We start from the raw sequence: 110,275 nt of genomic DNA, 5'->3' as shown, positions 1-110,275 counted from the left end.
GGCCTGTCCTTCATCCTCGGAGGCGCGCTGGGCAATATCAAGGATCGCTACGAACTGGGCTATGTGATCGACTATGCCGATCTTCACATCGGCGAGTTCCGTCCGTTCCTCATTTTCAACGTAGCCGATGCCGCTATCACCATCGGCGTCGTCATAATCCTTGTGCGCGCCTTCCTGATGCGCGACAAGGACGATCAAGAGGTCGATGACCTCATGGAAGGCAAACCGGCAGACGCCGCGGAGAGCAATTGATGAATATGTACGCCCGTATCGCCATTCTCGGCGCAACCGCGAGTATGCTGGCCGCATGTGGCGGCGGCGGTTTCCTGAACCGTGAACGCCCCGACGAATTTGCCGTGCAGCGCCAGGCGCCGCTGGTGGTCCCGCCCGACTTCAACCTCGTGCCCCCGGCACCGGGCGCTCCGCGTCCGGCCGAAGGCACTGCTGCAGAGCAGGCTCTCGAAGCGCTGTTCGGCGGCCCTGCCCAGCGCAGCGGCGTCGAAACCTCGGTCCTCGACCGCGCCGGTGCAGCAGACCCGGGCATCCGCTCGATGGTCGGTTCGGAAGACACCAACACGGTCGCCAAGGGCACCGTGACCCGCGACATCATCGCCGCCCCCGAGGGTGACGGTGCATCGGCGCAGGCCGTAATCCCCGGCTGACGCCGGGAATTACTGATTCCCTAGTTTATAGAGCCCGCCTCCGCGGGCTCATCCTCGGCGCTATTTCGACGCGTGACCGCGTCGAGCACCTGCGGGCGCGCAGTCGCGCTTGCCGGGCCTCCGCCGGCCCGGCCCTCGCGCTAGACCGTAATTTTTCGGATTAACTCTTGGTCACGGCAGTCATAGGGCGACCGCCCGCCCGCAGCGGGTGCAGCTTGCTGCACGTCTAGCGAGGACGAACCGACGGGGGTCGGTTCGAAACGCGAAAACTATATCGCGTAGTCTTCCGGAGCGTCGCTGTTCGCCTTGGGAGCGATTTCGCTCACCAGCACCTTGTCGATCCGGCGTTCGTCGAGGTCGATCACCTCGAAGCGCCAGCCCTGTTCCTCGAAAAACTCGCCCTCGACGGGCAGCTTCTTCATCACCGCGAGGCAGAAACCCGCCACCGTGGCGAACTCGCGGTCATCGCCGTAAACGAGGCCCAGCCGGTCCGCGAGCGCATCGGCAGATAGCGATCCGGCTACGAGAAGCGAGCCATCGGCACGCTCGACGATGCCCGGGGAATCGCCCGGATCCTGGTCGCTGGCGAAATCGCCGACCAGCGCGGTCAACAGGTCGACCGGGGTCACGATCCCGTCGAGGTGGCCGTATTCGTCATGCACCATGGCCATGGCGATATCTGCCTGCTGGAGCACGCGCAGCGCATCGACCGCATCGAGCTGGTCTGGCACGACCTCGGCCTTGGTCATCAGCGTTTCGAGATCGACGCTACCACCGGCCAGCATCGCGCTCAGCACTTCGCGCACACGCACGAGGCCCATCACCTTGTCGGGCGAGCCGTCCGCCACCGGCCAGACCGAATGCGGGCTTTCGTCGAGCAGCACGCGAATGGCCTCCTCGTCCGCGTTGACGTCGATCCAGTCGAGTTCGGTGCGCGGCGTCATCACCTCGCGCACCGGTCGCTCGGCAAGCCGCACGACGCCCGCGAGCATCTGGTGCTGTTCGGTTTCGATAATGCCCGTGCGTGTCGCTTCGGCGAAGAGCATGTGCAATTCTTCTGCCGTTACCGCGCTTTGGCCTGCAGGACGCACGCCCAGCGCACGGATCAGCAGGCCCGACGAAGTATCGAGCAGCCACACCAGCGGAGCAGCCACCCTTGCGAGCAACGCCATGGGACCCGCCATGGCAATGGCGATCGGAACTGCGGCCCGAAGCGCGACCTGCTTGGGAACCAGTTCGCCCACGACGAGGCTGAAATAGGTTGTCAGCGCGATCACGAGCGCGAAACCGGCCTGGTCGGCCCAGTCGGCCGGTACGCCGAGGACTGCCAGCCGCTCGCCGACAGGGCCGCCGAGGCTCGCCCCGGAGTAAGCGCCTGCGATGATGCCGACCAGCGTGATGCCGATCTGCACGGTCGAAAGGAACTTGCCGGGGTCCGAAGCCAGCGAGATGGCCGACTTCGCGCCAAGGCTCCCCTGCTGTGCGGCAGAGCGCAATCGCGAGGTCTTGGCGGAAACGATTGCCAGCTCGCTCATGGCGAAAACGCCGTTGAGCAGGATGAGCCCGGCAATGATGAGCAGATCGGTCCAGGGAAAGGGTGTCACAAGGGCTTCGCTAGCACAAAAGTGCAGCGCTGCCAGCGGTTCTCGGAACAGGCTGTGAATTGATGTGTTTGGAAACTTCTAGAGGCGCTGGTGGGCGCGTCCCACCGCACCCGGCCGTCCAAGAGGCAACAAAGCCCGGACAAGACGGTCAGAATGAAGGGGAATTTAAAATGAAAACATCACGGATTTTTCTCGCAGGACTGTCTTCGATCGCCCTGCTTGGCACCTCGGCTTGCGTTACCGACCCGAACACGGGTGAAAAGAAGGTTTCGCGTACCGTTCTCGGCGGTGTCGGCGGCGCTGTTGCCGGCGGCCTGCTCGGCGGCGTGATCGGCGGCAAAACCGGACGTATCATCGGTGCGGCAGCTGGCGGCGCAGCCGGCGGCTATGTCGGTTACCGCATGGACCAGCAGATCAAGGAACTGGAAGAGCAGACTGCCGGTTCGGGCGTCGATGTGACGGAAGTCGATGGCGGCGAAGCCATCCTCGTGAACCTGCCCGATGGCGTGACTTTCGCCACCGGCAGCGCGACGATCAACACCGCGTTCCGCGCTACGCTCGACAATGTCGCTGCCAACCTCGTCCAGTATCCCAACAGCCTGATCGACGTTTACGGCTACACCGACACGACCGGTTCGGATTCGCTCAACCAGCGCCTGTCCGAACAGCGCGCGCAGGCTGTTGCCAATTACCTCATCAGCCGCGGCGTCAGCTCGTCGCGTATCCGCTGGGAAGGCTATGGCGAGCAGTACGAGCACCTTAAGATCAAGACTGCCGACGGAGTGAACGAACCGCTCAACCGCCGCGTCGAAATCAAGATCATCCCGTTCGACCAGGATGACGTGGATGCTGCACAGGGTAACTGATGCAGATGCGCCCGTAACAGGGCAAGGCTGATCCGAGACCTTCGGAAAGTCGCGTAAGGGGAGCCGGCCAACCAGCCGGTTCCCCTTATTACTTGGTTCTGGAGGAAACCGCCGCCGCGCGTTCGGCGAGGTGATCGATGGTCGCGCCATGGATCGCAGGTGCGCTTGCCACCACGCCGAAGGCGCGCGGGTCGCGCTTGTTGTAGTTGAGCTTGCGGCCGAAGCTGTCGGAGACGGCTGCGCCTGCCTCGCGCGCGATCAGGCCTGCTGCGGCAATGTCCCATTCGAAACCCCAGCGCAGCGTCGCCACGAGGTCGGCCTCGTCCGCAGCCACCATCGCGATCCGCAGGGCGATCGAGTTGGGCTGGTCGACCTTGGTCAGCATGCGGTCCTGCTTCATCAGGTCTGCTGCAGGAACACGGGCCCCTGCAAATTCGCTGCGGGTCGATGCGATGAGCTTCTGTCCGTTGCGCGTCGCGCCCTGGCCGGCAACCGCCTGCCAGACTTCACCGCGCGCAGGGGCGCAGAGCGTGCCGATCAACGGCCGACCGTTACTGATGAGCGCCACCGAGACCGCCCAGCCTTCGCGGCCGCGGATGAAGTCGCGCGTCCCGTCGACCGGATCGACCATCCAGATGAGATCGTGGTCGAGCCGCGCAGGATCGTCGGAGGTTTCCTCGGACAACCATCCCGCCGAGGGCAGCAGCGCGCCAAGCTCGCGCTTGAGGAAGGCATCTACGGCGAGGTCAGCCTCGCAGACGGGGCTGCCCGGCTCCTTTTCCCACGAGCGCAGCTCTGCACCCGCGCCGGGCCACAGGCCATGCGCGATCTTGCCGGCTTCAGCGACAATAGATTCGAGTCGTTTGCTGTCGATCATGGGATTTCGGTCGCCCTGCACCGGAAAACGGCACTTTTCAAGCGGGCCTACGTATGCTTATGCGCACCGCGACTCCCTTCACCCAAACCGCGCATCTGCGCGAAGGACCAGACCCCCGATGAACATTCACGAATATCAGGCCAAGGAACTCCTCGCGAAATACGGCATCGCCGTTCCCGCAGGACACGCAGCAATGACCGTCGAAGAAGCGGTCGCAGGCGCGAAACAGCTTCCCGGGCCGCTCTATGTCGTGAAGGCGCAGATCCACGCCGGTGGCCGCGGCAAGGGCAAGTTCAAGGAACTCGGCCCCGATGCCAAGGGCGGCGTCCGCCTGTCGAAGAGCATCGAGGAAGTCGAAGCCAACGCCAAGGAAATGCTCGGCAACACGCTGGTGACGATCCAGACCGGCGACGAAGGCAAGCAGGTCAACCGCCTCTATGTCACCGACGGCGTCGACATCGAAAAGGAATACTACCTTTCGATGCTGGTCGACCGCGCCACCGGCCAGGTCGCCATGATCGCCTCGACCGAAGGCGGCATGGACATCGAGGACGTCGCGCATGAGACGCCAGAGAAGATTACCACCATCACCATCGATCCGGCGCAGGGCTTCATGCCCCACCACGGCCGTGCGGTGGCCTTCGCGCTCAAGCTGACGGGCGACACCAACAAGCAGGCGCAGAAGCTCGCCAAGCAGCTCTACACCGCCTTCATGGACCTCGACATGGAAATGCTCGAGATCAACCCGCTGGTGGAAGACAAGGAAGGCAACCTCCTCGTCCTCGACACCAAGATGAGCTTCGACGGCAACGCGCTCTACCGCCACAAGGACGTGGAAGCGATGCGCGACGAGACCGAGGAAGACCCGGCCGAAGTCGAGGCATCGGAATACGACCTCGCCTACATCAAATTGGACGGCAACATCGGCTGCATGGTCAATGGCGCAGGCCTCGCCATGGCGACGATGGATATCATCAAGCTCAACGGCGCCTTCCCGGCGAACTTCCTCGACGTAGGCGGCGGCGCGACGACCGAGAAGGTCACCGCGGCGTTCAAGATCATCCTCAAGGACCCGGCGGTCGAGGGCATCCTCGTCAACATCTTCGGCGGCATCATGCGCTGCGACACCATCGCCGAAGGCATCGTGGTCGCCGCCAAGGAAGTCGAACTGGACGTGCCGCTGGTGGTCCGCCTCGAAGGCACCAATGTCGAGAAGGGCAAGGAAATCCTCGCCAACTCGGGCCTGCCGATCGTTCCGGCAGACGATCTTGGCGACGCCGCGCGCAAGATCGTGGCAGAGGTGAAGAAGGCGGCTTAAATCGCTGCAAAAGTCGGATTACGAAAAGCAGGGCGGGCTCCGGAAACGGTGTCCGCCCTTCGTTTTTAGGCGGAGGCTAGAGGCCTCGCGGGAACACTCGCTAGCGGCCCGCCTTATCTTAGCAAGCACTCGGCCCGCCCAACTTGACGTTTACGTAAACGCAAGCTAGGTGGGCGCCACAGTTTCTATCGAGAGGAAGGTAACTCGCATGAAAATCCTCGTCCCCGTCAAGCGGGTGATCGATTACAACGTCAAACCCCGCGTGAAGGCCGATGGCTCGGGCGTGGACCTGGCGAACGTAAAGATGAGCATGAACCCCTTCGACGAAATCGCCGTCGAAGAGGCGATCCGCCTCAAGGAAGCCGGCAAGGCGGAAGAAATCGTCGCCGTTTCGATCGGCCCGGCAAAGGCGCAGGAAACGCTGCGTACCGCGCTCGCCATGGGTGCGGACCGCGCGATCCTCGTCGAAACCGACGATGAAGTCGAACCGCTCGCCGTCGCCAAGATCCTCAAGGCGATTGCCGAGGAAGAAACCCCCGGCATCGTGATGCTGGGCAAGCAGGCAATCGACGACGATTCGAACCAGACTGGCCAGATGCTCGCAGCCCTCATGGGACGTCCGCAGGGCACCTTCGCCAACACCGTCGAAGTCGATGGCGACAGCGTCGTCGTGAAGCGCGAAGTCGACGGCGGTCTCGAAACCGTGAAGCTCACGCTTCCGGCCATCGTCACCACCGACCTTCGCCTGAACGAGCCGCGCTATGCCTCGCTGCCGAACATCATGAAGGCGAAGAAGAAGCCGCTCGATACCAAGAGCCCGTCCGATTACGGCGTCGACACCGCGCCGCGCCTCAAGACCACCAACGTCTCCGAGCCGCCGGTTCGCCAGGCAGGCGAAAAGGTCGAGGACGTCGATGCGCTGGTCGCCAAGATCAAAGCGCTCGGCATCGCGTAAGACCCCGGACTTCGAAAGGAACAGAACTATGAAAACTCTCGTCTGGGTCGAACACGACAATGCCGAGATGAAGGACGCAACGCTGGCTGCCGTGACTGCCGCCAGCAAGCTGGGCGAAGTCCACCTGCTGGTCGCAGGTTCGGGCTGCCGCGCAGTGGCGGAACAGGCTGCAAAGGTTGCCGGTGTGGGCAAGGTCCACCTCGCCGACGATGCGGCTTACGAGCACGCCCTTCCCGAAAACGTCGCCCCGCTGATCGCCGATCAGATGGGCCACCACGACGCTTTCGTTGCGCCCGCCACCACCACCGGCAAGAACATCGCACCGCGCGTCGCAGCCCTGCTCGACGTAATGCAGATTTCGGACATCCTTTCGGTCGAAGGCGACAAGACCTTCACCCGTCCGATCTACGCCGGCAACGCGATTGCGACAGTCGAAAGCTCCGACGCCAAGCTCGTCATCACCGTTCGCGGCACCGCCTTCGACAAGGCAGCCACCGAAGGCGGTTCGGGCACGATCGAAGAAATTTCGGGCGCAGGCGATGCTGGCACCTCCAGCTTCGTGAGCGCGGAAATCGCCGAGAGCGACCGTCCGGAACTCACCAGCGCCAAGGTCATCGTATCGGGTGGCCGTGCGCTCAAGGACGCGGAAACCTTCGAGCAGGTCATCACGCCGCTCGCCGACAAGCTCGGCGCAGGCATCGGCGCATCGCGCGCCGCGGTCGATGCGGGCTATGTCCCCAACGATTACCAGGTCGGCCAGACCGGCAAGATCGTGGCACCGGAAGTCTACATCGCCATCGGCATCTCTGGCGCGATCCAGCACCTTGCCGGCATGAAGGACTCCAAGACGATCATCGCGATCAACAAGGACGAAGACGCCCCGATCTTCCAGGTCGCCGACATCGGCATCGTCGGCGATCTCTACAAGATCGTGCCGGAGCTTACTGAAAAGCTTTGACGCAAATTCTGATGTAATACAGACCCCTTCGAACCAATACTGGTTCGGAGGGGTTTTTTATGCGGTCGCTCGTTAAATCCATATCGCCTTTGCTCGCGATAACTTGTCTGGCAGCAGCCAGTGCCGCCTCGGCGAAAGACGATCCGGAGATCGTCGTACTCAAGCCGTCGAGCCAGTGGAATCTCGACATGGGCGAACACAAGTGCCGCATCGCGCGGCTGTTCGGCGAGGGTGAGAACCAGACGATCTTCGTGATCGACCAGTGGGACCCGTCGACATCCGCAAGCTGGACCGTCGCAGGCCCTGCCTTCGAAAAATACCGCAATGGCCGCAAGACCGGGTTCGAGTTCAGCGAGGGCGGTGATACCGGCGAATTCGAGCTCCTCGCATCGTCATTCGGCGAATTCGGGAGTGCCATCCAGCATTCGAGCGGCTTCGTTGCAGCCGAGGAAGAGGCCGGCGACCAGGACGAAGAGCCCGATTACGTCTCTAATCCGCGCAGCTTGCCCGAACTCGACGCCAAAGGTGCGGCGGCTGTCGAATGGCTGACCATCTCTCAGCGCGGTCGTACGCCAGTGCGGCTTCATCTCGGAGCGCTCGATGCTCCGCTCGCTGCGATGAACGTGTGCATGGAAAACCTCGTCGAGTTCTGGGGCTTCGACATTGCGGAGCAGCGCAGCGTTGCCAGCCCGCCGAAAGTGACGAACATGAAGACCGTCGTGCGCGAAGTCGCCGATCGATATCCCAATGCAGCCCTGAATCGCGGCGCGCAGGCAGACTTTCACCTTCGCATGACTATCGACACGCAAGGTAAAATCGAGAATTGCGTCCTCCTCAACCAGACGGCTGCGGATGACTTCGAACTTGGCGGCCATCCCTGCACGGCCTTCGAGCGCTATGCGAAGATCGAGCCGGCGCGCGATGCCGCTGGCCAGCCCGTGAGAACCTATCTCACCAACCGGATCGTGTACCGGATGGTGCGCTAGAATGCGCAAGTTCGCTCTACCCCTCCTGGCCGGAGCGGCATTGGCGAGCAGCGCAATGGCCGTCGAACCGGATGCGCCGGAAGCTTTAAAGCCCGATGGGCAGTGGCGCCTGTCGACCCTGGAGGACGGGTGCTCGGTCACGCGGGACTTCGTAAGGGGCGACGGACGCGTCACGCTTTCGATCAAGCGCATCCACCCGCGCTCGGCAGTCCAGTTTGCGGTTATCGGTGCACCGATCCTCGAAGGCAGCGGTTCGCTCGAGGCTGGCTTCCTGCCCAGCGACAAGCTCCACCGGTTCGACCGCGTGGCGGCAGCGTCTATCGGTGAGCGCGACGGCGTTGTCTTTGCCGGCCGCCTTTTCCCCGAACCCGACGAGGGCGAAGAACGGCTCGAGGCAAGCGAGGTGACCGATTTCGTGATCGTCGATCCGCGCGGGACCAAGACGACGCTGCATACCCGTGCAATCGATCAGGCGATCTCGGCACTCGATAGTTGCGTGACCGACAGGCTGAAGGATTTCGGCCTCGACCTCGACGCCCATTCCAAACTCGACAAGCACGTCAAGCTGCTGGACGTCGGCAGACTGGCCGAGGCGATCCAGCGCGGCTATCCGAAGGAGGCCGTTCGCAAAGGGTGGGACGGCATGGTTCCGCTACGCTTGATCGTCGATGGAAACGGACGTGTCGTGCATTGCCACGTCACCAATTTCCTGACCGCCAAGGTCCTGCGCGACGCAGCCTGTGATGCGATGAAGGAGCATGCGCGTTTCGATCCCGCCATGGATGCCGAGGGTAATCCGGCGACCGATTTCGCCTTCCAGCAGGTACGTTATCTCACCGCTGGTGGGCAGCGCCCGTTCTCGGCGGACGCGCACGGCTTCGCCATCCGCCACGACTGACCGGAACGGCCTAGGCGAAGATCGCCATCAGGCCGTGTAGTGTCACGCCTACCAGCCCGCCGACCAGCGTGCCGTTGATACGGATGAACTGGAGATCGCGGCCGACAGCGCCTTCCACTCGGCCGGTCAGCGTCGTCGCATCCCAGCGGCGGACGGTTTCCGACACCAGCTGCACGATCTGGTCGCCATACCGCGTGGCGATGCCTACGGCCGTACGGCGGGCAAAGCGGTTGACCTGCTGCTGCAGGCGCAAGTCGTCGCGTAGTGCGGAGCCCAGTTCGGCGAGTGTTTCGCCCATGTAGCCGCTGCCCGTGCCGCCGCTCTCGCGGATGCTCTTGATCAGGCGTGCGCGGATCCTCTCCCATACGCCCTGCCACCAGTCGGCAATGGCCGGGTTGTTGAGCAGTTCGACCTTCATGCGCTCGACCCGCTCCTGCATTTCCGGATCTTCGCGCAGGCCCTTGGCGAGTTCCTCGAGGCCTTCCTCGATCTTGTCGCGCAGCGGATGTTCGGGATCGACCAGCACTTCGGCGAGCAGCTTGTAGAGGCCGTCGATCACGGAATTGGCGAGCCGTTCGTCGAGCCCAGTGAAGCGCAGCACGGCATTGGCGCGCTTGTGCACCATGTCGCGCACCATGCCTTCATTGTCTTCGAGGACGAGGCCTGCCCAGCGGATGATCTTGTCGATCACCAGCTTGTGGCGACCGTCTGCAATCATCGCCTCGAGCATGCCGCCAAGCAAAGGCGCGATTTCCAGTTTCTCGATCTGCGCGGCCAGGCCGCTGCGGACCTGCGTGCCGAGACGGTCCGGGTCGAGCGATTCGAGCACCTCGACTGCCAGCTCGCCCGCCCCTGCGCGCACGCGGCCATCGTTGCGCGCCTTGGGGTCGGCGAGATAGCTTCCCACGGCCCCGGCGAGGTTCATCGCGGCCATCCGGCGCGCGACGACCTGCGGGGTGAGGAAATTGTCGCGCAGGAAGCCCGCCATCGTATCGGCGATGCGGTCCTTGTTTTCCGGGATGATCGCAGTGTGCGGGATCGGCAGGCCGAGCGGCCGGCGGAACAATGCCGTGACCGCGAACCAGTCGGCTAGGCCGCCGACCATCGCCGCTTCGGCAAAGGCATGGACGTAGCCCCATGCCGGATGCACTTCGAGATAGCGCGCCGAGAAGATGAAGATCGCCGCCATCAGGACCAGCATTCCCGTAGCGGTCCGGCGCATGGCGCGGGCGCGATCGGGCGGGAGCGGCGTCCCGCCCGTCAGTGTGCTTGGTTCGAGTGGCCGCCCCATAACCTAGGTGACGATTACTCCGCCGGTTCGATCCCGGGCTGGTTGCCCTTCGATCCGGCAAGCTTGTCCTCGTCACCCGGACGATAGGTGAGGAATTTGTTCCGCAACCACGGTCCGGCACGCTTCTCGAAGCCGTCGGCAAGGCTGAAGCCCGCCGGGACGATGAGCAGCGTCAGCAGGGTCGACAGGATCAGGCCGCCGATCACCACCGTGCCCATGGGCGCGCGCCAGGCGCCATCGCCCGACAGGCTGAGCGCGGTCGGCACCATGCCGGCGGTCATCGCGACCGTGGTCATGACGATCGGCTGCGCGCGCTTGTGTCCGGCATCGATAATCGCATCGATCTTGCGGGTGCCCTTGTCCATCTCCTCGATCGCGAAGTCGATCAGCAGGATCGAGTTCTTCGACACGATGCCGAGCAGCAGGAGCACGCCGATCAGGACTGGGAAGGACAGCGGCTGTCCGACTATCCAGACCAGGAAGATACCGCCGAGCGGCGCGAGGGCCAGCGAGGTCATGTTGACCAGCGGGCTCATCAGTCGCTTATAGAGCAGCACCAGAACCGCGAACACGAGCAGGATGCCTGCAAGCAGTGCGATGCCGAAGTTGTCGAGCAGTTCCTGCTGGAGCTCGTCCTCGCCCACCTGGTCGCGGATGACACCCTGCGGCAGGTTGGTGAGCGTCGGCAGGGCATTGACCCGCTCCATCGCGTTACCGCGCAGCACGCCGCTGGCAAGATCGGCACCGATCAGCACGCGGCGGTTCTGGTTGTAACGCTGGATGGTCGTGGGACCTGCACCGAAGGAAATGTCCGCGATCCGGCCGAGCGGGACCGAGGTGCCATTGGCAGTCGGGACCGGCAGGTTCTGGATCGTCGTGATATCCTCACGCGCTTCTTCGGGAAGGCGCACGGTGATCGGGATCTGGCGATCGGAAAGCGAGAACTTGGCCGCATTCTGCTCGATCTCGCCCATGGTCGCGATGCGGATCGCCTGGCCGACAGCGGCGGTCGATACGCCGAGATCTGCCATCAGCTCGGGACGCGGACGGATCAGGATTTCGGGACGCGGGACGTCGGCCGTGATGCGCGGCGCGACGATCATGTCGAGATCCTTCATCTCCTCGACCAGCTGGGCGGCCGTGTCATTGAGCAGCACCGGATCGGAACCCGCCAGCATGATCGAGAGATCGCGGCCGCTTCCGCCGCCACCGGGGCCGTTCATGTTGTTCCAGCGCACGCGCGCATCGGGAATGCTCGACAGGGTCGGAGCAAGATCACGGGTGAAGACGTAGGACGGACGCTCACGGTCTTCCGACAGCGTGATGTACAGGGTCGCACTGCCTTCCGACACACGCTCGAGAACGCGTTCGACTTCCTGCTGTTCGTACAGCAGGGCGGCGACACGGTCAGCCACGCGCTCGGTATCTTCCAGTGTGGTGCCCGGGACCATCTCGATGCGGACCTGCGTGGTCGAATCGTCGACTTCAGGATTGAACTGGAACGGCGTCTGGCCGAACAACAGGATGGTCAGCATGAATGCGAACCAGCCCACGCCCAGCATCCACACGCGGTGGTCGTAGAAGCGCGCTTCGAGATAGCGCCAGCTCTGGGACAGGCGCTGGCCGAGGAAACGCAGCACGAAGCCGAGACCCTTCAGCACTCCGAGCGCAATGGCAAACCCCACAGCAGTCGCCACGCCGAGCTGGACGAGCTGCAGCGGGCGCATGATCAGCGAATGGAGGAAGGTCTCTTCCTCTGCTGCTGCATTCGCCAGCGTCTGAGGAATCTGCAGGCCTTCGAGGGCGTTGAAGCTCATGAAGACGCCGACTGCCGAGACAGCGAGCAGGATGAGCGTGGTGAACAGCAGCGAAAGCGCATAGGCCCAGCGGCGCTTGGGCGGCGTCACGCCATCGCGGCGCTTGTGCATCTTGCCGCGCTCGAGCGACCAGTGGAGGACGCTCATGTAGCGGTCCATCCACTTGCCTTCGCCATGCGAGGCATGACCCTTGGCCTGCAGGAAATAGGCTGCGAGCATCGGGGTGATCATACGTGCCACCGCAAGGCTCATTAGCACCGCGACGACCACGGTGAGGCCGAAGTTCTTGAAGAACTGGCCGGTAACGCCGGGCATCAGGCCGACCGGCAGGAAGACCGCGACGATACAGAAGCTGGTGGCAACCACCGGCAGGCCGATCTCGTCGGCGGCGTCGATCGAGGCCTGGTAGGCCGTCTTGCCCATCCTCATGTGTCTGACGATGTTCTCGATCTCCACGATCGCATCGTCGACCAGCACGCCGGCCACCAGCGCCAAGGCGAGCAGCGACATCTGGTTCAGGTTGAAGCCGAGCAAGTCCATGAACCAGAAGGTCGGGATGGCCGAAAGCGGGATGGCGACGGCGGAGATGAAGGTCGCGCGCCAGTCACGCAGGAAGAAGAACACGACGACGACGGCGAGGATCGCGCCCTCGATCATCGCGGCAATCGAGCTGGAATACTGGTCCTTCGTGTATTTGACCGTATCGAACAGCTGGATGAATTTCACATCGGGGTTCGCCGCTTCGATCTCTGCGATCTTCTTTTGCGCTGCTTCGAAAACGGTGACGTCCGAGGCGCCCTTGGCGCGGCTCATGTAAAAATTGACGACTTCCTGGTCGCGCACCTTCGAGATCGAGGTGCGTTCGGAATAACCGTCGCGCACGGTCGCCACATCGCCAAGCTTGAGCGTGGTGCCATTGGAGAGGCGGATCTGGCGATTGGAAAGTTCGAAAGCGGTGCCGGTGTTGCCGAGCACGCGGACCGACTGGCGCGTGCCGCCGACTTCGGCCATGCCGCCTGCCGCGTCGAGGTTGTCGCGGCGCAGGACCGAGTTGATCTCGCTCGCGGTGACGCCGTAGGCCTGCATCTTGGGCAGGTCGAGAATGACCTCGATTTCGCGGTTCACGCCGGCGAAACGGCCCGCCTCGGCCATGCCGTCGATCGAGAGGAGCTGCTTGGCCACGGTATCGTCGATGAACCAGCTAAGCTGCTCGATCGTCATGTCGTTGGCTTCGACGGCATAGATGCCGAGGAAGCCGCCGGCGATCTCGACCTTCTCGACACGTGGTTCGAGAATCCCGTCAGGCAGGCTGCCGCGGACGCGGTCGATCGCGTTCTTCACTTCCGCAACGGCATTGTTCGGGTCGGTGCCGATCTCGAATTCCACGAAGGTGTTCGAGCTGCCTTCGCGCGCGGTCGAGGTGATCTTGTTGACCCCATTGACCGAACGGACGGCCGCTTCCACCTGCTGGGTGATCTGGTTCTCAATTTCGGTCGGCGCGGCGCCGGGCTGCGAAATCGTGACATTGACGGCCGGGAATTCGATATCCGGATTATTCACCACGTCCATACGGACGAAGCTCAGGATCCCCGCGAGCAGCAGCGCGGTGAAGGCAACCAGCGGAATGACCGGGTTGCGGATCGACCAGGCGGAAATATTGCGGAAATTCATGGCTTGGCGCCCCTTAGTCGTCGGCCGAACGCGGGTTGACGGTTTCGCCTTCGGTCAGGAAGCCGCCGGCGCGAAGGACGATCTTCTCGTTCCCGCTGATACCGCTTTCGATGACCACGCCTTCGCTGGTGACCATGCCGGTCTCCACCGCCATGCGCTGGACCTTGTTTTCATCGTCGACGACGTAAACGAAGCTGCCCTCGCTGTCGGAGAGGACCGCGCTTTCGGGAAGCAGCGGTGCCGTGGTCGTGCCGCTCAGGATGCGGGCCGTGGCAAAACCGCCCGGGCGCAGTGCAGGATCGTAGGACAGCGCGATACGCGCCGTGCCCTGACGGTTGCGGGTATCGATCGTCGGCGAAACCTGCCAGACCTGGCCGGTAAAGCTCTTGTCCGAACCCACCGGAGTGACTTCGGCGGAAACCCCTGCGCTCAGGCGCGCAAGCTGCTCTTCACCGACCTGGGCGAGCATTTCGATCTCGCCGCCGCGCGCAAGGCGGAAGAGCGGGCCCGAACCAGCCGAAACCGTGGCGCCGACTTCGACATTGCGCTCGAGCACGAGGCCAGCGGACGGCGCGACGATGTTGAGGCGCGCATTACGAGCCTGCAGTTCGCTCAGGCTGGCCTGCGCAACGCGGACACGGGCAACCGCAGCATCGCGGGTCGCGGTGAGCCGGTCGACGTCGGCCTTCGAGACGAAGCCGCGCTCCACCAGCTGGAGAGCGCGGTCGAGATTGGACTGCGCGAGATTGGCATCGGCCTGCGCCACTTCGATCTGTGCGGCGGCGGCGCGCGCCTGCTGCGACTGGACCGAGCGGTCGATAACGGCGAGGACCTGGCCCTGGCGGACCCAGTCACCGGCTTCGACGGGGATCGAGACGACCCGGCCACCTTCGCCGACAACGCCGACGGGTGCCTCGCGACGTGCGGCAAGGACGCCGGTCGCGACGATCTGGCCTTCGACCGTCGTACGGCCGGGCGAAACGACGGTGATCGCAGGAGCCTGCGCGCCGCGATCGGCCACCTCTTCTTCCGCACCCATGGTCAGGAAAACATAAAGAGCAACGATTGCCGCAAGAACGACCAGTGCAATCAGGATATAGAGGCTCTTCTTCGAACGGGGCTCGTCGCGCCCGTCGAAAGTCCTTCCATCGAGTGTCACGGCCACGGGCTCCTCACCTTGTGCCTTGATATCGGATTCATACGTCATTTGCCTGCCCCATCCTGGTCGCGGCCATTGCTGGTGAAGTGTGTTAGTTCACTAAATCACAAAGCGCAAGAGCGCGCATCGCCGCCTTACTGCATGCAGGCTGGCGGGCAATGCTTCACTCGACCGGGGGTATAGCACGCCTGACGAAGGGTAAGAATCGCCTATTTTCCACGACAAAGGGCGGCGCGGGTTTCCCCGCACCGCCCTTCTTAAGGCGTCAGTCTAACGTCAGGTGTTACCTGGCGCGACCACGCTGGATAAAGTTAGCGATCAGCAGCAGCACAACCGCACCGATGAAGGCGGTGATGAGATAGCCGATCCAACCGCCAATTCCGATCAGACCTCCGAGCAGGAAACCCCCGAGGAACCCGCCGACGATGCCGACGACAATGTTCCAGATGATTCCCATGGACGCATCGCGGTTCATAACGAGGCTCGCAAGCCAGCCGGCTATGCCGCCTACCACGATCATTACCAAAATTCCTACGCCTTCGCCTTCCATAACCCTGTTCTCCTCTTCAATCCCAAAACGGGATAACGATAAGAGAAACGCGGGTGATGAGCGCGTGTTCCTGTAAATCTTGGTTTTGGCCCCAGCTTTCAAAGGCTCGGGGCCGAAAGTGAGCACTCAGTATTTGAACTGACGCTCGTAAAGATCGCGATAATGCTGGATGCGGGTGACGCGAAGACCCTGCATGCCGGAACGATCGACCGCGCGCTGCCAGGAAGCGAATTCCTCCAGCGTGAGGCCATAGCGCTCGAGCACTTCGTCGATCGTCAGCAGGCCGCCATTGACGGCCGCCACGACCTCGGCCTTGCGGCGAACCACCCAACGCTTGGTCGAGGGCTTCGGCAAGTCAGCCAGGGTCAGCGGCTCACCAAGCGGGCCGATTACCTGTGCAGGGCGGATGTCCTGATTTTCGATCATCTATTTCTCTCGGTCGCCATGCACCGCACCAGTTGCGGTTCCAGCACTGCCTAACCCGCTTGATTTGCCATGCGATAAATCAGTTTGGTTAACGGGCCGGTTACTTTCTTCGTCGCTTTCACGGCGCGCTTCGCCGAAGGCTTCGAAACCTCCGCCTTCGCCCTTGCTCAGTTCTTCCCGCAATTCCCGAGTCGCCGACAGGCGTGCGACGAGGTCGGTCCAGCGAAACTGGCGCAAAACCCCCGACTCGCGCGGTTGCGAGAATGTCTCTTTGTTGATGTGCCCCTCGAACATGAGAGTGGGAATACGCCGGTATGGTAAAGACTCTGTGAAACATCGGGCCCGGCGGAAAATCGGGAAATACTGGAGGATGCGCGCGCACATGTGTAAGGGGCGCGCCATGCCCGAATCCCGTCTTCTCGATGCGGCCTGCGCCGCAGACCTGTTCGATCTTCCGCGCCCGGCCAGCGAGTGCCGGATCGTGGTCGCCATGTCGGGCGGCGTCGACAGCTCGGTCGTCGCGGCGCTCGCGGCGAAAAGCGGCGCGGAAGTGATCGGCATCACGCTGCAGCTTTACGATTACGGTGCAGCCACGGGCCGCAAGGGCGCCTGCTGTGCGGGCGACGATATCGCCGATGCACGCGCGGTCGCCGACAGGCTCGGCATTGCGCATTATGTCTCCGACCACGAAAGCGCCTTTCGCGAAGACGTGGTCGAGACCTTTGCCGACGAATATCTCGCCGGCCGCACACCGGTGCCCTGCATCCGGTGCAACATGGGACCGAAATTCACCGACCTTTTCGCCATGGCGCGCGAGCTGGGTGCCGATTGCCTCGCGACGGGCCATTACGTCCGGCGGGTGATGGGGCCTGCAGGAGCAGAGATGCACCGCGCGGTCGATCCGGCGCGCGACCAGTCCTATTTCCTTTACGCCACTACCGAGGACCAGCTCGATTACCTGCGCTTTCCGCTCGGCGGACTGCCCAAGGCGGAAGTGCGCGAACTGGCCGAGGCGGCGGGCCTGTGCAATGCAGCCAAGCCCGACAGCCAGGACATCTGCTTCGTGCCTGACGGCGACTACGCCAAGATCGTCAAGAAGATGCGCCCCGAAGGCGCACGCGAGGGCGCAATCGTCCATGCCGCGACGGGCGAGAAGCTGGGCGCACACAAGGGCGTGATCCACTACACCGTCGGCCAGCGCCGCGGTCTCGATATCGGCGGCCAGCCGGAACCGCTCTATGTGGTCGGCATCGATGCAGGACAGGCGCAGGTGAAGGTGGGCCCGAAGCGCATGCTCGCGGTGAGTGCAGCGCACCTCATCGAGACGAACCGTATCGGCCCGCTTCCCGACATGCCGCTGACCGCCAAGGTCCGCAGTCTCGCCAAGCCCGTGCCGATCACGCTCGACGGGCCCCTGGGCGACAATGCCAGCACGACGATCCGTTTCGAGACGCCCGAATATGGCGTCGCCCCGGGACAGGCCGCAGTGATCTACGCCGGCGACAGGGTGGTGGGAGGTGGCTGGATCGACACCACTACCCGCCTTTACGCCGAGGAGGCGCTTGCCAAATAGGCAGCCCCCGAATTACCGCAGCGCCATAAAAGGAGAAACGGGTTGAGCGCCAAGCGGGCATTGATCACCGGGGTGACCGGTCAGGACGGGTCGTATCTTGCGCGCCTGTTGCTGGAGAAAGGCTACGAGGTCCACGGCCTCAAGCGCCGTTCGTCTTCCTTCAACACCGGGCGGATCGAGGACATTTACGAGGATCCGCACGATCCCGATCCGCAGATGTACCTGCATTTCGGCGATGTGACCGATGCCACCAATCTCATCCGCGTGATGCAGGAAGTGCAGCCGCACGAGGTCTACAACCTTGCTGCGCAAAGCCATGTACAGGTCAGCTTCGAAACGCCCGAATATACTGCCAATGCCGATGCGCTGGGCGCACTGCGCCTGCTCGAGGCGATCCGAATCCTGAAGCTGGAAGGCCACACGCGCTTCTTCCAGGCCTCGACCAGCGAGATGTTCGGCATGGTACAGGAAACGCCGCAGACCGAGACCACCCCTTTTTATCCGCGCAGTCCCTATGCGGTGGCCAAGCTCTATGCGCACTGGATCACGGTGAACTACCGCGAAGCCTACAACATGCACGCCAGCTGCGGGATCATGTTCAACCACGAAAGCCCGGTTCGCGGGGAGACTTTCGTGACGCGCAAGATCACCCGCGCGGTGGCGGCGATTGCCGCGGGCCGCGAGGACAGGCTCTTCCTCGGCAATCTCGATGCAAGGCGCGACTGGGGCCATGCCCGCGAATATGCGCGCGGCATGTGGATGATGCTGCAGCAGGACCAGCCGGGCGATTACGTGCTGGCGACCGGACAGGCCGTCAGCGTGCGCGATTTCACCCGCTGGGTCTTCGAAGATGCCGGGATCGACCTGGAATTTCGCGGCGAAGGCGAAGACGAAAAAGGTTTCTGCACAAAGACCGGCAAATGCCTCGTCGAGATCGATCCGCGCTATTTCCGCCCGACCGAGGTCGATTTCCTGCTCGGCGACGCGTCGAAGGCCAAGGCGCAGCTTGGCTGGGAGGCCGAGACGCCCGTACGCGAACTGGCGCGCGAAATGCTTGCAGCGGACATGGCTGCGCTGAAGGACAGTCCGGCGTGAGCGCCTACGCACTGGCGGGCAAGCGCATCTATGTCGCGGGGCACCGCGGCATGGTGGGCAGCGCGCTGGTGCGCAGGCTGGCGCGCGAAGACTGCGAAGTCCTGACGGCGGATCGCAGTGTCGACCTGCGCGAACAGGCCGAGGTGCGGGAATGGTTCACCGATAACCGGCCCGATGCGGTCATCCTTGCCGCGGCAAAAGTCGGCGGGATCCTTGCGAACAGCGAGCAGCCGGGCGAATTTCTCTACGACAATCTCGCCATCGCGGCGAATGTGATCGAGGCGGCACGCAGGGTCAGGACCGGCAAGCTGCTCTTCCTCGGTTCGTCCTGCATCTACCCCAAGTTTGCCGAACAGCCGATTACAGAAGCGGCGCTTCTGACCGGTGCGCTGGAGCCGACCAACGAGGCCTATGCCATTGCAAAAATCGCCGGACTGAAGCTCGCCGCCGCCTATCGCGAGCAATATGGCTGCGATTTCATCTCTGCCATGCCGACCAATCTCTATGGTCCCGGCGACAATTACGACCCGCAATCAAGCCACGTGATCCCGGGCATGATCCGCCGTTTCCATGAAGCGAAGCGGGCGGGCGAAGGCAGCGTTTCGATCTGGGGTAGCGGCACCCCTTTGCGCGAATTCATGCATGTCGACGATCTGGCCGATGCCTGCATCTTCCTGCTCGCCAATTATTCGCAAGCGCAGCACGTCAATGTCGGATCGGGCGAGGAGATCACGATCCGCGATCTTGCGGCACTGGTCGCCCAGACCGTCGGCTTCGAAGGATGGATCGAATGCGACACGTCTAAACCCGATGGCACCCCGCGCAAGCTGATGGACAGTTCGCGCCTTCGTGCAATGGGTTGGAAACCGTCAGTATCTCTCGAGGAAGGCCTCAAGGGCGCCTACGCCGCCTTCCTTGCCGACGAGGCCTGATCAGTTTTCCCAGCTCTTCAGCACGCAGCCGTAGCCTTCGCGATAGCTGGCCGTGTCCGAGGCAACGAAGGGGATCGAAGCGGTGACGCTGCGACTAGTCTCGTTTTCGCTCAGCATGACCAGTTCCATGCCTTCCAGCTTGTCCTTGCCGCAATCTTCGAGGCTGCGTCCGGCGACATAACGGCACGAACACGCCACCCGCGCGGCATAGGCCGTGCCGGTCTCGCCGGTCTTTCTCAGACCCTCGCCCCAGGCCAGCCAGGCAGTGGCGAGCAGGGCTGCGACAAGGACGAGCAGCCAGAACCACCAGCGGGAGAACAGGGAGCGTTTTTTCGCCATTGCGCGGGTTATTTCCTCATGCGAGTGACAGTATCATGTTGATGCGGTCGCGCCCCCTTATCGCCCTTGCCCTTGCTGCCACAAGCCTTGCTTCATGCGGTTCGCCCGGTCCTGCCGAGGAACCCCTGCTAAGCGAGGAAGCGCTCGCCGCCGTGACCGCCGATCCGGGCGCGCCGACCAAGGCGCTGGCGCGCGAAGTGGACGATCTCTTCAGCATGGAAGGGCTTGGCGAAACGCGCGCGCTGATCGTGATGAAGGACGGCAAGATTGCGGCCGAACGCTATGGCGAAGGCTATGATGCGGACACGCGTTTCGTCAGCTGGTCGATGGCCAAGACGGTCACCGCGCTGATGATCGGACAGCTGGTCGGCGACGGACTTCTCCGGCTTGACCAACCTGCCCCCGTTCCGCGCTGGCAACGCAGCGGCGATCCGCGAGCGGACATCACGCTGCGCCACCTGCTCCAGATGCGCAGCGGGCTGGAGCATACCGAGGCCGGCGATCCGCCGTGGGAAAGCGGCGAGGTGCGCATGCTCTTCCTCGACGGGCGCGACGATATGGCGGATTATGCGACCGCCCAGCCGCCCGAGGCCGAGCCGGGCGAGAAGTTCGAATATTCCTCGAACACCACGGTCATCCTCGCCGACATCGCCGCGCGCACGCTGGCCGATGCCGACCATGCCGAAGCCCGCCGCCGCGCGGTGAGCGATTATCTCCATGCCCGGCTGTTCGAGCCGCTGGGCATGGATTCGATGGTCCCCGAATTCGACCGTGCTGGCACGCTGGTCGGCGGGAGCCTGATGCACGCCACCGCGCGCGACTGGGCGAAGCTGGGCGAGTTGATGCGCCGCAAGGGATCGCACCGGGGCGAACAGCTCGTCCCGCGCAGCTGGATCGAGGCGATGGTGAAGCCCAGCCCTGCCAGCCCGCATTATGGCCTCCAGACCTGGCTGAACCGCCCCAATGGCGAGGCTGAGCATCCGCTGTTCCCGAACCGCGCACCGCAATCCATGTATGCGATGATCGGTCACATGGGTCAGTATGTGATCGTCTCACCCGAACAGGGGCTGACGATCGTGCGCCTCGGCCATTCGAACCGTGAAGAGCGCATCGCCATGCTCCAGCAACTCGCCGATATCATGGAGCTCTACCCCGTTCAGGGCAGGTAGAAGCTTCCCTCGACCACCGTCACGCAGGGCCCGCCGAGCCACGCCCGGTCGCCTTCCAGCCGGCAGGTGGCGAAGCCGCCGCGCTGCGAGGCCTGGAAAGCGGTAAAGCTGTCCCTCCCCAGCCGGCCAGCCCAGAAATGGGTGAGGCAGGCATGCGCCGAGCCTGTAAAACTGTCCTCGTCGACGCCGCCGCCCGGCACGAACACGCGGCTGACGACATCGGTATCACTGCCCGGCGCGGTGCAGATGAACTGGTCGTTCCCCAGTGCCTTCAGGCCGCGCAAATCGGGATCGAGCGCGCGCACCTGCTGCTCGCTTTCAAACAGGTAGATGCCGTAGCCCTCGGGATTGAGCCAGACTTCCTGCGGCTCCGCGCCGATCAGCGCGACCGCTTCGTCCCAATCGCCGCGCTCGGTGGGGATCGCGGGCAGGCCGAGCTCATAGCCAGCATCGCTGCGCCGCACTTCGAGCACGCCGGCCCTGCGCGTCCGGAAGGTCACGCTTTCACCGCCATCACGGGTCAGGAGGACATGCCCGCTGGCCAGCGTTGCATGGCCGCACAGGCGCACTTCTTCGGTCGGGGTGAACCAGCGCAATTCCCAGTCCGCCTCGCCCGTTTCGTCCTTCACCACGAAAGCGGTTTCGGCAAAATTGTTCTCTTCCGCGATGGCTTGCAGCACATCGTCGTCGAGCCATGCATCGAGCGGCATCACCGCAGCCTGGTTGCCCGCGAAGGGCCGGTCGGAGAAGGCATCGACATGCCAGTAGGGCAGTTTCGTCATTCGTCGTCCTCCAGCTTGGCGAATTCGTCTTCCTCGACCAGAGGATTGTCGGGCTCGTCGACATGTCCGACCGGATCGATGTGGATCAGCAGGTCCATGGCGGGGAAGCGCTTGCACAGGTCCTCTTCGACCCGCTCGATGATGTCATGCGCTTGCTCGACCGTCATTTCGCCGGGCAGGTCGACGTGGAACTGCACGAAATCGCGGTTGCCGCTGGTCCGCGTGCGCAGGTCGTGGAGGTTGGACAGCTCGGGATGCTGCGCCGCCGCCTCGACGAAGGCGAGACGCCGTTCTTCGGGCCATTCGCGGTCCATCAAATCGTCGACCGCATCGCGCGCCGCACTGAAGGCGCCCCATCCCAGCCATGCCGCAATGGCGAGGCCGAACAGCGGGTCGGCCAAGCCGAAGCCGGCATACTGGTCGAGCATCAGTGCCGCGATGACGGCAAGGTTCAGGAGCAGGTCGGACTTGTAGTGCAGGTGATCGGTCTGGATCGCGAGGCTGCGCGTCCGGTTCATCACGTAACGCTGCCAGCCGAGCAGCGCAAAGGTCAGCACGATCGCAATGGCCGAGACCGCGATACCCTCTTCCGCAGCCGCGGTCTTGCCGCCATCGACCAGCTGCGTAATTGCGCGCACCGCGATGCCGAAGGCCGACAGCGTGATCAGCATGACCTGGAAGATCGCTGCGAGCGCCTCTGCCTTGCCGTGGCCGAACCGGTGGTCCTCGTCGGCCGGCATGGAGGCGATCCACACGCCGGTGAGCGTCGCGATGCTGGCGATGAGATCGAGCGCGCTATCGGCAAGGCTGCCGAGCATGGCGGTCGACCCGGTGAGCCAGCTCGCCCAGCTCTTCATGAGGACGAGGATCACCGCCACGGTGATCGAGGCGATGGCGGCCGAGCGGGCCAGCAGGTGTTTCTTCTCGGTCATGGATAAAGCAACGTGTTGGACCATGCCTCGCCCGGCCCCTCGCGCGTGAAGCGGCGGCGGTCGTGCAGGCGGAATTCGCGGTCGTTCCAGAATTCGATCGCGCGCGGGGTCAGCAGGAAACCGGTCCAGTGCGGCGGACGCGGAATATCGCCTTGTGGATACCGTTCTTCCAGTGCGGCCACACGGTCGAGATAGACCTGCCGGTCCGGAAGCGGCCTCGACTGATCGCTGGCTGCCGAGCCGATCTGCGAGGCGCGCGGGCGCGAGTGGAAATAGGCATCGGCCTGCTCCTCGCTTACTTCGGTCAGCGGGCCTTCGATGCGGACCTGCCGGCGCTGGCTCTTCCAGTGAAACAGCAGGCTGGCGTGCATATTGGCGCGGATTTCCTCGCCCTTGCGGCTTTCGGCATTGGTGTAGAAGACGAAGCCCCCGCCCCCACCTTCATCGGCACCCAGCCCGCTGCCATGGCCTTTCAAGAGCACCATGCGCACCGAGGGGCGACCGTCCGGGGTCGCCGTCGCCAGCGCCATGGCATTCGGATCGTTAGGTTCGGTTTGCTTCGCTTCGCCATACCATTGCTCGAACAGCGCGAAGGGGTCAGTGACGGGAATGGAGCTTTCGGTCTCGTTCACTGGGCAATCCTACAGCTTGGAACAGAGGGAACACGGTCTAGGGTGAAAAATACCGGCGCTGCCAATCGTGCCTGAAACGGCGGAACTTTCGCAGGTTTCGGGGACTTTGGCAGTGACATGTCCCGTCCCCTACCCCCAAGGTTGAAAGTAGAAAAGGCTCTCCGCTTGCGGTTGGAGAGCGTAGCAATTAGCTAACACACCATGGCAGACCCCTATTCCACCCTCGGCGTAACGCGCACCGCGGACGAGAAGGCGATCAAGAGCGCCTATCGCAAGCTCGCCAAGGAGCTCCATCCGGACAAGAACAAGGACAATCCCAACGCGGCGGAGAAGTTCTCCGACATTACCAAGGCCTATGACCTTTTGTCCGACAAGGACAAGCGCGCCCAGTTCGACCGCGGCGAGATCGACATGGAAGGCAATCCCACCAATCCCTTCGGCGGAATGGGCGGCGGCTTTGGTGGCGGGGCCGGTGGCCCGGGCGGCCAGCGCGGCTTCAGGGCCGAGGATTTCCAGAGTTTCGGCAACGAACAGGTCGACCTCGGCGACATTTTCGAGGGCCTGTTCGGCGGCGGTCGTGCACGCAGCGCCGGGCCGGGCGGAGGCTTTGCCGGCAGGCGACCGCCTCCGCGCAAGGGCGCCGATATCGGCTATACCCTGCGCGTGCCCTTCATCGATGCGGCCACGCTGCGCGACCAGCGCATCACGCTGGCCGACGGCAAGACCATCGACCTGAAACTGCCCAAGGGCCTCGAGGACGGCACGCAGATGCGCCTCAAGGGCAAGGGCGAGCAGGGTCCCGGCGGCGCCGGCGACGGGATCGTCACGATCAAGGTCGACAGCCACAAGCTCTTCAAGCGGTCGGGCGACGATGTGCGTTTCGACCTGCCAATCACGCTCGACGAGGCGGTGAACGGCGGCAAGGTCCGCGTGCCCACGGTCGATGGTCCGGTCATGATGACGATCAAGGCCGGGACGGACGGTGGCACGGTCCTGCGCCTCAAGGGCAAGGGCTTCACCCGCAAGAACGGCACGCGCGGCGACCAGCTGGTCACGCTGGAAATCCAGCTGCCCGACGATCTTGCCGACCTTGCCAAGCGGCTCGAGGGATGGAAGGACGAAAGCGACCCGCGAGCCGACCTTGGGGCCTAGCGTTTGACCAAACACAATCTTCCCGCGCCAGAAGACCGCGAACTCTACTCGCTGTCACCCGAGGCGCGCCGGAAAGAGGCGATCCACCTGCGCGGCCGGATCGAAAGCCATGTCGGCCCCGGCACCCGCGCATGGGAAGTCGCCAAGCGCACACTCGTCGGCACCTATAACGACGGCTTCATCCACGCCGGCAACCTCGCCTATCTCGCCATGCTGGCGATCTTTCCCTTCTTCATACTCGGCGCGGCGGTCTTCTCTGCAATTGGCGAGGAAAGCGAGCGTGCGGCCACTATCAATGCGGTGCTCTATGCCCTGCCTCCGGTAGTGGGGAACGTGATCGAACCGGTGGCGCGCGACGTGATCCAGGCCCGCTCGGGCTGGCTCCTGTGGGCAGGCGCGCTGGTGGCGCTGTGGACCGTCGGCAGCCTGGTCGAGACGATCCGCGACATCCTGCGCCGTGCCTATGGCACAGAGGCAACGCAGGCCTTCTGGAAATACCGCCTGTTTTCGACCGGAGTGATCCTGGGCGCCGTATTGCTGCTGATGCTCAGCCTGATGGCGCAATTCGTCATCGGCACCGCGCAGGAAGTGATCGAGGCCTATTTCCCGCAGCTGCTCCACCGGATTCTCCAACTGCAACTTTCGCGGATCGTGCCCGCCCTGGGCCTGTTCGGCTCGCTCTATCTCATCTTCTACACGCTCACCCCCTCCAAATACCGCAGGCGGCGCTATCCCAAATGGCCAGGAGTACTCCTGACGACCCTTTGGTGGATCGCGGTGACCACGATAATGCCCGCGGTGCTGAGCAATTTCTTCGCCTACAATCTCACCTATGGCGGGCTTGCAGGCGTCATGATCGCGCTGTTCTTTTTCTGGCTTGTCGGCCTCGGGGTCGTTATCGGCGCGGAACTGAATGCTGCTCTGGCAGAGACGCCCGAAGAAGAACTCGCGGAAGTAACCGACGAGGAACGGCGGGCATATCTGGAGCAGGAACTGCTGTGCGAAAAGGAAGGATGCGAGCAATGAGCGGTTTGATGGCAGGCAAGCGCGGCCTGATCATGGGTCTTGCCAACGACAAGTCGCTGGCCTGGGGGATTGCCAAGCAACTGCGCGATCAGGGCGCGGAAATGGCCTTTTCCTACCAGGGCGAAGCGCTGAAGAAGCGCGTTGCGCCGCTCGCCGAACAGCTCGGCAGCGATTTCGTGTTCGAATGCGACGTATCCGACATGGAGGCGCTCGACCGCGCCTTCGACACGCTGAAGGAACGCTGGGACACAATCGATTTCGTCGTCCACGCGATCGGCTTTTCCGACAAGAGCGAACTTCGCGGCAAATATGTCGACACCAGCCTCGACAATTTCCTGATGACGATGAACATCTCGGCCTACAGCCTCGTGGCCGTGGCAAAGCGCGCGTCGGAAATGATGCCGAACGGCGGCAGCATCGTCACCCTGACCTATTACGGCGCCGAAAAGGTCATTCCACATTACAACGTGATGGGCGTGGCCAAGGCAGCGCTCGAAACCAGCGTCCAGTACCTCGCCAACGATCTCGGCCCGCAGGGCATTCGCGTGAACGCGATCAGTGCCGGACCGATCAAGACGCTGGCTGCCAGCGGCATCGGCGACTTCCGCTACATCCTGAAGTGGAACGAATATAATTCGCCGCTGCGCCGCAATGTCACGATCGAGGACGTGGGCGGCTCGGGCCTTTATTTCCTGTCGGACCTTTCGAGCGGCGTGACCGGCGAAACGCATCACGTCGATGCAGGCTATCACGTCGTCGGCATGAAGCAGGAAGACGCGCCCGACATCGGGCTGGACAAGGGCTGAGACGCAAGCGGGGGTTGATTTGGCGAGGGTACTGGTAACCGGAGCGGCAGGTTTCATCGGCGCGGCAGTGGCAGAGCGCCTGTGCGCACGCGGCGACGAGGTGCTCGGGATCGACAGCCTCAACGACTATTACCAGGTCTCGCTGAAACAGGACCGCGTGGCGCATGTGCGCGCTGCCACACCCGATGCTTTCGCGTTCAAGCAGGTCGATTTTTCGGACTGGGAAGCGCTCTCGGCCGCGCTCGAGGGCGAGGAGTTCGACAGCATCGTGCACCTCGGTGCGCAGGCGGGCGTGCGCTACAGCCTCGAGAACCCGCGCGCCTATGTCGAGGCGAACCTGATGGGCCACGTGAACCTGCTCGAGGTCGCCCGCCACCGCGGTTGCGCTCACATGGTCTACGCCAGCTCCTCCAGCGTTTATGGCGGAAACGACAAACTGCCTTTCTCGGTCGAGGATCGCGCCGACCATCCCGTGTCGCTCTATGCCGCGACCAAGAAGGCCGACGAGCTGATGAGCGAGACCTACGCCCATCTCTACCGCACGCCGCTGACCGGCCTCAGGTTCTTCACCGTTTACGGCCCGTGGGGCCGCCCAGACATGGCGCTATGGCTGTTCACCGACGCGATCCTGTCCGGAAGGCCGATCAAGGTCTTCAACCATGGCGAGATGTGGCGCGATTTCACATTCATCGACGATATCGTGAGCGGCGTGGTCGCTTGCCTGGACAATCCGCCGGCGGATGACGGGGAGGAGAAAGCGGGCGGCAGTGTGAAGCCGCACGCGCTCTACAATATCGGCAACCACCGCAGCGAAAAGCTGACAAAGGTGATCGAGCTGATCGAGCAGGCCTGCGGCAGGAAGGCCGAGGTCGAGCTGATGCCCATGCAGCCGGGAGACGTCGAAAAGACCTATGCCGATATCGACGCGATACAGCGTGATATCGGCTACCAGCCTACCACCAGCATCGAACAGGGCATTCCGCAATTCGTGAAGTGGTACCGCGAATACCACGGGGTTTAGGCGTTCAGAGCCATCCCCGGATGAGGGCTACGCCGCAGAAGAGAAAGCCGAGCAACAGCAGGTAATTGAAGCTTCGCTGGATTAGCTGCGGTTCGCGCGCATCGCGCGGGTATCCTCGTGGAAATGTAAGCCGCTGCTTTGTTCCTACCAAGCCAGGGGCCTGGAAAGTGCGTTGAACCTCGTAAGTCTGGCCGTCATGGTCGAACCTGTAGCGTGCGCTGGGCCCCTCCCAATAAAGGAACGCCGAATGCCGCACGTTGTCGATGATCTCCGCCTCGACGGCGATGATGGGCCCTGTCAGTCGCCGCAGGTCGCGCCAACCCAAGTGCAGCAGGCCGAAAATGGCGAACCCTGTCAGGATGAATCCGGCAATCATCCGTTATTCGCCGCCAGCAAATCGCAGATTCGCTGAGAGGCAAAGCCATCGCCGAACGGATTGTGCGCGCGGGCCATCGCAGAATACGCCCCCTCATCGTCCAGCAAGCGTTCGGTCTCGCGTACTATGGTGTCCGTATCGGTCCCCACGAGCCGCGCGGTTCCCGCCGCCACGCCTTCGGGGCGTTCAGTCGTTTGTCGCATGACCAGCACTGGTTTGCCAAGCGCGGGAGCCTCCTCCTGCACTCCTCCGCTGTCGGTGAGCATGATATGGCTGATATCCAGCAACCGGGCGAAATGCGGATAATCCAGCGGTTCGATGAGTGCGACATTGTCGAGACCGGAAAGCTGCGCCGTCATCACGCCAAGCACCTTGGGATTGCGATGGACCGGGAAAATAACCGCAATGTCATCGCGAGACGAAATGCTTTTAACCGCATTGGCGATATTCAGCATGCCATCGCCGAGGTTTTCACGGCGATGGCTTGTCACGCCGATAATGCGCCTGCCTGAGAACCTCGCTTCGAGATCGGACAGGCCACTTGCAATCGACGGGTCCCGTCCAATGCGATCGGTTACCCAATGCAACGCGTCGATCACGGTGTTGCCCGTCACTTTGATGCTGGCAGGCGAGACATTCTCCCCCAGCAAGGCATCGGCGCTGGCCTGCGTAGGTGCGCAGTGAAGGCCGGCGATTGCGCCGACCATCTTGCGGTTCGCCTCTTCGGGCCAGGGATGGTGGAGATCGCCGCTGCGAAGTCCGGCCTCGACATGGCAGACCGGAATCTTGCGATAATGCGCTGCAAGTGCGCCCGCGAGGGCGCTGGTGGTATCGCCCTGCACCACGACCCAATCGGGCTTTTCCGCGTCGAGAACGTCGCCGATCCCGGTCAACGCGCGGGCCGTCAGCGCGTCTAGCGACTGGTTGGCGGTCATCAGGTCGAGATCGTGATCGGGCGCGATGCCCGCGATGGCGAGAACCTGGTCAAGCATGTCGCGGTGCTGCGCGGTAACGCAGACACGGCTCTCAAAGCGGACATCCGCATCCAGCGCGTGGATCAACGGGAACAGCTTGATCGCTTCGGGACGCGTGCCGAAGACGGTAACAACCCTGATCTTTCCCCCCATGGGGAAAGACCTAGCTGCAAATCACCGGATTAAAAGGAAAAAGTCAGCCTTGGGGATCGCCCGCGACGACTTCGGCTTCCGGCTGCGGATCGGGCAGTGCCTCTTCGTCGGGCGTCGAGCCCGCGCGTTCTTTCTCGAGGCGCTCCATATATTCGCGCTCGATCATCTCGACCTCGGCCTGCGTGCGCTCTGCGTCCTCGTCGATCGTCGACAGGCGCTCTTCGCGCTGTTCGGCGATGATTTCGCTGAAGCGGACCGACGAGGCGTTTTCCTTGTCGTCATAGGCCTTGGCGATCAGTTCCTGCGTGCAGCCGGTGAAGCCGCCTGCGCCTGTGGGCGAGCAGGACATGATGCCGCTCTTGCCGACCATTTCCAGCCGCTCGACGCGCTCGGCCCAGGCCTGCGTTTGCGGACCGTCGGTGAAGCGCAGTGCCTCAGGGATGCGAAAGCGTTCGCTTTCGGCTTGGCGCGCGCAGACGACGATCTCGCCGTTCTCACCCTGCGGGCATGCGTCATCGCCGTAGACGATGACCATGTTGTAGCTTTCATCGCCTGTGTCGACCGGGGTCTGAGCCTGGGCGGGAGCGGCAATGGCTGCGACGCCGATGGCGGAAAGAGCAAGGAGGGTCTTGGTCATGCTGGGCCTCTTGAATCGGGACGGCGCATTGTGGCGCCTTTCCGGGTGAACTGTCTATGAAGCGTATGCGAAGGCGAGGCGCCGTCGTCAGATACGCTCCGAAATGCGAATGGCCGCCTTGCAGCCCAGCCGGATGATACCGGAGAGGAGCGGATAGGCGGGCGCACGCTCGGCACCGGCGGCAAGCGCCGCATCGCGGTGCTCGCGCTCGTCCTCGCGGAATTCCTCGATCATCGCGGCGAGTTCGGGATCCTCATTAGTCGCCTCAAGCTGGTCGAGCTGGTCGGAATAATGCTTGTCGATCTCGGTCTCGACCGCGGCGGTGCAGGCCATGGCGGCCTCGGGCCCGATAAGCGCGGTGGCCGCGCCGAGCGCGAAGCCCGCCTTGTCCCAGAACGGCTGGAGTGCGGTCGGGCGCACGCCGCGCCGCGCCATCAGCGCGTCGAACTTGGCGCGGTGGCCCGCTTCCTGTTCGGCCATGCCGGCAATCTCCGCCGAATCGGGAGCACGATCGCCCATCACGGCCAACTGGCCGGCATAGATGCGGGTGGCACCGAATTCACCGGCCTGGTCGACCCGGATCATGCGGGCGATATGGTCGGGAGTTTTGGTCATGCCTTCTCGCCTTTGCGAAGGAGGTTGAAAATGGCCAGCGCAGCGCCGGTCGAGATCAGGAAATTGAACCCTGCAAGACTAACGCCCAGGAACGTCCATGGTGCCTCGTCGCAGCGCACGATCGGCGCGTTCATGATCGCGTCGAGCGCACTCTGCCCCTTGCCCGCCTGCGGCATGGCCGCGCAGGAGGTGACGCCTTCCCACCAGTCATATTCGACGCCGGCATGGAACAGTCCGATGAGGCCGGAGATGAGGATCGCCCCGGCCGCCAGCGCAACCCACAGCCGCTTGGGCGCAAGGAAGAATCCCATCAGCGCCAGGACAACGGCAGCGAAATGCGGATAGCGCTGCCACCAGCACATTTCGCACGGGAAGAGGTCGAAGCCGTATTGCGAGATATAGGCGCCTGCCAGCAGCAGGGCCGGCACGGCGAGCGCGATACGCTGCGCCAGGCGCAGGGATGAAGTCTCTGTCATTGCGCCAGAAGCGCTACCGTCAGTTAGTCCGGCTGGCAACGGCACTTGGCGTCGTGCGGCGCAGGTTTTCGAGTGCGTAATGCAGCTGGAAATCCTCGATGCCCTGGGCCTCCAGCTCCTCTGCGGTCAGCTGGAAACGCGGATCGTCGCGCTTGTCGCGCTCCAGATCCTCGTCCTTGAGGCCGATTTCGTTCACCAGATGGCCGCGCAGGTCGCTCTCGCGCATGCGGAAGCGGCTGCGGGTGGCAAGATCGGGGTCGGACAGCTGCGGGACCGAAATATCCGGGCGGATACCGCCTTCCTGCACCGAATGGCCCGACGGCGTGTAGTAGCGCGCCGTCGTAAGTTTCAGCGCGGCGCTGCGGCCGAGCGGCAGGAGCGACTGGACGCTGCCCTTGCCGAAGCTGCGATCACCCATGATCACCGCGCGGCGGTGGTCCTGCAGCGCACCGGCGACGATTTCGCTGGCCGAAGCCGAACCGGCGTCGATCAGCACGACCATCGGCAGGCCTTCGGCGATATCGCCGCGGAACACCGTTTCCGCGTCGTAGGTAATCGATTCGCCGCGGGCGCGGCCGCGCTGCGAAACGATCCGGCCCTTGGTCAGGAACAGGTCGGACAGCGCGACGGCTTCGTCGAGCGAGCCGCCCGGGTTCGAGCGCAGGTCGAGCACGAGGCCGTTGAGGCGGCCGGTCGCCTTGGCCTGGAGATCCTTCCACGCAGCGTAGACGTCGCTGCCGACATCGCGCGAGAATTCATTGACCATGATGTGGCCGATATTGCCGTCCTTGAGCTCCCAGGTTACCGGCTCGAGCTCGATCACGCCGCGCGTCACGTCGACGTCGAAAGGCTCGTCGCGGCCCGGACGGAAGACGGTCAGGCGGATCGAGGTGCCTTCGCGGCCGCGCATGCGCGAAACCGCCTCGTCGAGTTCGAGGCCGTAGATCAGCTCGCCGTCGAGATGGGTGATGTAGTCGCCGGCCTTGATGCCCGCCTGGTCGGCAGGGCTGCCGCGGAAGGGCGAGATGATCTTCACCGCGCCATCCTCGCTCACGACCGAAAGGCCGAGACCCGAGTAATTGCCGTCGATCATGGTTTCGAGCCGCTGGAGGTCGGACCCGTCGAGATAGGCGGAATGCGGATCAAGTGCCGCCAGCATGCCGTCGATTGCGCCGTTGATCAGGACATCGTCCTCGACCGGCTCGACATAACTCGCCTTCACGCGTTCGTAGACGGCGAACAGCTTGCCGAATTCAGGCCCCGCATTGCCATCGACCCGGGCAAGACCGGCAGTAGTAGCGGGGATCAGCGCGACTGCGGTGACGAGAGCGGCCGAACGGGCCAGGCTAGCGATCTTCATTGGACGACTTCCTCAAAGGCACTTGGCGACATTCTATAGCGCTTCAGGCGTGAATGAAAGATGAGCCGATTGGCGCCACAAAGGCCAAGGAAATTCGACGAACGTGCCGTTACGGGGCGTCTCAGCGCTGGAAATCGAGCGGATTGACCGGATTCCCGTCCCGGCGCAGTTCGTATTCAATGCGCGGGCGGCTAGGAGGTGCGAGGCCAAGGGGAGAGCCCGCCGTGACCTGCTGGCCGACCTCGACGTCGAGACGGGCAAGACCGGTGACGAGGCTGGTCCAGTTGCCCTCATGCTCTACGATCAGGATCTTGCCATAACCCGCATAGGGTCCCGCAAAGGCGATCCGGCCCGGTGCGGGAGCGACGATTTGCGCGCCCGGTCGCGGTGCGATCGCGATGCCGGAGGCGCGGCCGCCGCTCGTGTCAGCCTCGCCGAAGCCCTCGACCACCCGGCCCGCCACGGGAAGCAGGAAACCTTGGGGAGAGTTCGCATTGCCGGAAGTCCGGGTGGGCGCAGGTGCCGCCACGGAGCCGGGATCGGCGGGGCGGGCGACGGGGCCGTCGAGCTTCGCAAGACGCGTCCTTAAGGAACCGGCCTGCTCCATCCGTCCGACCAAAGCGTCGAGATCGCGCGCTTCCTCGCCCAGTTCGACGGCAAGTTCCGCCTCGCGATTGGCGCCGCCAGCGGCCTGCCGCGCAAGGATGCGCTCTTTCTCCGCCATGGCGACGACGTCGCGGCGGCGGCTTTCCAGCCGCGCTTCCGCTTCGCGCCTGTCAGCAAGGACTGCCTGCCGCTCGCTTTCGAGCGCCCTTGCCCGGTCGAGTTCGCTGCGCAGGGCGGCCGTGCGCTGGCGCACCACGGGAACGGCGCTTTCGAGGACGGCCCTCGTGTGCACGACGTCGCGAAGGCTGCCGGGCTGCAGCGCCGAGAGGACGAGCGGGCGATTGCCCATGGCCTGGAGCGCCCCGGTCAGGCGGGCAAGCGGCTCCCGGCGTTCGGCCAGCCGCCGGTCGAGCGCGCTGCGCCGTTCCTCGACGATCAAGAGTTCTGCTTCAGCCGCGGCGATCCCGGCCTCGGCCTGCTGGACTCGCGCTGCGAGGGCGGCGGCTTGCTGGAGAGCCTGTTGCGCCGCGAGATTCGACTGCTTCGAGCGCTCCTCCAGCTGTTCCGCGCGCAGGCGCGCATTTCGTTGCTGCTGGCGGGCGATCGCAAGCGCCTCACGGGCGCTGGCCGCATCGCCCATGTCTGGCAAGTTGGTAGAGCTTTGCGCCTCAAGACCCTGAAAAGCCAAGGCTAGTGCGCCACTGACGGCAAGGCAGGCTATGGCGGCGCGGTTCATGACGTCAGTCCTGCATCATTATCCGCTGCGATGGTAGGGGTGACCGGCGATGATCGTCGTCGCGCGGTAAAGCTGTTCGGCGAGCATGGCGCGGGCCAGCAGGTGCGGCCAGGTGGCCTTGCCGAACGCGAGCAGGAGGTCCGCGTCGCGCCGTTCGTCCTCGGAATGGCCGTCGGCGGCGCCCAGCACGAAACGGCACTCGCGCATGCCGTCATCGCGCCAGCGCTCGAGGATTTCGGCGAGCTTCTCGGACGAAAGGTCCTTGCCGCGCTCGTCGAGCAGCACGGTCTTGTAGGGAGTTTGCGGATCGGGAATGCGCCCGCCCGTCTCGGGCAGTTCGGTGAACTTGACCGGCCATGTCAGCCGCTTCTCGTACCGTGCGACAAGCTCCGCCTCGGGTGAGCGGGCGATCTTACCTCGGGCTATGACGTGGAGGAGCATGCTATGCGTCTACCCGAAAGTTATTGTTTTTCGAACCCGCCTCCGCGGGTTCGTCCTCGGGGCTGTTCCTCCGCTTCGCTACGGGCCCCTGCGGGCGGGCGGTCGCCCTTGCCGGGCCTCCGCCGGCCCGGTTCTTGGTCGCGGCAGCCAAAGCGCGACTGCGCGTCGCGCCCACTGGCGCGGAAGCCTAAGGCCGCGGACGCGGCCGCCGGCGCTTGAGGCTACAAAATGATCACGCCGTGCCGGCCACCGGCGGTGCGTCGCCGAACGCCCACATGCGCTCGAGGTTGTAGAAGCTGCGCACTTCGGGGCGGAACAGGTGGACCACGATGTCACCGGCATCGAGCAGCACCCAGTCGGCCTGCGGCAAGCCTTCCAGCTTCACCGGGCCATAGCCGTTCTGCTTGAGCTTCTCGGCAAGCTTCTGCGCGATCGAGGCAACCTGGCGGGTCGAACGGCCCGAGGCGATCACCATGTAATCGGCGATCGAGCTCTTGCCTTCAAGATCGATGGTCACGACCTCCTGGGCCTGGTCATCGTCGAGCTGGCCGAGCACGAAATCGAGCAGTTCCTGCTTGTCGGGCTTAGCCATGCGTACCACCTTCGCGGTTTCGTTCCCGGATGCAGCCGGGTCTGTATGCGCCTGAGTCATAGGCGATTGCATTACTCCTGAGTTTGAAGGCCCCAAGGCCAAGTGCCGAGATAGGGTGCATTGTGTAAAGGACAACGCTCGTCATGGCGCGGTCGTTTCCCCCTCCGAGGGAATCGGACGGTGTGTCACCTGATCTCGCAGGGAAAAACCGGCGTGGCGCGATGCCCAGTCGGGGTCGGCGCGGCGGATGGCCGTGGCCGAACGCGGGTCGGGATCGAAACGCAATGTCACCAGTGCCGGTGCGCTCCATTCGCCCCTGTGTCGAAAGCTGGACAGTGGAACCGAAAAGCGCCTCAGCCAGGCCATCGCGGGGCTTGCGACAGCATCCCCGTCATAGCCGGGCCGCGCGATCACCGCAATCGGCATCGCATTTGCGATCCCCCGCCAATCGCGCCAGAGGTGGAACTGGGCGAGATTGTCGGAGCCCATCAGCCAGAGGAAATCATGCCGTTTGAAGCGGCGCTTGATCGCTGCGAGCGTGTCGACCGTGTAGCGTGTGCCCAGTTCGCGTTCGATCGCGGTGACCCGGATCGGCGCGCGCCTGGCCTGCACCATCGCCGAAGACACGCGGGCCGCGAGCGGCGCCATGCCCTTCTTCGGTTTGAGCGGATTTCCGGGAGAAACGAGCCACCAGATCTCGTCCAGGCCGAGTGCCTCGAGCGCGAACAGCGAGATTCTCCGGTGTCCGCCGTGCGCCGGATTGAAGCTGCCTCCGAGCAGGCCGATGCGGCTCATGCGAATCGATTCTGGCGGCTGCAGGTCATGGTACCCCGCCTAACAGCGATGTGCCGCCCTGTCAGCGCCATGGGAACGTTCACGATTCGAGGCCGAAAATTAACCTTCTGGTAACTTTTGTGGCGCGCCGATGAACGAAAATTCTGCACCGACGAAACGCTTCGTCCCGCTGAAGCATCGACTCGTGGATTCCGCGGGAACTAGGATTCGATTTTGTTAACGATTGCCCCTACACGATGCCCAAGGGTCAAAGACCAAGGGACGGGTCGTTTTGGATAAAGATAGCGCCATTGGCGGCTGGGCAAGCCGCATCAACAGCTGGTTTCCGGATCGCGAATTTTTCATGCGATCGGAAGGCCAGGTTCGCTTCATCACCATTTCATCGCGCGTGCAGAAGGCTGCTGCAGCCACTGCGCTGTTCGTCGTTCTGGTCTGGGCCATCTCGCTGGCAGTCGCAGGCTGGGCGCAATACAGCGCTTCGGCCGATCGCCAGTCGCTGCTGAACCGCGAAGCCAAGGTCGCCACTTCGGAAGAACGCCTCGCCGCTTACGGCGACGATCTGAATGCGGTCAGTGAAGATCTCGACCGCCGCATGGAATTCATCGAAGGCGTTGCCGAGCTGCTGCCCGAGAACATGAAGGTCGATACCGCAATCAGCGATTCGGCCGGTGAAGCCGCCGCTACGGTCGAAAAGGTCAGCGCCGCTTTCCCGCAGGCAGCCGAACTCGCCCGCATCGAAGCGCGCCAGCTGGCCATCGTCGAAGGCCTGACGCGTTATGCAGACTGGCGCTCGGCCCGCGCTGCCGACGCGCTCAAGAAGCTCCAGCTCAATCCCGATGCAGTCGTCCGCCGTGCCGGCAGCCAGGCAATGGGTGGTCCGCTCGAAGGCCTGTCGACCAGCGCCGACGGCAGCATCGATCCGCGTTTCGAACGTCTTGGCCTTTCGATGGCCCGCATGACCGCGCTGGAAAGCGCGCTTGAGGGCGTCCCCCAATTCGCTCCGGCTCGCCGCGACATGATTTCTTCGGGCTTCGGCTATCGCCGCGACCCGTTCAACCGTCGCGCCGCCATGCACAAGGGTCTCGATTTCCGCGGTGCCACCGGCACGCCGATCTATGCCGCTGCCAAGGGCCGCGTCAGCTTCGTCGGCTGGAAGGGCGGCTACGGCAAGACCGTCGAAATCACCCACGGCAATGGACTGATGACCCGCTATGCGCATATGTCGCGCTTCAACGCGAAGGTCGGCGACCGTGTCGCACCGGGTGAGACGATCGGCGCAATTGGCAGCACCGGGCGTTCGACCGGTCCGCACCTGCACTTCGAGGTCCGTATCAACGGACGGGCCGTAAACCCCCGTACCTTCCTGGAGACAGCCCCCAATGTTCTCGAAGAAATCCGCCGAGCCCCAGAGCTCGCCCACGCCGCCCACTAATCCAGGACGCAATTCCTCCATGGCCTCCAAAAGCAATTCCACTTTCTCGGTTCTCGGTTCCGACCTCGCCATCAAGGGCGACATCAAGGCATCGGCCGACCTGCATGTCGACGGCAGCATCGAGGGCGACATCGCCTGCACCAGCCTGGTCCAGGGCGAAACGAGCAAGGTGACCGGCGCAATCGAGGCCGAGAGCGCACGTCTTGCCGGTACGGTCGAAGGTTCGATCACCGCACGCGAACTGGTTATCCTCAAGACCGCCAAGATCACCGGCGACGTCTTCTATGACGCGCTCACCATCGAGCAGGGTGCACAGGTCGAAGGCCGTTTCGCACACCGCGACCCGAAGAAGAGCGCGCAGCCCGCTGCCAAGCCGCAGGGCGACAGCAAGCCCGAGCTCCAGCTCGCCAACTGAGTTTTCCTTCTAGGAGAGGATTGGGCCGCCCCGCGCTAGACGGGAGCGGCCCTTTCTTTTTGGGTGCTGGTTAAATGCCAAGCTCTGCGCGTAGTGCCTTGCGATCGAGCTTGCCGACCAGTGTCTTGGGCAATTCCTCGCGGATCACGACGCTCTCGACGCGTTCATGCTTGCCCACGCGGGCGTTCAGCCATTTGGCCAGGTCTGCGGCAGACGCGGTGTCGTCATTGAGCGTGACATAGGCGCGCGGACGTTCGCCGAGGTAATCGTCGGGCACGCCGATCACCAGCACCTCTTTTACTGCGGCATTCTCGAGCAGCACATCCTCGACCTGGCTCGGGAAAACCTTGAACCCGCCAACCGCAATCATGTCCTTGATACGGTCGACGATCTCGAGAAAGCCGTCCTCGTCCATCACCGCGACATCGCCGGTGCGCAGGTAACGCTTGCCGCCGCGCGTGACGAAAGTGTCGGCATCGGCTTCGGGACGGTTCCAGTAGCCGCGCATGATCTGCGGGCCGTGGACTGCCAGTTCGCCCGGTTCTCCCTCGGCGGCGAGCTTGCTGGGATCTTCCTTGTCGAGGAAGATCACCTCGGTGCCCATCACGACCTGCCCGATCGTGCCCTTCTTGCGCACGCCCCTGTAGGGATTGGCCGAGACCACGCCCGAACTTTCGGTAAGGCCGTAGCCTTCGACCACGCGCACGCCTGTCACTTCCTCGAACTTGCTGTGCAACGGGGCGGGCATTGGCGCGCCGCCCGAAATGCAGACCTTGATCGACGAGACGTCGGTCTTCCCCATCTTGGGATGGTCGAGCAACGCCTGGAACATGGTCGGCACGCCGGGGAAACCGGTCGTCTTGTACTTCTGGATGGTGTCGAGCACCTGCCCCGCCTCGAAGCGCGGGACCATGGCAATCGACGCGCCGGTCACCATCGCGTGGTTGAGCAACGCGGTATTCGCAAAGACATGGAAGAAGGGCAGCGCGCCCATGAAGACTTCTTCGTCCAGTGTGCCGAAGGGATTGAGGCCGGCAACCTGCTGCGCATTCATCGATAGCTGCGAGTGGCCGAGCATCGCGCCCTTGGGCCGCCCGGTGGTGCCGCCGGTATATTGCAGCAGGGCAATGTCGTCCTCGACATCAATAGCGGGGAATGTCGCGTTCGAGGGGTCGGCGAGCAGGGCCGAGAATGCGATCGTATCCGCGCTCCAGTCGACGTTTGCGACCTTGCTGCGGCCAAGGGTCTTGAGCGCGAGCTTCTTGTGCCACGGCAGCATGTCGGCGAGCGAGCCGACGACGAGCGTCTCGAGCCCCGACTGATCGAGCACGGAAGATGCCGTCGAATAGAGTTCGGGCACGTCTACGGTTACAAGCAGGCGCGTGCCCGAATCGGCGACCTGCCAGGCCAGCTCATCCACCGTGTAGAGCGGCGAGAAATTCACGACGATCGCACCCGCCAGCATCGCCCCGTAATAGGCCGAGGCATAGATCGGGACATTGGGCAGGAAGAGGCCGACCCGGTCGCCAGGCTTGATGCCGCGTTCGATCAAGCCGGCGGCAAAGCGTTTCGCTTCCCCATGAATGGCGGCGTAATCATAGGTGCGCCCGAGGAAATGCAGGAAGGGTGCCTGCGGATTGCGTTCCGTCGTACGGGCCAGCATGTCAGGCAGGCTGGCCGGCTCGAACTTCGCATCCCAAGGGGTGGGATGGTGGTACGGATAACTATTTACATCCATGTCAGTAACATGGAGCAACATCGCTTAAACGCAAGTAAAAAGGGCGGGAAAAGCGTCTAGCCTTTCCCGCCCTTTCGAAGGTGTTCGATGACGATCAGGCTTCGCCCGTGTCCTCGCCCGCTTCTTCCGCGGCGCGCTTGGCGGTGAGCCATGCTTCGGCCTCGGCTTCCTGTGCGGCTTCGGCGGCAGCCTTTTCGTTCGCATCGCGTTCGGCGCGCAGTTCCTCGATCAGCTTCTCGCGATCGCTGGCGCCGCTCGGTGCAGCGACAGGTGCTTCCGCACCCTCTTCGGGGGCCGGCAGGTTCTTAGCGGCCTTGGCGACCACGGCGTCGAGCTCGCGCTGAGAACACAGGCCGAGCGTGACCGGGTCCTTGGGCTGGATGTTCTGGATGTTCCAGTGGCTACGCTCGCGAATCGCGGTGATCGTATTGCGCGTGGTGCCGATCAGCTTCGAAATCTGCGCGTCGGAAATTTCCGGGTGGCTACGCAGCAGCCAGGCGATGCCATCGGGCTTGTCCTGGCGCTTCGACACGGGCGTGTAACGCGGGCCCTTGGTGCGGCTGACCGCGACCGGAGCGCGCTGCATCTTGAGGCGGTATTCGCTGTCTTCCTCGCCCTTGGCGATTTCTTCCTGCGTCAGCTCGCCCGAGTGGAGCGGATCGCGCCCGGTATATTTGCTGCCCGCCAGATCGTCGGCCATGGCCTGCACTTCGAGGATATGGAGGCCGCAGAATTCTGCGATCTGCTCGAACGAAAGGCCGGTGTTGTCGACCAGCCAGGTGGCGGTCGCATGCGGCATCAGCGGAGTGGGTTGATCGGCCATTTAAGCGCCTTTGCTTATGGGTATAAAATATAAGGGCCGCCCCTTGCGGAGCGGCCGTTGCACCCTGCCATGTAGGCGAGCGCTACGGATTCGGCAAGCACGGCTGCGTAAACTGCGGTTTTTTAACGATTCGCCGCTATTCCCCTGCTTTCATTTAGAACGCGTGGGGGACGCAATGAAGAAGACTGCAATAGTACTGGCCAGCCTGGCATTGACCGCCTGCGGGGAGAGCGGTCCCGACTTCGACGTCGGTGTGCGCGGCGACGCGGCTGCCATCAAGCAGGAGCTGGCGCAGATCGCCGGCAGCACCTCGGGGATTGGCGGCGTAGCCCCGATCGCCCTGTCCAGCGAGGGCGACAGCCTCGTCTTCACTGTTCCTGCCAAGGACGGATACGACCCGGGCCGGATCAAGATGGACTTCTCCCAAGGAGAAGGCATCACCAAGGTGGCAGTGACCGTCGACATGCCGATGGTCCCGATGGGCGACAACATGGTGCTGAGCGAAGAGAAGGTCGAATTCGAGCTTCGCAAGGCGCTCAAGATCTGGGGCAGTAAATACGGCGATTTCGGTATGGCCGCCAGCCGTGACACGCTCGAAGCCAACGTGGCGGCTGTCGCGATCGCTGCACAGGGAGCAGATACCGGAAGCCTGTTCTACACTGGCGGCACCAGCGACTGGGCCGCCGGCAGCACGAGCGACTGGGACGGAGCCAGCTATGACGATGGTACCGGCTGGGGTGCGGACAGCGGCGCGGACGATTATTACGCCGACGACGGCGGCTGGGGCGCCGGCAGCTAGTCTGCCAGCGCGCCGGGTTCCAGCTCGGCAAGGCCTGCAAGGAACTGGTCGGTCGCCGCTTCCCAGCTGAAGCGTGCGCCGTAATCCGCGCATGCCCTGCGGTCGCAATAGAGCGCGGCGTCGATCGCCCGGTCGAGGTTTTCCGACAGCGCGCCGACCTCGTCGACCACGATATCGCGCGGACCCGCAACGGGGAACGCCGCGACCGGCGTGCCGCAGGCCAGTGCCTCGATCATCACGAGGCCGAAGGTATCGGTCCGACTCGGGAAGACGAAAACGTCGGCTCCGGCATAACATCCCGCCAGCTCGCGCCCCGATTTGCGGCCAAGGAAGAGCGCGTCGGGATAGCGGGCCCTGAGCCGGTCGAGCGAAGGCCCGTCGCCGACGACGACCTTGCTGCCCGGGTGTTCGGCCTCGAGGAAGGCCTCGATATTCTTCTCCACCGCTACACGACCGACATAAAGCTGGATCGGTCGCTGCAGATGGGCGAACTCGCGCGGCGGCGGGGCAAACGGGTCGAAACAGTCGAGATCGACCCCGCGAGTCCAGTGGTGGAGCTGTGCAAGGCCGTGTCCGCGCAATTCCTCGCGAATGCTGTGCGTGGCGACCAGCACCCTGCTGGCGGGGCCGTGGAACCACTCGATATAGCGCCAGAACCATTGCGCGGGCAGGTGCGTGCGCTTGGCGACATATTCGGGAAACTGCGTGTGATAGGCGGTGGTGAACGGCGTGCCGCGCCGGTTGCAATAACGCCGTGCTGCAAGGCCGAGCGGTCCCTCGGTGGCAATATGGATCGCGCCCGGCGCGAATTCGCGCAGCTTGCGGGCGACGGCGCCCGGACGGCTAAGCGCCAGCCGGATTTCGGGATAAGTCGGACAGGGAACCGATGCGAACTGGTCGGGCGATACGACCATGACCTCGTGGCCCTGTTCGCGCAGGAGGTCGCAGGTCGTCGTCAGCGTGCGGACGACTCCGTTCATCTGCGGCAACCAGGCATCGGTGACTATCGCGATACGCTGGCGCGGCGAAGAGGGGGCGCCCGGGAGCAAGGGCTGGTCTTCGGGCAACTTCACGCAGCTTCCTGCTTCAGCGCAGGCTCGCGGCGGGCAACTTCCTCGGGCCAGTGCAGCAGTTCCATCGTGCCGTCGAAATGCTCGACCAGCGCGTTGCAGCCTTCGATCCAGTCGCCGTCGTTATAATATTCGACCTTGCGCCCTTCGTGGGTGAAGTCGCGGATCTCGGCAGTGTGGATATGGCCGCAGACGACGCCGTCCACCCCGCGCTCGCCAGCCGCGCGCGCGACCACTTCCTCGTATTTTGAGATGAACTCGACCGCGTTCTTGACCTTGTGCTTGGCCGCCTTCGAAATCGACCAGTACGGAAGGCCCAGCATGCTGCGCACGCGCGCGACCCAACCGTTAAGTTTCATCATCAGGTGGTAGAGCGCGTCGCCGACGAAGGCGAGCCAGCGGTGGGCGAGCATGATCGTGTCGAATTCGTCGCCGTGCAGCACCATCAGCCGGCGCCCGTCTGCAGTATCGTGGAAGGCGGCGCGCACGATCTCGACTCCGCCGAAATTCATGCCCGCAAAGGGCCGGATCATCTCGTCATGATTGCCCGGAATATAGACGATCCGCGTGCCGCGCTTTGCGCGCTTGAGGATGCGCCAGACGATGTCGTTGTGTTCGGGCGGCCAGTAGAACTTCTTCTTCAGCCGCCAGCCGTCGATAATGTCGCCGACGAGGTACATCGTCTCGCTGTCGGTATGATCGAGGAAGTCGATCAGCAGCTCGGCATTGCAGCCCTTGGTGCCTAGGTGGATGTCGCTGATCCAGATCGTCCGGTACTTGCGCCGTTCGTCGACGATCCGTTCGGGGACGCTGGGTTCGACCGGCGGAAAGCCCGCCACATTGGTGAAATCGGTCAGGTCCTTGGGCAGCTCAGTCACGGTCCATCCCCCATGCTGTTTGGAGGATGCCATGGCAGGCGAATGTTACGTGCGAATCTCCATTCGGTTACGGAACGGCGTCTTTGCTACCGTTTCGAGTCAGGATTCTTCGCGTACTTTCAGCACGATCTTGCCGATATGATCGCCGCCTTCCATCCGCGCATGGGCGGCTGAAACCTCCGCCAGCGGGAAAATCTTGTCCATCACCGGCGCAATCGTCCGGTCTTCGACAAGCGGCCAGGCGTGGTTGTAGATCTCGTCCGCGAGCAGTGCCTTGAACTCGTCAGAGCGCGGGCGCAGCGTCGATCCGGTCATCATCTGGCGCTTGCTCATCAGCTTCGCCATGTTGATTTCCGCCTTCAGCCCGCCGAGCACCGCGATGGTGACATGACGTCCGTCTTCGGCGAGGCAATCGAGATTGCGCTGGACATAATCGCCCGACACCATGTCGAGAACGACGTCGACACCCTTGCCTTCGGTGAATTTCTTCACTTCCTCGACAAAGTCCTGGGTCTTGTAATTGATCGCAAGGTCCGCACCCAACTCACGGGCGGCGCTGCATTTTTCCTCGCTTCCGGCAGTCGTGACGACCGTCATCTCGAAGGCCTTGGCGAGCTGGATCGCCATGGTACCGATGCCGCTGGTGCCGCCATGGACCAGCAGGGTCTCCCCGTCGGCGGCAAAGCCGCGCTCGAAGACATTGTGCCAGACGGTGAACAGCGTTTCGGGAATCGCTGCGGCCTCAGCCATGTCGAGATGGCGCGGGACGGTGAGGCAATGTGCCGCATGGGCGAGGCAATATTCGGCATAGCCGCCGCCGCTCACCAGCGCGCAAACGCGGCGGTTGAGCATTTCCGGTGCCACGCCTTCACCCACGGCCACCACCTTGCCGGCAATTTCGAGCCCGGGAATGGGCGAGGCGCCCGGCGGCGGCGGGTAGAAACCCTGCCGCTGGATGACGTCGGGACGGTTCACACCGGCATGGCTGACCTCGATCAGCACCTGGTTCCGCCCCGGCTCGGGCACAGGTACTTCTTCTGGCCGGAAAACTTCCGGACCGCCCGGGTTGTCGTAACCCATTGCAGTCATTGTCTTGGGTAGACCAGTAGCCAAGAAAGCCCCCTCGAATGCGTGACGTCGTGCCAGAGAAACGGTGCATTACCGTGGGCCTCGGTTGACAGCAACCGGCACGAGGAGGATTGTGGACGGGCAATGGAAGACGACGATCGTCCACGCCCCAAAGGCGACGCCGCGAGCAAGCTCGCCGCCGAGGATCTCGGCCCTTACTCGCAGGATGAATTGCAGGAACGCATAGTCCTGCTCGAGCGCGAGATCGCCCGCGTTGAATCGCACCGCCTCAAGGCCGCCGCCCACCGCGATGCAGCCGATGCGCTGTTCGGGCGAAAGGACTAGGGTCGGTGCGGGGCCTTCCATCCTGCCGCCCGCTTCCCATATCATTGGCCATATCCTCGGAACATACAGCTTTGGCTAACCTTCATAGAGTAGCCTTTCCCTTGCTCGCACTGCTGCGAGTCCCCTGAAAAGCAGAGACCAGATGCCCAGTTTTGCCGCGAATCTCGAAAAGACACTCCACGCCGCCCTGACCGACGCGGGCGAGCGGCGTCACGAATACGCCACGCTCGAGCACCTGCTGCTCGCGCTGATCGGCGACGAGGATGCCGCGGCAGTCATGGCTGCCTGCGGGGTCGACACGGGCGAATTGGCCGCTGTGGTGAAGCAGTATCTCGAACAGGAATACCAGTCGCTGAAAAGCGAGGACGGTGCCGATCCGCAGCCGACGGCCGGTTTCCAGCGCGTGATCCAGCGCGCCATCCTGCATGTCCAGTCTTCGGGCAAGGACACGGTCACCGGCGCCAACGTGCTGGTCGCCCTCTTCTCCGAGCGTGACAGCTATGCGGTCTATTTCCTGCAGCAGCAGGACATGAGCCGTCTCGATGCGGTGAGCTATATCAGCCACGGCATCGGCAAGGGCGGCAAGCAGGTCGAGAACAAGAGCCCGCAGGGCGCCGAAGAAGGCGCAGCTGCCGAACCGGGCGCAGAAAACGGCAAGCCGGGCGAGAAGAAGGAAACCGCCCTCGACCAGTTCACCGTCAATCTGAACCAGAAGGCCGAGGACGGCCGCATCGATCCGCTGATCGGGCGCGGTCCCGAAGTCGACCGCACGGTCCAGATCCTTTGCCGCCGGTCGAAGAACAACCCCCTCTATGTGGGCGATCCGGGCGTGGGTAAGACCGCGATTGCCGAAGGTCTTGCGCGCAAGATCGTCGAAGGCGACGTGCCCGAGGTATTGGAAGACGCGGTAATCTACTCGCTCGACATGGGCGCGCTGCTGGCCGGCACGCGTTACCGCGGCGATTTCGAAGAGCGGCTGAAGCAGGTCGTCAACGAGCTCGAGGACATGCCCGAGGCGATCCTCTTCATCGACGAAATCCACACCGTGATCGGTGCCGGCGCGACCAGCGGCGGGGCGATGGATGCCTCGAACCTCCTCAAGCCCGCGCTCTCGAGCGGTGCCATTCGTTGCATCGGATCAACGACTTACAAGGAATTCCGCAACCACTTCGAGAAGGACCGCGCATTGCTGCGGCGCTTCCAGAAGATCGACGTCAACGAGCCGACGGTCGAAGATACGATTGCGATCCTCAAGGGCCTGCGCAGCGCCTTCGAGGACCACCACAAGGTCAAGTACACGCCCGATGCGCTCAAGACTGCCGTCGAGCTGTCGGCGCGCTACATCAACGACCGCAAATTGCCCGACAAGGCGATCGACGTGATCGACGAAGTCGGCGCGATGCAGATGCTGGTGCCGCCCAGCCGCCGCAAGAAGAAGATCACCGCCAAGGAAATCGAGGCCGTGATCGCGACCATGGCGCGCATCCCGCCCAAGTCGGTGTCGAGCGACGACAAGAAGGCGCTCCAGAACCTCGACCGCGACCTCAAGCATGTCGTGTTCGGGCAGGACGCCGCTGTCGACAAGCTTGCGACCGCGATGAAGCTGTCCCGTGCAGGCCTGCGCGATCCGGACAAGCCCATCGGCTCGTTCCTGTTCTCCGGCCCGACCGGCGTCGGCAAGACCGAGGTCGCGCGCCAGCTCGCCTCGATAATGGGTATCGAGCTCAAGCGCTTCGACATGTCCGAATACATGGAGCGTCACAGTGTGTCGCGCCTGATCGGTGCGCCTCCGGGCTATGTCGGATACGACCAGGGTGGCCTCCTCACCGATGCCATCGACCAGAACCCGCACTGCGTGCTGCTGCTCGACGAAATCGAGAAGGCGCATCCCGACCTCTTCAACATCCTGCTGCAGGTGATGGATAACGGCCGCCTGACCGACCATCACGGCAAGACGGTCGATTTCCGCAACGTGGTGCTCATCATGACCACCAATGCGGGCGCGTCCGACATGGCCAAGCAGGGCATCGGCTTCGGCGACGTGTCGAAGGAAGATGCCAGCGAAGAAGCGGTGAAGCGCATGTTCACGCCGGAATTCCGCAACCGCCTCGATGCGATCGTGCCCTTCGGTTACCTCGGCAAGAGCACCGTTGCCCGCGTGGTCGACAAGTTCATCCTGCAGCTGGAACTGCAGCTGGCCGAACAGAACGTCGATATCCAGTTCGACAAGGACAGCCGCGCATGGCTGGCCGACAAGGGCTATGACAAGCTCTACGGCGCGCGTCCGATGGGCCGCCTGATCCAGGAGAAGATCAAGCAGCCGCTCGCCGAAGAGCTGTTGTTCGGCAAGCTGGCCGATGGCGGCGAGGTCTCGGTGACGATGAAGGACGGCAAGCCCTCCTTCGAACTCACCCCCGCCCCGCCCAAGGCCAAGGCTGCGCCGAAGAAAAAGGCTGCAGCGAAGAAGGCTGCGCCCAAAAAGAAGCCCGATGCCGGCGCAAGCGAGAGCCCGGATGGCAAGGGCGGCGACAAGGACGAAGGCTAACCCCTTCGGCTGATTCGCCAAGCGCGGCGAAATGTGATTGAACCTCCCCCGCTCACTGCAGGGGAGGTTTTTTCATGCGTATTGCCTTGGTTTTCGCGCTGTCACTGGGAATTGCGGCACCGGCCGCCGCGCAGGACGCGCCCGAGCGTAATTTCACCGTCGACGACCTGTTCGGCCTGACCGTTGCCGCCGATCCGCAGATCAGCCCCGACGGACGGCAGATCGCCTATGTGAGGCGGACCAATGATATCATGACCGATGCCGCGGTCAGCTCGATCTGGCTGGTCGACGCATCGAGCGGGGCCCAGACGCCTCTGGTCACCGGCGAAGGATCGCACACCAGCCCGCGCTGGTCGCCCGACGGAACGCGGCTCGCCTATGTCTCGACCGAGAGCGGCGGCGGCCCGGAATTGCACGTTCGCTGGATGGCGAGCGGCGAAAGCGCCAATATCACTGCCCTGCCCGAAGCGCCCGGCGCGATCAGCTGGTCGCCCGACGGCACGCGCATCGCCTATTCCGCTCGCGTCCCGGGTGAAGGGCTCAAACTGGGCAAGACGCCCACGAAGCCCGAAGGTGCCGAGTGGAAAGCACCTCTGCAGATCATCGACAAGGTGACCTATCGCTTCGATGGCGGCGGCTATGCCCGCCCCGGCACGTCGCAGCTCTTCGTCGTCGATGCGACGGGCGGCGCGCCGCGCCAGCTGACTTTCGGAGAATACGACAATGGCGGCAGCGTCGAGTGGAGCCCCGACGGCCGCACGCTGCTGTTCTCGGCCAATCGCCGCGAGGACTGGGAGCTGGAACCCTATGGCGTCGAGATTTACGCGCTCGACGTCGCGAGCGGCGGCATTCGCGCGCTGACCAGCCGCACTGGTCCCGACTTCGGTGCGCAATACTCGCCCGACGGTCGCCGGATCGCATATCTCGGCTTCGACGACCTGAGGAATGCCTTCGACCAGACCAATCTCTACGTGATGGATGCGGACGGTTCGAATTCGCGGCGGGTCGCCGCGTCGCTCGATCGCGGTATCGACGGCATCGAATGGACCGATGCAGGCCTGTTCGCCAGCTTCGAGGAAGACGGCGAGCACCGCGTCGCCAGGATCGGCCTCAACGGCAATGTCGACCGGCTGCCCGCGCGCATCGGCAGCACCTATTATGCCCTGCCCTATACCGGCGGCGAATGGTCGGTGAGCGATCACGGAACGGTCGCCTTCACCACTGCCAGCGCCACGCGCCCGACCGATATCGGCGTCACGACCTCGCGCGGCACGCGCCAGCTGACGCAGCTCAACGAACTGAAGTTTTCTGGCAAGGCGCTGGGCGAAACGCGCGAGCTTTCGGTGACTGCGCCAGACGGGACGACCATCCCGGCATGGATCATGCTGCCCCCGGGCTATGTCGAGGGCACCCGCGTCCCGATGGTGCTGGAAATGCATGGCGGGCCCTATGCCGCCTATGGCCCCGAATTCTCGGTCGACTACCAGCTCTATGGTGCTGCCGGATATGCGGTGGTCTTCTCCAATCCCGGCGGTTCGACCGGCTATGGCGAAGCATTCGCCGACCGGATCGAGGACAATTACCCGATCAGCAATTTCGACGAGCTGATGGCGGTCGTCGATGCCGCCATTGCCGAGGGTTATGTCGATCCCGACGATCTCTACGTGACCGGCGGATCGGGCGGCGGCGTGCTGACGGCATGGCTTGTCGGCAAGACCGATCGCTTCAAGGCGGCGGCGACGCACAAGCCCGTGATCAACTGGACCAGCCAGGCGCTGATGGCCGACGGTACGCCCTTCTTCGGTCGCTACTGGCTCGGCGCCCTGCCGTGGGAAGACCAGGCGCAGTACTGGGAGCGCTCGCCCCTCAGCCTCGTCGGCAATGTGAAGACCCCCACGCTCGTGCTGGTCGGTTCAGAAGACTATCGCACCCCGCGCAGCGAAGCGGAACAGTATTATGGGGCACTCAAGCTTGCCGGCGTCGACACCGCGCTGGTGATCACCCCGGGATCGAGCCACAACAATCTCAGCCAGAGCCCGAGCCAGCAGGCCGCCCGGACTACCGCCGTGATCGACTGGTTCGACAAGTACCGTAAGGGCGAAGACACCGAATAGGGATATTTGCGGCGCGCTCGTCGTTGAACCGGCGATGGGCGCACCATTTTCCTGGATCAAACCCGAACCGCACGGGATCTATATCGAGCCGGCCGATTGCTGGGTCGATCCCTCGCGTGCCGTCGATCATGCGCTGGTGACGCACGGTCATGCAGACCATGCACGCGGCGGGCATGGCCGCACGGTGGCGACGCCCGAAACGCTCGCGATCATGGAATTGCGCTATCGCACAGGCGCCGAAGACGGTGCCGGCCAGATTCCGCACAAGGCTGTGCCGGTCGAATATGGCGAGACGATCCGCCTGAAGGGCGGCGTCGATGCGACCTATGTGCCTGCGGGCCATGTTCTGGGCAGCGCGCAGATCCTGCTTGAACATGCGGGCGAGCGCGTGGTCATCACCGGCGACTACAAGCGCCGCGCCGATCCGACCTGCCCGCCTTTCGAAGTCGTCCCCTGCGACATCTTCATCACCGAGGCCACCTTCGGCCTGCCGGTCTTCTGCCATCCGCCGATCGAGGAAGAGATGGCCAAGCTCCTCGACCGGTTGCGCGCCCATCCCGACCGCTGCGTCCTCGTTGGCGCCTATGCGCTGGGAAAGGCGCAGCGCGTGATCGCGGAGCTGCGCGCGGCCGGGCACAAGGACCCGATCTACCTCCACGGCGCGATGGAGAAGATGTGCCGCCTCTATGAAGAACACGGCGTCGATCTTGGCGAATTGCGGCTGGTGGCCGACTATTCGAAAGACGACATGCGCGGCGCGATCGTGGTTTGCCCGCCAAGTGCGCTCAACGATCGCTGGAGCCGCCGCCTGCCCGACCCGATCACCGCCATGGCGAGCGGATGGATGCGCGTTCGCCAGCGCGCCCGCCAGCGCAATGTCGAGCTGCCGCTGGTTATCTCCGACCATGCCGACTGGGGCGAACTGACGCGCACGATCCGCGAAGTTGACGCGCAGGAGAACTGGATCACCCACGGGCGCGAGGATGCCCTGCTGCGGTGGTGCCAGCTCCACCAGCGCCGCGCCCGCGCACTCGCGCTGGTCGGCTATGACGACGAGGACGATTGAGGCGTGGAAGAATTCGCCGCCCTGATCGACGCGCTGGTCTACACGCGCAGCCGCAACGAGAAATTGCGCCTGATCGCGGAATATTTGCAGGCGACACCTGATCCCGACCGGGGTTGGGCACTCGCTGCGCTTTCGGACGGGCTCGATTTTCCCGCAGTGAAGAGCTCGACCATCCGCAATCTGCTCAAGGACCGGATCGATCCTGTCCTGTGGACGCTCAGCCGTGACTTCGTGGGCGATACCGCCGAGACGGCAAGCCTGCTGTGGCCCGCGCCCGACGAGCCGCCGTCCCCTCCTTCGGTCAGCGAGACGGTGGAGCTCCTGTCCGCGATGAGCCGCAAGAGCGTGACAACAGAGCTACCCAAACTCTTGGACAGGCTGGATTCTTCGGGTCGCTATGCTTTGTTGAAACTCGCCACCGGCGGGATGCGCATCGGCGTCTCCTCGCGGCTCGCCAAGACGGCATTTGCGCAAGGTTTCGACGTCGATGTCGACGAGGTCGAGGAATATTGGCACGGCCTGACGCCGCCCTATGCAGAGTTCTTCGCCTGGGCCGCAGATGGTGCCGAACCGCCCGATATCGAAAACCTGCCGACTTTCCGTCCCTTTATGCTCGCGCACCCGCTTGAAGAGACGGTGGTCGATTTGAAGGACTATGTCGCCGAGTGGAAATGGGACGGCATTCGCGTGCAACTGGTACGTGCCGGCGGCGAAACGCGGCTCTATTCGCGCTCGGGCGACGATATTTCGGCCACTTTCCCCGAATTGCTCGATGTTTTGCCGATGAACGCCGTGCTCGACGGGGAATTGCTTGTGCGCGGCTCCACACAAGGCGGCGAGGCAGGCGGAGCGGCGAGTTTCAACGCGCTGCAGCAGCGTCTCGGGCGCAAGACCGTCTCCAAGAAGATGCTGGCCGAATATCCCGCTTTCGTGCGTTTGTACGACGTCCTGCTACTCGAAGGCGAGGACCTGCGCCCCCTCCCCTGGGAAAAGCGACGCGGGCAGCTCGAAGCATTGGCGTCACGCTTGCCGGAATCTCACTTCGACATCAGCTCCATCGTCGAAGCGTCTGATTTCGAACATTTATCGCAAATTCGCGAAGGCAGCCGCGAGGATGCGATCGAAGGGCTGATGCTCAAGCGCAAGGACAGCCCCTATATCGCCGGGCGGCGCGTGGGATATTGGTACAAGTGGAAGCGCGACCCGCTGCTGGTCGACTGCGTGCTGATGTATGCGCAGCGCGGCAGCGGCAAGCGGTCGAGCTTCTTTTCCGATTACACCTTTGGCTGCTGGGACGGCGATCCCGACAAGGGCGCGGACCTGCTGCCCGTCGGCAAGGCCTATTCCGGCTTCACCGACGAGGAATTGAAGAAGATCGACAAGCACGTGCGCCAGAACACGATCAACCGCTTCGGTCCGGTGCGCGAGACCGAGAAGACACTCGTCTTCGAAGTCGCCTTCGACAGCGTGCACGAGAGCAAGCGCCACAAATCCGGCCTCGCCATGCGTTTCCCGCGCATCCACCGCATCCGCTGGGACAAGCCGCCGCACGAGGCCGACCGGATCGAGGCCCTGCGCGCCCTCATCGCCGATTGACGGCATGCTCCCAGCCGCTAACCCTTGGTGCACACGGGAGAGTCGAATGACCCACAAGGATTTGATCGTAAACGCGCACCTCAACATGCTGGGGGCGCTCGACGGATTGCTCGCAAAAGCGGCCTCGCACGAAAAGGGCGATGCGCTGCTCGGCGCCAAGCTCGCCGACGACATGCTGCCGCTTTCGACGCAGGTGCGGTTCCTCTGCAACATGCCGGGCGAAGCCATGGCGCGCCTGATCGGGCTCGACTTCAAATCGTCGGAAGACGATCCCGAAACGATTGCCGATGCACGCAGCATGGTCGAGACACGCAAGGCCGAGGTGGAGAAGTGGTCGCAGCACACTTTCCTCGGTGAAGACGAGATGATCGAGCTCGTCATTCCCAACGGCATGACTTTCGACCTGACCGCGGGCGAATATGTACGCGACTGGGCCGTGCCGCAGTATTATTTTCACGCGACGACCGCCTACGCAATCTTGCGCAGCGAAGGACTGGAAATCGGCAAGGCCGATTTCGTCGGCTACATGCTCAAATACCTCCGCCAGCCCGCGGGCTAGCGGGTAATCCGGAGCACTTTCTGGCGCGAGGTCTGGCCGCGCACCAGCTCGACCCGGCTCGGTGCGATGCCGAGCGCCTGGGCGACCACGGCCATCACCGCATCATTGGCGGCACCATCCTGCGGTTTCGCCCGCGTCTTTACCGCGAGCTGGCCTTCGAGAAGGCTCATATCGTCGATCCGCGTACCAGGTGTGACGCGCACCTTCAGCTGGCCGCGCTCGTCGATCAGGGTTTCGATATCGTGCGCAGGCGGAAAGGCCTGTTTCCTGCGTGCCACTGCCTAGCCAAGCGCCGCCGCGACGGCTTCCGAATGATGCCTGGCGTTCTCCGCGTAATGCGCGGTACCGATGCGCATACCGGCCACGGCCCTGTCGTCGAGATCGCGCATCTTGCGCGCAGGGCGGCCACCCCATAGCTCGCGCGTCCCCATCACCTTGCCTTCGGTGAGCATCGCGCCAGCGGCCAGCATGGCGTCGCTGCCGATGACCGCCTTGTTCATGGCAATGGCGCCAAGGCCGACGAAACCGCGGTCCTCGATGATGCAGCCGTGGACCATCGCCATATGGCCGATCAGGACGTCATTGCCGATGATCAGCGGGCTGCCATCGGGATCGCCCGGGCGTTCCGGGTCGCAATGCAGCACACTGCCGTCCTGAACATTGGTCCGTTCGCCGATCACGATGCGGCTGACGTCGGCGCGCAGCACGCAATTGTACCAGATCGAGCTTTCGGCGCCGATGGTGACGTCGCCGATGATCGTGCAGCCGGGCGCGATGAAGGCGCTCTCGTGGATCTGCGGGGTCTTGCCGTGGATCGGGACAATGTTGACGCCGGGACGTGTGTTCATTTCTGGCTCTCCCACTGCTCTTTCGTGAGCGAATACTGGATCGTCATGCTATCCTCGGGCGGATAGGAGGGATCCTCGAAATCGAGGTCCTTGCGGCGCACCATGCCGAGTTTTTCCATCAGCTTCCAGCTTGGCACATTGGCCTCACTCGTCAGCGCGACGACATGCGGGGCATCGACACGGATGAATGCCCAGTCGATCACTGCGCGTACCGCTTCCTCTGCGTATCCGCGCCGCCAGCGATCTTCACGGATGAGCCAGCCGATCTCGTGATCGCCCTCATTGCTGGCGAGCGGATTGTCGACGCGCTTGATTCCTGCATGGCCGACCATTTCGCCGGTTTCCTTCTCGATCAGGAACAGGAAGCTGAAGCCTTCGCGCGCGTAGAGCGCCATCGACTTGGCGTGTTTTGCCTCTATCTCGTGCAGTTCCTTCGGCCCGCCGAGCCGCGCCATGACGGTGGGCGTGTTGAGGACGCGCATCTGTTCGGCGGCGTCGCTCTCTTCGATCGTGCGCAGGATCAGCCGGTCGGTTTCGGCGATAATGTCAGCCACGCTGCGCGTCCCACTCCTCGCGGGAAATCGAATAGACGATGATAATATCGTCGCCAAAGTCGCTGTTTTCAAAGTCGAGATTGGGCCGGTGGGTCATGCCGAGGCGCTTCATCAGTCCCCAGCTCGCAGTGTTCGGCTTTACCGTCAGAGCCACCACCTGCTGCGCGCCGAAATGGTCGAAGGCGAGATCGAGTGACGCCATTGCGGCTTCCTTCGCAAAGCCCTTGCCCCAGGCATCTTCGCGCAGGCGCCAGCCCACTTCCATTTCGCCGAGCGGGCCGCCCTGCTGGTTGCAGCGCTTGAGGCCGCAAAAGCCGAGGATTGCGCCATCATCCTTGCGCTCGATGACCCAGAATGTGTGACCGTGATCGCGCTGGTAGCCCAGCAACCTGTCCTGCGCGCCCTGCCGCTTGGCGTCATCGCAAACACCGCCAAGCCATTCCATGACGGCAGGTGTGTTCGTGACCTGCCAGAACGGCTCCCAGTCTTCCTCGCGCCAGTCGCGCAGGATCAGGCGCTCGGTCTCGTGGCGGAAGTCAGCCATTGAGCAGGCGCGCGGCGACCGGCGCATGGTAAGTCAGCACGCCCGAACAGCCGGCGCGCTTGAAGGCGACGAGTTTTTCCATCAGCAGCGCCTCTCGATCCGCAATGCCCGCCGCTGCGCCCGCCTCGATCAGGGCATATTCGCCGCTTACCTGGTAAGCGAAGACCGGCACGCAGAATTCCTGTTTCGCGCGCCAGATGACATCGAGATAGGCCAGCCCCGGCTTCACCATCACGCTGTCGGCGCCTTCGGCGATGTCGAGCGCGATTTCGCGCAGCGCCTCGTCGGCGTTGCCGGGATCCATCTGGTAGCTTTTCTTGTCGCCCTTCAGCAGACCTCCCGAACCCACGGCGTCACGGAAGGGGCCGTAGAAGGCAGAGGCATATTTGGCGGCGTAGGCCATGATTTGCGCATTGGGAAAATCGTTCATTTCCAGGGCCATGCGGATCGCTTTTACGCGGCCGTCCATCATGTCGGACGGGGCGATGATGTCCGCGCCCGCCTCTGCCTGGTTGATCGCCTGGTCGACGAGCACCGCCACCGTGTCGTCATTGAGGACATAGCCGTCGTCGTCGACCAGCCCGTCCTGCCCGTGGCTGGTATAGGGATCTAGCGCGACGTCGGTGAGGATGCCGACGTCATTGCCGCAAGCATCGCGCACCGCCTTGATCGCCTGGCACATCAAATTGTCGGGATTGAGGGCCTCGTCCCCGCGCTCGCTGCGCTTGTCGGATGGCGTGTTCGGAAACAGCGCGATGCAGGGGATTCCCAGCTCGACCGCTTCCTTGGCGCGGCTGGCGATCCCGTCGACCGACCAGCGAGAGACGCCGGGCAGGCTGGCGACGGGTTCTTCCACGCCCTTGCCGCTGGTCACGAACAGCGGCCAGATGAGGTCGGCAGTCGTCAGCACGGTTTCGCGGTGCATCGCGCGGCTCCAGCCATGGGCGCGTGTGCGGCGGAGACGGGTTGCGGGATAGCTGGCTTCGGTCATGGCCGGAGCCTTGCCGCAAAGCGCGGCGCTTAGCAATCGGAGGCGGTCAGGAGACCTTGCGGGGCCGGTCGAGCTTGTCGATCTCGCGCTCGGGCTCTGCGGTCGCGGCTTCTTCAGCGGTCTGTTCGAGATCGGCCAGCGCCGCACCCTCTTCGACCTGCTTGAGCTTCTGCAGCGTTTCGCGGAAGCGGCCCAGCTCGTCGCCCGAAAGCTGGCGGCGCGTCACGAAGCTCACCGATGTCGGGTTCACGTGCTTGCCGCCGCGGTACATCTCGTAATGAAGATGCGGTCCGGTCGAGAGGCCGGTCGAACCGACATAGCCGATGACCTGCCCGCGCTTCACGCTCTGGCCGCGTTGGACTGCAATGCGGCTCATGTGGCAATAGCGCGTGTCGATGCCATTGCCGTGACGAAGGCGCACGGCATTGCCGCAGCCGCCCATGCGGCCCGCACCGGTCACGCGCCCGTCGGTCACGGCGACGATTGGCGTGCCGTGGCGTGCGCGGAAATCGACGCCTGCATGCATGCGGCGATAGCCGAGCACCGGGTGACGGCGCATGCCATAGCGCGAACTCATCCGGCCCGGCACCGGAGCGATCAGCCCGCCTTTTTCCTCGCCTTCGCCATCGGCGCTGTAGAATTCGCCATCCTTGCCCCAGCGCATCAGGCTCACGCCATTGCGCGAACCACGGTCGAGGCCGGCGTAGAGCAGCTGGCCTGCCTGGCGTTCGCCGGTGGCGGCACGGCGGTGCGAGATGATCATGTCGAACTGGTCGGTCGAACGCACGTCGCGCTGGAGATTCACGTCCTGGCCGACGGCCTTGAGATAGGCCTGTACCGCACTGGCCGGTGCGCCTGCGGCCCGCGCCGAGCGATAGAGGCTGTCGCCAACCGTCCCGCGGATGCGCAGCGGTGTGTCGTCGACACGAATCAGGCGGCGGGTCAGCGCGAGAGGGCCGTCCTCATCGAGGCGGTCGATCTTGAGTTCGAGATTGAAGCGCGCACGGAAACTGAGCTGCTCCAGCGGCCGCGTCGCACCCGGTTCGGGGCGGCGGCCCAAGGTGATGTCGATCTGGGTCCCGGCTTCGAGCTCTTCGAGGTCGACCGCACCGGCGATCAGCGAAGTGACACTCTCGGCTTCGGCGCTGCCGATGCCTGCGCGGCGCAAGGTCCGCTCCAGGCTTTCGCCGCGGCCCAGCGTCGCCAACATTTGCATCTGCGGACGCTCGGGCGCTTCGGCGAGCGGGCGGACGAGCGCGGTCGGGCCCATGCGGCGACCGGTATCGGCCCCCAGCGCGAGCGGCGTGATCATGTGGCTGCGGAATTCGCCGACGACCTCGGCATCGTCGGGCAGCGGCGATGCCGCCTCGAGCGGGGCGAAGTCGGGCCAGAAGGCAAGCGCGACGACCGACAGGCCGACGAAGGTGCCGAGCCCACGGAACCAGCGGCGCGAACCGATATCGGCGCCAAGATCGGGCGCGATGTCGAGATTTTCGATGCTGCAATAGACCCGGTCGCGCATCGCGCTGAAGGATGCAGGGCGCGCAGGAGTTTCGTCAGACGTTTCGCCGAGTCCGGCGACCGTCTGCTTTTCCCCCTGTGCCTTTCGCTGTGCGGAAAGTTTCACCCGTATCCTCTGTGTGGCCCCCGAGGCTGGCATGCTGGGCTGCACGCCTTTCGACCTCGTTGCCCTACTCCCTAAAAAAACAAAGTGAAATTCGTCTTAACCAGCGACGAGGCGAGTCCCCTTGTCGACGAGTTGAGCGCGGCGGGCGGTGAACGGTTGCGCCCTTCGCCTCGCAATGCCACCTGTCAGGAGTGAACGACGCCCCGATCAAGGCGGTCCTCGGGCCCACCAATACCGGCAAGACCCACCTCGCCATCGAACGCCTCTGTGCGCATTCGAGCGGTGCGATGGGCTTTCCGCTGCGCCTGCTGGCGCGCGAGGTCTATGACCGCGTGGTTGCGATCAAGGGCGAGAAGGACGTCGCGCTGATCACCGGCGAGCAGCGGATCGAGCCTCCCGGCGCGCGCTACCTGTGCTGCACGGTCGAGGCCATGCCCCGCTCGGCGAACGAGCGGGCTTTCGTCGCGCTCGACGAGGCGCAGCTCGCAGCCGATCGTGAACGCGGCCACGTCTTTACCGACCGCCTGCTCAATGCGCGCGGACGTGATGAAACCATGCTGCTGGGCGCAGCGACGCTCGAGCCCATGGTGCGATCGCTGATACCGCGCGCCGAGATTTCCGAACGACCACGCTTCTCGACCCTCACCCATATCGGCCCGCGCAAGCTGTCGCGCCTGCCGCCGCGGAGTGCGATCGTCGCCTTCAGTGCAGAGCAGGTTTACGCCGTGGCCGAGATGCTGCGGCGCTTCCGTGGCGGCGCCGCGGTGGTTATGGGCGCTCTTTCGCCGGAAACGCGGAACAAGCAGGTCGAATTGTACCAGAATGGTGAGGTGGATTACATCGTCGCCACCGACGCCATCGGCATGGGTCTCAATCTCGACGTCAACCATGTCGCATTTGCGGGCCTGACCAAGTTCGACGGCGTTCGCATGAGGCGCCTGCAACCTGCTGAAATGGCGCAGATTGCGGGGCGCGCAGGACGGCACCAGCGTGACGGCACTTTCGGCACGCTGGCAGGCGCCGGCGGCAAGATGGGCCCCTCGCCCGAATTCACCGAAGAAGAGATCTACGCGATCGAAGAGCATCGCTTCGCGCCGATCACCAAGCTCTTCTGGCGCAATCCCGAACCGCGTTTCGATTCGCTGGGCACGCTCATCGCGGACCTCGAACGGCCGCCCGAGCACGAGGCGCTCCGCCTGGCCCCCGAGGCCATTGACCTCGCGACACTCAAGCGGCTCGCCGAAGAGCCGCTGGCGCGCGACGTTCGCGGAGCGGGAGCGGTTAGGCGCTTCTGGGAGGCCTGTTCGCTGCCCGATTTCCGCGCTCGCGGTCCCGATGTCCACGCCCGCTTCGTCGCACGCCTCTGGCAGGACCTGCGGCAGGGGTATATCGGTGCGGACTTCGTCGCCGCGCGGATATCCGAACTCGACAACACCAGCGGCGATATCGATACGCTGCAGGGACGGATCGCCGCGATTCGCAGCTGGGCCTATATCTGCCAGCGGCCCGATTGGGTCCTTGCGCGCGACGAGATGGCGTCGCGCGCACGCGGCGTGGAAGCCAAGCTGTCGGATGCGCTCCATGCGCGGCTGACCGAAAGATTCGTGAACCGAAGGACTGCCATACTGATGAAATCGCTGGGACAGGACGCCTCCATGCTCCCGATAACGCTCGGAGAAGACGGCACGCTGCTCGTCGAGGACGAGGCGCTCGGCAAGGTCGAGGGGTTCCGCTTCACTGTCGATCCTTCGGCCAATCACGCCGATCGCAAGATGCTGCTGGCGGCAGCCGAAAAGGCGCTGCCCCGCATATTGGGCGAGCGCGCGGAGAAGCTCGCCGCCACCGACCTTGCCGAGCTCGAGCTGTCACGCGGTGCGATCCGCTGGAACGGGCAGGTCCTGGCAAAGCTCGCCGAGCGCGAAGGTCAGGTCAAACCCGCTCTCGAACCGTCACGCGAAGTGGCTTCGCTGCCCGACCAGCCGCGCAAGGCACTGCTCGGCGCGATCGATGGCTGGCTCGACAAGCATCTCGAGCCACTCGAACCCTTGCGCAAGATGCATATTGCCTCGGCCAACCCCGAGGCTGGCAGCCAGGCGCGCGCGCTGCTGCTCAACCTTATCTCCGGCCACGGCTTCGTGACCCGCGAAAAGGCGGGCATCGAGCACCTGCCCAAGGAGATGCGGCCCTTCCTGCGCAAGATCGGCGTCACCTTCGGCGCGCTCGACATCTTCGCTCCGCTGCTGCTGAAGCCCGCACCGCGCCAGCTCCTGAGCGCTCTCGGGATCGATCGCAGGCCGCTGCAGGAAGCGATGCTGCCGGTCATTCCCGACCAAAAGAAACTACCCGCCGGCTATCGCCATGCAGGCAGCCAGGCGATCCGGCTCGATCTGGCCGAGAAGATCTTCCGCGCAGCACACGAAGCGCGCAGCAAGGCGGGCAAGAGCCGCAAGTTCCGGCTCGATCTCGCTCTGCCGATCTCGATCGGACTGGAAGAACGCAATGTCGAGCGATTGCTTGGCCAGGCAGGCTTCCGCGTCCTGCGCGCAAGGCCGCTAGCCGAGGGCGCTTTCGGCCCGCCGCGTCCCGACAGCTGGGAATGGCGCCCGTCGCGACGCAAGCAGCAGCGCGCCAAGCCTGCGAAAACCAGCGCCCCGCGTGAAGGCAGCGCCTTTGCCGGACTTGCAGACCTCATCAAACAGGGCTGAGGCTTGCGGATCGATCGCCTGCTCTGCTTCCTGCGCATCGTGCGCACACGCAGCACTGCACGCAAGCTGGTCGATGAGGGACACATCCGCCTGAACGGGGAGCGGGTGCTGCGCCCCAGCCGCGCTATCGCGCCCGGTGACGTGCTCACCCTGCCGCTCGGAAACAGCGTCAAACTGATCGAGGTCCTTGCGCTTCCCGATCGGCGCGGCCCTCCGCGAGAGGCGCAAGAATGTTATCGGGAACTTGACCCCGGCGCATGAATAGCCATAGCAGCGCAAAACTACTCTTCGCACAGGGAAACTAGCGAGCCATGACCTACGTCGTCACCGACGCCTGCATCAAATGCAAATACACGGACTGCGTCGAGGTCTGTCCGGTCGACTGTTTCTACGAGGGCGAGAACATGCTCGTCATCAATCCCAGCGAATGCATCGACTGCGGCGTGTGCGAACCGGAATGCCCGGCAGAGGCCATCCTTCCCGATACGGAAGACAACCTCGAGAAGTGGCTTGAACTGAACACCAAGTTCAGCGCCGAATGGCCGAACATCACGAGCCAGAAGCAGCCGCCCGCAGACGCCGACGAGCACAAGGGCGAAGAGGGCAAGTTCGACAAATACTTCTCGGCCGAGCCCGGCGAAGGCGACTGATCGATCCGCCGCGTGTTTGCCGATCTCAAGGCCGCCTGGTCCGCCGGAAGCAATAACAATATCTCGCTGATCGCAGCCGGTATCGCGCATTATGCGCTGCTGGCGCTGGTGCCCGCGCTCGCCGCGCTCGTGCTCGGCTATGGCCTGTTCGCCAATCCCGACACGGTGGCCGCGGATATCCAGTTTCTATCCAAGAACCTGCCGCAGGCAGCTGCCAGCCTTATCGGCGACGAGCTTCGCAACCTCACCGGGGGCCCGGGCAAGGCGAAAGGGCTCGGGCTGTTCGGCTCGCTTGCGATTGCCCTGTTTGGCGCACGTAGCGCGGCCATGGCGCTTATGACCGGATTGAACATCACCTTCCATGCTGGTGAGCCGCGCAGCCTCGTCCGCGGCAACCTCGTGGCACTCGCAATCACGATCGGGGGAATCGTCGGGCTTGCCATCATGGGCGGTGCCAGTGCGGCACTTGCCGTCCTCAGTGGTCCAGCCGGGTCGATTCTCGGCTTCATCGTGCTTGCCGCCGGCGCTGTGGGCGGAGCCGCGGCGCTCTATCGCTTCGCGCCCAACCGGCGCTCTCCCGAATGGAGCGCGGTACTGCCGGGCGCGGTGCTCTTTGCATTCGGATGGATCGTCGCCACTGCGGCCTTCGCGTTTTATGCAGCGAATTTCGGAAGCTACAACGCGACTTACGGTTCGCTCGGCGCGGTCGTGGTGCTCATCACCTGGTTCTACGCCACCGCCTTTCTGCTGCTCCTGGGCGCGGAACTGGCGGCAGTGAAAGGTCGCGGTAACGACGTTTCGCCTTCGAAAGCGTCATAGACTCGCAATATTCGGCCGAACGTGCTATATAATGCAACAACTGCACCGGTCAGAGCCGGGCAGATGTGAGAATTGAAAGGGCCGTACTACCAGCAAGGCAGCGATAGAGTTCCAGCCGCGCACCCCAAAAGGAGCGCGGGGCGGGCATCTTGCAGCTTTGTCTCCCCCCGTAGGGTCCCGACGAAAGGATTTATGCATGGCGAGCAAGGCAGACGCCTTCGACGTTGGCGATTACGTTGTTTACCCCAAGCACGGCGTTGGCCGTGTGATCGAGCTCCAGAGCGAAGAAATCGCCGGTATGCAGCTCGATCTCTACGTTCTCCGGTTCGAAAAAGAGCGCATGACGCTGCGCGTTCCGGTCAACAAGGTCGAATCGATCGGCATGCGCAAGCTTTCCAGCGACAAGACGCTGAAGGAAGCCATGGAGACGCTCAAGGGCAAGCCCAAGGTCAAGCGCACCATGTGGAGCCGCCGCGCCCAGGAATATGAAGCCAAGATCAACTCGGGCGAAATCGTCCTGATCGCGGAAGTCACGCGCGACCTTTTCCGTCCCGACGACCAGCCCGAGCAGAGCTATTCGGAGCGCCAGATCTTCGAAGCGGCCTCAAGCCGTCTCGCCCGCGAACTTGCGGCGATGGAAAAGACCGACGAGCCGACCGCCCTGGAAAAGATCCTTGACGTGCTGCGCGAACATGCGCCGCAGTATTACAACAACGAGGAAGAAGACGCGTAATCGCCTAACGGCAATCCGCACTCGACGAAGGGGCCGCTCCGCAGGGGGCGGCCCTTTTGCGTTGGGTTGAACCTTCGTCCATACTGTATTATATCGCCAACACGCTTAGGATAGATGCAGAGGATTGGACACGATGATTCACAAGGTTCTCAAGGGCCTCGCCCCGGTGGCGGCACTCGCGGCAAGCGCCATGCTTGCAGGCTGCAATGTCGACATGCAGGTCGGCGACACCGAGGGTGTTCCGCTTGGCGAGCTCGACATGAACGGCGCCGCGCCGACCGAAATCGTGCTCGCATCGCCGGATAACGTTATTGTCACCACCGGCGATACGTTCAACATCAGCGTGTCGGGCAATGAAGACGCGGCCCAACTCATGCGCTTCAACCTGGAAGACAACGCACTGGGCATCATGCGCGGGAAGGACAGCAAGGGCACCAGCGGCCCGGCCATCGTCAACGTCACGCTGCCCTCGCTCAAAGGTATCGTCCTGGCCGGATCGGGCACGATCGAGGCCGATAGGATGGACACCCGCGCCGAAGTGACCATCGCCGGTTCGGGCAGCACGAAAGTCGCAGAAATGCGCGCCGACAAGCTCGACCTTACCATTGCCGGATCGGGCGACTTCGAAACCGCCGGTGATGTCGGCGATCTCGACATGACCGTGGCGGGTTCGGGTTCGGGCAAAATGGCCGGCCTCAAGGTCGGTAAGGCCGACATCACCGTTGCAGGCTCGGGCGATGCCGAGTTCCAGTCGGACGGCGAGGTCGACGCAAGCATCCTCGGTTCGGGCGACATCACGGTCAGCGGCAACGCCACCTGCACCGTCAGCTCGCTCGGCTCGGGCAAGCTCCGCTGCAAGGGCGGCACGGCGGCTTCGTCGGAAAAGCCCTCGGCACCCGAAACGCCTGAGGCTCCCGCAGCGCCGGACGCGCCCGGCGCCTAAGTTCACCGAATACTCACCAAAGCTGGTATAGGCGGCGCATCGAAAGGAATTATCGATGCGTCGCCTTGCTTTTGTTGCCCTCCCCCTGTCCGCGGTAATGCTGTCCGCCTGCCTCGGCACCGTGGCCGATGTCGTGACGGCGCCGGTCAAGGTTGCGTCGAAAGGCGTGGACCTGGCGACCACCAGCCAGTCGGAAGCCGACGAGAAGCGCGGGCGTGAGCTGCGCAAGCGCGAGGAACGGCTTGGCAAGCTCGAACGCCAGTATGAAAAGCAGCTCGACGAATGCGAAGAAGGCGATCGTCGCGCCTGCGACGATGCGCGCGACACCTATGCCGAGATGCAGCAGATCATCCCGACCATCCCGGTCGAGCCGGAAGGCTAGTCCGCAGGCGTTGCTGCGCGGCGGAGGCGGTCGTTGATCGCCTTGCCGATGCCCTGCGCAGGGACCGGCGCCACCGCGATGCGGGGCTTGTCCGAGCGTGCGCCTTCGTGAAGGCATGCATAGAGGCGCGAAGCCGCTTCCTCGAGATTTCCTGAAGCGGAGAGCGAGCAATTGCCCGCAACCTGCGCAAAACCAATCAGGAATTCGTCATTTTCGGCCGTGGTGACGTCAAGGCGAACCGGCTTTCCGGGAGCATAGTGGCTGGCAAGCTGGCCGGGCGCTTCGACGCGGTCGGCGCCTTTGCGCTGTTCGCCTATCAAGAGCGGCCCGGGGCGCAGTTCCTCGATCTTGCCGTCTTCGCGTACGGCCACGATGGTCGATTCCACTCCGCTGTCGCACGAGCCCCCGTCGAGGACGGCTTCGATCCGGCCATCGAGCGATGCGAGGACGTGCTCGGCACAAGTCGGGCTGATGAAACCGCTCCGATTGGCCGAGGGCGCAGCCAGCGGCAGTCCCGTCTCGCGCAGCAGCGCCTGCATGACCGGATGATTGGGCATCCGCAGCGCGATCGTAGGCAGGCCTGCGGAAACCGCCGCTGCCAGCTGCGCACCGGCGCGGCGCGGCAAAACGAGGGTGAGCGGGCCGGGCCAGTGCGCCTTGGCCAGCGCCCCTGCCTCGGCGGAAAATTCGGCCAGTGTGCGGGCCTGATCGATATCGGCGACATGGACGATCAACGGATTGAACGATGGCCGGCCCTTCGCCTCGTAGATCCGGGCGACGGCTTCCGCCTGATCCGCCCTCGCCGCAAGGCCGTAAACCGTTTCGGTCGGGACTGCGACCAGTCCCCCTTCGCGCAGGATGGCCGAGGCGCGCGCAATGCCACCCTTCGTCGCCTCAAGCGTTTCCGTAGCGTATTTGCCGCCCATGCCCGCGCGCTATATCTGCTGCTACGGAAAGCCAAGAGGATAAGACGTGACCTACACCCCCGCCACCCAGGACCAGTTGCTCGCAATCCGCGTGAACGCCGGCATCGAGGAGCTTGCCCGCTCGGAGAAATTCGCCGCTGCAGAGCCCGATATGGTCGAGGCGATCGTGGAAGGCGTGGGCCAGTTCGCAGCCGGCGAGTTCGCGCCGCTGAACCGTGTGGGCGATCTTGAGGGTGCCAAACTTGAGAACGGGGTCGTTCGCCTACCCGAAGGTTACGCCGAAGCCTATGCCGAATATGTCGAGCAGGGCTGGAACGCGATCGCTTCGCCCGAAGAATTCGGCGGCCAGGGCCTGCCCTTCACCCTCGCCTGCAACGTACTCGAGAACCTCGGCACGGCGAACATGGCCTTCAACCTGCTGCCCATGCTCAGCGTCGGCGCGATCGAGGCGCTCGAACATCATGGCGCTGAGGAACTCCAGCAGAAATACCTGCCGGACCTCGTCAGCGGGAAATGGTCGGGGACTATGAACCTCACCGAACCGCAGGCCGGGTCGGATGTCGGCGCCCTGCGCGCAACGGCAACGCCCATCACCGAGGGCGAGCATGCCGGCAAGTTCCTGATCAAGGGCCAGAAGATCTACATCACCTGGGGCGAGCACGAGCTGGTGGAGAATATCATCCACCTCGTCCTCGCTCGCCTGCCCGATGCGCCCGAGGGAAGCCGCGGGATCTCGCTGTTCGTGGTCCCCAAGTATCATGTGAAACCGGACGGATCGTTGGGGGCTCGCAACGATGTCCGTTGCGTCAGCATCGAGCACAAGCTCGGCATCAATGCCTCGCCCACCTGCGTGATGAGCTATGGCGACAATGACGAATGCATCGGCGAGCTGGTCGGCGCGGAAAACCGCGGTCTCGCGGCCATGTTCACGATGATGAACAATGCGCGCATCAATGTCGGCAACCAGGGTGTCCAGATCAGCGAACGCGCCACCCAGCAGGCGCTGGATTACGCAAAGGAGCGCGTCCAGTCGGCCCGCGCGGGCTCTGCGGACAAGAGCCCGGTCTCCATCATCGAGCACCCCGACGTGCGCCGCATGCTGCTGCGGATGAAAGCGCTGACCGAAGGCTCGCGCGCCCTCCTCTACTACACCGCCGGACAGGTGGATCGCGGCGTTCTGGGTGACGAGGCTGCCAAGGCGCGCGGCGAGGTCCTGACCCCGCTGATCAAGGCCTGGGGGACCGATATCGGCATCGAGGTCGCCAGCCTCGGGATCCAGGTCCATGGCGGCATGGGCTTCGTCGAGGAAACCGGTGCGGCACAGCACTGGCGCGATTCGCGTATCGCCCCGATCTACGAGGGAACCAACGGCATCCAGGCGGCCGATCTCGTCACGCGCAAGCTCGGCCTCGACAATGGCGAAGCGCTGATCGGCCTGACCGAGGAAATTGCCCGCGACGCAGCGGATGAGCCCGCCCTGTTCGCGCTAGCGGGGGATTGCGCGGCCATCGCCAAGTGGATGCGCGAAGACGCCAGCCTCGACGATCGGCTCGCCGGCAGCGTGCCGTTCTGCACCATGCTTTCGGTTGCGACGGCAGGGTGGCAGCTTCTCAGGCAGCTGCGGGCTGTCGAAAGCGGCGAAGCGCCCGGCCTTGCCAAGACCAAGACCGCAAGCGTGTGCTTCTTCCTCGACCGTATCGTGCCGGAAGCCTCGGGCCTCAAGGCCTCCGCGACGGGCGGTGCCGAGACCCTTTACGAGCTCGACACGGCGTCGCTGCTGGGCTGATCCGCAGACTTATTCGGCGGTGACTTCGCGCGCGTAGTCATCCTCGCCGAAGGTGGCGTTCTGGCCGCGCAGTTCCCGCTGCGGCGGGAGCCGGTTGCCGCTGATCTGCTCGATTGCGCCCTGCCCTTCGGCGCCCGGTGCGGTGACGCGCCAGATGATTCCGGCGGTATCGTCGCTGACCAGCAGCGACCCGTCACCAGCCCATTCGACCCAGGTCGGGCGGCCGCGCGTGGTGCCGTCATCCTTGAGGAAGCCGGTCAGGATAGGCACGGGCTTGCCCTGCGGATTGCCGCGCTCGTCGAAGGCGACATAGACGACGTCGTAGCCGGAAGGCGGCTTGCGGTTCCACGAGCCGTGCTGTGCGATGAAGGCGCCGCTCGAGAATGCCTCGCCCATCGTCGCGCCTTCCTTGCTGAAAACGAGGCCCAGTGCCGCCACATGCGGGCCGAGTGCGTACTCCGGCTTGCGGACATAGCTGATGTAGGCAGGCGGCGGGGCGTCGACGCGGCGGTCGTAAATGTCGCCCCAATAGACCCACGGCCAGCCGTATTGGGCGCCGACCGGGACATTGGTCAGGTAATCGGGCACCAGGTCGCTGCCCAGCATGTCGCGCTCGTTGACAGTGGTCCACAGCTCGCCCGACCACGGGTTGAAGTCGAGACCATTGGGATTGCGCAAGCCACCGGCGAACTGGCGACGCTGGCCGGTTTCGAGGTTCACCTCCCAGATCAGCGCGCGGCCCTCTTCGGCCTCCATGCCCTTGTCGCCGATATTGGTGTCGGAACCGACTGCGATATAGAGCCGGTTGCCGTCCGGGTGGAGTTCGAGATTGCGCATCCAGTGTCCGCCACCGGCTGCAAGATCGGTCACCTTGCGCGGCTCGCCCGAGGGGCTGTCCGCACCAAGTTCATAAGGGAAAGCAAGCACTTCATCGTGATTTGCGAGGTAAAGTGTACCATCACCCCATGCGAGGCCTGAAGGTGAATCCAGTCCGTCGATGAGGACAAGCCGCGTATCCGCCGTGCCGTCACCATTTGTGTCCCGCAGCAACACAACCTGATTGGGCGATTCGCCCGTCGCGCCGGCCTTGGACATCAGGCGATTGGCGATCCAGCCCATGATGCCGCCGCCAGCCTTGTTCGGCGACCGGGTGAGCGAAACCAGGACGTCGCCATTGGGCAATGTGTAGAGCGTTCGCGGGTGTTCGAGACCTTCGGCGAAGCGCTGGACTTCAAGCCCGTCCGCCGCGGCGGGCACTTCCCCCTCTTGCCAGCCCACCGGCTCGGCAATCGCAACTGTCGGGAAAGTCTCTGCATCGGGATCCTGGAGCGTCGGATCGGCCCCGGTCACTTCGTTGAAGGGTACGTCAGCCGTGTCCCCCCGCGAGATGAAAAAGAATGCGATCGCAAGGACCAGGATCAGGACGAGAAGGGCGATGCCCAGCTTCTTGAGAATGCTCATGGAGATAGTGTTACGACAGCCGCGCGCCGCTCGCAACGCCCCTTGCATGGCCGCCATCCTCCATTAGATGCGCATTCATGTTCGATTTTCGCCCCGCACCCGATTGCCCCAAGCCCGAAGCCTATCGCCAGCTGGTCGAGGCGGCCGACGCCCTGACGAGCGGAGAGCCCGATGCAGTCGCCAACATGGCGAATGTCGCTGCGCTCCTGTGGGATTTCCTGCCGGACCTCAACTGGGCGGGCTTTTACCGTATGGTCGATGGCGAGCTGGTGCTGGGACCGTTCATGGGGCGCCCGGCCTGCATCCGCATCCCGCTCGGGAAGGGCGTATGCGGCGTCGCCGCAGCCGATGCTGAGACGCAGCTGGTCGAGGACGTGCATGCCTTCCCCGGCCACATCGCTTGCGATTCGGTGACCAATTCCGAGCTGGTGGTACCCGTCATTCGCGATGGCGGCGTCGTGGCGGTTATCGACCTCGACAGTCCGTCAAAAGCGCGCTTCGACGGCGAAGATCGCGAGGGAATTGAAGCACTTGCGGCAATTCTCTCAAACCGGATCTGAAATCAGATTTCGCCGCCGGTCAGCCGCTGGCAGATAAGATCGAGCTGGTCGAGCGTGCGATAGCCGATCGTCACCGTACCGGTTCCTGGCGCGCCTTCGGTCCTAATCTTGACCGGCAGGCCGAGGAATTCTTCCAGATGGCCCTGGACCGCGGCGATATCGGCGTCGGTCGAGCTGTCGGCAATCGGCTTTGGCGAGCCCGAGGCGGTCTTTTTCGGGCGATCCCCGCGGGCAAGCTTCTCGACTTCGCGGACAGAGAGATTGTCCTTCGCTGCGCGTCGCGCAATCTCGCTCGCGTCCTCGTGTCCGACCAGCGCCTTGGCGTGACCCATGGTCAGCTTGCTGTCGGCAACCAGCGCAAGCACATCGTCGGGAAGCGCGAGAAGGCGCTGGAAGTTCGCGACATGGCTGCGCGACTTGTCGACCAGCTTGGCGATCTCCGCCTGGGTCATGCCCTCGTCATCCGAGAGCTTCTGGTAAGCCCGCGCCTCTTCGACCGGATTGAGGTCTTCGCGCTGCAGGTTCTCGATCAGCGCCAGTGCCATGACTTCGCGCTCGTCAAGATCGCGCACGATAGCAGGGATAGCATGGAGACGGGCGCGCTGGGCTGCGCGCCAGCGACGTTCACCGGCGACAAGGCGATAACGGCCCTTGCCCGCAGGGGTAACGATAACGGGCTGGATCACACCGCGCTGGGCGATCGAGGCTGCGAGCTGGTCGAGGGCTTCCTCGTCGAAATGCGTACGCGGCTGACCGGGCAGCGGCGAGATATCGGCGACGGGGATATCCGAAAGGCCGTTGGCCGAGGCGGTAGCCGAAGCTTCCTCACCCTGAGCCGGAGCATTTTCGTTGCGCACCAGCGGCTCTTCACGCTGGATCTCGCCCATCAGAGCACCAAGGCCGCGGCCGAGTTTCTTCTTGCGGTCGATAGCGGTGCTCATGCGGCTTTCCTCTTTTCGGGCAGGCGTCCGATCAGCTCGCGTGCAAGGCCGATATAGGCGCGACTTCCGGGACAATTATGGTCGTAGATCAGCGCCGGCATGCCGTGGCTCGGGGCCTCCGACAGGCGCACATTGCGCGGGATGACGTTTTCGAAAACGAGATTGCCGAGGCAATCGCGGACATCGTCGGCAACCTGGTCGGTAAGGCGGTTGCGGCGGTCGAACATGGTCAGTGCGATGCCGATAATGCCGAGATCGGGATTGAAGCGTTGCTGGATACGCTCGACCGTCTGGAGCAACTGGCTGAGGCCCTCCAGCGCGAAGAATTCGCACTGGAGCGGGACCATGAGCGTATCGGCAGCGCCCAATGCGTTCAGCGTCAACAGGCCCAGCGAGGGCGGGCAGTCGATGAAAGCGATGTCGTAACCGGCGAAACCGGGTTGCGGAGCCTCCAGCGCCTTCTGCAGGCGGTGAGTGCGGTCCTCGACCGAAACGAGTTCGACCTCCGCTCCAGACAGGTCCTGAGTTGCCGGAAGGATGTCGAGGCCAGGAATTTCGGTTGGCTGGGCGGCCTGCGCCAAGGTGGCGTCACCCATGAGCAAATCATAGGTCGTGTAGTTACGTGCCGCAGCACCGATGCCGAGGCCGGTCGAAGCATTGCCCTGCGGATCCATGTCGATCAGCAGGGTTTTCCAGCCGGAGGCGGCCATGGCAGTCGCAATATTGATTGCAGTAGTGGTCTTGCCCACCCCACCCTTCTGGTTTGCAATGGCGATGGTGATCATTTTCCCGTCCCTATCTTGCCCTTGCCGACCACGATTCCGGCCTCTGGATCGGTTTGCGATTGTTCCACGTGAAACATTTTGCCTGTTTTGCGCGGCAGTTCACTGACTTCTTGCGCTGCCGAGCGCCCCTTGGGCAACACCCAATAGGTGGACACTGTGGAGAAGCGTGAGGATAAATTGAGGAGTTTGGGCAGTGGTGCGAACGCGCGGGCGGAGATTACCGCGGCTTTTCGCGTTTCGACGAGCTCGAGCCTTTTTCCTTCTATCACGCAATTTTGCAGTGCGAGATTGTCGGCCATGGCTTCAAGCCAGTCGATCCGTCGCTTGCGCGACTCGATAAGGACCGTGGGCTCGTTGGGGCGCAGGATCGCCAGCACGAGGCCCGGGAACCCCGCCCCGCTGCCCAGGTCGAACCACGCGCCTTTTGTTTCACGTGGAACATGCGGGATCAGCTGCGCCGAGTCGGCAAAGTGGCGGACCCACACTTCCTCAAGCGAGCCACGCGAGACGAGGTTTTGCCGCTCGTTCTCTTCGCGTAGTGCGGCTGCAAGCGCTTCCAGTTTCTCGATTGCACCCTGCCCGCCCAGTCCCTCGATGAATGTTCGGGCTTCGGCTTCGCTGGTAATCACGCTGCGCGCTCCTCAATCCGGCGTGCATGTACGAGAAGGGCGGCCAGTGCAGCAGGCGTGATGCCCGGGACACGTCCAGCGGCCGATAGGGTTTCGGGCTGGGCACGGGACAGCCTTTCGACCATTTCGTTCGACAGTCCCGGCACCGATCCATAGGGGAAATCCTGTGGCAATTTGAGCCGCTCGCCCGCCTTCAGATCGCGCAGCTCCGCCTCCTGCCGCGCAAGGTAGGGTTCGTAGATGGCGTCCTCGACCATCTCCACTGTCAGCGCATCCTGCGCATCGAGCCCACCGACGATCCGCGAAAGTTCGTCGATCGAAATCTGTCCTCCACGCAGCCAGTCCCTCAGGCGCTGCGAGCCACGATCCGCCTTGGCCTTGATCCCACCGTCGATAAGGGCGTTGGCGTGCACCTCTTCGTCCAGCTGGTTGTCGATGACCGAGCGACGCGCTTCACGTGAAGCGAACCAGCGGGCACGCTCCTCGCCGACGAGGCCTGCTTCGATGCCGAGGCCAGTGAGACGGGTGTCGGCATTGGCCGCCCGCAATCGCAGCCTGTATTCAGCGCGCGCGGTTAGCATCCGGTACGGCTCGCTAACCCCCTGCAGTGTGAGATCATCGACCATCACCGCGATATAGGAGTTCGAACGGTCCAACCCGACCGGTTCACGATCCAGGACCGCAGCTGCGGCATTCATTCCAGCGACGAGGCCCTGCGCCGCCGCTTCCTCATATCCTGTGGTCCCGTTGATCTGGCCAGCACAATAGAGGCCCGGGATGGCCCTGAGTTCCAGACCCGGCTTGAGCGCGCGCGGGTCTACGTGGTCGTATTCGACCGCATAGCCGGGCACTGCCATCTCGACCCGCTCAAGGCCCTTCATCGCGCGCAGCATGCCCTGCTGCACGTCTACCGGGAGCGATGTGCTGATCCCGTTGGGATAAACGAGATGCGTCGAGAGACCTTCGGGCTCGAGGAAAACCTGGTGCCCCTCCCGATCACCGAAGCGGTGGATCTTGTCTTCGATCGAAGGACAGTATCGTGGCCCCGCCCCACCGATGGCACCCGAAAATAAGGGCGAGCGGTCGAGGTTGGCGCGGATGATGTCATGCGCCTCGCGATTGGTACGAGTGATCGCGCAGAACACCTGCGGGTTCACGCGCTCGGTAGAAAGCGAAGACATCGTCCAGCGCTCTCCGTCGGAAGGCTGCTCGTCAAGCGAGGCCCAATCGATCGTACGTCCATCGAGGCGTGGCGGGGTCCCGGTCTTGAGGCGAGCCATGGGCAAGTCAGCCTCGCGAAGCTGTGCGGCGAGCACGCGTGCAGCATCCTCGCCGATCCGTCCGCCCTCGAAGCGCTCCTCTCCCCGGAAGAGCGTGCCACCAAGGAATGTCCCGGTGCAGAGAATGACTGCCGGTGCATCGAGCCGCGTCTCGTCGGCGAGGTGCAGACCGCAAACGCGCCCACCGTCCAAGGCGAGGGACGCGGCCTCACCCTCTATGAGCGTGAGGTTCGCCTGGCTGGTGACAATGCCCTGCACCGCTTTATGGAAGAGCGAACGATCGGCCTGGATACGCGGGCCCCAGACCGCACTGCCCTTGGATCGGTTGAGCATCCGGTAGTGGATCGCCGCCGCATCGGCCGCCCGACCGATTACGCCGTCTAGTGCGTCTACCTCGCGCACGAGGTGTCCTTTGCCAAGACCGCCGATTGCAGGATTGCAGCTCATCGCGCCGATCTTCGACAGGTCGAAGCTCACGAGGGCGGTATTCGCCCCCATGCGCGCGGCAGCACAGGCCGCCTCGACGCCGGCATGTCCGCCGCCGACAACGATAATATCGAAACTCTGCATGGAGGGGCCGATAGCCCAATCGGTCCCGCGATCAAAGCCCTCGATGTTCCACGTGAAACATCACTTGCCGATACAGAAGCGGCCGAACAATGCGTCGAGCATGTCCTCGGTGGAATGGCGACCAAGGAGCCGGTCCAGTGCAAGCCGTGCGAGCCGCAGCTTCTCGCCGGTCAGCAAGGGATCGTCATCCGATCCGATCGTCTCGATAGCCGAGAGCGCATCGGCCAATGCAGCACCCTGCCGGCGGTTCAGGGCGGCAAGACCCGGTTTCGGAAGTAACGACCTTCCCGTCGCCACGATATCCTCGACCAGCTCGTGCAATCCGTGACCGGTTACAGCCGAAACCACATGGCGCGGCTCTTTCTTGCCCTCGCCCTCAATATCGCAGCGCGATGCGATTTCCCATGCACCGGCGGGTCCCTCGCCTTTTTCGCCAAGCCACAGGATGATGTCGGCCCGCTCGAGCTCCTGCCGCGCCCGACCAATCCCGATCTGCTCGACCGTCCCAGCCCCTTCGTCTCTCAATCCGGCGGTATCGATCAGGATGAAGGGCACACCCGCCAGAGCGACAGGCCGTTCGATAACGTCTCGTGTGGTCCCGGCTTCTTCCGAGACGATGGCGGCACCCTCATCGAGAAGAGCGTTGAACAGCGACGACTTGCCGGTGTTGGGGGGTCCGGCAAAAACTATGCGGATCCCGTCGCGCAAACGCTCTGCACGCGGAGCCTCGATAGCGTCTCGCCATTCGCCGACAAGCGACGAAAGTTCCACGTGAAACATTTCCGGCAGGCTCTCGACATCGTCCTCATCACCAAAGTCGAGCACAGCCTCGACGAGCGCCGAGAGGTAGAGGACGCGGTCTCGCCATCCCTCAACCTTGCGTGACAATCCTCCACCTGCCGAAGCCTGTGCCGCCTGCCGTTGGAGATCCGTTTCCGCCGCCAGCAGGTCACCAAGACCCTCGGCTTCGGCGAGGTCGATGACGCCATTGGCAAAAGCACGGCGGGTGAACTCGCCGGGCTCGGCGCGTCGCAAACCCTCGATCGATGACAGCGCATTCTCGATTGCCGAAACGACCGCCCTGCCCCCGTGGCAGTGAAACTCGGCGAGATCTTCCCCGGTCGACGTCTTCGGGCCCGGAAACCAGATGACCAGCGCGCTATCCAGTTCTGCGCCGCCATCATCGCGCAGGGTCCTCAGGCTTGCCCGTCGAGGATCCGGCAGCGACCCGGCCAACGCGGCGACAGCATCGCCCGCCTTCGGTCCGCTGATCCGCACCACGCCGATCGCAGCGGGAGGCGCCCCGCTCGACAAGGCGAAGATCGTGTCATCCATCGGGTCGGGTGGTCCTTAGTCGTCGGAAGTGGTCGGCTTCTTGCCGGTGCCCTTGGCCGCCTGCGCACCTTCCATGAAGCTCTGGAACAGCTTGAAGCCCGCCTGCCCCATCGGCGCCAGCTGACGCGCATAATCCTGAAGCTGGTCGGTATTGGAAACGCCCTTCATCGCCTTCGACATCATGTCGACGTAAATGTCGTTTGCCTTGCCGACATCGGGCAGGCCCATAAAGGTCCTCGCCTCTTCGGGCGTGCAGTCGATCTCGATATGGACCTTCATCGGGCTTCCTCCGTTAGAACTTGCATGACCCTATTTGGGGCTGCATGCCCCGTCATGCAAGCATAAGACACTTACCGAGTTCCGAAGGAGATGATTGTCGTGAGCGAGACCGTGAAGATTTCCACCCTGTCCGGCGATGCAAAGTTCGATGCCTATGTCGCGCGCCCGGCCGATACGCCGCGTGCTTCGATCCTCGTGATCCAGGAGATTTTCGGGGTAAATGCCGGAATCCGGCGCAAATGCGACAAGCTCGCCGAAGACGGATATCTAGCTGTCGCCCCCGACCTGTTCTGGCGTCTCGAACCGGGTGTCGAGCTCGATCCCGATGTCGAACCGGAATTCCAGCGCGCTCTCGACCTGATGGGCAAGTTCGACCAGGATCAGGGCATTCGCGATATCGAAGCAACCCTCCACCACATCCGCCGCGAAGAAGGCGTCGAGAAGGTCGGCTGCGTCGGATACTGCCTTGGCGGTCGCCTCGCCTACATGACCGCATCGAGAACCGATGTGGATGCATCGGTCGGCTATTACGGCGTAGGCATCGACGGGCTGCTGAATGAAAAACATGCCATCGCCCACGCCCTGCTCCTGCACATCCCGACCGAAGACGGATTTGTCGACAAGGACACGCAAAAGGCGATGCATGAAGGGCTCGACGACCATCCCAAGGTGACGCTCTACGATTACGAAGGCCTCGATCACGGCTTCGCAACCGAATTCGGCAAGCGGCGCGATGAAGAGGCAGCCAGCCTTGCCGACCAGCGCACTGCGGAGTTCTTTCGCGAAAACCTGGGTTGATCCGTCGCGATGATGGAGAGGCTGCCCCTGCGCTACATTATTCCGGTAGCCTTGCTGATACTCGCCACAAGCGCATGGGTGGTCGAGCCGCTGCGCTGGACGCTGTGGCTGTGGGTGCCCATGGCGGGGTTCGCGATATGGGATTTTTTCCAGCCTAATCATACCCTTAGGAGGAACTATCCTCTCATCGGCAGGATCCGGTGGCTGATGGAAGACCTGCGACCCTTTGCGCAGTCCTATTTCGTGGAGGACGACCTTGAGGGGCGCCCCTTCAGCCATCAGGCCCGCTCGCTGGTTTACGCAAGGGCGAAGGGCGACCTCGACAAGCATCCGATGGGCACCGAACTCGACGTCTATTCGGACGAATATGAGTGGGTCGGGCATTCCATCGCGCCGAGCGAAAACACGCCCGAGGAATGGCGCGTCACTATCGGGGAAGGCACTTGCGCCAAGCCCTATTCCTCCTCGCTCCTGAATATCTCGGCCATGAGCTTCGGATCGCTCTCCGCCCGCGCGATCGAGGCACTCAACGCAGGCGCGAAGGAAGGGAATTTCGCGCACAATACGGGTGAAGGATCCATCAGCCGGTATCACCGTGCCCCCGGCGGCGACCTGATATGGGAGCTCGGCAGCGGCTATTTCGGGGCGCGGCGCGAAGACGGGCGCTTCGACCCCGACCAGTTCCGCGAGAATGCGGCGAGCGACCAGGTCAAGATGATCGAACTGAAGCTCAGCCAGGGCGCAAAGCCGGGTCACGGCGGGGTCCTGCCCGGCGCCAAGGTTACTAAGGAAATTGCCGAGGCGCGCAGCGTGCCGGTGGGGGAAACCGTCAACTCGCCGGCAAGGCATCCGGAATTCGACACGCCGATCGAACTGCTCGAATTCGTCACCCGGCTGCGAGAGCTGTCGGGCGGAAAGCCAACCGGGATCAAGCTCTGCGTCGGCCATCCGCACGAAGTCTTCGCGATCGGCAAGGCGATGCTGGAAACCGGCCTGCATCCCGACTTCATCACCGTCGACGGCGCCGAAGGCGGGACGGGTGCTGCGCCGCTCGAACTGAGCAATTCGGTCGGCATGCCTTTGCGCGAGGGGCAAATCTTCGTGCGTAACATGCTGGTGGGCATCGGCCTGCGCAGCAAGGTGAAGATCGCCACCAGCGGCAAGATCCATTCGGGCGCGCAGATGGCCAAGAGCTTCGCGCTCGGTGCCGACTGGTGCAATGCCGCGCGTCCCTTCATGTTCGCGCTCGGCTGTATCCAGTCGATGAACTGCCACAAGGGCACCTGCCCTACCGGCGTCGCAACGCAGGAAGAGTGGCGCCAGCGAGGGCTGGTGGTCGAGGACAAGGCACCGCGTGTGGCCCGTTTCCAGCGCCAGACGCTTCACTCACTGCGCGAGATCACGATTGCCATGGGTCTGGACAGCCCCTGGGAGATGAAACCCATGGATATGCGCGAACGCCTCAACGGCGCACGCTCGGACGCCTTCGACAAGATCTATTACTTCGCCGAGGAAGGAGTGCTGCTAGACAGGCCCTCCTCAACGCCGCTGGCGCGCCACTGGGCCGCAGCAAGGGCAAACAGCTTCAGGAGGGAAATGTGAGCGCGGAAAAAGGATTGGCCAGATGGCACGAGGTGATCGAATCCGGCTCTGCTCCGGCGGACCTTGCGGCCATCATCTGTGAAGACGCCGCATTCCATTCGCCGGTGGTCCACACGCCGCAACAGGGGCGCGATCTGGTCGTCGCCTATCTCTCGGCCGCCGGACAGACGCTTGGAAACGACAGCTTCACCTATGTCCGCGAACTGGTGGATGGTGAAAACGCTATGCTCGAGTTCACCACAGAGATGGACGGCATCCACGTCAACGGCGTCGATATCATCCGCTTCGACGAAGACGGGATGATTACCGATTTCAAGGTGATGGTGCGCCCGCTGAAGGCGGTGAACAAGGTGTGGGAGCAGATGGCCGCCCAACTCTCGGCTGGCATATGACCAGCTCGATCGCTTCAGGCGTCGAGGAACCGATTCACTTCGCTTAAGACCCGCCGACCCTCTTCATCGCCGGCAAGGATCGAACTGAGTTCTTCCTGTGCCGGAACAGAGCCGAAAGTGATCAGCCGTTTCATCGACCAGTCCGGAAACCAGCGCTTTCCAGCGGTTTCTTCAAGAAGGACTTCAATCCCCTCATGGCGAGGATCGTTCTCGATGACGGCCATGAGAGCCTCGACCTCCAATGCAGGTCCTTCAAGCAATTGCAGGAACCTGTCGCGGTCGTAGATCAGAAAACCGGTAAGGTCGCGCCTGGGATTGTTGCGCTCAGAGGAGGTGATGACGTCCATCACATCCCTTGTAGTCGTGCCTCCTGCGGCGACGCTGCTGTACAGAAGTCGTTTCATTCGCCGTCCCATTGCCCGGCAGCCAGGGGCCGCCGGGCGATAGCATCCTTACTGGTTCATATTGGCGAAGAAGTCTTCGTTGGTCTTGGAATCCTTCATCTTGTCGAGAAGGAATTCCATCGCGTCGACCGTGCCCATCTGCATGAGGATACGGCGAAGGACCCACATCTTCGACAGCTGGGCCTGGTCGACCAGCAGCTCTTCCTTGCGGGTGCCGGACTTGCCAACGTCCAGAGCCGGGAAGATGCGCTTGTCGGCGACCTTGCGATCGAGGACGATTTCGCTGTTACCCGTGCCCTTGAATTCTTCGAAGATAACCTCGTCCATGCGGCTGCCGGTGTCGATCAGCGCGGTTGCGATGATGGACAGCGAGCCGCCTTCCTCGATGTTACGCGCGGCGCCGAAGAAGCGCTTCGGACGCTGCAAGGCATTGGCATCGACACCGCCGGTCAGCACCTTGCCCGAGCTGGGCACGACGGTGTTGTAGGCGCGGCCGAGACGGGTGATCGAGTCGAGCAGGATGACGACATCCTTCTTGTGCTCGACGAGGCGCTTGGCCTTTTCAATCACCATTTCGGCGACCTGGACGTGGCGGTTGGCAGGCTCGTCGAAGGTCGAGGAAATGACCTCGCCCTTCACGCTGCGCTGCATGTCGGTAACTTCTTCCGGACGTTCGTCGACGAGCAGGACCAGCAGGAAGACTTCCGGGTGGTTGTCGGTGATCGCCTTGGCGATGTTCTGCAGCAGCACGGTCTTACCGGTACGCGGCGGCGCGACGATCAGGGCGCGCTGGCCCTTGCCCTGCGGCGAGATGATATCGATCACGCGGGCCGACTTGTCCTTCACCGTCGGATCGACATTGTCGAGCGTCAGCTTCTCATCCGGATAGAGCGGCGTGAGATTGTCGAAATTGGTGCGCGTGCGAACCTGGTCGGGATCTTCGTAATTGACCGTGGTGAGGCCCGTCAGCGCAAAATAGCGCTCGCCTTCCTGCGGCGCGCGGATCTGGCCTTCGACCGTGTCGCCGGTGCGCAGGCCCCATTTGCGGATCTGGTTGGGCGAGACGTAGATATCGTCCGGGCCGGCGAGGTAGTTCGCCTCGGGGCTGCGCAGGAAGCCGAAGCCGTCCTGCAGCACCTCGATCGTGCCGATACCCATGATCTCTTCGTTATATTCTTCATCGTCCGCGAGTTCGCGCAGGATGCAGAACATGAGGTCCTGGCGGCGCATGGTGCCCGCGGCCTCGACACCCAGCTCTTCGGCCATGGCCACGAGCTCTGCGGGTGCTTTTGCTTTCAAGTCTTTGAGATGCATAGTGTTTCTCGAATATTCGAATGTGGAAATGGCCGGCAGGTCGAAGGGCTTGGAGAAAGCGGACCTGGCCCCGTCGAATGCGCGAGGCCTCTAGCCGGTCGGTAGGCTTCAGATAAATTCGGTTGGGGCCCGCGTCAATCGGATTGCGCAGGGCGTCACATGTAGCGGAAGACGACCACCGTCACGACGATCAGCGCCAGCAGCACGCCCGGTACCTCGCCCCACATGCGCAGCTGCTTTTCGCTCAGCGGCCGCTCGCCCGCCGCCATCTTCCTGGATTGGGCAACGATGTAGCCGTGGAAGCCGCTCAGGAGCACGACAAGCAACAATTTGACGTGCAGCCATCCCTCACCCCACACCTGCAGCGTTTGGGCCAGCAGCAGGCCTAAAATCCACACCACGATGATGCTGGGGGTCAGGATGATCTTGCGCAGCAGGCCCATGCGCTTGGCCCAGAGTGCGGCTTCTTCCGATCCCGGCGCCGCGGGATGGAGATAGATCATCTGGCGCGGCAGCATGAAAAGGCCTGCCATCCAGAAGACCATGAAGATGATATGGCCGGCCTTGAGCCAGAGATAGGTCATCGAAAGCACTTCCTGCATGGCCGCGATGTAGCGAAGGCGGCCGCCAATTTCACCCCTGCCAGCCGCGCACGGTGGCGATCAGACGCTCGACATGCTCGATCGGCGTGCGCCGGTCGATGCCATGGCCGAGATTGAAGACATGCGGTCGCCCGGCAAAAGCGCCGAGGATCGTCTCGACACGCTTTTCCAGTTCGGCCGAGCCGGCAAGCAGCAGCAGCGGATCGAGATTGCCCTGCACCGGCATGCCATCGGGCAGTTCGCGCGCGACCCATTCGGGATCCAGTGTCTCGTCGACCCCGATGGCCTTCACACCGGTCTCGCGGGCATAGGCGGGCAGTTTCTCGCCCGCACCTTTCGGGAAGCCGATCACGGGTGTGTCCGGATGCTTTTCTGCAAGAGCGGCAACGATCCGAGCATTGGGCGCGATGACCCATTTCTCGAACTCGTCGGGCGCAAGGCTACCGGCCCAGCTGTCGAACAATTGCACGGCTTCCGCGCCCGCTTCGATCTGGCCGGAGAGATATTCGATGGTCTCGCCCACGATCGCATCGATGATCGCCTGCAGCGCGGAGGGATCGCGATAGGCCAGAGCGCGCGCATCGTGCTGGTCTCGGCTCCCCTCGCCTGCAACCATGTAGGTCGCAACGGTCCAAGGACTCCCCGCAAAGCCCAGCATCGTCACGCCTTCGGGCAGACGCTTCCTGCACAGGCGCACAGTTTCGTAGATCGGATCATAGCGCGACGGATCGCGTGTCAGCGCCTCGAGCGAGCTGTCGACCAGCTTGGGCGACAGTTTCGGACCCTCGCCTGCAAGGAATTCCAGGTGCTGGCCCAGAGCATGCGGCACGATCAGGATGTCGGAAAACAGGATGGCGCCGTCGAACCCGAAGCGGTCGATCGGCTGCAAGGTAATCTCGCATGCCGCCTCGCTATCGTAGGCCATCGCGAGGAATCCGCCCTTTTGTGCGCGAAGCTCGCGATATTCGGGAAGGTACCGACCAGCCTGGCGCATGAGCCAGAGAGGGACCTGTGCGCTAGGCGCGCCGTTTAGCGTGTCGAGAAGGAGACCGGGCATTCAGGAGTCCAATAATACCTAGTTATTATAAGGATTGATGGAGTCTGTTGGCCCTGTGGATATCGGGCACAAGCGGCCCCTGCCCGAAATCTTCGCCCGTGTGAAGGCTTCTGACGGGATTGCGACTCGTGCTCGCACTTGAGTCGAGTCAAACTTGTCCCCACTGTTCCCAGCCTGCGCAAAACTCACCCCTTGGTGTGCGGGAATCACCCCCGAAGGTGACTCGTAGCGGGGAGGGAATTCATCACCGAACTTGTCGCCAGACCTGTCCCGTGGTTTATCCCAAGGCTATCAACAACCCGCCGGAGAGCCTCCCATTTCCGATCGCATCCACCTCCATCTCTTGTCCGATTCAACCGGTGAGACATTGGAAATGCTCGCAAAAGCGGCGCTCGCGCAGTTCGACGATGCCGATGTCGTGCGCCACTTCTGGCCCATGGTCAGGAGCAAGCAACATCTCGACCGCATCGTGCCCGAACTCAAGAGCAACCCGGGACTTGTCCTCTTCACACTGGTCAATCCCGAAGCCCGTGCCCGGCTGGAAGAGGTCTGCGCGCAAAACGGCCTTCCCGCGGTCCCCATCCTCGACCGCGTGACCGAGGCGCTTGAAAAGGCACTGGGGCAGGAAGCGCATGGCCGCCCCGGTCGCCAGCACCAGATGGACAAGGCCTATTTCGACCGCGTCGAGGCGATCCAGTTCACCATCGCGCATGACGACGGGATCGGATGGGAGAACTGGGAAGAGGCCGATATCGTCCTTGCCGGCGTATCGCGCAGCTCCAAGACGCCGACCAGCATCTATCTCGCCAACCGCGGCTACAAGGTGGCCAACATCCCGCTGGTGGTCGAAAGCCCGCCCCCGCCCAAGCTATTCGAATTGAAGAGCCCGATGGTCGTCGGCCTGACCACGGCCCCTGAACGGCTGGTGCAGATCCGGCGAAACCGCCTTCTCACCCTTAACGAGAAGTCGGAGACGTCTTACGTCGATAACGAACGCGTGAAGAGCGAGGTGGCCTTTGCGAGGCGCATGTTCGCGGATAACGGCTGGCCGGTGATCGACGTGACGCGCCGCTCGATCGAGGAAACCGCCGCGGCCGTGATCCGCCTGTTCGGTGAGCGCGAGCAGTCGGAAGATACTGCATTCGAAGGAGCGAAACCGATATGAACTCGCTTGCCGGTGAAGGCATCGTGCTGGCTTCGAACAGCGCGTCGCGCAAGGCGATGCTCGAAGCGGCAGGGGTCGCGTTCGAAGCGCGCTCGGCCGATATCGACGAGCGCGGTCTCGAAGCCGAGATGGAGGATGCCGATCCTGCCGAGATCGCGCAGGCGCTGGCCGCAGCCAAGGCCGCGGCGGTCGGGGATGCGCGGCTCGTGCTCGGCAGCGATTCCCTCGTGGAAGTCGACGGTCGCCGGTTCGACAAACCGGCCAGCCGCGAACAGGCGGCAGAGCACCTGCGGTTCTTTTCGGGCAAGGTCATGACCCTGCATAGCGCGGCGGCGCTCGCGAAAGACGGGCAGATCGTCTGGGTCGGCTCCGATTTCGCGCGGCTCCGCGTGCGCGAATTGTCGGATGAGTTCATCGAGGCCTATCTCGATGCGGAATGGCCGGAAGTGTCCTATTGCGTGGGCGTCTTCCGGATCGAGGGGCCCGGCGTGCAATTGTTCGAAAGCATCATGGGCGACCAGTTCACCGTTCTCGGTATGCCGCTGCTGCAGGTGCTTGCCGCCCTGCGCGAGGAAGGCGCCCTTCCCTCGTGACGCGCTATGCCGAAGTCATCGGCGATCCCATCGCCCAGTCCAAGTCCCCCGCGATTCACGGCTTCTGGATCGAAAAGCTCGGGATCGATGCGGATTATCGGGCGCATCACGTGACGAGTGACGAGCTGGAGAACTATCTCGCTGCTCGCCGCGCGGACGATGCTTGGCTCGGCTGCAATGTCACCATGCCCCACAAGCAGGCGGTCATGCCGCTGCTCGACCGGATAGAGCCGCTCGCGAGGCGCGTCGGCGCCGTCAATACGATCCACCGCGCCGGGGACGGCGCACTCGTCGGGCGCAACACCGATGTCGGGGGCTTCCTCGAACCCTTGCGCAAGCGGCTGGCCGACCGGCATTATTTCCGCATGGCGCGTGTCCTCGGCACCGGAGGCGCCGCACGGGCGATCGTGGCGGGGCTTGCGAAAGAAGGTTTCACCCTGGTCCTCGCGGGCCGCGATCCGGAAAAAGCGAGCGGTATCCTCGGGGAGCTGGCCGAGGGCGAGCACCACGTCGCGCCGCTTTCGCATTTTGCCGAGGCCACCGATTTTGCGTTCGACGACCGCGAAGGCTGCTGCGATCTCGTGGTCAATGCCAGCCCTCTGGGCATGCGCGGCCAGTCGCCCCTTGCCTTCGACTGGAGCCATGCACCGCCCGGATCGATCGCCTATGATATCGTCACCGACCCTGTCGAAACCGACTTCCTCAAGTCGGCGCGGGATGCCGGTTTCGAGACCATCGACGGGTTGTCGATGCTGATCGGCCAGGCGGCCGCGGCGTTCTCCCATTTCTTCGGGGGAGAAGCACCCCGCGACCATGATGACGAATTGCGCGAAAGGCTCATGGTATGACGAAACCGCTCATCATCGGCCTCACCGGATCGATCGGCATGGGCAAGTCCACCGTCGCGGCGATGTTCGAGGCTGCGGGCATCCCGGTCTTCGACGCCGATGCCGAAGTCTGGAAGCTGCAGGGCCCGGGCGGCGAACTGGTTCCGGCCATCGAGGCGGAATTTCCCGGCAGCACGGATGAAACCGGCGTCCTTCGCGACGTTCTCGGCAAGGAAGTCTTCGGCGACAAGGACGCGCTGGCCCGGCTCGAGGGGATTGTCCACCCAGCGGTTGCCCGCAAGCGCGAAGCCTTCCTGATCGAACATTTCGGCGCGCCCTTCGTGGTCTTCGATATCCCTCTCCTGTTCGAAAAGGGCGGGCACGAGTCGGTCGACAGGATCGTGGTGGTATCGGCACCGGCCGATGTGCAGCGCGTCCGCGTTCTCGCGCGGCCCGGCATGACTCCCGAAAAATTCGCCCACATCCTGTCGCTGCAGACGCCCGATGCCGAGAAGCGCATGCGCGCCCACCACATCATCGACACCGGCCAATCGCTAGCTGAAACCGAGGAAGAGGTGCTGGCGCTGATCGCGCGGCTGCGCGCCGAGCTAGGTAGCCAAGACCCCTTGTAATCTGCGCGAACGAGTCCGATAGGTTGCCCGATGCGTGAAATCGTTTTCGACACCGAAACCACCGGCCTCGACCCCAAGACGGGCGACCGGATGGTAGAAATCGGCTGCGTCGAGATGGTCAATCTCGTCCCTACCGGGAACACCTACCACGCCTATTACAATCCCGAACGCGACATGCCTGCCGGCGCCGAAGCTGTGCACGGTCTTTCGGCAGCATTCCTGTCGGACAAGCCGCTATTTCGCGAGATTGCGCATGAATTGCTCGATTTCATCGGCGATGCGCCGCTGATCGCGCATAATGCGGGCTTCGACTTCGGCTTCCTCAATGCGGAACTGACGCTGATCGACCGCGAACCGGTCTGCATGAGCCGCATGATCGACACCGTGGCGATCGCCAAGAAACGCCATCCCGGCGCGAAACTGTCGCTCGATGCGCTGTGCACCCGCTACGGCATCGACCGCAGCCACCGCGTAAAGCATGGCGCGCTGCTCGATGCCGAACTGCTCGCGCAGGTCTATGTCGAACTCAAGGGCGGGCGCCAGATCGGTCTCGAACTCGCCGCCGAAGCGGCAGTGGTCGAGGTCGAGCGGGAAACCGTGGCCGTCCGCCAGGCGCCGGAAGGCCCGCGCCGCGAACCGCGGCGACACGCGCCCACCGCTGAAGAACTCGCGCGGCACAGGAAATTCATGGCCGGGATCGAAAACCCTCTCTGGGGGTAGATCATTTCCCGAGCTGGTCGACGGACGGGGTCGACGGGATCGTGAAGGGGTACAAAGAAGGAGTAGGAAGCTTATGGACATCCGCGTTTCGGGCCACCAGATCGACACCGGCGCAGCCTTGCAAACCCACGTCGAGGACCGATTGCAGGGCATCGTCGAGAAGTATTTCAATCGAGCGATCAGCAGCCATGTGACCTTCGGCAAGGCGTCCGGCGGCGCCTTCTCCTCCGACATCGTTACCCACGTGATGCAGGGCCTGATCCTCAAGGGTCATGCCGAGGCACACGACGTCCACCAGGCCTTCGACGCCGCGGCTGCGAAAATCGAAAAACAGCTGCGCCGCTACAAGCGCCGGATCAAGGATCGCCACGAACAGGCCGATCATGCGATGCGCGAACAGGAAGCCGCCTACACGATCTTCGCCGCACCCGATGCCGATACCGAAGAAGAGGTCACCAGCGAAAGCCCTCCGGTGATCGCGGAAACCAGCGCGCTGATCCCCGAATGCTCGGTTGCAGACGCGGTGATGCTCCTCGACCTGCAGAACACCAATGCGCTCTTTTTCAAGAACGGGGCTACCGAAGCGCACAACATGGTCTATCGCCGCCCCGACGGTTCGATCGGCTGGGTCGAACCGCGCGGCTGAACTGTAACGGATGAGGAATTGATGAGCGCAGCGGCAACCAGCGGAGCCGAGCGGCACTGGCGCGCGCTCGAAGGCCTCTACGCGTCCGCGCCGGTGAACAACCTGTTCGCCTCCTCGCTGGAAGTAACCGGCGAAGGTACCGCGAGGATCGAGTTCGAAGTTACCGGCGAATGCTTCCATGCGGCCGGAGCGGCGCATGGCACGATCTATTTCAAGATGCTCGACGATGCGGCCTTTTATGCCGCCAATACGCTGGTGACCGACCGTTTCCTGCTGACCACGTCCTTCAACCTGCATTTCAGCAAGCCTGTCCGCGAAGGCAAAGTGGTTGCCGAGGGGCGCTGGGTAAGCGGTCGCAGGCGTGTTTTCGTGGCTGAATCGCGCCTCGTTGATGCGGAAGGCGATGAAATCGGGCGCGGCACCGGCACTTTCATGAAATCGCGCATCCCGCTCTCCAGCCTTGCGGGCTATTCGGCCTGATGGAAGACGCCCGCCTCCCGGCCCACCTCGAAGTGGCGGGATTGCTGCGCCTGACGCAGCAATTGGGGGGCTTCGGCATGGTCCTGCAAAAGGGTGAATACGATGCCGGAACTATTACCATATTAACCACACATAGTGGCAAAAATACCCGTATGTGGGAGCGGATGCCGCAAATGGACGGGTCCAGGAAATTCACCTGCACCCGCGAACAAGACGATGAAAATCCGCGGGAATTCGACGAATATGTCGCCCGCAGGAAGAGCCAGGATCCGGATTGCTGGTTCGTCGAGCTGGATGGTCCCGATGTGGAACGCCTGCTCGAAACTCCCGCCCGTTAACTTGACACAGTTTCAATTGTGACTATTTGGCCCCCCAGCTTCGATGCGCAGGCGGTCGTTTTTGGCAATGGGGTCAGACGACAAGCACGCAGACGGGGAGCCAGCGGCAGGCCCGCTAACGGATTCGAGTTTCAAGACGCAAGAGTACGCGCACTGAATCCCAGCCTGTGACAGCTCGCTCACCGCCGAAACAAGCGGAACTATGCGAAAGTCTATTTTTGGCCTTGCGGCAGGCGCCGCAGCCACGATTGCAACGTTTGCCGGTGCGGAAGAAACCGGCGCCCAGGCTGCCCAGGCAGCCGCAGAAGAAACCACTGCAGAAGAAGCGGCCCTCACCGAAGAGGTGGTTCCCGTCTTCATCAGCGAAGAAGTGGTCCAGGAGCTTCCCGAGGAAGCTGCCACAGAATTTTCCGGAAATGTGCCCGAGGCCAATAGCCTGCGCGAACTCGTCGCGGCCATGCCTGCTGCTGGCGAACTTTCCGACGAGATGCGCTGCCTCGCCGGCGCGGTCTATTTCGAATCGCGGGGCGAACCGCTCCACGGCCAGCTTGCCGTTGCGCAGGTGGTGATCAATCGTGCGGAATCGAGCCGCTTCCCTTCGAGCTATTGCGGCGTCGTATACCAGCGCGCGCAATTCAGCTTCGTACGTGGCGGTAACATGCCGCGCATCCAGACCGGCACTGCCGCATGGACGCGCGCCAAGGCGATTGCCCGTATCGCGCATCAGGGAATGTGGGAAAGCGAAGCGGATGATTCGCTCTATTTCCACGCGACCTATGTGAAACCGCGCTGGGCTTCGAAGAAGACCCGCCGCACTGCGATCAAGACGCACATCTTCTACCGCTAAGCGGCAGGCACGAGATAATGAGGGGTCGTCGCCACGTGCGGCGGCCCTTTTTCGTTGCTTGCGCCTAGTCCGCGATCTCGACCCAGACGGGCGTGTGGTCGGACGCCTTCTCCCGTCCGCGGTATTCCTTGTCGACGCCGGCAGCGGTCATCCGGTCAGCCAGCTCGGGCGAAAGCAGGAGATGGTCGATCCGGAAACCGTGGTCACGCTGCCAGGCGCCTGCCTGGTAATCCCAATAGGTCCACACCCCGCCACGCGGGTTCAACGTATCGATGGCATCGGTCCAGCCGTCTGCGAGCATGCGCTTGTAGGCATCGCGGCTTTCCGGCTGCATCAGGGCGTCGCTGGCCATGGCCTTGGGCGACCAGACGTCCTTGTCTTCCGGGATGACATTGTAGTCGCCCAGCACGACGGCGGGGACTTCCTCGGCCCAGATTTCCTTCATCCGTGAGCGCAGCTTTTCCATCCACGCCAGCTTGTAGTCGAACTTGGGACCGGGATGCGGATTGCCATTGGGCAGGTAGAGGTTGCAGATGCGCACCCCGTTCACCTCTGCCTCGAGATAGCGGGCCTGCTCACCCTCCCCGTCCTTGGGGCCATCGATACCGAGGCCGCGCTTGATTTCGACCGGCTTGGTCCCATCGGCCAGGATCGCCACGCCGTTGAAGCTTTTCTGACCGTGCCAGATCGCCTGATAGCCGATCTTCTCGAATTCCTCGGCCGGGAATCCCTCGTCCATCGTCTTGATTTCCTGCAGGCAGGCGACGCTGGGCCGGGTTTCCTCGAGCCATTCGATGAGGCGCGGAAGACGCGCCTTGATGCCGTTGATGTTGAAGCTGGCGATACGCATGGATGTGTCCATGCCTGAAGCTGCCGCGCGGGTCTAACCTAAATCCCGAAACTCGAACCGCAGCCACATCCGGCAGCAGCATTGGGATTTTCTACGCGAAAGGCCGCGCCGCCCAGCGATTCGACGAAATCGACTACGCTCCCGGCCACGAGGTCGAGGCTCACCGGATCGACGACCAGGCGCACGCCTTCGGTTTCGCTGACCATGTCGTCACCTTCTGCCGTGTCGGCGAGGTCGAACTTGTACTGGAAACCCGAACAGCCCCCGCCCTCTACCGATAGGCGCAGGATCGCAGGCTTCGACTGCTTGTCGGCAATGGCCGCCACGCGTTTCGCGGCAGCTTGGGTGAGGGTGAGCATTTCGGCCATGGACGCGATGTAGGGACGCTGGTCCGCCGGCTCAAGCGGTCTGGATATATTCGCGCATCGCTTCGGCTTCGTGCTGGATCTCGTCCAGACGGGCTTTCACGAGGTCGCCGATCGAAATGAAGCCGCACATGGCCTCCCCGTCGATCACCGGAAGGTGGCGGATACGACGCTTCGTCATGAGCGAAAGAGCGTCGAGAATCGGCGTGTCGGTAGTGGTCGTGATTGCCGGAGAGGTCATCACTTCGCCGATCGGGCGGTCGAGACAGGCCGAACCTTCCTCGGCGAGGCGATAGATCACATCGCGTTCGGAGAAGATACCCGCCACTCGTCCGCCGGACATGACAGGCAGGGCACCAATGCGTTTGGAAGCAAGCAATTTGACCGCGTCGCGAACCGCCTGGTCCACCGTGACCGAGATGATATCGGAGCTGGCCCTGCCCTCGATCAGGCTACTGATGTTCATTCGCGCCTCCTCTTGCTGGAGGAAAGATGCCACTTTCGCGCCGAAAAGGCCAGTATCGGCCCGTCAGGCGTTGAAACCGGGCCTGCATGGGGCCATGGAAGCGCCGATGGTCGACAAATCACCCCTGGACGATCCCGAAGCCGCAGCATTCGCCTGGGCCCGTTATCGCAGGATCATGCGCTTCATGATGCTGCTCACCATCGGTCTCGTCTCGATCGCGATGGCCCTGCTCTACAAGTTCGGCGGGGAAGTCTCGGTGCACTTCTACATCGCGACGGCGCTGGGCGTGGGTTTCGTCATGCTGCTGGCAAGCGCGTTGATGGGCCTCGTCTTCCTGTCGTCGGGCACCGGCCACGATGAAGCGGTCGACAACAACATGCCCGACAATTCGATCGACGAGAATTAATCGTTTTCAGCGCCGCGCAGGCGATATTCCTCGACGGGAACGCCGCCGATGAGGTGGCGCTGGATGATCGCCTCCAGGACCTCTTGGTCGCAGGAATGATACCAGACGTTATCGGGCCACACGACCGCGATCGGGCCGTGCGCGCAGATCTGGAGGCAGTCGGCCTTGGTGCGCTGGACAGTGCCGCCCCGCCCCACGAGGTCGAGCTGCTTGAGGCGCTTCTTGAGATAGTCCCAGGCAGCCTTGCCGTCCTCGCGAGAGCAGCATTTCTGCTTTTCACTGATAGCGCAGAGGAAGATCTGCCGCTCGGCCGTCTCGCCGCCGATCTTCCCGAGCGCCTTTTGTGCCTTGTCCAGCCCGCCCTTCTTACTCATCCGGCTGCAGCCAGCGGTCGAGCCAGTCGAAAACGGTGTTGTGCCACTGGAGCGAGTTCTTCGCATCGAGCACCCAGTGGTTTTCGTTCTCGAACACCAGCAGCTGGCCGGGGATCTGGCGTTCCTGAAGCGCGGTGAAGCTGGCGAGACCCTGCGTATAGGGGACGCGGAAGTCCTTCTCGCCCGTGATGACCAGCATCGGGGTCTTCCAGTTCTCGACGTAGTTCACCGGGTTCCAGCGCTCGTAGAGTGCGCTGTTCTCGGCATAGCTTCCGCCGAAGTCCCACTTGGGAAACCACAGTTCCTCGGTGGTGTAGTAAAAGCTGCGCAAATCGAAGAGGCCATCATGCTGGACGAGGCAGTCGAACCGGTCGGGCCAGTTACCCGCGATCCAGTTCATCATGTAGCCGCCGTAACTGGCACCCATTGCGCAGGCGCGGCTGCCGTCGATCTGGCTGTCCTTCTCGAGCGCTGCGGCAAGGCCGAGCTTGAGGTCTTCCAGCGGCTTGCCGCCCCAGTCGCCGTTGATGCTGTCGGTGAATTCCTGCCCGTATCCGGTGGAGCCGTGGAAATCGACCGAGATCACCGCATAGCCCTGGCTTGCGACGACGCGCGGGTTCCAGCGGCTCGACCAGCCATCGTTGAACGAGCCCTGCGGGCCGCCGTGCACGTAGAGGATCGCCGGCATCGGTCCTTCGTGACCTTCCAGCTTGGTGATCTGGCCCCAGACCGTGTCGCCATTGGCGCCGGCGAAGCTGAAACGCTCGACCACGACGGGCGCGAACTTGCCGATGGTCGAGGTGGCGACCTGCGTCAGGGGCTCTGCCATGCCCCAGTCCTTCGAGAGGAACATTTCCGAGGGCGCGCCGATCGAATCGCGGGTGAAGAGTACATCACCACCGGCGAGCGGGGTGACATTGCCGATATGCGCTTCGTTGCCGGCCATCAGGTCGAGGCGCTCGACTGTGCCGTTGCGCGGATCGATACGGAACGCCGGCGTGTCGAGCACGTCCTGTGCGGTGGCGACCAGCCAGCGCGAATCGGGCGTCCATGCGAGCGTGTAGAAGCTGCGGTCGAAATCCTGGGTCAGCGGGGTCGTCACGCCGCTTTCGAGGTCGCGCAGCATGATAACCTGGCGGTCGGCCTCATAGGTCGGGCGCGCCATGGCGACATAGGCAAGGTACTGGCCATTGGGTGACGGCGTCGGCAGCGCATCGAGTGCTTCGTTTGCCGCGGTCAAATTGACCGGCGCATCGCTCGACAGGTCGGACCACCAGATATCGAGATTGGTGGAATAGGGCTCGCTCGCCCCGCCTTCGCGTGCGACGAAATAGACGCCCGAGCCATCGGGTGCCCATGCGATGTCCTCGCCACCGCCGAAGGGCTTGGTCGGCGTGTCGCCCTGGGGCCCGCCAGCGCCAATCGCACCATCGACGGGTGTGAAGGCATCGCTCGACATGGCGTCAGCCAGATCGGCGGTGAATACGCGGCTGTACGTGCCCGGCGTTTCCCACTGGTCCCAGTGACGATAGAACCCGCCGTCACTTTCGAAGAGCCGCCCTTCCCCCGGACCCGGAGCGTAGGGCTTGGCGCTGTCGTCGCAGGAAAGCTCGGTGCAGCTGCGGGCGATGTCGGTCCAGATCGCGATCTTCTCGCCATTGGTCGAGATGCTGTAGCCGCCAACGCCGCGCGCGATATCGGTGACCTGCATACCATCGGTGACGGTGCCGTCGGCGGCGATCTTCGCGCGCCAGACCTGCGTGGATCCGCCGTGATGCCCTTCGGCGAGATAGTAGAGCCAGCCGTCGCCTGCGAAACTTGCCGCTCCGCCTGCGAGGTCCAGCGCTATGGGCTGCGCATCCTTATCAATGAGCGAGCGCAGGAAGAGCTGGCTCGAACGATCGAGCGATCCTGCATCGGTCGTGGTGACCGAATAGACCGCCATGGTCCCGTCCGGCGAAACCGTCGGACTGCCGAGGCGCGGCATGGTGATGAGGTCTATCGCCTGCATCGGCTCGGCCGCGTCCTGCGCGGCGAGGGGTGTGGCGATAAGCGCGAAAGCGCTGGCGAGCGGGAGTGCGGCCCGGATGCGTGCTGTCATGGCCGCGCGGTTTAGCGCGCAATTCTGCCTAAGGTAAGGGGTGTCAGCGCTTCTTGCCCGCGATGCGCGAGATTTCCGCCTTGACCAGTTCTTCGACCATCGAGGGGAGGTTGTCGTCGAGCCACTGGGCCAGCATCGGGCGAAGCATCTGGCGCACGAGGCCTTCGAGCGAGGTTTCGCCCGAACGCACGATCTGAGGCTGCTTGCCCGGCTTTGCCAGCATCGAGAGCGCGGCGAAATTCTGCTGCATCGCGCTGCGGGTCGCATCGGCGATCAGGCTTTCGTCGAGATCGTCTTCCTCACCCGGCTCTTCACCGAAGCGCGCGTCGAGGTCGGCATTGTCCTCGATGATGAGTTCTTCGCCCAGCTCGGCGCCCAGTTCGAGCACCTCCTCGGCCTCATCCGCGTCGGCTGGCTCTGTGCTGCCGGCGATGAGCCCGCGGCGACGACCGAATGCATTGGCTTCGACGTCGCGGCTGTCGCGCGCGATCACCTTCTTGATCGAATCGAGGATCTCTTCGACCGAAGGTTCGCCGTTGTTCTGCATCTTAGCCAAGCCCCTGCCTCCATTGCTGCCCCGAATCGGGTACGGTCCCAGTGCTAAGGCCTAATGGCCTAGTCTTCAATCTCGGGAATCTCGGCAGTGGCGGCCGGGATATCGACGGTGCTGCTGGCCTTTGCTTCGGGAGCGGGATCGCGCCCCCAGTCCCAGACACTACCGCTGACACGGTCGTAATTGTCGATCGGGTCGTAGAGCACGCCCTCGTCGCCAAGGCCGAGGTCTCGCGCTTCGGCGCGGCCCATCGCGGCCAGGAGCGAGAAGCCTGCGACATAGGCATTGCGCCGTGCGGTCACCAGCTGGACGCGCGAAGACAGCAGTTCCTGTTCGGCGTTCAGCACGTCGAGGATCGTGCGGTTGCCGATCGAATTCTCGGCCCGCACGCCTTCGAGGCTGAGCGCGGCGGCATCCACAGCCGATTGCGAACTTTCGATGATCGCGAGGCTCGCCTGCCAGCTCGAATAGGCGGCGCGGGTCTGGGCGATCACGTCGCGTTCGGCTGCGATGACGTTCTCGAAAGCGGCCGTGGCGCGCGCGGTTGCCTGGCGTTGCAGGGCTGCCGGTCGGCCACCCTGGAACAGGGGAATGCGGAGCGAGACGCCTGCCGATGCGGCGGTCGCGGTCTGGTCGCTGGGGACGATCGGGCTGTTGGGATCCGAGGGATCGAGCGGACCGTCCGCAACACTGCCCAGATAGTTGTCGTAATCGTAGCCTGCGAAGACCGACAGGCGGGGAAGGCGGCTCGAACCGGCGACTTCGATATCGTAACCTGCAGCGGCCGCACGTTCCTTCGCAGCGATCAGGTCGGGATTGTTCTCGAGCGCGACATCGACCGCGGTTTCGACATCGCCGGGAAGGCCGGGAAGCGGCGGCGGTGCCTGAAGGTCGGTCGGAGCCTTGCCGACGAGGGCGATATAGTCCTCGCGCGCAGCGATGAGATTGGCCTGTGCGCTGCGCAGGTCGCCCTCGGCCAGCGCAAGGCGGGCCTGCGACTGGGCAACGTCGGTGCGCGTCAGGTCGCCAATTTCGAAACGGTCGCTGGTCGCCGAGACGTTGACCGAAAGGACGTCGACCTGGTTGGCCGAAAGCGCGACGAGCGCCTGGCCGCGAAGGACATCCATATATGCGGCCACGACGCGGGTGAAGATTGCGCTTTCGGTGCCGCGCAGGTCTGCGCGACCAGCCTGTACCCGCTCTTTCGCGGCGGCGACCGAATTGCGCACGGCGCCACCCGAATAGATCGGAACACCCAGATCGACGCCTGCCGTCAGCAAGCGATCCGGAGTGAAGAAGCTGGTCGAGCGCTGCTTGATGAACTCGGTCACGGAAGCTGCGCCGTCGATCGAAGGCAGGCCGGCAGACCGTTCGATCTGTACGTTCTCGTCGGTCGCACGCTGGTTGGCGCGCGCCGCTTCGAGCGTCGGGTTGTTCACATAGGCGTCGGTCAGCGCTTCCTGCAGCGTGTCGGCCTGGGCAGGGGTTGCGGCCAGGGCCAGCGCGATCACGCTCCCCGAAAGTACCAGTCTGTTCACTACCCCTCCCTTGTGCATTTCTTAGAAGCTCCAGCTCTCCGGCTTGTCGAATGCGCCGAGGCGAGGAACGCCCATCTCTGCAAGCGGCAGCAGCGCGAGCGCCTTGCCCGACTTGCGGCCCGTGGCGAGGCGGGTCACGCCGCGTTCGACCAGGCCGGTAACGATGCGGCCGCCTTCGGCGACCTGCTTAGCAAGACTTGCCGGAACATGTTCGATCGCACCGTCGACGAGGACGAGCGAATAATTGCCCTTCTTGGCCTTGAGCGCATCGGCAGGCGAGATCGCCTTGACCGAGCCAACCAGCGGTTCGACCAGCGCAGGCAAGTAGCCGCTGCCGCCATCGATCACGAGGACGGTGTCCTCCGCCTTGGGGCTGGCTTCGGCGAGCATTGCGCCGTGGAACAGTGGCGCGGGCAGGAAGCCGCCTTCGCCCAGCCGGATCGCGCGATCCATATACGCGGTGCCCTTGGCGTTTTCAGGCACGAAATCTTCGCGGGGAAGCGTACCCATGCGTTCGAGCACGAAGGGCTCGTTCACGCCGCTGGTGCGCAGCTGGCTGTCGATCATCGCCTTCCTTGCGGCGGCGTAGTCGGGGCGGGTCTTGGTCGTGGTGCTCATAAATATCCGAGTGCTGTATTACAGTAATAACACGGTTGCGCAAGTGCTGCGTTGCCTTAGGCGCAAGACCCTTTGCTTCCAAGCGCTTTGACCGATGCCGCCAAACGCGCCTATCGGGGAGCGCAAATCTGCAACATGGGAATAGGCAGCGATGAACGGCATGGTGGTTATCAGGGAAGAGGACCTTATCGAGAGCGTGAAAGACGCGCTGCAGTACATTTCCTACTATCATCCGATGGATTATATCCGCGCACTGGGCGAAGCCTATGAGGCAGAAGCCGGCCCGGCGGCGAAGGATGCGATTGCGCAGATCCTCACCAACAGCCGCATGTGCGCCGAGGGGCACCGCCCGATCTGCCAAGACACGGGCATCGTCAATGTCTTCGTCAAATGGGGCATGAACTGCCGCCTCGATACGAAGCGCAGCTTGCAGGAAGTGGTCGATGAGGGCGTGCGCCAGGCCTACAACCATCCCGACAACAAGCTGCGCGCCTCGATCCTTGCCGATCCCGCCTTCACCCGCCGCAACACGCGCGACAACACGCCGAGCGTGCTGTCGGTCGAGATGGTGCCAGGCGACACGATCGACGTGGACGTCGCAGCCAAGGGTGGCGGCAGCGAGAACAAGTCGAAGTTCAAGATGATGAACCCGAGCGACAACATCGTCGACTGGGTGGTCGAGCAGCTGCCTTCTATGGGCGCGGGCTGGTGCCCGCCGGGCATGCTCGGCATCGGTATCGGCGGTACGGCGGAGCATTGCATGAAGCTCGCCAAGCTCAGCCTCATGGACCCGATCGACATGGGCCAGCTGAAGAAGCGCGGCGCGCAGACCGATCTCGAACAGCTTCGCATCAACATCTTCGACGCGGTCAACGCGCAGGGTATCGGTGCGCAGGGCCTCGGCGGCCTCTCGACCGTGCTCGACGTGAAAATCCTCGATGCACCCTGCCATGCGGCGGGCAAGCCGGTGGCCATGATCCCGAACTGTGCCGCGACGCGTCATGCGCATTTCACGCTCGACGGGTCGGGTCCGGCCTATCTCGATCCTCCGAATATCGACGAATATCCCGATGTGACGTGGAAGCCGGACGCCGCGGCAAAGCGCGTCGACCTGAACAATCTCACGCCCGAAGAAGTCGCCAGCTGGGAGCATGGCGACCGACTGCTACTCTCGGGCAAGATGCTCACCGGGCGCGATGCGGCGCACAAGCGCATCCACGATATGCTCGAAAAGGGCGAGGAGCTGCCGGTCGAATTCAAGGGCCGCGCGATCTACTATGTCGGCCCGGTCGATCCGGTGATGGGCGAAGTCGTAGGACCCGCCGGTCCGACCACCGCCACGCGCATGGACAAATTCACCGAGATGATGCTCGACCTCGGCCTCCTCGCCATGATCGGCAAGGCCGAGCGCGGGCATGATGCGGTCGAGGTCATCAGCCGCTTCAAGGTCGCTTATCTGATGGCAACCGGCGGCGCGGCATACCTTGTCAGCCGCGCGATCAAGGGCGCGGAGGTCGTCGCTTTCGAGGATCTCGGCATGGAAGCGATCTACGAATTCGAGGTCCAGGACATGCCGGTGACTGTCGCAGTCGATGCGGCGGGTAACAATGTCCACACGCTCGCCCCGGCACGCTGGCGCGAGAAGATCGCGAAAGGCGAGGTCGAGCCCGCCGAATAAGGTCGATCCTCGACAAACAGCAATGCGAGTTCGACGGCGGCGCTGGCCTTTGCGCCGCCGAAACGCCACATATTGCCTGTTTTGAACGCTGAACCCCAGATGAATCGCGATACGCGCGCACCGGTCAAGGTGGTGGTCCTGTCCATCGTCGGACTGTGGGTGGCCTATTTCCTGCTGATCACCGCGCGCGGCGCCGTGGTCGGCCTCGAATTGCAGGACGAATTGCTGTGGAGACGCGCGCTCGTGTGTGTCGCCGGCGGGGGCATCACCGTCCTTCTGTGGATGCTGCTGCGATTGTTCGATGCGCGCAGCCTCGCCATGAAGGTCGGCATTGCGATCATCGCTGCCGTTCCTGCATCGCTCGCCATCGCGCAGATCAATACGATGATTTTCGCCCCGATCGAGGACCAGGTCCGCGCCAAGATCGGCGAGCAGCGCGGCCTGACGATCCGCCGCGACGAATCGGGTAATCTCCTGCTCGACATTCCCGGACAGACTGCCCCGGAAGGTACGGAGCAGGGTGGCGACGGCAGTCCCGAAGCACCCCCCGCCTCCATCGTCATCGAACCTGCGCCGACCGCAGCCGACTACTGGCGGCGGCTCACCGACCTCGCGCTCTCGCGCTATTTCCTGCTGCTGGCATGGGCGGCACTTTATATCGCCATCGTCGCGGGCGCCCGTGCGCGGGCTGCCGAACGGCGGGGAGAGCGCTTCCGCAGCGCGGCCAAGGCGGCCGAACTGCGCAGCTTGCGCTACCAGGTGAACCCGCATTTCCTGTTCAACACGCTGAATTCGCTGTCCTCGCTCGTGATGACCGGCAAGGGCGATCGTGCCGAGGAAATGATCCAGTCGCTGTCGCGGTTCTACCGCCATTCGCTGGCCGACGATTCGACCGGTGACGTGAGCCTCGAGGACGAAATCGACCTGCAGGAACATTACCTCGAAATCGAATCGGTGCGGTTCCCCGACCGGCTCAGGGTGCATGTCGATCTTCCGGACGAGCTCGCCCAGCTCAAGGTGCCCGGCATGATCCTGCAGCCGCTGGTAGAGAATTCGGTGAAATACGGTGTCTCCGCATCGGCAAGGCCGGTGACGATCAGCATTGTCGCGCGCGAGGAATACGGCCGTCTCGTCATCCGTGTCAGCGACAATGGACCGGGAATGCCAACCACCCACACCGGCGGTTTCGGCATCGGCCTCGCCAATGTCCGCGACCGCCTCGAGGCGCGTTTCGGGCAGGAAGCGACGATTACGTCGGGCCAGTCGCTCGATGGCTATGAAACCGAACTCAGGCTACCGATGGTGAAGCATGGCTGAGGAAGCAGACACGAAATTGCGCACGCTGATCGTCGATGACGAACCGCTGGCCGTCGAACGCATGCAGGTCATCTGCAGCAAGATGGACGATCTCAACGTCGTCGGCACGGCCAGCGACGGTGCCCAGGCGCTGCGGCTGGTCGAGGCGCTTTCGCCCGACCTGATCCTGCTCGACATGACCATGCCCGAAGTCGATGGGCTTTCGGTCGCCAAGGCGCTCGCCAAGCAGGAAGAGCGCCCGGCGGTCGTCTTCGTCACTGCACATGACAATTACGCAGTCGAGGCCTTCGATCTCGATGCGGTGGACTATGTCCTCAAGCCGGTAAAGCCGGATCGTCTCGAACGCGCCATCCAGCGCGCGCTTGCCCGCCGCGGCGAAGGCGATCGCGAGGAAAGCAAGTGGCTCGAGGAATTGTGGATCCCGCATCGCAGCGAGCTGATCCGTATCGACACCGAGGAAGTCTCGCGCATCGATGCAGAGCGTGACTATGTCCGCCTGCATGTCGAGGACCGCAGCTACCTGCTGTTGCAGACCATTGCAGGTCTCGAGAAGCGGCTCGATCCGGCCAAGTTCATCCGCATCCACCGCTCGACGATCCTGAGGAAGGATCGCATCAAGGGCCTTCGCCACGATGGCCTTGGCGTCTGGTCGGTCGAGATGGAGGACGGCGAAGCGCTGCGCATCGGCCGTACCTACCTGCCAAAGGTAAAGGCGATGGCCGGCAGGTAGTTGGTGAGTGGTCCCGTGCGGGATCCGGCCTCTCTTATTTCAAAAAACAAAAAAACACCCCGGCCGGGGGACTGCAGTCCGGCCGGGGTGCAGGTTAGCGGGCTGGGGGTTGATCAGCCGCCGTTCGCACGCTGCTCTATGACAGCTGCGAATTTCTTGGTCGCGGATGCCTTGGCCTCCTCGAAGCAGCGCCGCGTTTCGGCATCGCGAAGGCGCGATCCGGTGGTGTGGCGCGAATAATCGCAGGCCTTGCGAGCGGCGATGTCGATGCGCTGCTCAAGCGTTTTCTGGCCGTGTTCCGATGCAAGGTCGAGGTCGCGATATTCGACTTCGAACGAGATAGTCTGGGCGCTCGCGGGGAGAGCGAAAGCTGCCAGGGTGAGTGCTACGAGGGTCTTTTTCATTGATATTCCTCCGGGTCTGCGGCGGGCCCGGATTTTCTGGGGGACTGTCGTTTCGGACCCGCCGCACGACCTGTATTGCTCAGCTACAACTGTAATTGCACGCGACTATCGACGGGCGGGGAGCGCTTCTGGACCGAAAGGGGAGAACGGGCGACGAATGACGATTGGCAATCGGCGAACAGCATTCCTATTTCTGGAGGGTGTTCCTGATCGGCATCATGTTCCTGCTCGGAGTGGGCAATTTCTTCGTCCACAAGGCGGTCTTGGAAAGCCGCCACCCGATGCTCGAACAGTTTCGGGGCTTCCAGGGGGCAGGCCGCAGGGTCTCGCTTGCCTTCGAATTCGTCGTGCTGCTTGCCTGCATGCTTCTCGCCGCGCAGGGCTGGACGGGTGCCGTCATCGCCTATGCGATCTACAGCTCGTTCAATTTCGCAACCGCCTGGCTGATCCTGTCCGGACGGATCTGACGTGTGGGAACCTGAAGGGCCCCTGCGCGCTTCTCGGGCATGGCTTCCCGCAACTCCATGTGGCTTCTCACGAATTCCCGTTCGGGCAGCAATTCCGAACAGGCCGTCGACCTGTTGCAGGGTCATTGCGATGAGCACGGCTGTCCGATTGTCCGGACGATCAGCTTTCCCGACCACGATCTACCGACGCCGCAGGAACTCGACGAGGCAAACGTCGAACGGCTTGCGGTGTTCACCGGCGATGGAACACTTAACGCCGCGATAACCGGCCTTTATGGCTGGCAGGGGGAGGTACTGGTCCTGCCAGGCGGCACCATGAACCTGCTGTCGAAGCGCCTCCATGGCCCGGATGCGGAGCTCGCCGAAATCATCCGGAGGGTTTCCTCGGGGGCGGCGATACCGGTCCGTCCGCTGGTGGCGCGCTGCGAGGCGGGTGATGCGCTGGCCGGTTTGCTGGCGGGCCCGGGCACTGCATGGGCGGGCGTAAGGGAGGCCATGCGCGATCTCGACCTGCCCGCAATCGCCGAGGGCGCCAGCGATGCCGTTGCCGAAACGACTGGCGGAGCGATGGTGCGCTGCCATTCCCCGCAACTCGGTGACCCTGGAGGCTATCCGCTGATCGAATTCACGCCGAGCCATCGCGGGATACAGCTCGATGGCTTCCATGCGGAGAACGCGGGTGAATTCCTCCAGCAATCGATCGCCCTGCTGAAAAGGAACTTTCGCGAGGGGCCCCACACGCGTCTCGGCATCGTTCCCGAGATCACCCTCGAAACGGTGAATGGCGGCCCGCTCGACATATTGGTCGACGGTGAACCGGCCCAGCTTGGCTCCCGTGCGAAATTCACCGTGGCCCCCTGCGAGGTCAATCTGCTAGCGACGCATCATGGCTTCTGACGCACGGCGTATCTTTCACCTTTCCGATGTCCATTTCGGCCTCGAGAACAACCGGGCCCTTGATTGGGTCAAGCAGGAAATCTCCGAGAAACGCCCCGATGCGGTGGCGATTACCGGAGACCTGACCATGCGCGCGCGCCATCGGGAATTCGATGCGGCAACACGCTGGATCAATTCCCTCGAAGCGCCGGTAACGGTCGAAGTCGGCAATCACGACATGCCCTATTTCAACCCCATCGAGCGCTTCTTCGCGCCATACAAGCGGTTCCGCGGCATGGCGGAGAAGGTGGAGCGCGAAATCGACCTCGGCTGCCTGGCCGTGGTGCCGCTCAAGACCGCCGTCCGCGCACAACCGCGGTTGAACTGGTCGAAGGGCTGGGTGACCGATGCCGCGCTGGAAAAATGCCTCGCCGCGATCGACGCCCTGCCCGAGGGCGTTCGTGCGCTCGTCGCGGTGCACCATCCGCTGCGCGAAGTCGGTACCCAAGGGACTGCGCTCACCAAGAATGGCGACAAGGCCCTGCGCGCGCTAGCCAAACGCCCGGTCGAGGCCGTCCTGTCGGGGCATGTGCACGACGCCTTCGATATCCTGGAGGAGACGGCCAATGGCCCGGTCCGCATGATCGGTGCCGGTACGCTTTCCAAGCGCACCCGGTCGACGCCGTGCAGTTTCAACGAGATCGAGTGGGATGGCGAGAAACTGTCGGTTGCCGTGCGCAACCTCGAACATGTCGAGACCTTTGACATGCAGATCGACGACGTGCCTGAGAACGCCCTGCCGCCGCGTACGCCGGGCGAGCCCGTCGCGCCCGTCAGGCAGGTGCCGCGGGTGGATCCTCCGGTACATTAACCAGAGCCGTCAGCCGAATCTCAACCCCGATGGACGACATTTCGCGCGAGCCATAGGAGGATGACGGGTGATCGAACTCTTCAAGGCCGTGCCGCTGGGCGGGATCCTCAGCTACGTGGTGGCCCTGGTTGTAGGTAGCCAGGGAACCAGCGGGGGGCACCTGCACATCACGCGCACCGAAGTCTACCAGTACGAGATGTGGTGGAGCTGGCCGCTGTTCCTTGCCGGGACCGCGGTGGCATGGGGCATCATGGCGATGCAGCGCTGAGCCCTTCGGGGTCGCAACCGAAAACCGGCACGGCAAAAGAAAAGGGCGGCTCCTTGCGGGGCCGCCCTTCCTCGGTGATCGGTAAGATCGGTGTCGAGGCGAATTAACGCTTCGAGAACTGGAAGCTACGACGTGCCTTGGCGCGGCCGTACTTCTTACGCTCGACCACGCGGCTGTCGCGGGTCAGGAAGCCGGCGGCCTTGACCGTCGAACGCAGCGCAGGCTCGTACTTGGTCAGTGCCTGGCTGATGCCGTGCTTGACCGCACCGGCCTGGCCCGAGAGCCCGCCGCCGCGAACGGTGGCGACAACGTCGTACTGGCCCTGGCGCTCGGTGATGGCGAACGGCTGGTCGATCACGAGACGCAGGGTCGGACGTGCGAAGTAAACTTCCTGGTCCTTGCCGTTGACGATGATCTTGCCGCTGCCGGGAACGAGCCACACGCGAGCGGTAGCGTCCTTACGACGACCGGTTGCATAGGCGCGGCCCTGTGCGTCGAGTTCCTGCTCGCGCAGGGGAACGTCGGCCTTGGCTGCGATGTCTGCCGCGTCGCCCTGGGGCGCGTCTGCAGCGATGTCCTTCAGATCGGCGAGATCCGAGACGGTTTCGTTCTTGGTTTCGTCAGCCATTATGCAACAGCCTTGTTCTTGCGGTTCATCGAAGCGACGTCGAGCGTCTTGGGCTTCTGGCCCTCATGCGGATGCTCGGTGCCGTTGTAGAGGTGGAGCGCCTTCATCTGCGCACGGCCAAGCGGACCGCGCGGAATCATGCGCTGCACGGCCTTCTCAAGGACGCGCTCGGGGAAACGACCGCCCAGCACCTTGGCAGGGGTGGTTTCCTTGATGCCGCCCGGGTGGCCGGTGTGCTTGTAATAGATCTTGTCGTCCATCTTCTTGCCGGTGAACTTCACCTTGTCGGCATTGATGATGATGACGTGATCGCCGCAATCGACATGCGGGGTGTAGCTCGGCTTGTGCTTGCCGCGCAGGATGTTGGCGACGATTGCCGCGAGACGGCCGACGACGAGGTTTTCCGCGTCGATGATGTGCCAGTCCTTTTCGACCTCTGCCGGCTTTGCCGACTGGGTCACTTTCGTGAGAGCCTTCATGGCTTGATGTCCGTTTGCTCGAGTTATCGCGCCGTGCTTGTGGCGCTAAACGATTGCGCGGCCCCGCATGCGGAGCCGCTAAGCGGGCGCCAAATGGCGGTGTATGTGCGATTCGTCAAGCAATTCCGCGGGTCCTGCGTGGGGTAAAATAATACTCCCAACCAGGATCAGGCCACGCTCCATGTCTCCCGCGACACGCGTGTGCTGTCCGCGATGCGCGTCACGATGCGCCGCTCGCTCTGCGCCAGCAGCCCGTCGCTGGTGCGGGCCGATGCGCTGATCGTCACCTCGTAAGTGCCGCTCCCGCCGCCGGGCAACGCCAGCTTGCGGCTTTCGCTGCGCTTTCCGGGTGCAGGAAAGAAGAGATCGCGTGGAACCTGGCTGACCAGCGATGCCGCGGTCTTCCCAAGCTCGGCCAGGTAACGCTTCACGTCTGCCTGGGCGGCCTGCTCCGTCGCCTTACGGTCGATTTCCCGTGAAGCCTGCGCGACCGCCTGCGCAATGCTGGCATCCTTGTCTGACCAGCCGACGATCGCGCCCGACCGGTCGAGCTGCATCGGGAAAAGGCCTTCGACTTCCCTCTTGCGCTCGATATCGGCCAGAGCTGCGAGCGAAGGCGGTGCTTCCACGGAGACTGCGACTTGCTGTCCGTCGATCCTCGCGCCAGTCGATAGCCTGACGAAGCGGCAGTCCCATTCGCGGGTGACGATCACGGCCTTGCCATCGCCGAGACCGCGTTCAAGTGTCCGGCGCAGGCGAAACCTGCCGGTCGGGAAGGTCACCGACTCTGCCCTTGCCGAAAGGCTTGCCGGAAAGGCCAGGGCGGGCAACGCCAGTCCCCAGCCGATTGAATTCAGAACATGTCTGCGACTAAGACCTGTCACTCTTTCCCCCATCGCTGAGCCCTGCCAGCCACTCTTGCGTTCCGGCGCTTGCGTGACAGGGCCAACCCAATATGGCTGGGGTATCATAAGGGTGCAGGCAATCAAGCCGCTCTATGGCGGCATCGAGCAGACCGGCATCTGTCTTGAGCAGGGCGGCGACTTCCTCGCCCTCGCCCTTCTCTGCGTTCCAGGCAAAGATTGCCGAGATCGATCCGCCCACATTGATGCAGGCGACCAGCTTTTCGTCGACCAGCTGCCCGCCGACAGCGAGTGCCGTCTCCCGGTCGGGAAAAGGACAGTAGATCAGCGCGCTCAAGCGGTCCTGCCGAGCGTGTGCGCGCCCCATGCATAGGCCGCGACAAGCAGCGCGCCGACGAGCTGGTGAAGCACTGCGAGGTGGAATTCGACGCCGGTCATGACCGTGGCGATGCCCAGCAGGATCTGGATGCCGAAGGCGCTATAGATCGCGATCGAGGCGGGACGGTTTACCCGCTTCACCCTGCGCGCCATCAGGATCAGGGCGCCAACCGCAACCCAGGCCCACCAGCGGTGCATCCAGTGGATCAGGAAAGGATCATGTGTCGCTGCCCAGAAGAAGCCTTGCGACATGTCGACTTCGGGCACCAGCCTGCCCTGCATGAGCGGCCAGCTGTCAGAGGCGAGACCTGCATTGAGCCCGGCAACCCATGCGCCGAGGAGGAGCTGCACGAAGAGGATCACCCCGGTCCAGCCGGCTATGGCAGTCATGCGCGCAGGGCGCTCGTTCCCCTTCGCCAGTGCGCGCAGATCAAGTGCGGTCCAGATCAGGCCGCCCAGCAGGATCAGGGCGGTGCAAAGGTGGATAGCGAGGCGGAAATGGCTGACGTCGGTACGTGTCTCGAGGCCCGAAGCGACCATCCACCAGCCGAAGCTACCCTGCAGGGCGACCAGTGCCACCAGCGCGAAGAGGCGCCAGAAATAGCCTTGCGGGATCATCTTGCGGATCGCGAAGATCGCCAGCGGCACGGCCAGCGCGAGGCCGATCAGCCGGCCGAGCTGGCGGTGGATCCACTCCCACCAGTAGATCGTCTTGAACGCCTCGAGGTCCATGCCTGCTGGCCCGTTGATCTCTATATACTCGGGAATTTTCTTGTAGAGCTCGAACTCGGCCTGCCAGTCGGCTTGCGACAGGGGGGGCAGGGCGCCCAGGACGGGTTTCCATTCGGTGATGGAAAGCCCGCTTTCCGTAAGGCGCGTAATCCCGCCGACGGTGACGATCACGATCACCATGCAAGCGACGAGGAAGAGCCAGTTGGCCAGCAAGGCAGGCCGGGCGCGGACAGCGGTCTTGGTCATGGGGCGCCTATGTGCCGCCCTGCAATGATTTCGCAAGTGCAAATGGCACAATCGACATAACGGCCACAGCAAGCGACGAAATGCGTCTGGTATTGCAACTGTCTCTTGTAACAGGTGATACTATCACATATCTAGCGTGACATGCTGCAACGCGCCATAAACCCGATTCGACAGCGGCTGGACCGCATCGGCATCGGCCTGTCCGGCCTGTGTGCGCTGCATTGCCTCGCCAGTATCGTTCTTGTGTCCGGCCTCGGGATCGGCGGCGAGTTTTTCCTCGCGCCCGAAATCCATCGCTGGGGCCTTGCCGCTGCGACTCTCGTCGCTGCCGTGGCGATCGGTTGGGGCGCACTGCGTCACCGCATGGCTGCACCCTTCGTCATCGCCATGACCGGCCTCACCTTCATGGGCGCCGCGCTGGCAGTCCCGCATGGCTTCAAGGAAGCGGTTCTGACGATCATCGGCGTCGCGCTGGTATCGCTCGGCCACATCCTCAATCTGCGTCATTGCCATTCCGCCGCTTGCAAGGAGCGCTGCGGAGACTAAGTGGCGGGGGCTATGATTGCCCTGACCGTCAATGGCGAAAGCCGCCGCACCGCCGCCTCCACCATCGCCGACCTCGTGCGCGAGCTCGATCTCGACCCTGCAAAGGTCGCGGTCGAACACAATGGTACGATCGCCCCGCGCAGCGAACTAGCGAGCCACACGCTTTCCGAAGGCGACGCTCTCGAAATCGTGCATTTCGTGGGCGGTGGCCAGGGCGATAGCGCGGGCGATGACAGCTGGACCGTGGCGGGCCGGACCTTCACATCGCGCCTGATCGTCGGGACTGGCAAGTACAAGGACTTCGAACAGAACGCTTCAGCGCTTGAGGCAAGCGGCGCGGAGATCGTGACCGTGGCCGTCCGCCGCGTGAATGTCAGCGATCCCAAGGCTCCGATGCTGACCGACTTCATCGATCCCACGAAGACCACATACCTGCCGAACACCGCGGGTTGTTTCACCGCGGGCGATGCCATCCGCACCCTGCGCCTTGCGCGCGAGGCCGGCGGCTGGGACCTCGTGAAGCTCGAGGTTCTGGGCGAGGCGAAGACGCTCTACCCCGACATGCGCGAAACGCTCAAAGCAACAGAGGTATTGGCCAAGGAAGGCTTCTTGCCCATGGTCTATTGCGTCGACGATCCGATTGCCGCGAAGCAACTCGAGGAAGCGGGCGCGGTTGCGATCATGCCTCTGGGCGCTCCCATCGGTTCGGGCCTCGGCATCCAGAACCAGGTCACGATCCGCCTGATTGTCGAGGGCGCTAATGTGCCTGTGCTGGTCGATGCGGGTGTCGGCACGGCTTCCGATGCAGCCGTGGCCATGGAACTGGGCTGTGACGGCGTGCTGATGAACACCGCTATCGCCGAGGCAAAGGACCCGATCCGCATGGCCCGCGCGATGAAGCTGGCCGTGGAGGCAGGGCGAGACGCCTATCTCGCCGGTCGCATGGGTCGCCGCAAATACGCCGATCCGTCGAGCCCGCTCGCCGGATTGATTTAACCCTCTCACGGAAAATTAACCATCGTGTCGCAGAGTCTCCCTTGAAACAGGGAGTGCCGACTCATGGCCGTTACCAATGCCGCTTCGATGATGATCGCCGAAATGCGCGAGTTCGCCAGCTTTACCGCTGCCGAGCAGCGCTACATTCGCCGCAGTCTCGATATCGGGCTAAGCCGCTGTGATGCCTTCCGTATCTGGGGCCGTACCCAGGGCGAGACCGCCGCGATCCGCAGCCAGTACGTCGCCTATCAGGAGCTGAAAGCCCTGCGCGGCGCAATCCCTGCCGAATCGGGCTTCGACGCGATCGAGGACTTCATCGGCAAGATCACCCGCGTGGCAGCCTTCGACCTCGCGCAGGAGCGCATCGAATGCTTCTCCGCCTTCCGTTTCCTGTATGAACGCCTGCTCGGTGCCGAAGCGCGCCCGTGGCTGCCCAGCGCCTTCTGCGCTGCCGCCGCCCTGCCGCAAATCCGCCCCGAACGCCGCAAGATGCTCCTCCAGAGCCTGAGCGAAGCCGCCGCGACCGCCCCCGGCTGGTCCGACCGCGCCCCGAGCTTCTATCCGGAGTTCATCGAGGAAGTGGCTGCTTGACACACCCTCGATATGGTCGACTTAAAGAGAATGTCCTCTTCTTCCTCAATAGCAGAAGTAAATCACTGGCGCGGCCGTTGTCTGGACGATTTCGCCCGAGCTGAGCAAGCAATCGTAAAATTCATGGAACGCTGGCAGGATACTTCGCCTGCTACCGCGCCAACTCTTGCAGAAGGTGCTTCAGCTCGCAGTCGCAATGTCTTGACGGCTCTACAAAAGCACTACTCCGAAGACCAAAATGCTAAGGGTCTCGTGAAACTTTTGGGCCTTTGGAAACATCGAGAGCAAGACCGAAATGAGTTGGTCCACGGCCTCTTCACCATAAAATCGAATAGCGATGGGTGGGTGCTGATCAATCGGACGATTGCGGTCAAAAAGAAGGTCGCAACCAGCCGCGAGCAAATGCAAACTGCTGCCCAGGCAGAAGCATTCCGATTGGCGGTCACAAGCGAACGAAAAGCGCTCGAAAGCGCACTCTCGCAGTTCAACGGGTTTGATTGAGTCTAAAGCTCTTCCACAATCAGATACGTCACCGTGGTCTCGCCCACATTCACCACCTCGTGCCACTCGGTGCCATCGCTCGAATAGTCCGAGCCTGTTTCCAGCGTAGCGGTGCGCGTGCCGCTGGCGCTGGTGAGTTGCATCGTGCCGCCGCTCAGCGCGTAGCCGTAGTGCGCGGGGTGGTAGTGCCGCTCATGGCCGACACCCGGCGGGAAGGTGCAGCGCAGGACGCGGTGGGTTTCGGTCTGGTGCTGGAGAGTGCACACGCGCTCCCCCATCCAGCCGGCTTCAAGCGCGGAGGGTAGCGCCTCGTCCTTTGCCTGGGCGGTCACGCAGGCGGCAAGAACGGTACCCGCCAGCAACGGCAGGGCGATTTTCGAACTTTTGCGCATGATCAGCCCCGGTAGAGCCCGTCGAGACGGTCGCCGTAGCGTTCCTTGATCTTGTGGCGGCGGATTTTCATCGAGGGTGTCATTTCCTCGTTCTCGATGGTGAAGCCCTCGTCCGCGAAGGCAAACTGGCGGACCTTTTCGATCACCGAGAGGTCCTTGTTCACCCGGTCGACCGCCTTGCGCACTGCGCTGCGGAATTCGGGATCGTCCTGCAATGCCTTGAGGTCGAACTTTTTGCCATTGGCGCGCGCCCAGTCGACCGCCCATTCGGCATCGGGCACGATCAGGCCGACGATGTAGGGGCGCTTGTCGCCCGCGACCATCGCCTGGCCGATCTCGGGCTGCAGCGTCAGCATGCCCTCGACCTTTTGCGGGGCGATATTGTCGCCCTTGTCGTTGACGATCATGTCCTTCTTGCGGTCGGTGATGACGATCCGGTCTTTCTCGTCGAGATGGCCGATATCGCCGGTGTGCAGCCACCCGTCCTTGATCGTACGATCGGTCTCGGCCTGGTTCTGCCAGTAACCGTGCATCACCAGCTCGCCGCGACAGAGGATTTCGCCGTCCTCGGCGATCTTCACCTCGACCCCACGCATGGCCGGGCCGACCGAATGCATGGCGATACCCGCCTTGGGGCGGTTGCAGGCGACCACCGGACCGGCCTCGGTCTGGCCATAGCCCTGCAGCATGGTGAGACCCATGCTTTCGAAGAAGATGCCGACTTCGGGATTAAGCGGCGCGCCGCCCGAAACCATCGCCTTGATGCGCCCGCCGAAACGCTGGCGGATCTTCGGCTTGAGCAGGCGGCCGACGACAGCGTCCTTCAGCCCGTCACCGAACTTCTTCTTGCCCTCGGCCCGGCGCTCGCCGACTTCGAGTGCGGTGTTCATCAGCTTTTCGGCGACGCCGCCCTGCTTGCTTACCTGCTTCATGATGCGGGTGCGCAGCACCTCGAAAAGGCGCGGGACCACGACCATGATGGTCGGGCGCGTTTCCTCGATATTGCTGGCGAGCTTTTCGAGCCCTTCGGAATAATAGATCTGCGCGCCCACGCTGATCGGGAGGAACTGCCCGCCGGTGTGTTCATAGGCGTGGCTCGCCGGGAGGAAGGAGAGGAAGCGCTCTTCATCCTCGATGCCGAAATCCTCGATCAGGATTTCTGCAGCGCCCGCGATATTGCACAGGATCGCGCCGTGATGCTGCATGACGCCGCGCGGTGCGCCGCCGGTGCCCGAGGTGTAGATGATGCAGGCGGTGTCGCCGCGGCCGATGTCGGCGATACGCTCGTCGACGGCCTTGCGCGCCGCAGCCGCATCGCCCTGGACCAAGGCATCCCACTGGTGGAAGCCGAAGCTGCCCGACTGCTGGCGGTGGAGGTCCTCGATCCCGATGACATGGTCGGCAATGCCCGATGCCTGCAGTGCCCCGTGGAGCGGGCCGAGCAGCTTTTCGGTCGAAACGATGACTGCCTTCGCGCCCGAATTGTCGAGGATATGGATGTGATCGCGCTCGGTATTGGTCACATAGGCCGGCACGGTGATGCAGCCTGCGGCCATGATCGCGAGGTCGGCGATGCACCATTCGGGACGGTTCTCGGAGACGAGGCAAACCCTGTCGCCCGGCTTCAGGCCAAGCTTGCGCAGGCTTTCGGCGAGCAGGCAGACCTGGTCCGCCGCTTCGCCCCAGCTGATCGTCTGCCATTCTCCGTCGCGCTTGGCGCCGAGAAAGGCGCGGTCCGGCCTCTCGCCGGCACGCTTCAGGAAAAGTTCGACAAGGTTGTTGGCGGAATCGATATCCGACAGCACAGGCAGGCTCCTCGAAAACGTATGTTCTGTTCTGTTATGCGATCAACAAAGGCAGGGGCTTAGGCCCCTGTCGCTGATACGGCAAGAGAGGCGCAATTACGCCTCAGGGCATGTCGACATAGCCTTCGAGACGCGGATCGCGGGCGCTTTGCCAGCCATCGGCACCGAACAGGAGCGCGCCCGCCTTGATCGGCGCCTGGCGCACGATCAGCTCTTCATGGCCGAGCGCGCGGAATGCGTCGGCCTCGGCTTCGAGCCAGGTGCCTTCCTCGATCATGACCCGCTGGCCGAACGCCATCAGGAAGGGCAGGCGCAGCGAGTCTTCTGCAGACAGTCCGAAATCGATCGCCCCAATGATCGCGCGTGCGGTGGTAACCGGGATCGTGCTACCCCCTGCCGCGCCGACCGCCATGAAGGGGCGCCCCTGCGGATCGTAGACGATCGTCGGCGCCATGGAGGAACGCGGACGCTTGCCGCCCTCGACGCGATTGGCGACCAGGCGTCCGTCGACGACAGGCGAGCGGCTGAAATCGGTCAGCTCGTTGTTGAGATAGAAGCCGTCCACCATCAGGCCCGAGCCGAAAGGCCCTTCGACGGTCGAGGTGTAGCTAACCATCGTGTTATCGCTATCGACAACGGCGAAATGCGATGTGCCGTTTTCCTCAGGCTCGTCGCCATCGGCCAGCATAGCGCTCGCGCCGGGAGGGGTGCCGGGCAGTGCTTCCGCCATCGATCCCTCCGCGGAGATCAGCGCGCTGCGCTCGGCGAGGTAATTGCGGTCGAGCAGGCCCGCCACGGGCACTTTTACATAGTCGCTGTCGGCAAGGTAGATCTCGCGGTCGGCATAGGCGAGCCGCTGCGATTCAAGGAACAGGTGCCAGGTCACCGGATTTTCCGCGCCCAGCGCAGCGAGGTCGAAACGCTCGAGCTGCAGGAGCATCTGCTGGACCGCCACGCCGCCCGATGTGGGCGGACCCATCGAGCAGATGCGATATTTGCGATAGCTGCTGCACACGGGCTCGCGCTCTTTCGCGTCATAGCCGGCGACGTCGTCGTAGGTCATCGCGCCCGGCTTGGGCGTATCGGCTGCCACGGTCGTGGCCAGTGCCAGCGCAAGGGGGCCCGAATAGAAAGCCTCGCGGCCGCCTGCGGCAAGCGATTCGAGTGTCTTCGCCAGCGCTTCGTTTCGCACTACCGTGCCGACCGGCAGGGCGTTTCCGGACGCATCGTAGAAGAGGGCGCGCGCCTCGGCGCTGAATGCAGCGCGGTTCTTCGAGCGCGTGAGCGAATCGTGCATGCGCGGATTGATCTGGAAGCCTTCGCGGGCAAGTTCGATGGCCGGTTCGAACAGCTCCGCCCAGTCGAGCCTGCCATGCGCGGCGTGCGCCTTGGCTGCGAGCGCGATGTTGCCCGGGACGCCCACGCTCAGCCCGCTGCGGACCGATTGCATGAAGGGAGGGGTTTCGCCGTTTTCGTCGAGGAACCATTCGGGCGTCGCACCGGCAGGTGCCGTCTCGCGCCCGTCGAAACTGGTGACATCGCCATCGGCCTCGCCGCGAACGAGGAAGCCGCCGCCGCCGATGCCGGAGCTTTGCGGCTCGACCACGGTCAGCGCCAGCATCACGGCGATCGCCGCGTCCGTTGCACTGCCGCCCTTGGCGAGGATCGCCTCGCCCGCGGCCTGCGCGCGAGGATCGGCTGCGGTTACCGCACCCTTAAAGGAAGGAGCGAGCCCGACAGTCTCGGTGATGTCGCCGCTGGAGGGGTAGGCGCACGAGGCAAGAGCCAGCGCGCCGAGCGAAATGAGAAACCGGCAGTCCATGGTGAAAAGCCTATTCGCTTCCCACTGCCTCCGCAATCGAGGAAAAGCCGTCGCGCTTCATGAGGCGTTCGAGCCCGCGTGTGATGCGCGAGGGCAGGCCGGGTCCTTCGTAGACCATCGCGCTGTAGAGCTGGACGAGGCTGGCGCCCGCCCTGATCCGCGCCCAGGCGTCTTCTGCAGTGGCGATGCCGCCCACCCCGACCAGCGGGATCGCGCCGCCGGTCGCGTTGCGGAAATCGCGCAGGCGCTCGAGCGCGAGGTCGCGCAGCGGCGCTCCGGAAAGGCCCCCGGTTTCACCTGCATGGCGTGACTCCAGGTCCGGTCGCGAGATGGTGGTGTTCGACACGATCAGCGCGGCAAGGCCCGTATCTGCGGCAATGCGGGCGATCGCATCGACGTCCGCCGGCTCGAGATCGGGCGCAACCTTGAGGAATACCGGCGGCCCGTCATCCCCACGCGCCTCGAACACGGCTTCGAGCAATCCCGTGAGGGCGCTCTCGTCCTGCAATGCGCGCAGGCCAGGCGTGTTAGGGCTGGAGATGTTGACCGCGAGATAGCTGGCAAGCGGGGCCATGATGCGCGTCATCAGCGCATAGTCGGCGATCCGGTCATCGCTGTCCTTGTTGGCGCCGATGTTGATGCCGACCACACCGGGGCGGCCCGCGCGGCGCTCCAACCGCTGGCGTGCAACCTCGGCCCCGCCATTGTTGAAGCCCATCCGGTTGATGACCGCGCGATCTTCCACCAGTCGGAAGAGCCGCGGCTTGGGGTTGCCCGCCTGCGGGCGCGGGGTGATCGAGCCGACTTCCGCAAATCCGAAGCCCAGCCCAAGCAGTTCGTCGGGCACCTCTGCGTCTTTGTCGAAACCCGCCGCCATGCCGAGGGGATTGGGAAACGCTATCCCGGCGACTTCGGTGGCAAGCGCGCCGGAAGGTGCCGGACC

At 63.5% G+C, this 110,275-nt stretch carries 121 protein-coding genes (2 of these 121 only partly in view); 58 read left to right on the top strand and 63 right to left on the bottom strand.

The window, feature by feature from the left end; genetic code table 11:
- Together lspA and K3136_RS08990 are read left to right on the top strand one after the other, a co-directional pair.
- Positions 1-252: the 3' end of a signal peptidase II gene (lspA, locus tag K3136_RS08995; RefSeq protein WP_221429980.1), read on the top strand. The gene continues 294 nt to the left of window position 1, outside the view; 252 of the gene's 546 nt are visible here — the last part of the coding sequence; its start codon lies beyond the left edge, outside the window; the stop codon is at positions 250-252.
- Positions 252-662 carry a DUF3035 domain-containing protein gene (locus tag K3136_RS08990; protein ID WP_221429979.1) on the top strand — a complete coding sequence of 137 codons (411 nt, stop codon included), beginning with the start codon at positions 252-254 and terminating at the stop codon, positions 660-662. Before lspA ends, K3136_RS08990 begins: the two co-directional genes overlap by 1 nt.
- Positions 663-931: 269 nt before the next feature.
- Here K3136_RS08990 and K3136_RS08985 read toward each other — a convergent pair whose 3' ends face one another.
- A complete protein-coding gene (locus tag K3136_RS08985) occupies positions 932-2,266 on the bottom strand; it encodes a hemolysin family protein (RefSeq protein ID WP_221429978.1) in 1,335 nt (444 codons plus the stop codon).
- Between the two features lie 170 nt (positions 2,267-2,436).
- Between K3136_RS08985 and K3136_RS08980 the strand changes: the two genes are divergently transcribed.
- A complete protein-coding gene (locus K3136_RS08980) occupies positions 2,437-3,132 on the top strand; it encodes a YiaD family glycine zipper/OmpA-like lipoprotein (protein ID WP_221429977.1) in 696 nt (231 codons plus the stop codon).
- Between the two features lie 88 nt (positions 3,133-3,220).
- On the opposite strand, the gene K3136_RS08975 is transcribed toward K3136_RS08980, so the two are convergent.
- Positions 3,221-4,009 carry a 3'(2'),5'-bisphosphate nucleotidase CysQ gene (locus K3136_RS08975; RefSeq protein ID WP_221429976.1) on the bottom strand — a complete coding sequence of 263 codons (789 nt, stop codon included), beginning with the start codon at positions 4,007-4,009 and terminating at the stop codon, positions 3,221-3,223.
- Between the two features lie 118 nt (positions 4,010-4,127).
- Between K3136_RS08975 and sucC the strand changes: the two genes are divergently transcribed.
- From sucC to K3136_RS08950, 5 genes are all read left to right on the top strand, one after another.
- Entirely contained in the window at positions 4,128-5,327 is a 1,200-nt protein-coding gene (sucC, locus tag K3136_RS08970; RefSeq protein ID WP_221429975.1) for an ADP-forming succinate--CoA ligase subunit beta, read from the top strand.
- Between the two features lie 208 nt (positions 5,328-5,535).
- The gene (locus K3136_RS08965; RefSeq protein ID WP_100260154.1) at positions 5,536-6,282 is read left to right on the top strand and encodes an electron transfer flavoprotein subunit beta/FixA family protein; all 747 of its coding nucleotides are present in this window, start codon (positions 5,536-5,538) and stop codon (positions 6,280-6,282) included.
- Positions 6,283-6,310: 28 nt separating this feature from the next.
- Positions 6,311-7,240: an electron transfer flavoprotein subunit alpha/FixB family protein gene (locus K3136_RS08960; RefSeq protein WP_221429974.1), complete on the top strand. Its 930-nt coding sequence runs from the start codon at positions 6,311-6,313 to the stop codon at positions 7,238-7,240.
- Positions 7,241-7,299: 59 nt separating this feature from the next.
- Positions 7,300-8,226 carry an energy transducer TonB gene (locus K3136_RS08955; RefSeq protein WP_221429973.1) on the top strand — a complete coding sequence of 309 codons (927 nt, stop codon included), beginning with the start codon at positions 7,300-7,302 and terminating at the stop codon, positions 8,224-8,226.
- Between the two features lies 1 nt (position 8,227).
- A complete protein-coding gene (locus tag K3136_RS08950) occupies positions 8,228-9,124 on the top strand; it encodes an energy transducer TonB (RefSeq protein ID WP_221429972.1) in 897 nt (298 codons plus the stop codon).
- Between the two features lie 10 nt (positions 9,125-9,134).
- On the opposite strand, the gene K3136_RS08945 is transcribed toward K3136_RS08950, so the two are convergent.
- From K3136_RS08945 to K3136_RS08920, 6 genes are all read right to left on the bottom strand, one after another.
- Entirely contained in the window at positions 9,135-10,346 is a 1,212-nt protein-coding gene (locus K3136_RS08945; protein WP_221429971.1) for a DUF445 domain-containing protein, read from the bottom strand.
- Positions 10,347-10,429: 83 nt separating this feature from the next.
- Positions 10,430-13,903, bottom strand: coding sequence for an efflux RND transporter permease subunit (locus K3136_RS08940; RefSeq protein ID WP_221429970.1), 3,474 nt, complete (start codon positions 13,901-13,903; stop codon positions 10,430-10,432).
- Between the two features lie 13 nt (positions 13,904-13,916).
- The gene (locus K3136_RS08935; protein ID WP_221429969.1) at positions 13,917-15,110 is read right to left on the bottom strand and encodes an efflux RND transporter periplasmic adaptor subunit; all 1,194 of its coding nucleotides are present in this window, start codon (positions 15,108-15,110) and stop codon (positions 13,917-13,919) included.
- A 235-nt stretch (positions 15,111-15,345) separates the two neighbouring features.
- Positions 15,346-15,612 carry a GlsB/YeaQ/YmgE family stress response membrane protein gene (locus K3136_RS08930; protein ID WP_221429968.1) on the bottom strand — a complete coding sequence of 89 codons (267 nt, stop codon included), beginning with the start codon at positions 15,610-15,612 and terminating at the stop codon, positions 15,346-15,348.
- A gap of 126 nt (positions 15,613-15,738) precedes the next feature.
- Positions 15,739-16,038: a CtrA inhibitor SciP gene (gene sciP, locus K3136_RS08925; protein WP_221429967.1), complete on the bottom strand. Its 300-nt coding sequence runs from the start codon at positions 16,036-16,038 to the stop codon at positions 15,739-15,741.
- Positions 16,039-16,332: a hypothetical protein gene (locus K3136_RS08920; protein ID WP_221429966.1), complete on the bottom strand. Its 294-nt coding sequence runs from the start codon at positions 16,330-16,332 to the stop codon at positions 16,039-16,041.
- 106 nt (positions 16,333-16,438) lie between these two features.
- Here K3136_RS08920 and mnmA point away from each other — a divergent pair, with 106 nt between their 5' ends.
- Genes mnmA through fcl form a run of 3 tightly spaced genes read left to right on the top strand, consistent with a single transcriptional unit; the run spans position 16,439 to position 19,638 of the window.
- The gene (gene mnmA / locus K3136_RS08915) at positions 16,439-17,611 is read left to right on the top strand and encodes a tRNA 2-thiouridine(34) synthase MnmA (protein ID WP_221429965.1); all 1,173 of its coding nucleotides are present in this window, start codon (positions 16,439-16,441) and stop codon (positions 17,609-17,611) included.
- 42 nt (positions 17,612-17,653) lie between these two features.
- Positions 17,654-18,706, top strand: coding sequence for a GDP-mannose 4,6-dehydratase (gene gmd, locus K3136_RS08910; RefSeq protein ID WP_221429964.1), 1,053 nt, complete (start codon positions 17,654-17,656; stop codon positions 18,704-18,706).
- A complete protein-coding gene (gene fcl / locus K3136_RS08905) occupies positions 18,703-19,638 on the top strand; it encodes a GDP-L-fucose synthase (protein ID WP_282099913.1) in 936 nt (311 codons plus the stop codon). Before gmd ends, fcl begins: the two co-directional genes overlap by 4 nt.
- Here the strand turns inward: fcl and K3136_RS08900 are convergent, their stop codons facing one another.
- Positions 19,639-19,977 carry a hypothetical protein gene (locus K3136_RS08900; protein WP_221429963.1) on the bottom strand — a complete coding sequence of 113 codons (339 nt, stop codon included), beginning with the start codon at positions 19,975-19,977 and terminating at the stop codon, positions 19,639-19,641.
- Between the two features lie 35 nt (positions 19,978-20,012).
- Between K3136_RS08900 and K3136_RS08895 the strand changes: the two genes are divergently transcribed.
- Positions 20,013-21,146: a serine hydrolase domain-containing protein gene (locus tag K3136_RS08895; protein ID WP_221429962.1), complete on the top strand. Its 1,134-nt coding sequence runs from the start codon at positions 20,013-20,015 to the stop codon at positions 21,144-21,146.
- Here K3136_RS08895 and K3136_RS08890 read toward each other — a convergent pair.
- From K3136_RS08890 to pdxH, 3 genes are read right to left on the bottom strand one after another with little or no spacing between them, the layout of a single operon-like run.
- Positions 21,134-21,928: a PhzF family phenazine biosynthesis protein gene (locus K3136_RS08890; RefSeq protein WP_221429961.1), complete on the bottom strand. Its 795-nt coding sequence runs from the start codon at positions 21,926-21,928 to the stop codon at positions 21,134-21,136. The two genes, K3136_RS08895 and K3136_RS08890, sit on opposite strands and share 13 nt — an antisense overlap.
- Positions 21,925-22,860 carry a cation diffusion facilitator family transporter gene (locus tag K3136_RS08885; protein ID WP_221429960.1) on the bottom strand — a complete coding sequence of 312 codons (936 nt, stop codon included), beginning with the start codon at positions 22,858-22,860 and terminating at the stop codon, positions 21,925-21,927. Before K3136_RS08885 ends, K3136_RS08890 begins: the two co-directional genes overlap by 4 nt.
- Complete coding sequence (gene pdxH, locus K3136_RS08880) at positions 22,857-23,492, bottom strand: pyridoxamine 5'-phosphate oxidase (protein WP_221429959.1); 636 nt, start codon at positions 23,490-23,492, stop codon at positions 22,857-22,859. The genes K3136_RS08885 and pdxH overlap by 4 nt, the downstream gene beginning before the upstream one ends.
- 201 nt (positions 23,493-23,693) lie before the next feature.
- Between pdxH and K3136_RS08875 the strand changes: the two genes are divergently transcribed.
- Genes K3136_RS08875 through K3136_RS08860 form a run of 4 tightly spaced genes read left to right on the top strand, consistent with a single transcriptional unit; the run spans position 23,694 to position 27,497 of the window.
- On the top strand, positions 23,694-24,644 hold the full coding sequence (locus K3136_RS08875; protein ID WP_221429958.1) for a DnaJ C-terminal domain-containing protein: 951 nt from the start codon (positions 23,694-23,696) through the stop codon (positions 24,642-24,644).
- A gap of 3 nt (positions 24,645-24,647) precedes the next feature.
- On the top strand, positions 24,648-25,670 hold the full coding sequence (locus K3136_RS08870) for a YihY/virulence factor BrkB family protein (protein ID WP_247711323.1): 1,023 nt from the start codon (positions 24,648-24,650) through the stop codon (positions 25,668-25,670).
- A complete protein-coding gene (gene fabI, locus K3136_RS08865; RefSeq protein ID WP_221429957.1) occupies positions 25,667-26,476 on the top strand; it encodes an enoyl-ACP reductase FabI in 810 nt (269 codons plus the stop codon). Before K3136_RS08870 ends, fabI begins: the two co-directional genes overlap by 4 nt.
- A 19-nt stretch (positions 26,477-26,495) precedes the next feature.
- Complete coding sequence (locus K3136_RS08860; protein WP_247711322.1) at positions 26,496-27,497, top strand: SDR family NAD(P)-dependent oxidoreductase; 1,002 nt, start codon at positions 26,496-26,498, stop codon at positions 27,495-27,497.
- A 4-nt stretch (positions 27,498-27,501) separates the two neighbouring features.
- Here the strand turns inward: K3136_RS08860 and K3136_RS08855 are convergent, their stop codons facing one another.
- The 10 genes from K3136_RS08855 to K3136_RS08810 all read right to left on the bottom strand — a co-directional run bounded on the left by K3136_RS08855 (position 27,502) and on the right by K3136_RS08810 (position 35,258).
- Positions 27,502-27,873 (bottom strand): hypothetical protein, encoded by a 372-nt coding sequence (locus K3136_RS08855; RefSeq protein ID WP_221429956.1) that lies wholly within the window; start codon positions 27,871-27,873, stop codon positions 27,502-27,504.
- The gene (wecB, locus tag K3136_RS08850; protein WP_221429955.1) at positions 27,870-29,000 is read right to left on the bottom strand and encodes a non-hydrolyzing UDP-N-acetylglucosamine 2-epimerase; all 1,131 of its coding nucleotides are present in this window, start codon (positions 28,998-29,000) and stop codon (positions 27,870-27,872) included. Before wecB ends, K3136_RS08855 begins: the two co-directional genes overlap by 4 nt.
- Positions 29,001-29,043: 43 nt before the next feature.
- On the bottom strand, positions 29,044-29,637 hold the full coding sequence (locus tag K3136_RS08845; RefSeq protein ID WP_221429954.1) for a hypothetical protein: 594 nt from the start codon (positions 29,635-29,637) through the stop codon (positions 29,044-29,046).
- An 87-nt stretch (positions 29,638-29,724) separates the two neighbouring features.
- Entirely contained in the window at positions 29,725-30,252 is a 528-nt protein-coding gene (locus tag K3136_RS08840) for a demethoxyubiquinone hydroxylase family protein (RefSeq protein ID WP_221429953.1), read from the bottom strand.
- Entirely contained in the window at positions 30,249-30,728 is a 480-nt protein-coding gene (locus K3136_RS08835; RefSeq protein ID WP_221429952.1) for a disulfide bond formation protein B, read from the bottom strand. The genes K3136_RS08840 and K3136_RS08835 overlap by 4 nt, the downstream gene beginning before the upstream one ends.
- 19 nt (positions 30,729-30,747) lie before the next feature.
- Positions 30,748-32,088 (bottom strand): S41 family peptidase, encoded by a 1,341-nt coding sequence (locus tag K3136_RS08830; RefSeq protein WP_221429951.1) that lies wholly within the window; start codon positions 32,086-32,088, stop codon positions 30,748-30,750.
- Between the two features lie 121 nt (positions 32,089-32,209).
- Complete coding sequence (locus K3136_RS08825) at positions 32,210-33,430, bottom strand: murein hydrolase activator EnvC family protein (RefSeq protein WP_247711321.1); 1,221 nt, start codon at positions 33,428-33,430, stop codon at positions 32,210-32,212.
- An 18-nt stretch (positions 33,431-33,448) separates the two neighbouring features.
- Positions 33,449-33,871, bottom strand: a complete 423-nt coding sequence (locus K3136_RS08820; protein ID WP_221429950.1) for a 23S rRNA (pseudouridine(1915)-N(3))-methyltransferase RlmH — start codon at positions 33,869-33,871, stop codon at positions 33,449-33,451.
- 232 nt (positions 33,872-34,103) lie between these two features.
- A complete protein-coding gene (gene rsfS / locus K3136_RS08815) occupies positions 34,104-34,463 on the bottom strand; it encodes a ribosome silencing factor (RefSeq protein WP_247711320.1) in 360 nt (119 codons plus the stop codon).
- 141 nt (positions 34,464-34,604) lie between these two features.
- The gene (locus K3136_RS08810; protein WP_221429949.1) at positions 34,605-35,258 is read right to left on the bottom strand and encodes a nicotinate-nucleotide adenylyltransferase; all 654 of its coding nucleotides are present in this window, start codon (positions 35,256-35,258) and stop codon (positions 34,605-34,607) included.
- 343 nt (positions 35,259-35,601) lie between these two features.
- On the opposite strand from K3136_RS08810, the gene K3136_RS08805 reads away from it, so the two are divergent.
- Positions 35,602-36,690 (top strand): M23 family metallopeptidase, encoded by a 1,089-nt coding sequence (locus K3136_RS08805; RefSeq protein ID WP_221432281.1) that lies wholly within the window; start codon positions 35,602-35,604, stop codon positions 36,688-36,690.
- Positions 36,691-36,709: 19 nt separating this feature from the next.
- Positions 36,710-37,105 (top strand): bactofilin family protein, encoded by a 396-nt coding sequence (locus tag K3136_RS08800; RefSeq protein ID WP_221429948.1) that lies wholly within the window; start codon positions 36,710-36,712, stop codon positions 37,103-37,105.
- A gap of 70 nt (positions 37,106-37,175) precedes the next feature.
- On the opposite strand, the gene K3136_RS08795 is transcribed toward K3136_RS08800, so the two are convergent.
- Positions 37,176-38,843 carry a long-chain-fatty-acid--CoA ligase gene (locus K3136_RS08795; RefSeq protein ID WP_221429947.1) on the bottom strand — a complete coding sequence of 556 codons (1,668 nt, stop codon included), beginning with the start codon at positions 38,841-38,843 and terminating at the stop codon, positions 37,176-37,178.
- 94 nt (positions 38,844-38,937) lie between these two features.
- On the bottom strand, positions 38,938-39,666 hold the full coding sequence (locus K3136_RS08790) for a DUF1013 domain-containing protein (protein WP_221429946.1): 729 nt from the start codon (positions 39,664-39,666) through the stop codon (positions 38,938-38,940).
- Between the two features lie 175 nt (positions 39,667-39,841).
- Here K3136_RS08790 and K3136_RS08785 point away from each other — a divergent pair, with 175 nt between their 5' ends.
- Complete coding sequence (locus tag K3136_RS08785) at positions 39,842-40,465, top strand: hypothetical protein (RefSeq protein ID WP_221429945.1); 624 nt, start codon at positions 39,842-39,844, stop codon at positions 40,463-40,465.
- Here the strand turns inward: K3136_RS08785 and K3136_RS08780 are convergent.
- The 3 genes from K3136_RS08780 to K3136_RS08770 all read right to left on the bottom strand — a co-directional run bounded on the left by K3136_RS08780 (position 40,462) and on the right by K3136_RS08770 (position 43,493).
- Complete coding sequence (locus K3136_RS08780) at positions 40,462-41,445, bottom strand: glycosyltransferase family 4 protein (protein ID WP_221432280.1); 984 nt, start codon at positions 41,443-41,445, stop codon at positions 40,462-40,464. The two genes, K3136_RS08785 and K3136_RS08780, sit on opposite strands and share 4 nt — an antisense overlap.
- 89 nt (positions 41,446-41,534) lie before the next feature.
- Positions 41,535-42,413 carry a UDP-2,3-diacylglucosamine diphosphatase gene (locus K3136_RS08775; protein ID WP_221429944.1) on the bottom strand — a complete coding sequence of 293 codons (879 nt, stop codon included), beginning with the start codon at positions 42,411-42,413 and terminating at the stop codon, positions 41,535-41,537.
- A 99-nt stretch (positions 42,414-42,512) separates the two neighbouring features.
- Positions 42,513-43,493 carry an NAD(P)H-quinone oxidoreductase gene (locus tag K3136_RS08770; RefSeq protein ID WP_221429943.1) on the bottom strand — a complete coding sequence of 327 codons (981 nt, stop codon included), beginning with the start codon at positions 43,491-43,493 and terminating at the stop codon, positions 42,513-42,515.
- A 132-nt stretch (positions 43,494-43,625) separates the two neighbouring features.
- On the opposite strand from K3136_RS08770, the gene K3136_RS08765 reads away from it, so the two are divergent.
- The 6 genes from K3136_RS08765 to K3136_RS08740 all read left to right on the top strand — a co-directional run bounded on the left by K3136_RS08765 (position 43,626) and on the right by K3136_RS08740 (position 51,706).
- Positions 43,626-43,826, top strand: coding sequence for a DUF1192 domain-containing protein (locus K3136_RS08765; RefSeq protein WP_221429942.1), 201 nt, complete (start codon positions 43,626-43,628; stop codon positions 43,824-43,826).
- A 142-nt stretch (positions 43,827-43,968) separates the two neighbouring features.
- The gene (gene clpA / locus K3136_RS08760; protein WP_221429941.1) at positions 43,969-46,371 is read left to right on the top strand and encodes an ATP-dependent Clp protease ATP-binding subunit ClpA; all 2,403 of its coding nucleotides are present in this window, start codon (positions 43,969-43,971) and stop codon (positions 46,369-46,371) included.
- A 74-nt stretch (positions 46,372-46,445) separates the two neighbouring features.
- The gene (locus K3136_RS08755; RefSeq protein WP_221429940.1) at positions 46,446-48,485 is read left to right on the top strand and encodes a S9 family peptidase; all 2,040 of its coding nucleotides are present in this window, start codon (positions 46,446-46,448) and stop codon (positions 48,483-48,485) included.
- 34 nt (positions 48,486-48,519) lie between these two features.
- Positions 48,520-49,551 carry a ligase-associated DNA damage response exonuclease gene (locus tag K3136_RS08750; protein WP_221429939.1) on the top strand — a complete coding sequence of 344 codons (1,032 nt, stop codon included), beginning with the start codon at positions 48,520-48,522 and terminating at the stop codon, positions 49,549-49,551.
- Between the two features lie 3 nt (positions 49,552-49,554).
- The gene (locus K3136_RS08745) at positions 49,555-51,147 is read left to right on the top strand and encodes a cisplatin damage response ATP-dependent DNA ligase (RefSeq protein WP_221429938.1); all 1,593 of its coding nucleotides are present in this window, start codon (positions 49,555-49,557) and stop codon (positions 51,145-51,147) included.
- Positions 51,148-51,193: 46 nt separating this feature from the next.
- Positions 51,194-51,706 carry a DUF1993 family protein gene (locus K3136_RS08740; protein WP_221429937.1) on the top strand — a complete coding sequence of 171 codons (513 nt, stop codon included), beginning with the start codon at positions 51,194-51,196 and terminating at the stop codon, positions 51,704-51,706.
- Here the strand turns inward: K3136_RS08740 and K3136_RS08735 are convergent.
- The 6 genes from K3136_RS08735 to K3136_RS08710 are packed head-to-tail and all read right to left on the bottom strand — an operon-like array spanning position 51,703 to position 56,270.
- Complete coding sequence (locus K3136_RS08735; RefSeq protein ID WP_221429936.1) at positions 51,703-51,984, bottom strand: DUF167 domain-containing protein; 282 nt, start codon at positions 51,982-51,984, stop codon at positions 51,703-51,705. The two genes, K3136_RS08740 and K3136_RS08735, sit on opposite strands and share 4 nt — an antisense overlap.
- A 3-nt stretch (positions 51,985-51,987) precedes the next feature.
- Entirely contained in the window at positions 51,988-52,554 is a 567-nt protein-coding gene (locus K3136_RS08730) for a gamma carbonic anhydrase family protein (RefSeq protein WP_221429935.1), read from the bottom strand.
- The gene (locus K3136_RS08725; protein WP_221429934.1) at positions 52,551-53,108 is read right to left on the bottom strand and encodes a GNAT family N-acetyltransferase; all 558 of its coding nucleotides are present in this window, start codon (positions 53,106-53,108) and stop codon (positions 52,551-52,553) included. The genes K3136_RS08730 and K3136_RS08725 overlap by 4 nt, the downstream gene beginning before the upstream one ends.
- Positions 53,101-53,652: a GNAT family N-acetyltransferase gene (locus K3136_RS08720; RefSeq protein ID WP_221429933.1), complete on the bottom strand. Its 552-nt coding sequence runs from the start codon at positions 53,650-53,652 to the stop codon at positions 53,101-53,103. The genes K3136_RS08725 and K3136_RS08720 overlap by 8 nt, the downstream gene beginning before the upstream one ends.
- On the bottom strand, positions 53,645-54,643 hold the full coding sequence (gene hemB, locus K3136_RS08715) for a porphobilinogen synthase (protein WP_221429932.1): 999 nt from the start codon (positions 54,641-54,643) through the stop codon (positions 53,645-53,647). The genes K3136_RS08720 and hemB overlap by 8 nt, the downstream gene beginning before the upstream one ends.
- 46 nt (positions 54,644-54,689) lie before the next feature.
- Positions 54,690-56,270 carry a M23 family metallopeptidase gene (locus K3136_RS08710; RefSeq protein ID WP_247711319.1) on the bottom strand — a complete coding sequence of 527 codons (1,581 nt, stop codon included), beginning with the start codon at positions 56,268-56,270 and terminating at the stop codon, positions 54,690-54,692.
- Between the two features lie 191 nt (positions 56,271-56,461).
- Between K3136_RS08710 and K3136_RS08705 the strand changes: the two genes are divergently transcribed.
- The 7 genes from K3136_RS08705 (at position 56,462) to K3136_RS08675 (ending at position 62,502) form a co-directional block, all read left to right on the top strand.
- Positions 56,462-58,975 (top strand): helicase-related protein, encoded by a 2,514-nt coding sequence (locus K3136_RS08705; protein ID WP_221429930.1) that lies wholly within the window; start codon positions 56,462-56,464, stop codon positions 58,973-58,975.
- Positions 58,976-58,978: 3 nt separating this feature from the next.
- Complete coding sequence (locus K3136_RS08700; RefSeq protein WP_221429929.1) at positions 58,979-59,236, top strand: RNA-binding S4 domain-containing protein; 258 nt, start codon at positions 58,979-58,981, stop codon at positions 59,234-59,236.
- Positions 59,237-59,286: 50 nt separating this feature from the next.
- Complete coding sequence (fdxA, locus tag K3136_RS08695) at positions 59,287-59,625, top strand: ferredoxin FdxA (protein ID WP_221429928.1); 339 nt, start codon at positions 59,287-59,289, stop codon at positions 59,623-59,625.
- Positions 59,626-59,637: 12 nt separating this feature from the next.
- On the top strand, positions 59,638-60,444 hold the full coding sequence (locus tag K3136_RS08690; protein WP_221429927.1) for a YihY/virulence factor BrkB family protein: 807 nt from the start codon (positions 59,638-59,640) through the stop codon (positions 60,442-60,444).
- Between the two features lie 196 nt (positions 60,445-60,640).
- Complete coding sequence (locus K3136_RS08685) at positions 60,641-61,177, top strand: CarD family transcriptional regulator (RefSeq protein WP_221427309.1); 537 nt, start codon at positions 60,641-60,643, stop codon at positions 61,175-61,177.
- Between the two features lie 133 nt (positions 61,178-61,310).
- On the top strand, positions 61,311-62,120 hold the full coding sequence (locus K3136_RS08680) for a head GIN domain-containing protein (RefSeq protein ID WP_221429926.1): 810 nt from the start codon (positions 61,311-61,313) through the stop codon (positions 62,118-62,120).
- 55 nt (positions 62,121-62,175) lie between these two features.
- The gene (locus tag K3136_RS08675) at positions 62,176-62,502 is read left to right on the top strand and encodes a hypothetical protein (RefSeq protein ID WP_247711318.1); all 327 of its coding nucleotides are present in this window, start codon (positions 62,176-62,178) and stop codon (positions 62,500-62,502) included.
- Here the strand turns inward: K3136_RS08675 and K3136_RS08670 are convergent.
- Positions 62,499-63,428: an L-threonylcarbamoyladenylate synthase gene (locus K3136_RS08670; protein WP_221429925.1), complete on the bottom strand. Its 930-nt coding sequence runs from the start codon at positions 63,426-63,428 to the stop codon at positions 62,499-62,501. The two genes, K3136_RS08675 and K3136_RS08670, sit on opposite strands and share 4 nt — an antisense overlap.
- Before the next feature lie 46 nt (positions 63,429-63,474).
- On the opposite strand from K3136_RS08670, the gene K3136_RS08665 reads away from it, so the two are divergent.
- On the top strand, positions 63,475-65,214 hold the full coding sequence (locus K3136_RS08665) for an acyl-CoA dehydrogenase family protein (RefSeq protein WP_221429924.1): 1,740 nt from the start codon (positions 63,475-63,477) through the stop codon (positions 65,212-65,214).
- A 9-nt stretch (positions 65,215-65,223) separates the two neighbouring features.
- Here K3136_RS08665 and K3136_RS08660 read toward each other — a convergent pair whose 3' ends face one another.
- Entirely contained in the window at positions 65,224-66,675 is a 1,452-nt protein-coding gene (locus K3136_RS08660) for a PQQ-dependent sugar dehydrogenase (protein WP_221429923.1), read from the bottom strand.
- 77 nt (positions 66,676-66,752) lie between these two features.
- Here K3136_RS08660 and K3136_RS08655 point away from each other — a divergent pair, with 77 nt between their 5' ends.
- Positions 66,753-67,235, top strand: a complete 483-nt coding sequence (locus tag K3136_RS08655; protein ID WP_221429922.1) for a GAF domain-containing protein — start codon at positions 66,753-66,755, stop codon at positions 67,233-67,235.
- A 2-nt stretch (positions 67,236-67,237) separates the two neighbouring features.
- Here the strand turns inward: K3136_RS08655 and K3136_RS08650 are convergent, their stop codons facing one another.
- Genes K3136_RS08650 through K3136_RS08625 form a run of 6 tightly spaced genes read right to left on the bottom strand, consistent with a single transcriptional unit; the run spans position 67,238 to position 73,054 of the window.
- Complete coding sequence (locus K3136_RS08650) at positions 67,238-68,176, bottom strand: ParB/RepB/Spo0J family partition protein (RefSeq protein ID WP_221429921.1); 939 nt, start codon at positions 68,174-68,176, stop codon at positions 67,238-67,240.
- Positions 68,173-68,961, bottom strand: a complete 789-nt coding sequence (locus tag K3136_RS08645; protein ID WP_221429920.1) for a ParA family protein — start codon at positions 68,959-68,961, stop codon at positions 68,173-68,175. Before K3136_RS08645 ends, K3136_RS08650 begins: the two co-directional genes overlap by 4 nt.
- Positions 68,958-69,590 carry a 16S rRNA (guanine(527)-N(7))-methyltransferase RsmG gene (gene rsmG, locus K3136_RS08640; protein ID WP_221429919.1) on the bottom strand — a complete coding sequence of 211 codons (633 nt, stop codon included), beginning with the start codon at positions 69,588-69,590 and terminating at the stop codon, positions 68,958-68,960. The genes K3136_RS08645 and rsmG overlap by 4 nt, the downstream gene beginning before the upstream one ends.
- A complete protein-coding gene (gene mnmG / locus K3136_RS08635) occupies positions 69,587-71,440 on the bottom strand; it encodes a tRNA uridine-5-carboxymethylaminomethyl(34) synthesis enzyme MnmG (protein ID WP_221429918.1) in 1,854 nt (617 codons plus the stop codon). Before mnmG ends, rsmG begins: the two co-directional genes overlap by 4 nt.
- Positions 71,441-71,500: 60 nt before the next feature.
- Positions 71,501-72,775 carry a tRNA uridine-5-carboxymethylaminomethyl(34) synthesis GTPase MnmE gene (mnmE, locus tag K3136_RS08630; RefSeq protein WP_221429917.1) on the bottom strand — a complete coding sequence of 425 codons (1,275 nt, stop codon included), beginning with the start codon at positions 72,773-72,775 and terminating at the stop codon, positions 71,501-71,503.
- Between the two features lie 15 nt (positions 72,776-72,790).
- Positions 72,791-73,054, bottom strand: a complete 264-nt coding sequence (locus K3136_RS08625; protein WP_221429916.1) for a DUF6489 family protein — start codon at positions 73,052-73,054, stop codon at positions 72,791-72,793.
- A 90-nt stretch (positions 73,055-73,144) separates the two neighbouring features.
- On the opposite strand from K3136_RS08625, the gene K3136_RS08620 reads away from it, so the two are divergent.
- From K3136_RS08620 to K3136_RS08610, 3 genes are read left to right on the top strand one after another with little or no spacing between them, the layout of a single operon-like run.
- Positions 73,145-73,852 carry a dienelactone hydrolase family protein gene (locus K3136_RS08620; RefSeq protein ID WP_221429915.1) on the top strand — a complete coding sequence of 236 codons (708 nt, stop codon included), beginning with the start codon at positions 73,145-73,147 and terminating at the stop codon, positions 73,850-73,852.
- A 12-nt stretch (positions 73,853-73,864) separates the two neighbouring features.
- Positions 73,865-75,454: an FMN-binding glutamate synthase family protein gene (locus tag K3136_RS08615; protein WP_221432278.1), complete on the top strand. Its 1,590-nt coding sequence runs from the start codon at positions 73,865-73,867 to the stop codon at positions 75,452-75,454.
- Positions 75,451-75,846 carry a nuclear transport factor 2 family protein gene (locus K3136_RS08610; protein ID WP_221429914.1) on the top strand — a complete coding sequence of 132 codons (396 nt, stop codon included), beginning with the start codon at positions 75,451-75,453 and terminating at the stop codon, positions 75,844-75,846. Before K3136_RS08615 ends, K3136_RS08610 begins: the two co-directional genes overlap by 4 nt.
- Before the next feature lie 14 nt (positions 75,847-75,860).
- Here the strand turns inward: K3136_RS08610 and K3136_RS08605 are convergent, their stop codons facing one another.
- From K3136_RS08605 to hemE, 4 genes are all read right to left on the bottom strand, one after another.
- Positions 75,861-76,250 (bottom strand): BLUF domain-containing protein, encoded by a 390-nt coding sequence (locus K3136_RS08605; RefSeq protein ID WP_221429913.1) that lies wholly within the window; start codon positions 76,248-76,250, stop codon positions 75,861-75,863.
- Between the two features lie 48 nt (positions 76,251-76,298).
- Positions 76,299-77,564 (bottom strand): transcription termination factor Rho, encoded by a 1,266-nt coding sequence (gene rho, locus K3136_RS08600; RefSeq protein ID WP_221429912.1) that lies wholly within the window; start codon positions 77,562-77,564, stop codon positions 76,299-76,301.
- Between the two features lie 155 nt (positions 77,565-77,719).
- A complete protein-coding gene (locus K3136_RS08595; RefSeq protein WP_221429911.1) occupies positions 77,720-78,166 on the bottom strand; it encodes a CopD family protein in 447 nt (148 codons plus the stop codon).
- A gap of 31 nt (positions 78,167-78,197) precedes the next feature.
- Positions 78,198-79,223 (bottom strand): uroporphyrinogen decarboxylase, encoded by a 1,026-nt coding sequence (gene hemE / locus K3136_RS08590; RefSeq protein WP_221429910.1) that lies wholly within the window; start codon positions 79,221-79,223, stop codon positions 78,198-78,200.
- A 373-nt stretch (positions 79,224-79,596) separates the two neighbouring features.
- On the opposite strand from hemE, the gene K3136_RS08585 reads away from it, so the two are divergent.
- The 9 genes from K3136_RS08585 to K3136_RS08545 all read left to right on the top strand — a co-directional run bounded on the left by K3136_RS08585 (position 79,597) and on the right by K3136_RS08545 (position 85,471).
- Positions 79,597-80,388 (top strand): pyruvate, water dikinase regulatory protein, encoded by a 792-nt coding sequence (locus K3136_RS08585; RefSeq protein WP_247711480.1) that lies wholly within the window; start codon positions 79,597-79,599, stop codon positions 80,386-80,388.
- Positions 80,385-80,981 (top strand): Maf family protein, encoded by a 597-nt coding sequence (locus tag K3136_RS08580; RefSeq protein WP_221429909.1) that lies wholly within the window; start codon positions 80,385-80,387, stop codon positions 80,979-80,981. The genes K3136_RS08585 and K3136_RS08580 overlap by 4 nt, the downstream gene beginning before the upstream one ends.
- Entirely contained in the window at positions 80,978-81,829 is an 852-nt protein-coding gene (locus K3136_RS08575) for a shikimate dehydrogenase family protein (protein WP_221429908.1), read from the top strand. Before K3136_RS08580 ends, K3136_RS08575 begins: the two co-directional genes overlap by 4 nt.
- Entirely contained in the window at positions 81,826-82,440 is a 615-nt protein-coding gene (coaE, locus tag K3136_RS08570; RefSeq protein WP_221429907.1) for a dephospho-CoA kinase, read from the top strand. Before K3136_RS08575 ends, coaE begins: the two co-directional genes overlap by 4 nt.
- Before the next feature lie 30 nt (positions 82,441-82,470).
- Positions 82,471-83,160, top strand: a complete 690-nt coding sequence (gene dnaQ, locus K3136_RS08565) for a DNA polymerase III subunit epsilon (protein WP_221429906.1) — start codon at positions 82,471-82,473, stop codon at positions 83,158-83,160.
- A gap of 73 nt (positions 83,161-83,233) precedes the next feature.
- Positions 83,234-83,806 (top strand): ribosome hibernation-promoting factor, HPF/YfiA family, encoded by a 573-nt coding sequence (gene hpf, locus K3136_RS08560; RefSeq protein ID WP_221429905.1) that lies wholly within the window; start codon positions 83,234-83,236, stop codon positions 83,804-83,806.
- A 21-nt stretch (positions 83,807-83,827) separates the two neighbouring features.
- A complete protein-coding gene (locus tag K3136_RS08555) occupies positions 83,828-84,286 on the top strand; it encodes a PaaI family thioesterase (RefSeq protein ID WP_221429904.1) in 459 nt (152 codons plus the stop codon).
- Positions 84,286-84,624 carry a DUF1491 family protein gene (locus K3136_RS08550; RefSeq protein ID WP_221429903.1) on the top strand — a complete coding sequence of 113 codons (339 nt, stop codon included), beginning with the start codon at positions 84,286-84,288 and terminating at the stop codon, positions 84,622-84,624. The genes K3136_RS08555 and K3136_RS08550 overlap by 1 nt, the downstream gene beginning before the upstream one ends.
- A 202-nt stretch (positions 84,625-84,826) precedes the next feature.
- On the top strand, positions 84,827-85,471 hold the full coding sequence (locus K3136_RS08545; RefSeq protein WP_221429902.1) for a cell wall hydrolase: 645 nt from the start codon (positions 84,827-84,829) through the stop codon (positions 85,469-85,471).
- A gap of 64 nt (positions 85,472-85,535) precedes the next feature.
- Here K3136_RS08545 and xth read toward each other — a convergent pair whose 3' ends face one another.
- The 3 genes from xth to K3136_RS08530 are packed head-to-tail and all read right to left on the bottom strand — an operon-like array spanning position 85,536 to position 87,152.
- On the bottom strand, positions 85,536-86,321 hold the full coding sequence (xth, locus tag K3136_RS08540; RefSeq protein ID WP_221432276.1) for an exodeoxyribonuclease III: 786 nt from the start codon (positions 86,319-86,321) through the stop codon (positions 85,536-85,538).
- Positions 86,322-86,359: 38 nt separating this feature from the next.
- Complete coding sequence (erpA, locus tag K3136_RS08535; protein WP_221429901.1) at positions 86,360-86,689, bottom strand: iron-sulfur cluster insertion protein ErpA; 330 nt, start codon at positions 86,687-86,689, stop codon at positions 86,360-86,362.
- Between the two features lie 31 nt (positions 86,690-86,720).
- The gene (locus K3136_RS08530; RefSeq protein WP_221429900.1) at positions 86,721-87,152 is read right to left on the bottom strand and encodes a CBS domain-containing protein; all 432 of its coding nucleotides are present in this window, start codon (positions 87,150-87,152) and stop codon (positions 86,721-86,723) included.
- A 106-nt stretch (positions 87,153-87,258) separates the two neighbouring features.
- On the opposite strand from K3136_RS08530, the gene K3136_RS08525 reads away from it, so the two are divergent.
- Complete coding sequence (locus K3136_RS08525; protein ID WP_221429899.1) at positions 87,259-87,558, top strand: hypothetical protein; 300 nt, start codon at positions 87,259-87,261, stop codon at positions 87,556-87,558.
- On the opposite strand, the gene K3136_RS08520 is transcribed toward K3136_RS08525, so the two are convergent.
- The 5 genes from K3136_RS08520 to K3136_RS08500 form a co-directional block, all read right to left on the bottom strand.
- Positions 87,555-87,932, bottom strand: a complete 378-nt coding sequence (locus tag K3136_RS08520) for a (2Fe-2S) ferredoxin domain-containing protein (protein WP_221429898.1) — start codon at positions 87,930-87,932, stop codon at positions 87,555-87,557. The two genes, K3136_RS08525 and K3136_RS08520, sit on opposite strands and share 4 nt — an antisense overlap.
- On the bottom strand, positions 87,925-90,033 hold the full coding sequence (locus K3136_RS08515) for an alpha/beta hydrolase family protein (protein ID WP_221429897.1): 2,109 nt from the start codon (positions 90,031-90,033) through the stop codon (positions 87,925-87,927). The genes K3136_RS08520 and K3136_RS08515 overlap by 8 nt, the downstream gene beginning before the upstream one ends.
- 43 nt (positions 90,034-90,076) lie before the next feature.
- Positions 90,077-90,580, bottom strand: a complete 504-nt coding sequence (locus K3136_RS08510; protein WP_221432275.1) for a DUF2497 domain-containing protein — start codon at positions 90,578-90,580, stop codon at positions 90,077-90,079.
- Positions 90,581-90,648: 68 nt separating this feature from the next.
- Positions 90,649-92,142, bottom strand: a complete 1,494-nt coding sequence (locus K3136_RS08505) for a TolC family outer membrane protein (protein WP_221429896.1) — start codon at positions 92,140-92,142, stop codon at positions 90,649-90,651.
- Positions 92,143-92,145: 3 nt separating this feature from the next.
- A complete protein-coding gene (locus tag K3136_RS08500) occupies positions 92,146-92,742 on the bottom strand; it encodes a protein-L-isoaspartate O-methyltransferase family protein (protein WP_221429895.1) in 597 nt (198 codons plus the stop codon).
- 160 nt (positions 92,743-92,902) lie between these two features.
- Between K3136_RS08500 and K3136_RS08495 the strand changes: the two genes are divergently transcribed.
- From K3136_RS08495 to K3136_RS08485, 3 genes are all read left to right on the top strand, one after another.
- Complete coding sequence (locus tag K3136_RS08495; RefSeq protein WP_221432274.1) at positions 92,903-94,420, top strand: fumarate hydratase; 1,518 nt, start codon at positions 92,903-92,905, stop codon at positions 94,418-94,420.
- Positions 94,421-94,519: 99 nt separating this feature from the next.
- Complete coding sequence (locus K3136_RS08490) at positions 94,520-95,737, top strand: sensor histidine kinase (RefSeq protein WP_221429894.1); 1,218 nt, start codon at positions 94,520-94,522, stop codon at positions 95,735-95,737.
- Positions 95,730-96,467 (top strand): LytR/AlgR family response regulator transcription factor, encoded by a 738-nt coding sequence (locus K3136_RS08485; protein WP_221429893.1) that lies wholly within the window; start codon positions 95,730-95,732, stop codon positions 96,465-96,467. The genes K3136_RS08490 and K3136_RS08485 overlap by 8 nt, the downstream gene beginning before the upstream one ends.
- A 113-nt stretch (positions 96,468-96,580) precedes the next feature.
- Here K3136_RS08485 and K3136_RS08480 read toward each other — a convergent pair whose 3' ends face one another.
- The gene (locus K3136_RS08480; protein ID WP_221429892.1) at positions 96,581-96,871 is read right to left on the bottom strand and encodes a UrcA family protein; all 291 of its coding nucleotides are present in this window, start codon (positions 96,869-96,871) and stop codon (positions 96,581-96,583) included.
- A gap of 164 nt (positions 96,872-97,035) precedes the next feature.
- On the opposite strand from K3136_RS08480, the gene K3136_RS08475 reads away from it, so the two are divergent.
- The 4 genes from K3136_RS08475 (at position 97,036) to K3136_RS08460 (ending at position 99,353) form a co-directional block, all read left to right on the top strand.
- On the top strand, positions 97,036-97,338 hold the full coding sequence (locus tag K3136_RS08475) for a hypothetical protein (RefSeq protein WP_247711315.1): 303 nt from the start codon (positions 97,036-97,038) through the stop codon (positions 97,336-97,338).
- 39 nt (positions 97,339-97,377) lie between these two features.
- Positions 97,378-98,235 (top strand): diacylglycerol/lipid kinase family protein, encoded by an 858-nt coding sequence (locus K3136_RS08470; protein ID WP_221429891.1) that lies wholly within the window; start codon positions 97,378-97,380, stop codon positions 98,233-98,235.
- Entirely contained in the window at positions 98,225-99,085 is an 861-nt protein-coding gene (locus tag K3136_RS08465) for a metallophosphoesterase family protein (RefSeq protein ID WP_221429890.1), read from the top strand. The genes K3136_RS08470 and K3136_RS08465 overlap by 11 nt, the downstream gene beginning before the upstream one ends.
- A 67-nt stretch (positions 99,086-99,152) precedes the next feature.
- On the top strand, positions 99,153-99,353 hold the full coding sequence (locus K3136_RS08460) for a hypothetical protein (RefSeq protein ID WP_247711314.1): 201 nt from the start codon (positions 99,153-99,155) through the stop codon (positions 99,351-99,353).
- A 103-nt stretch (positions 99,354-99,456) separates the two neighbouring features.
- Here K3136_RS08460 and rpsI read toward each other — a convergent pair whose 3' ends face one another.
- The 5 genes from rpsI to K3136_RS08435 form a co-directional block, all read right to left on the bottom strand.
- Positions 99,457-99,981 (bottom strand): 30S ribosomal protein S9, encoded by a 525-nt coding sequence (gene rpsI / locus K3136_RS08455; RefSeq protein WP_247711313.1) that lies wholly within the window; start codon positions 99,979-99,981, stop codon positions 99,457-99,459.
- Positions 99,981-100,460 carry a 50S ribosomal protein L13 gene (rplM, locus tag K3136_RS08450; RefSeq protein WP_221429889.1) on the bottom strand — a complete coding sequence of 160 codons (480 nt, stop codon included), beginning with the start codon at positions 100,458-100,460 and terminating at the stop codon, positions 99,981-99,983. The genes rpsI and rplM overlap by 1 nt, the downstream gene beginning before the upstream one ends.
- A 167-nt stretch (positions 100,461-100,627) precedes the next feature.
- Positions 100,628-101,242: a hypothetical protein gene (locus K3136_RS08445; protein ID WP_221429888.1), complete on the bottom strand. Its 615-nt coding sequence runs from the start codon at positions 101,240-101,242 to the stop codon at positions 100,628-100,630.
- A gap of 88 nt (positions 101,243-101,330) precedes the next feature.
- Entirely contained in the window at positions 101,331-101,660 is a 330-nt protein-coding gene (cutA, locus tag K3136_RS08440) for a divalent-cation tolerance protein CutA (protein ID WP_221429887.1), read from the bottom strand.
- Positions 101,657-102,679 carry a COX15/CtaA family protein gene (locus K3136_RS08435; protein WP_221429886.1) on the bottom strand — a complete coding sequence of 341 codons (1,023 nt, stop codon included), beginning with the start codon at positions 102,677-102,679 and terminating at the stop codon, positions 101,657-101,659. Before K3136_RS08435 ends, cutA begins: the two co-directional genes overlap by 4 nt.
- 141 nt (positions 102,680-102,820) lie before the next feature.
- Here K3136_RS08435 and K3136_RS08430 point away from each other — a divergent pair, with 141 nt between their 5' ends.
- From K3136_RS08430 to K3136_RS08415, 4 genes are all read left to right on the top strand, one after another.
- Positions 102,821-103,225 carry a MerC domain-containing protein gene (locus K3136_RS08430; protein ID WP_221429885.1) on the top strand — a complete coding sequence of 135 codons (405 nt, stop codon included), beginning with the start codon at positions 102,821-102,823 and terminating at the stop codon, positions 103,223-103,225.
- Between the two features lie 12 nt (positions 103,226-103,237).
- Positions 103,238-104,221, top strand: coding sequence for a sulfur carrier protein ThiS (gene thiS / locus K3136_RS08425; protein WP_221429884.1), 984 nt, complete (start codon positions 103,238-103,240; stop codon positions 104,219-104,221).
- Between the two features lie 63 nt (positions 104,222-104,284).
- On the top strand, positions 104,285-104,812 hold the full coding sequence (locus K3136_RS08420; protein WP_221429883.1) for a hypothetical protein: 528 nt from the start codon (positions 104,285-104,287) through the stop codon (positions 104,810-104,812).
- Between the two features lie 12 nt (positions 104,813-104,824).
- Positions 104,825-105,313 (top strand): hypothetical protein, encoded by a 489-nt coding sequence (locus K3136_RS08415; RefSeq protein WP_221429882.1) that lies wholly within the window; start codon positions 104,825-104,827, stop codon positions 105,311-105,313.
- A gap of 2 nt (positions 105,314-105,315) precedes the next feature.
- Here K3136_RS08415 and K3136_RS08410 read toward each other — a convergent pair whose 3' ends face one another.
- From K3136_RS08410 to K3136_RS08395, 4 genes are all read right to left on the bottom strand, one after another.
- Positions 105,316-105,705, bottom strand: a complete 390-nt coding sequence (locus tag K3136_RS08410) for a cupin domain-containing protein (protein ID WP_221429881.1) — start codon at positions 105,703-105,705, stop codon at positions 105,316-105,318.
- A gap of 2 nt (positions 105,706-105,707) precedes the next feature.
- Positions 105,708-107,510 (bottom strand): AMP-dependent synthetase/ligase, encoded by a 1,803-nt coding sequence (locus tag K3136_RS08405; RefSeq protein ID WP_425594346.1) that lies wholly within the window; start codon positions 107,508-107,510, stop codon positions 105,708-105,710.
- A gap of 103 nt (positions 107,511-107,613) precedes the next feature.
- A complete protein-coding gene (ggt, locus tag K3136_RS08400) occupies positions 107,614-109,332 on the bottom strand; it encodes a gamma-glutamyltransferase (protein ID WP_221429880.1) in 1,719 nt (572 codons plus the stop codon).
- A 10-nt stretch (positions 109,333-109,342) separates the two neighbouring features.
- Positions 109,343-110,275: the 3' portion of a quinone-dependent dihydroorotate dehydrogenase gene (locus tag K3136_RS08395; RefSeq protein ID WP_221429879.1), read on the bottom strand. The gene runs 96 nt beyond the window's last position; 933 of the gene's 1,029 nt are visible here — the last part of the coding sequence; its start codon lies beyond the right edge, outside the window; its stop codon occupies positions 109,343-109,345.

Source organism: Qipengyuania gelatinilytica, assembly GCF_019711315.1.
Lineage (GTDB): Bacteria > Pseudomonadota > Alphaproteobacteria > Sphingomonadales > Sphingomonadaceae > Qipengyuania > Qipengyuania gelatinilytica.
Note: the sequence above shows the minus strand (reverse complement) of the source record. Positions and strands in the feature narration are given on the sequence as shown.

Excerpts from the sequence above, each read along its gene's own strand:
- K3136_RS08485 (WP_221429893.1), top strand. The coding sequence starts at position 95,730 with ATGGCTGAGGAAGCAGACACGAAATTGCGCACGCTGATCGTCGATGAC.
- K3136_RS08505 (WP_221429896.1), bottom strand. The coding sequence starts at position 92,142 with ATGCACAAGGGAGGGGTAGTGAACAGACTGGTACTTTCGGGGAGCGTG.
- K3136_RS08620 (WP_221429915.1), top strand. The coding sequence starts at position 73,145 with ATGATTGTCGTGAGCGAGACCGTGAAGATTTCCACCCTGTCCGGCGAT.
- K3136_RS08830 (WP_221429951.1), bottom strand. The coding sequence starts at position 32,088 with ATGAAGATCGCTAGCCTGGCCCGTTCGGCCGCTCTCGTCACCGCAGTC.
- K3136_RS08525 (WP_221429899.1), top strand. The coding sequence starts at position 87,259 with ATGGTCGACAAATCACCCCTGGACGATCCCGAAGCCGCAGCATTCGCC.
- K3136_RS08840 (WP_221429953.1), bottom strand. The coding sequence starts at position 30,252 with ATGACCAAAACTCCCGACCATATCGCCCGCATGATCCGGGTCGACCAG.
- K3136_RS08740 (WP_221429937.1), top strand. The coding sequence starts at position 51,194 with ATGACCCACAAGGATTTGATCGTAAACGCGCACCTCAACATGCTGGGG.
- K3136_RS08435 (WP_221429886.1), bottom strand. The coding sequence starts at position 102,679 with ATGACCAAGACCGCTGTCCGCGCCCGGCCTGCCTTGCTGGCCAACTGG.
- K3136_RS08730 (WP_221429935.1), bottom strand. The coding sequence starts at position 52,554 with ATGAACACACGTCCCGGCGTCAACATTGTCCCGATCCACGGCAAGACC.
- K3136_RS08650 (WP_221429921.1), bottom strand. The coding sequence starts at position 68,176 with ATGAGCACCGCTATCGACCGCAAGAAGAAACTCGGCCGCGGCCTTGGT.
- K3136_RS08645 (WP_221429920.1), bottom strand. The coding sequence starts at position 68,961 with ATGATCACCATCGCCATTGCAAACCAGAAGGGTGGGGTGGGCAAGACC.
- K3136_RS08895 (WP_221429962.1), top strand. The coding sequence starts at position 20,013 with ATGTTGATGCGGTCGCGCCCCCTTATCGCCCTTGCCCTTGCTGCCACA.
- K3136_RS08765 (WP_221429942.1), top strand. The coding sequence starts at position 43,626 with ATGGAAGACGACGATCGTCCACGCCCCAAAGGCGACGCCGCGAGCAAG.
- K3136_RS08930 (WP_221429968.1), bottom strand. The coding sequence starts at position 15,612 with ATGGAAGGCGAAGGCGTAGGAATTTTGGTAATGATCGTGGTAGGCGGC.
- K3136_RS08545 (WP_221429902.1), top strand. The coding sequence starts at position 84,827 with ATGCGAAAGTCTATTTTTGGCCTTGCGGCAGGCGCCGCAGCCACGATT.
- K3136_RS08845 (WP_221429954.1), bottom strand. The coding sequence starts at position 29,637 with ATGACCAAGACCCTCCTTGCTCTTTCCGCCATCGGCGTCGCAGCCATT.
- K3136_RS08780 (WP_221432280.1), bottom strand. The coding sequence starts at position 41,445 with ATGAACGGAGTCGTCCGCACGCTGACGACGACCTGCGACCTCCTGCGC.
- K3136_RS08720 (WP_221429933.1), bottom strand. The coding sequence starts at position 53,652 with ATGGCTGACTTCCGCCACGAGACCGAGCGCCTGATCCTGCGCGACTGG.
- K3136_RS08625 (WP_221429916.1), bottom strand. The coding sequence starts at position 73,054 with ATGAAGGTCCATATCGAGATCGACTGCACGCCCGAAGAGGCGAGGACC.
- K3136_RS08585 (WP_247711480.1), top strand. The coding sequence starts at position 79,597 with ATGCTCGCAAAAGCGGCGCTCGCGCAGTTCGACGATGCCGATGTCGTG.
- hpf (WP_221429905.1), top strand. The coding sequence starts at position 83,234 with ATGGACATCCGCGTTTCGGGCCACCAGATCGACACCGGCGCAGCCTTG.
- K3136_RS08835 (WP_221429952.1), bottom strand. The coding sequence starts at position 30,728 with ATGACAGAGACTTCATCCCTGCGCCTGGCGCAGCGTATCGCGCTCGCC.
- K3136_RS08875 (WP_221429958.1), top strand. The coding sequence starts at position 23,694 with ATGGCAGACCCCTATTCCACCCTCGGCGTAACGCGCACCGCGGACGAG.
- K3136_RS08495 (WP_221432274.1), top strand. The coding sequence starts at position 92,903 with ATGGTGGTTATCAGGGAAGAGGACCTTATCGAGAGCGTGAAAGACGCG.
- dnaQ (WP_221429906.1), top strand. The coding sequence starts at position 82,471 with ATGCGTGAAATCGTTTTCGACACCGAAACCACCGGCCTCGACCCCAAG.
- ggt (WP_221429880.1), bottom strand. The coding sequence starts at position 109,332 with ATGGACTGCCGGTTTCTCATTTCGCTCGGCGCGCTGGCTCTTGCCTCG.
- fabI (WP_221429957.1), top strand. The coding sequence starts at position 25,667 with ATGAGCGGTTTGATGGCAGGCAAGCGCGGCCTGATCATGGGTCTTGCC.
- hemB (WP_221429932.1), bottom strand. The coding sequence starts at position 54,643 with ATGACCGAAGCCAGCTATCCCGCAACCCGTCTCCGCCGCACACGCGCC.
- K3136_RS08470 (WP_221429891.1), top strand. The coding sequence starts at position 97,378 with ATGGCTTCCCGCAACTCCATGTGGCTTCTCACGAATTCCCGTTCGGGC.
- K3136_RS08770 (WP_221429943.1), bottom strand. The coding sequence starts at position 43,493 with ATGGGTTACGACAACCCGGGCGGTCCGGAAGTTTTCCGGCCAGAAGAA.
- K3136_RS08810 (WP_221429949.1), bottom strand. The coding sequence starts at position 35,258 with ATGAGCCGCATCGGCCTGCTCGGAGGCAGCTTCAATCCGGCGCACGGC.
- K3136_RS08940 (WP_221429970.1), bottom strand. The coding sequence starts at position 13,903 with ATGAATTTCCGCAATATTTCCGCCTGGTCGATCCGCAACCCGGTCATT.
- K3136_RS08515 (WP_221429897.1), bottom strand. The coding sequence starts at position 90,033 with ATGACAGCACGCATCCGGGCCGCACTCCCGCTCGCCAGCGCTTTCGCG.
- K3136_RS08920 (WP_221429966.1), bottom strand. The coding sequence starts at position 16,332 with ATGTTCGAGGGGCACATCAACAAAGAGACATTCTCGCAACCGCGCGAG.
- K3136_RS08415 (WP_221429882.1), top strand. The coding sequence starts at position 104,825 with ATGGTCGACTTAAAGAGAATGTCCTCTTCTTCCTCAATAGCAGAAGTA.
- thiS (WP_221429884.1), top strand. The coding sequence starts at position 103,238 with ATGATTGCCCTGACCGTCAATGGCGAAAGCCGCCGCACCGCCGCCTCC.
- K3136_RS08655 (WP_221429922.1), top strand. The coding sequence starts at position 66,753 with ATGTTCGATTTTCGCCCCGCACCCGATTGCCCCAAGCCCGAAGCCTAT.
- rpsI (WP_247711313.1), bottom strand. The coding sequence starts at position 99,981 with ATGGCTGACGAAACCAAGAACGAAACCGTCTCGGATCTCGCCGATCTG.
- erpA (WP_221429901.1), bottom strand. The coding sequence starts at position 86,689 with ATGGCCGAAATGCTCACCCTCACCCAAGCTGCCGCGAAACGCGTGGCG.
- K3136_RS08950 (WP_221429972.1), top strand. The coding sequence starts at position 8,228 with ATGCGCAAGTTCGCTCTACCCCTCCTGGCCGGAGCGGCATTGGCGAGC.
- K3136_RS08530 (WP_221429900.1), bottom strand. The coding sequence starts at position 87,152 with ATGAACATCAGTAGCCTGATCGAGGGCAGGGCCAGCTCCGATATCATC.
- K3136_RS08490 (WP_221429894.1), top strand. The coding sequence starts at position 94,520 with ATGAATCGCGATACGCGCGCACCGGTCAAGGTGGTGGTCCTGTCCATC.
- K3136_RS08785 (WP_221429945.1), top strand. The coding sequence starts at position 39,842 with ATGAAGAAGACTGCAATAGTACTGGCCAGCCTGGCATTGACCGCCTGC.
- K3136_RS08595 (WP_221429911.1), bottom strand. The coding sequence starts at position 78,166 with ATGCAGGAAGTGCTTTCGATGACCTATCTCTGGCTCAAGGCCGGCCAT.
- rplM (WP_221429889.1), bottom strand. The coding sequence starts at position 100,460 with ATGAAGGCTCTCACGAAAGTGACCCAGTCGGCAAAGCCGGCAGAGGTC.
- K3136_RS08890 (WP_221429961.1), bottom strand. The coding sequence starts at position 21,928 with ATGACGAAACTGCCCTACTGGCATGTCGATGCCTTCTCCGACCGGCCC.
- sciP (WP_221429967.1), bottom strand. The coding sequence starts at position 16,038 with ATGATCGAAAATCAGGACATCCGCCCTGCACAGGTAATCGGCCCGCTT.
- K3136_RS08795 (WP_221429947.1), bottom strand. The coding sequence starts at position 38,843 with ATGGATGTAAATAGTTATCCGTACCACCATCCCACCCCTTGGGATGCG.
- K3136_RS08855 (WP_221429956.1), bottom strand. The coding sequence starts at position 27,873 with ATGATTGCCGGATTCATCCTGACAGGGTTCGCCATTTTCGGCCTGCTG.
- K3136_RS08945 (WP_221429971.1), bottom strand. The coding sequence starts at position 10,346 with ATGCGCCGGACCGCTACGGGAATGCTGGTCCTGATGGCGGCGATCTTC.
- K3136_RS08550 (WP_221429903.1), top strand. The coding sequence starts at position 84,286 with ATGGAAGACGCCCGCCTCCCGGCCCACCTCGAAGTGGCGGGATTGCTG.
- mnmG (WP_221429918.1), bottom strand. The coding sequence starts at position 71,440 with ATGCAGAGTTTCGATATTATCGTTGTCGGCGGCGGACATGCCGGCGTC.
- K3136_RS08990 (WP_221429979.1), top strand. The coding sequence starts at position 252 with ATGAATATGTACGCCCGTATCGCCATTCTCGGCGCAACCGCGAGTATG.
- K3136_RS08935 (WP_221429969.1), bottom strand. The coding sequence starts at position 15,110 with ATGACGTATGAATCCGATATCAAGGCACAAGGTGAGGAGCCCGTGGCC.
- xth (WP_221432276.1), bottom strand. The coding sequence starts at position 86,321 with ATGCGTATCGCCAGCTTCAACATCAACGGCATCAAGGCGCGTCTTCCG.
- K3136_RS08800 (WP_221429948.1), top strand. The coding sequence starts at position 36,710 with ATGGCCTCCAAAAGCAATTCCACTTTCTCGGTTCTCGGTTCCGACCTC.
- K3136_RS08510 (WP_221432275.1), bottom strand. The coding sequence starts at position 90,580 with ATGCAGAACAACGGCGAACCTTCGGTCGAAGAGATCCTCGATTCGATC.
- K3136_RS08900 (WP_221429963.1), bottom strand. The coding sequence starts at position 19,977 with ATGGCGAAAAAACGCTCCCTGTTCTCCCGCTGGTGGTTCTGGCTGCTC.
- K3136_RS08465 (WP_221429890.1), top strand. The coding sequence starts at position 98,225 with ATGGCTTCTGACGCACGGCGTATCTTTCACCTTTCCGATGTCCATTTC.
- K3136_RS08480 (WP_221429892.1), bottom strand. The coding sequence starts at position 96,871 with ATGAAAAAGACCCTCGTAGCACTCACCCTGGCAGCTTTCGCTCTCCCC.
- K3136_RS08520 (WP_221429898.1), bottom strand. The coding sequence starts at position 87,932 with ATGAGTAAGAAGGGCGGGCTGGACAAGGCACAAAAGGCGCTCGGGAAG.
- rho (WP_221429912.1), bottom strand. The coding sequence starts at position 77,564 with ATGCATCTCAAAGACTTGAAAGCAAAAGCACCCGCAGAGCTCGTGGCC.
- K3136_RS08955 (WP_221429973.1), top strand. The coding sequence starts at position 7,300 with ATGCGGTCGCTCGTTAAATCCATATCGCCTTTGCTCGCGATAACTTGT.
- K3136_RS08675 (WP_247711318.1), top strand. The coding sequence starts at position 62,176 with ATGCGTCGCCTTGCTTTTGTTGCCCTCCCCCTGTCCGCGGTAATGCTG.
- wecB (WP_221429955.1), bottom strand. The coding sequence starts at position 29,000 with ATGGGGGGAAAGATCAGGGTTGTTACCGTCTTCGGCACGCGTCCCGAA.
- K3136_RS08580 (WP_221429909.1), top strand. The coding sequence starts at position 80,385 with ATGAACTCGCTTGCCGGTGAAGGCATCGTGCTGGCTTCGAACAGCGCG.
- K3136_RS08410 (WP_221429881.1), bottom strand. The coding sequence starts at position 105,705 with ATGCGCAAAAGTTCGAAAATCGCCCTGCCGTTGCTGGCGGGTACCGTT.
- K3136_RS08805 (WP_221432281.1), top strand. The coding sequence starts at position 35,602 with ATGCGATCGGAAGGCCAGGTTCGCTTCATCACCATTTCATCGCGCGTG.
- K3136_RS08960 (WP_221429974.1), top strand. The coding sequence starts at position 6,311 with ATGAAAACTCTCGTCTGGGTCGAACACGACAATGCCGAGATGAAGGAC.
- mnmA (WP_221429965.1), top strand. The coding sequence starts at position 16,439 with ATGCCCGAATCCCGTCTTCTCGATGCGGCCTGCGCCGCAGACCTGTTC.
- K3136_RS08660 (WP_221429923.1), bottom strand. The coding sequence starts at position 66,675 with ATGAGCATTCTCAAGAAGCTGGGCATCGCCCTTCTCGTCCTGATCCTG.
- K3136_RS08420 (WP_221429883.1), top strand. The coding sequence starts at position 104,285 with ATGGCCGTTACCAATGCCGCTTCGATGATGATCGCCGAAATGCGCGAG.
- K3136_RS08685 (WP_221427309.1), top strand. The coding sequence starts at position 60,641 with ATGGCGAGCAAGGCAGACGCCTTCGACGTTGGCGATTACGTTGTTTAC.
- K3136_RS08975 (WP_221429976.1), bottom strand. The coding sequence starts at position 4,009 with ATGATCGACAGCAAACGACTCGAATCTATTGTCGCTGAAGCCGGCAAG.
- clpA (WP_221429941.1), top strand. The coding sequence starts at position 43,969 with ATGCCCAGTTTTGCCGCGAATCTCGAAAAGACACTCCACGCCGCCCTG.
- K3136_RS08790 (WP_221429946.1), bottom strand. The coding sequence starts at position 39,666 with ATGGCCGATCAACCCACTCCGCTGATGCCGCATGCGACCGCCACCTGG.
- K3136_RS08430 (WP_221429885.1), top strand. The coding sequence starts at position 102,821 with ATGCTGCAACGCGCCATAAACCCGATTCGACAGCGGCTGGACCGCATC.
- K3136_RS08555 (WP_221429904.1), top strand. The coding sequence starts at position 83,828 with ATGAGCGCAGCGGCAACCAGCGGAGCCGAGCGGCACTGGCGCGCGCTC.
- mnmE (WP_221429917.1), bottom strand. The coding sequence starts at position 72,775 with ATGGATGACACGATCTTCGCCTTGTCGAGCGGGGCGCCTCCCGCTGCG.
- rsfS (WP_247711320.1), bottom strand. The coding sequence starts at position 34,463 with ATGGCTAAGCCCGACAAGCAGGAACTGCTCGATTTCGTGCTCGGCCAG.
- coaE (WP_221429907.1), top strand. The coding sequence starts at position 81,826 with ATGACGAAACCGCTCATCATCGGCCTCACCGGATCGATCGGCATGGGC.
- K3136_RS08615 (WP_221432278.1), top strand. The coding sequence starts at position 73,865 with ATGGAGAGGCTGCCCCTGCGCTACATTATTCCGGTAGCCTTGCTGATA.
- K3136_RS08605 (WP_221429913.1), bottom strand. The coding sequence starts at position 76,250 with ATGAAACGACTTCTGTACAGCAGCGTCGCCGCAGGAGGCACGACTACA.
- hemE (WP_221429910.1), bottom strand. The coding sequence starts at position 79,223 with ATGCCCGGTCTCCTTCTCGACACGCTAAACGGCGCGCCTAGCGCACAG.
- K3136_RS08755 (WP_221429940.1), top strand. The coding sequence starts at position 46,446 with ATGCGTATTGCCTTGGTTTTCGCGCTGTCACTGGGAATTGCGGCACCG.
- K3136_RS08670 (WP_221429925.1), bottom strand. The coding sequence starts at position 63,428 with ATGGGCGGCAAATACGCTACGGAAACGCTTGAGGCGACGAAGGGTGGC.
- K3136_RS08820 (WP_221429950.1), bottom strand. The coding sequence starts at position 33,871 with ATGCTCCTCCACGTCATAGCCCGAGGTAAGATCGCCCGCTCACCCGAG.
- K3136_RS08965 (WP_100260154.1), top strand. The coding sequence starts at position 5,536 with ATGAAAATCCTCGTCCCCGTCAAGCGGGTGATCGATTACAACGTCAAA.
- K3136_RS08500 (WP_221429895.1), bottom strand. The coding sequence starts at position 92,742 with ATGAGCACCACGACCAAGACCCGCCCCGACTACGCCGCCGCAAGGAAG.
- K3136_RS08885 (WP_221429960.1), bottom strand. The coding sequence starts at position 22,860 with ATGACCGAGAAGAAACACCTGCTGGCCCGCTCGGCCGCCATCGCCTCG.
- K3136_RS08825 (WP_247711321.1), bottom strand. The coding sequence starts at position 33,430 with ATGAACCGCGCCGCCATAGCCTGCCTTGCCGTCAGTGGCGCACTAGCC.
- K3136_RS08680 (WP_221429926.1), top strand. The coding sequence starts at position 61,311 with ATGATTCACAAGGTTCTCAAGGGCCTCGCCCCGGTGGCGGCACTCGCG.
- sucC (WP_221429975.1), top strand. The coding sequence starts at position 4,128 with ATGAACATTCACGAATATCAGGCCAAGGAACTCCTCGCGAAATACGGC.
- K3136_RS08980 (WP_221429977.1), top strand. The coding sequence starts at position 2,437 with ATGAAAACATCACGGATTTTTCTCGCAGGACTGTCTTCGATCGCCCTG.
- K3136_RS08750 (WP_221429939.1), top strand. The coding sequence starts at position 48,520 with ATGGGCGCACCATTTTCCTGGATCAAACCCGAACCGCACGGGATCTAT.
- fdxA (WP_221429928.1), top strand. The coding sequence starts at position 59,287 with ATGACCTACGTCGTCACCGACGCCTGCATCAAATGCAAATACACGGAC.